The organism is Spirosoma sp., from assembly GCF_026391055.1.
Lineage (GTDB): Bacteria > Bacteroidota > Bacteroidia > Cytophagales > Spirosomataceae > Spirosoma.
The window spans coordinates 57,672-173,014 of sequence record NZ_JAPLET010000026.1; the positions used below are offsets into that span (position 1 = coordinate 57,672).

Here is a 115,343-nt window from a genome sequence, read left to right on the forward strand (position 1 = left end):
CACATTTGGATCTGTTTGTAGCTACCGTTGGCTCCTGCAAGATAAACAAAAATGCAGGTCACCGGCGGTTCAGGGGTTACTCTCCCGCCGATAAGCCGAGCATAAGTCCCCGAATCTCAGCCAGTCCACGCAGACGTCCAATGGCCGTGTATCCCGGATTGGTTCGCTTCCCGGAGGTAAGATCATCGAGCATCCGGTGGCCGTGGTCGGGCCGGAATGGCATACGAGTATCCTGCCGACCTTCTGCAGCACGACGTTTCTGTTCGGCCAGCAACGCCCGCGTCACGCCCACCATCGGCACATCGCCTTCGAGATGATTGGCTTCCTGAAAACTATGCCGACCGGGTTGATTATCTGCATCGCGCTGGGTGCTGCGCAGGTGAACGAAATGAATGCTCGGCCCCAGCCGCTCAACCATCCCGACGAGGTCGTTATCGGCCCGGACGCCGTATGAGCCGGTACAGAAGCATAGTCCATTGGCAGGTGAGTCGGTGGCGGCCAGCAACGCGCGGGCGTCGGCCTCAGTACTAACAACGCGGGGCAGTCCTAAAATCGGGTACGGCGGATCGTCGGGGTGGATAGCCAGCCGGACGCCAGCCGACTCGGCTACGGGTACGATCTCGCGTAGAAACGAGTACAAGTTCTGGCGCAATTCCTGGTCGCTGATATCTTTATACGCATCAAGTGCATCGCGAAACTGCTCGACGGTATAGCTCTCTTCCGAACCGGGCAGTCCAGCAATGATAGTACGAACCAGCCGCTTCACTTGGGCATCGGACATGCCATCCAGTTTAGTACGGGCCTGTTGCTTCTGCTCATCGTTGTATAGATACTGAGCACCGGGCCGCTGAAGGATGAATAATTCGAAAGCAGCAAATTCAACGGCATCGAAGCGAAGCCCCGTTGAGCCATCGGGCATGGGGAAGTCGAGGTCGGTGCGGGTCCAGTCGAGTACAGGCATAAAATTGTAGCAGACCGTGTCGATTCCTGCCTTTGCCAGGTTGACGATAGACTCCTTGTAGTTTTCGATGTATTGCCGATAGTCGCCCGTGCGGGTTTTGATCCCCTCATGTACTGGAATACTTTCAACGACCGACCACGTTAGACCTTTTTCTTCGATAATCGCCTTGCGGTCCAGAATGTCTTCCAGTGACCATACTTTTCCATTCGAAATCTGGTGCAGGGCAGTAACGATACCGGTGGCACCGGCCTGTCGGACATCATTAAGCGACACAGGGTCATTTGGACCGAACCATCGCCAGGTTTGTTCAAGCATTGTAATGTAGTTGGTAAGTTGGCAAGTCAGAAAGACTAAGTAAGGTAAAAAAGCACTCAGATCTCCTTTTCTCCCCAAAACTCCTGGTTGTTTTGCAAATGCCAACACCTTCCGGCCGCTTTCGCTGGCGTATTGTCGCTTTATTGTTTCTGGCAACGACGATCAATTACATTGATCGGCAAGTGTTGTCTTTTACTATGACGGACGAAGTTTTTCGGAAAGATATGCTGGATATTGCTCCCGACGCCGTCCTTACTAAAGAAGCAACAGACCGGTTTAAAGTGCTCTATGGAGATGTCGATGCCGCCTTCAAATTCGCTTACGCCATCGGTTTTCTACTGGCTGGCTGGCTTGTTGACCGCATTGGTACGAAACGGGGGTTCTCGCTGGGGATTCTGGTCTGGAGCGTTGCCGGTGTTCTTACAGCTTCGGTTAATACCATTGCCGGATTAAGCTGGATGCGGGCGTTACTGGGGTTGGGTGAATCGGCGAATTTTCCTTCAGCCATCAAAACCATTGCCGAATGGTTTCCCCGACGCGAACGCTCCTTTGCCAATGGTCTCTTCAATGCAGGTACTAACGTGGGCATTATTCTAACGGCCCTCGCCGTTCCTTACCTTATTTTGCAGTTTGGCTGGCGTAGTTCTTTTTTAGTAACGGGCGTTCTGGGCTTCGGCTTACTGATATTCTGGTGGCTGCTATACAGTAAACCTGAACGGCACCCGAAACTCTCCACCGAAGAGCTGGCTTATATCCGGGCAGATGCCGAAAAAACCCCGCCCCTTAAAGTCTCCTGGAGTCGCTTGCTGAGCTACAAACAAACCTGGGCTTTTGCCGTTGGGAAACTCATGGCCGACCCAATCTGGTGGTTCTATATGTCATGGTTACCCGATTTTTTCAACTCGAACGATGCCCTTGATGAACGACTGGACCTTAAAAGCTTCGGATTACCCTTCCTGATTATTTACGTCGTTTCCGACGCGGGCAGTATTTTCTTCGGCTGGCTAAGCACACAGTTTATGCGTTGGGGATGGTCGGCAAACCGGGCCCGTAAAACAACATTGCTAATTTGTGCGCTATGCGTTGTCCCTATTTTCTTTGCCGCACAAACCAACAGCCTGACAATCGCCATTGCCCTCATTGCGCTCGCAACGGCCGCTCATCAGGGTTGGTCGGCAAATATGTATACCTTCGCGTCGGATTTATTTCCCAGGAATGTAGTGGCATCTGTAACCGGCATTGGTGGTATGTTCGGAACAGTTGGCGGTATTCTGCTGGCGCTGCTGGCCGGACGAATCATCACCGCTTTCGGCTACCTGCCCATGTTTATTGTGGCAAGCTGCTCGTATCTGATCGCTCTTATACTTATTCATCTGATTTTACCCAAATTAGAGCCCGTAAAAACCGAGGAATTAATGGGCGACTATATGGTAGACAGTAAGCGGTAGACGTATCCTGTCCTTTGGTTGCTTTAGCTCTTTAACTAGTACGCATGAAAATAATCACCTTTGGCGAAGTCATGCTCCGGCTAAGCCCACCGGGCGTTGACCGCCTTGCGCAAACCGACAGCCTGAACATGCATTTTGGCGGTACAGAAGCCAATGTAGCCGTTTCGCTGGCGCAGTTTGGTATGCAATCGGCCCACATCACCCGTTTTCCAGATCATGCACTGGGGCGGTCAGCAGCAGGTTATCTGCGCAAATACGGCGTTGACACCCAACACATTCAATACGGCGACGGGCGACTGGGGCTGTATTTCCTCGAAACGGGGGCAGGAAGCCGGGCAAGCCAGATCATTTACGATCGGGTAGACTCTGCGTTTGCGCGTATCCGGGCGAATTCGGTCGATTGGGAAACTGTGCTAAGTGGCGCGTCGTGGTTCCATTGGACGGGAATTACCCCGGCGCTGTCGCAGGGGGCAGCGGATTGCTTGCTGGCTGGCATTCAGACCGCTAACCGGCTGGGTGTTCCCGTCTCCGCCGATATCGTTTACCGTAGCAACCTGTGGCAATATGGCAAAACACCGCAGGAAATAATGCCCGCCCTAACCCGGGGCTGTACGCTTGTTCTGGGCAGTAAAAGCCTTTTTTCAGACCTCTACGGGGTTGTCGGCAGTACATTCCAGGAATCGGGCCGGGCGCTTATGGAGCGTTTTCCCAACGTACGGTATATCACCGATACCAAACGACGGTCCATCAGTGCGTCGCACAACCAACTGGCAGCTAAACTGTTCGACGGTGAAACCGTATACAAATCCAGAACGCACGACATTCAATCCATCGTCGACCGTATTGGTACGGGCGATGCATACATGGCTGGCTTGATTTATGGCTTGCTGACCTTCAATGATCTTCAACGAACCGTTGAGTTTGGTGCGGCTGCCTCTGCGCTGAAACACACCATTGCAGGGGATGTAAACCTGGCTACTATTGCTGAAGTTGAGACGCTGGCCAATGGCGACAGTTCAGGAAAGTTAAAGCGATGAGCAGTCATTTTGTGCTTACGATAAAATACCGGCTACGGGTAACGCTGTAGTTCGTATTATTGCCGAATTATGATGAACTCAATAAAAAAGTCAATTTAAGTTAATAGTAAATCCGTCTGATTATAACTGCAGACCAGATTGCAGCACGTCCAACCATGGCTAAATTAACCCGTTCAACCCATCCAGTACCTGTTTACCCGGAAAAAATCCTTCAATTTGGTACGGGTGTACTTTTGCGAGGCTTACCTGATTATTTAATACAAAAGGCGAATAGCGAAGGGAGATTCGAAGGATCTATTGTGGTCGTAAAATCGACTGATAGCCAGACGAATGAGTTTTCGGATCAGGATAACCTTTACACGGTTGCGGTTCGGGGTGTTCAACAGGGGCAGGAAGTGGTCGAAAATACCATTGTTTCGGCGATCAGCCGGGTGCTGGCTGCACAGACCCAGTGGAACGACGTGCTGGTTTTGGCCCGTAACCCAAAGCTACAGATCATCATTTCCAATACCACAGAAATTGGCCTCAATTATGTCGAGGAGAGTATTTTTCAGCATCCACCCCAGTCGTTTCCGGCCAAGCTAACGGCGTTTCTTTACGAACGGTTTCGCAGTGTGGGTGGCTCAAAAGCCAAAGGGCTGGTTGTTATCCCCACGGAACTCGTTACCGATAACGGACTGAAATTACGGGAAGCCGTAGAGAAACTGGCTCAGTTCAACGAGTTAGGCAAGCTCTTTACCAAGTGGCTCAAATTCCACGTTCGGTTCTGTAACTCTCTCGTCGACCGGATCGTTACGCGCCCCACCGAGGAAGATAAGCTGGCTTTTGAGAATGAAGCAGGTTACGAAGATGACCTCCTCACCTTCACGGAGCCCTATCACCTCTGGGCAATTGAAGGCGATGACCGTGTCCGGCAAACATTGTCGTTTGCGGGTCCATCTACGCCACAGATTATCATTGATGAGGATATTAATTTTTATAAGGAGCGGAAGCTTCGTGTGCTCAATGGTACGCACACGTTAACCATGCCACTGGGTTATCTGCTTGGACTGGAAACGGTAGCCGATGAAATGAGGCACCCGGCCATGAGCAAATTTGTCGAGCAGTTGATGCTCAATGAAATCGTGCCAACCGTACCCGACTACGACATTCCGGGTATGGACAAAGCCGCCGTTGCCCAGTTCGCCCATGACGTTCTGGACCGGTTCCGCAACCCGCATCTGGACCATTTGCTGTTGAATATTTCGCTTCAGCAGACGGCTAAAATGCAGGCCCGAAATGTAGCTACGCTGCAACGCTATTACGAGCAGTTCAACACCGAACCCAAACTTATGGCCTTCGGGTTCGCGGCTTATTTGTTGTTTATGAAGGTTGTTCGGGAAGAAAACGGGCAGTTCTTCGGCGAAATATCCCTGCCGGGTGGTGGAATACTCAACTATCCGATTCGAGATGACAAAGCAGGCTACTTTTATGGCGACTGGAAAACGGTAAACGAAGGTGATACAGCCACAGTTGACGCCTTTGTGAAGAGTGTCTTGTCTGATACAACGCTCTGGCAGGCCGATCTGACCGCCTTACCCGGCTTTAGCGAAAACGTTGCCGAAAACCTGAATGCGTTACTGACGGATGGTGTCGAAAAGAGTCTCGAAAAAGTGATTGCCTGATTCTCCAATAAAATCTTAAACCAATAGCCCCGCCAGATTCAGGTAGCTGGCGGGGCTATTGGTTTTCAAAAGAAGCTACTGTAGTGCCGACCATCGGGAACTACAGTAACAGTTCTAGTCTAAAAAAGCCCGGATTTTCTCAGCCGTTGCCGCCAGTTCGTCCTGACTGGGATTCATTTTGTTATGGAAGTTCATGTCAGCCATTGAGTTGAGCGGAATCAGGTGGACGTGTGCGTGCGGCACTTCCAAACCAACCACTGCCACACCGATGCGTAGACAGGGAACCGCCTTCTCGATAGCCGGGGCAACTTTTTTGGCGAACGCCATCAGCCCGATATACAGGTCGTCGTCCAAATCAAACAGGTAATCGACCTCTTTCTTGGGAATAACCAGCGTATGCCCCGTGGTGGTTGGCATTACATCCAGAAACGCCAGGTAGTCGTCCGTTTCGGCGATTTTATGAGCCGGAATTTCACCAGCCACAATTCGGGAGAAAATAGAGGGCATAGGTAACGAATAATGTAAAATGGATAATGGACAATGTAAAATGCAGTACTGGATCTGACCCCATCTGTCATTATTCATTTTACATTATCCATTAATTTATCGGGCTATTTCCATTACTTCAAACTCCAACACACCAGCGGGTACCTTAATTTCGGCGGTGTCGCCAACGCGTTTCCCGAGCAAGCCTTTACCAATGGGCGAACCCACCGAAATACGGCCAGTTTTAAGGTCTGCTTCTTCTTCTGAAACGAGGATATAGAGCATCTCTGCACCACTTTTCTTGTTCTTGATCTTTACTTTCGATAGTACCGATACCTGCGAGGCATCAATGGTCGATTCGTCCAGAACCCGTGCGTTCGAGAGTACCTCTTCCAGTTTCGATATTTTCAGTTCATGTAGCCCCTGTGCATCTTTAGCCGCGTCGTACTCGGCGTTTTCGCTAAGGTCTCCTTTATCGCGGGCTTCGGCAATCTGACGGGCAATTGCGGCCCGGCCTTTAGTTTTCAACTCAACCAATTCAGCTTTCAGCCGGTTGAGTCCTTCTTCTGTGTAATAAGAAATCTTTGCCATAATGTAGTCGTACTTACTCGTTATTCGTATTTATTGGTGTGCTCCCTAAAAACAAAAAGAACGGTACACCGACCGTTCTGCAACCAAATTGGTTTTCTTTGCAGACGCGTCAGAGTCGCCGTCGGGTTTCCGAAGCGCTCGGTCCAAAGATGTAAAAAAATAATCGTTGCATAGGCTAAGCCGGTTACAGGCCAGTCATATTCTGTTGAAACGTGCAGGAAGCAACGCTTCTTGTGATACAAAAGTAAAAATACTTCCCGGCTATATCAACACATAGCCGGTTGTCTTCGTAAAAACTGATTTACCGAAACATGCCACAACCCCTTCGTATTATATTCATGGGCACGCCCGATTTTGCCGTTGCCAGCCTCCAGCGTCTGCTGGGAGCCGGTTTTCAGGTCGTGGCCGTTGTCACCGCTCCCGACCGGCCTTCGGGACGCGGACTCCAGTTGACCCCGTCACCCGTAAAGAAAGCAGCCGAAGCCGCTAATTTACCGGTCCTTCAACCCGAAAAGCTCCGCGATCCGGCTTTTCTGGAACAGCTCGCCAGCTATCAGGCCGATTTGCAAGTCGTGGTAGCCTTCCGAATGCTGCCGGAGGTGGTTTGGGGGATGCCAACCATCGGAACATTTAATCTGCATGGCTCGCTGTTGCCGCAGTACCGCGGAGCCGCCCCTATTAACTGGGCTATTATCAACGGTGAGACGGAAACCGGCGTGACGACCTTTTTTATCGAAAAAGAAATTGATACGGGGCAGATGATCTTTCAGGATTATGAACCCATTTACCCGGACGATACCGCCGGAACGGTTCACGACCGACTGATGGAGCGGGGTGCCAATCTGGTCGTCAAAACGGTTCATGCTATTGAGGCCGGTACGTATCCCCGCACGCCCCAACCCGTAGCCGAAGACCTGAAACCGGCCCCGAAACTCAGCCGGGAGTCCACCGAAATCAACTGGAACCAGCCGGTAATTCAGATTCGCAATTTCGTACGGGGGCTGTCGCCTTACCCCACTGCCTGGACGAAAATTAACGGAAAGGTTTTCAAGATTTACGCGGTCTCCGTTGCCAATGAGTCGCCTTTTGCGGCCGAACAACCGGGTGAAGCCTTCTCCGACAATAAGAAAATTATTCTGGTTCGGGCGGCCGACGGCTGGCTACAGATCGACGCCCTCCAGGCCGAAGGCAAACGACGTATGACGGCGGAAGAGTTTTTGCGGGGGAACCGTCTGAACCAAGATTCGTAGGATTTGAAGGATTTTCCTGATTGAGGCATCCAAACCAAGGGTTTGATATTTGGTGAGAAGAGCTTTTAACTAGTAAAAGAGGAACCCCTTACTTCTTTGGCTGGTAACACCTTAACTCATTTCTTACATGAAATCAGCCTTACTAGGCTTAGCCTTCACCATTTTCGGCCAAGTGGCCGTTAACGCCCAAACGGAAACCTACGCTGAGAAGCTGGGTTTCCCCAAAGGAAAGAAAGTCGTTATTTTCCACGTCGATGATGCAGGGATGAGTTACGAATCGAACGTGGGGACGATAAACGCGCTCGATAAGGGTATTGCCAGTTCAACCAGCGTGATGATGCCCTGCGGCTGGGTTCCGCAGTTTTTCGAGTACGTAAAAAAACACCCGATTGCCGATGTGGGCGTTCACTTGACGTTGACATCCGAATGGAACGGCTACCGATGGTCGCCGTTGGTGGGTCGCGAGAAAGCGCCGGGTTTATACGATGAGCAGGGCGCTTTCTGGCACTCGGTCGAACAGGTCGTTCAGCACGCATCGGCCGATGAGGTGGAAGCTGAAATTCGGGCGCAACTGGCTCGCTATCGTGCGTTTGGTGTGAAGCCCACGCACATGGACTCCCACATGGGAACGCTCTTCGACCCGAAATTCATTATGCGCTACGCCAAAGTAGCTATCGAAGAGAAAATCCCGGTTCTATTTCCGGCAGGTCATGCCACCTTGATATTCAAAGCCAACAACGTACCAGCTCCCATGCAGCAACTGGCGCAACAGGTCGGCAAACAGCTCTGGGATGCAGGCCTGCCTGTTATGGACGACCTCGACGGCACAAGTTATGGCTGGACGCTACCTGTCGGAACACCCGTTACCGACGTTACTATTCAAAAATACAAAACGCAGAAATTCATTGAACTACTCAAGTCAACGAAGCCCGGCCTGACTTACGTTATTATGCATTGTACGGCTCCAAGCCCTACCTTTGACCAGATAAGCGGCTCCGGCCAGTCCCGCAACGGCGATATGCTCGCCATGATGGACCCCGCTCTGAAATCGTTTGTCGAAAAAGAAGGAATCATCATCACCACCTGGCGCGAGTTAATGGAACGACGGGGGAAAGTTAAGTAAGTCGGTAAGTCAGTAAGTGGCTGATGCGAGTAATTTGCTTTCGCGTCAGCCACTTACTGACTAAATTCATAAATTATACATGAAGATCAGTTTAATTGCTGCCGTTGCACAGAACGGCATTATTGGTCGCGAAAACGATTTGCCCTGGCATTTGCCCGACGACTTCGCATTTTTCAAACGTAAGACCAGCCACCATCCCATTATCATGGGTCGCAAATCGCTGGAAGCACTCGGCAAACCGCTGCCCAACCGCACGAATATTGTGCTTACCCGCAACACGGAGTTTTCGGCTGAGGGCGTAACCATTGTCCATAGGCTGGATGAGGCCATTGCCGAAGCAGAAGCCATCAACCAGATCGAAATTTTTGTCATTGGTGGGGCGGAGATTTACAAAATGGCCTTACCCATCGCCACTACACTTTACCTGACCGAAATTCATCAGGATTTCGAGGGTGACGCTTATTTCCCCGCATTTGACAAAAGCGAATGGAAAGAATTGAGCCGACGCCCGCATCCCGCCGACGAACGCCACGCCGTATCGTTTGACTTCGTGGAGTACGAAAAAGTCTAGAAACCCGCGCCAGCTTTCTACGCACAAACAGCGTAGACGGGTGTTTCTTCAAAACGGGACGCGACAATAACCTCCGTTGTGTCGCGGTGCAGGGAGAACAAATCCTTGGTGAGTTGTGGGCAGTTGTTGTCTTTGGAGAGGTGCGACAACAGCACGTGGCTCATGAAGGCCGGTTTGTGCGTTCTGAAAAGATCCAGCGCCTGCTGGTTGGAGAGGTGCCCTTTGCCGCCCCGGATTCTATTCTTCAGAAAATACGGGTACCGCCCTCTCTCTAGCATATCCTCATCATAATTCGCTTCCAGAAAAGCCGCGTGGCACTGCTTAAAATGATGAATCAGGTGTTCGCAGGGGGCACCAATATCAGTAAACACACCCACTTTCGTATCCCGGCCGGCGACCAGAAAACTGTGCGGGTCGCTGGCATCGTGATGCTTGGGAAATGCCGTAATGCATAGCTCACCAATCCAGACTGGCTCATACGCACGAAGCGGACGAAGCGGAAAGCTGGTTTGCGGTAAGCCCGAGTTGTTCAGGGTGCCGGGGGTGATGAAAACGGGAATCTGGTGTTTTTTGGCCAGTTGAGGAATGCCCCGGATATGGTCGCTGTGTTCGTGAGAAACAAAGATGGCTTTAACGGTTTGCATGGATAAGCCAAGCCGCTCCATTCGTCGTTCGGTTTCCCGGCAGGAGATACCAGCGTCGATCAGAACAGCTTCCCGCTCATTGCCAACGTAATAACAATTACCGTTGCTGCCCGAATTTAATGAGGTGATGAACAATTGCATAATACTACAAAGTAAGGGTAAAAATTGACATAATCTGCCTTGTACGCTCTAGAGCGGCCAATCATTATTATGTCTACCGATCAGGATTATATACTTCGCGTATCAGGACTTACGAAAACATTTTCGGGGGTAAAAGCGCTGGATAACGTCCGGCTCAACCTCCGGAAAGGCGAAGTTCACGCGCTAATGGGCGAAAACGGGGCGGGGAAGTCGACCTTCATGAAACTGCTCATTGGCCTGCTGACACCCGATTCCGGCGAAATCATCTTTAAAGGCAACCCGCTCAAAACCGGTAATGTCAACGACATTCTGAGGAAGGGCATTTCCATGATTCATCAGGAAATTCTGGCTGTTCCGGAGCTAACCGTAGCGCAGAATATCTTCCTGGGTCGGGAAACGAGTAACCGCTTGTTTGGCTGGCTCAACGACCGGCAGCAGATCAAACAGGCGGGCGACCTGCTGAAGCAGCTAGGCCTTACCATCCAGCCCACCACGCCCATGAAGTACCTGAGTGTGGCCGAAATGCAGATGGTTGAAATTGCCAAAGCCATTTCCAACGAGGCCAGCGTCATCATCATGGACGAGCCCACCTCCGCCCTTTCCGATAAGGAAGTCGCTACACTTTTCAGAATCATCGGCGACCTGACCAGAAAAGGGGTAGCCATTATTTACATTTCGCACAAGATGGACGAAATATTTACCATTGCCGATACCATTACGGTATTGCGGGACGGTAAATACATCGTTACCAAACCCGCGTCGGGGCTTGACACCAATGAGCTGATTACCCTCATGGTTGGCCGCGAAATCGACACCCTTTTCCCGGAAAATATCAGTTCCAGAGGGGACGAAGTACTGTCCGTTAAGGGCCTGAGTCAGCCAGGCAAATTCACCAACATCAGCTTTGCTGTTCATGCGGGCGAAGTGCTGGGCCTTGCGGGGCTAATGGGGGCGGGAAGAACCGAAATAGCCCGCGCCATTTTTGGACTCGACAGCTTCAGCGATGGCGCGGTTTACCTACGGGGCGAAAAAACCACGATCAAATCACCCGCCGATGCCATTCGACAGGGTATCGGTTACGTGAGCGAAGACCGCAAAGCTTTCGGCTTCATTCCCCGTTTGTCGGTTAAGCATAACATTACCTTGTCGAGCCTGCGTGGTTTTTTTACGCAGCCCAAACAGGAAACTGAAACGGCCCTGTCGCTGATGACAGATCTGCGGATAAAAGCAAACGGTCCCAATCAGGCAGTAACTTACCTCAGCGGGGGCAATCAGCAGAAGGTCGTTATCGGCAAGGTGCTACTGGCCAAACCGGCAGTGATTATCCTCGACGAGCCAACGCGCGGTATTGACATTGGAGCTAAAGCCGAAATCTATAAACTAATCAACCAGCTAACTGCCGATGGTATCGCCGTCATCCTGATTTCGTCGGAACTCCCCGAGATACTAGGCCTGAGCGACCGGATACTTGTGCTGTCGCAAGGACGGCAAACGGCCATGCTTTCCCGCTCAGATGCCACCCAGGAATCGATTATGCGGTATGCAATGCCCGCCAACTGACAAATCCCTTACCCACTATCAATGAAAAACGGCCTCATCAGTACTTTTTCCCAGACCGGACAAGCCTACAAAACACGCATCCAGGGCATTGGCAAATACGGCCTTCTGCTGGCTTTCTTCGTCATTTGTCTGGCCCTCTCCCTGATAACCCCGAAGTTTTTGACGGTTCAGAACCTGATGATCATTGTGACGCAGGTATCCATCAACGCCCTCCTGGCCTTTGGTGTCACGTTTGTTATCATAGCGGGCGGTATCGACTTATCTATTGGGTCGATGGTGGCGGTTACTGGTGTTGTGGCGGCTTCATTTGCTCACCCGGATACGTACCCCGTGGCCGTTCCTATCGGTATGGGGCTGCTGGCGGGGCTGCTCTTCGGCGCGTTCAACGGCTTCGTTATCACCCGTAGTAAGGTTCCGCCTTTTATTGTTACGCTGGGCACGATGACCATCGGCCGGGGGCTGGCGCTAATTGTGAGCAAAGGACGGCCCGTTTCCAACCTATCGGACTCGTTCAACTTTTTAGGTGGCGGTAAAATTCTGGGTATTCCCACGCTCATTATTATTCTGGTTATCCTGTTCGTTGTTTGCTCCATTCTCCTCAAACGCACCGTACTTGGCCGCTACATCTACGCCGTTGGTGGGAACGAGCAGGCGGCCAAAGCCTCCGGCATTCAATTGAACCGGGTGAAAATGGTTGTTTACACGCTATGCGGTGGTCTGGCCGCACTGGCGGGTATCCTGCTGACATCGCGCATCACTACGGGGCAACCCAACGCCGGAACTGGCTTCGAACTCGACGCCATTGCTGCGGCCATTATCGGCGGCACCAGCACCTCGGGCGGCACGGGCACCATGACGGGCACGCTTATTGGTGCGCTGCTGATCGGCGTCATCAGCAACGGCCTCGACCTGCTTAATGTCACGTCCTATTATCAGCAGGTAGTTATGGGCGTCATTATCATCGGCGCCGTAGTGCTGGACAGTATGAATCAGATGAGTAAAGCATAAATCATGCACTGAACAGCCTATAGATGTTTTTGGCAATACAAACAGTCCTTTTAACGCAAACAGCCAGAAGCTGTTTGGTACAACTAACGAACCAATATGAGACGCCTTTCACTACCTGTAATCACCTCTGCCCTATCCTTATTTCTTTTACTCGCCAGTTGTAACCAATCAAGCACGTCCGAAACCAGCCAGGACGGAGAAGGTAAGAAACTAGTGGTGGGCGCCACTATGCTGAGTATGCAGAATGAGTTTATCGTCAATGTGCACGACGAGATGGACAAAGAAGCGCAAAAGGCCGGTATTGAGTTAATTACGGTCGATGCGGAACGGTCGGCGCTGAAGCAGGTGGAGCAGGTTGAAAGCTTCATTGCGCAGAAAGTCGATGCCATTATCATGAATCCCTGCGAAGTGGAAGCCAGTTCACCAGCCGTTGCCAAAGCACTGGCCGCCAAAATCCCGATCATCAACGTTAACTCCGAGACGAGTTCGAAGCCCTCGGCTTTTGTGGGTTCGGATGATGTCGAATCGGCCCGAATTGCCATGAAATTTATTGCTGATAAGCTTGGCGGCAAAGGCAACGTAGTTATGATGCACGGTTATATGGGTCAGGCGGCCCAGATAAAGCGGGAACAGGGAGCGCGGGAAATCCTGAAGCAATACCCGAACCTGAAACTGCTGGCCCACCAAACGGGCGAATGGGACCGCGCCAAGTCCATGTCGCTGATGGAAAACTGGATTCAGTCGTACGGTTCGCAGATCAACGCCGTCTTCGCGCATAATGATGAGATGGGCCTTGGTGCCGTAAAAGCCCTGACCGACGCAGGCCTGAAAGATAAGGTGATTGTGGTGAGTATCGACGCCATTCCCGATGCGTTACAGGCCGTCAAAAAAGGTTCGCTGGACGCTACCGTTTTCCAGAATGCCGAGCAGCAGGGTGCAAAAGCCATCGAAACGGCCATTAAAGCCGCCAAAAGACAACAGTTTGACAAAGAAACACTTGTACCCTTCCAGCTGGTCACCAAAGATAACCTGAGTAAGTTTTTGAAGTAACTTTGTTTTATAGGAACGCGGCTCTTATCGACTAAAAGTCCGTTTTCAATCCGCGTTGCATAGCATCTGTTACATCCGCGTTCCTATAAAAAACCGTATGGCAATTACGACTGGATTCATTACTGTAGGCTATCAAAGGTTTCGATTCTTATTAGTCGTCTGCTGCACTCTTCTGTTTCTTCAAAGTTGCGGGGTCGACAAACCGGCGGAGATCGCTCAACTGGACGATAAGCTTCCAGAAACCATCGACTATAATCTACACGTCAAGCCCATTCTGTCTGACAAATGTTTTTTTTGCCACGGGCCGGACAAGAACAGCCAGAAAGCCGGACTGGAATTAGCCACTCCGGAAGGAGCTATGCCCGCTCTCAAAAAAGCAAAAGGGAAACACGCCATCGTTCCCGGCGACCTTGCCAACAGTGAAGTCTATCACCGGATTCTGAGCACCGACGAGCATGAGATGATGCCGCCAAAAGCCTCGAACCGGTCGTTATCGGTTTACGAAAAGGCCGTTCTGATCAAATGGATCGAGCAGGGAGCGGAGTATAAACCGCACTGGGCGCTTATTAAACCGGATAAGTCAGTCTTGCCAGTTGTGAAAGGCACCAGCTGGCCCAAAAATCCAATCGACTACTTTACCCTGAGCAAGCTGGAGGAAAAAGGACTCAGACCATCGCCCGAAGCCGACAAAGAAACGCTCCTCCGACGCGTAACCCTCGACCTCACCGGCCTACCGCCTACCCTTTCCGAAATAGACGCATTTATGGCCGACACCTCGCACAATGCCTACGAAAACGTAGTCAACCGGTTGTTGAAGTCGCCCCATTACGGAGAGAAAATGGCGGTCGACTGGCTGGATTTATCCCGTTATGCCGATACACATGGCTACACGGTCGACCGATACCGTCCCATGTGGCCCTGGCGGGATTGGGTCATTCAGGCGTTTAACCGCAACCGGCCATTCAGCCAGTTTATCACCTGGCAACTGGCGGGGGATCTGCTTCCCAACCCAACGCCCGAACATCGGCTGGCCACGGCCTTCAACCGTAACCATTCGCAGAATATGGAAGGCGGCATTATCAACGAGGAGTTTCGGGTGGAGTACGTCGCCGACCGAACCAATACGCTGGGTACGGCCCTAATGGGTATGACCGTCGAGTGCGCCCGCTGCCACGACCATAAGTTCGACCCCATCTCGCAGAAGGATTATTACAGCCTGTTCGCTTTTTTCAACAACGTAGACGAAGCCGGCCAGATTTCCTGGGACGATGCCATGCCGGTGCCCACCATGCTGCTCACCCAGCCGAAAGAAGATAGCCTGCTTGCTTTCATCGACACGAAGATCCGAAAGGCGGAAACCGATCTGAAACAAACCGTACAGACCGAACAGAAAGCCTTTGACGCCTGGCAGTCGAAAGCCAATGCTGTGCCGTTCGATCCACGTAAAGGATTGCAGGCACGTTTTACCTTCGATAAACTGGTAAAGGGGCGATTCGTGAATGACGTGAGCATCAAAGACAGCGGCAAAGTGGCCGACCCGGTGCTTGTGCCGGGCAAGCTGGGTAACGCCTTTCAATCTAATGGCGACGACATTCTGACGCTCGGTCAGGCCGGTGTTTTCAATCGGTCGCAGCCGTTCTCTATTGGTGTGTGGGTCAACATTCCGAAGAACGTGTCGAAAGCGGCCCTCGTTCACAAGGGGAACGGCGATATTCTATACAATTTCCGGGGGTATTTCCTCAACCTCCGCGACGACAAAGCCGAACTACTGATGGCCCATACCTGGCCTTACAACAGTATTGTCCGGGTTAGTCGGCAGATGCTGCCCAAAGAAAAGTGGATTCAGCTGACCATGACCTACGATGGTTCCAGCAAAGCGAACGGCTTCCGACTGTACGTCGACGGGCAGGAGATGGCCTTACAGACCGAACGCGACAACCTCTACAAAGACATATTATTTACGGGGAAACAAACGGGTCTGATGGTTGGGGCAGATATGCGCGGTCCAGGTTTCAAGAAGGGGCTGATCGATGAACTGGTCGTTTACAACCGTACGCTGAGTCCTCCCGAAGTGCAGGCACTGGCTCAGTCTGTGCAACAGGTAACGCCCCTAAAAGGCGACCCGTTGAAACAGTATTACTTCAGTCATCTTTCGCCCGTCTACCAGCAGCAGCAACAGGCTTTGCAGCAACTCCGGGCCGAGCGGAACAAGCTGGTGGAGACTATACCGGAAATTATGGTGATGGAGGAGATGAAAACGTCCCGTCCAACCTATCTGCTCAAACGGGGGGTGTACGACGCCCACGGTCCGCAGGTAAAACCCGATGTACCGGCCAGCGTGCTGCCCTTTTCACCGGACCTTCCCCGCAATCGGCTGGGGCTGGCCAAATGGCTGCTCCACCCCGATAACCCGCTGACGGCGCGGGTAGTGGTAAACCGGTACTGGCAAACGTATTTTGGCAACGCTATTCAGAAGTCGGCCAACAACTTCGGAAATCAGGGCGGGCTGCCTACTCACCCGGAACTGCTCGACTGGCTGGCGGTTACCTTCCGCGAAGGCGGCTGGAACATAAAAGCCATGCAGAAGCTGATTGTCATGTCGGCCACTTACCGCCAGTCGTCCTATGGCACCCGCGAAAGTTTGCAGAAAGACCCGGAAAACACCTGGTTGTCGCGCGGACCGATTTCCCGGTTAACCGCCGAGATGATTCGCGACAATGCACTGGCCGCTAGTGGGCTTTTGTCGAAGAAGATGGGCGGACCCAGTGTAAAGCCTTACCAGCCGGAAGGACTCTGGGCGGTCAATAACACGACCTACGAGCAGGATAAAGGCGAAAGTTTGTATCGACGGAGCCTGTACACGTTCTGGCGTCGGACCAACCCGCCCCCATCCATGAACACCTTCGATGCGCCGTCGCGCAGCTATTGTGTAGTTCAGCGGCAGAAAACCAGCACGCCCTTGCAGGCACTGGTGTTGCTCAATGACCCGCAATTTGTTGAAGCCGCCAAAGTCGTTGCCGAACGGTCGTTTGCCCAACATACCACCGTACCGGATCGGCTAACGCATATGTTTCGGCTTTTGGCCAGTCGGAAACCAGCACCAAAGGAGCTGGCTATCTTAACCCGGTTATATCAGCAGGAATACCAGTTGTTTACGAAAAATCCGCCCAAAATGCAGGGCTGGTTACAAGCTGGTGAATACCAACTCCGGGGCACGGCCGATAAGCCCGCTCTAGCCGCCAGTGCCGTTGTGGCCAGTACCGTCATGAATTCAGAAGCGTTCGTTACCAAGCACTAACCAGACCTAGCTATGAGTGAGAAACTTGCCCAACATCTGGCCGACACCTTCAACCGGCGGTCGTTCCTGACCAGAGCCACGCTGGGACTGGGTTCAGTGGCTCTCGGAACGTTGTTGCCTCAGAACCTTTTCTCCAATCCAACTGCACAACAGGCACTGACGGCTCCCAATCGACCGCCAAAGGCGAAGCGGGTGGTATATATGTGTCAGAGTGGGGGACCATCGCAACTGGAACTGTTCGATTATAAGCCATTTCTGGAAAAGATGCACGGGAAAGATCTGCCCGAATCGGTGCGAAAAGGGCAGCGGCTCACCAGTATGAGCGCCCAGCAGTCGGCGTTGCCGCTAGTAAGTTCACCCTACAAATTTGCCCAACACGGCAAGAGCGGTGCTTGGCTCAGCGAACTCATGCCCTATACCGGCAAAGTGGCCGACGATCTGTGCTTCATCAAGTCGATGTATACCGAGCAGATCAACCACGACCCGGCGCTCACGTTTTTTCAGACGGGTAATCAGCTGGCCGGACGCCCGAGTATTGGTGCCTGGGTAAGTTATGGGCTGGGAAGCGCCAATGAAAATCTGCCCGCTTTTATCGTTTTGGTTTCCAATGATGCGCCCAAAGATCAGCCTTTATACGCCCGGCTTTGGGGAAATGGTTTTTTGCCATCGAAACATCAGGGGGTGCAGTTCCGCTCCGGGGCCGACCCGGTGCTTTACCTGAACAACCCCAACGGCTACAGCACCACCGACCGGCGCTACATGCTCGATGCCCTGAAAGACCTCAATCAAGTGCAGGAGGAAATGTACGGCGACCCGGAAGTGGCGAACCACATTGCCCAATACGAGATGGCATTCAGGATGCAAACGTCCGTTCCCGACGTGAACGACCTCTCCAACGAACCCGACTGGGTATTTGATCTGTACGGCCCGGAGTCCAGAAATCCCGGCACCTTTGCGGCCAACTGCCTGATGGCCCGCCGACTGCTGGAACGCGATGTTAAATTTGTTCAGCTGTACCACCAGGGCTGGGACCAGCACGGCAATCTACCCTCGGGCATCACCAAGCAGTGTAAAGCCACAGACCAGGCCTCGGCGGCTCTGGTACAGGATCTTAAACAGCGGGGACTTCTGGACGATACGGTCGTCGTTTGGGGGGGCGAATTTGGCCGGACGAATTACTCGCAGGGTAAACTTACCAAAGACAATTACGGGCGCGACCACCACCCGCGCTGCTTCACGATGTGGATGGCTGGCGGGGGCATAAAGCCGGGGATTACCTACGGAGAAACGGATGAGTTTGGCTATAACATCGTCCGGAATCCCGTTCACGTGCATGATTTCCAGGCCACGCTCCTTCATCTGTTGGGCGTCGACCACGAAAAGCTCGTCTACGAATTCCAGGGCCGCCGTTTCCGGCTCACCGATGTTGAGGGAAAGCTGGTAAAGGGCATTCTGGCGTAAGGGTTATTTTCATCAGTCACCACATATGAGTAGTTAATAGTATACTAAGTATAACAGAGTGGCAAATCAATTACTTATTTTCTATATTTGTGTCTATTCTGCTATAATCCTCTTTTGATGACCACGCAAATTCTGTGGGTACTACTATTAAGCTTTCTGATAAATCTGATAAGTACCCTCTCCTATTCGGTTCGGATTGTCGGGATTAGAACGCGAAAAATAGCAGTATCTGTTGCGTTGTTCAATGTTTTAGTACTAGTATCAAGAACGGCAAACGGTTTTCAAGCGCCTTTATTAGCCAACATCGTTGAGAAGAAGATTGGCCTTGGCCATACCGATCCAATCGACCAGTTTTATTGGATTTTATGGATAACATCGTTAGCAACGGTCGTGGGTGGCTTATTGATTCCATCTTTCCAGCGACTATTTTCGTTCGCTGTCATACATTTTAGTCAACATAAATCAATCTCCGGACTTTTATTGGCAAGTGTTTCATCGCGGGGTTTCAATTTAGTGCGTTCGAGTACAGTAATTCCTAATTACCAAAACATCACCCGGTTAGTTAGTAAAGGGCCCTTTCCATGGCGGGTGTTCGTGTTTAACATTATAGCAGTGTCGGTTTTGACTGTAGGCGTACTGGCTTCCTTGTATGCAGGCTATTTAAATCCGGACTTACGAACCACGTCAAGCAATTTATCGTCGGTCATTAACGGACTTGCTACTATTCTTCTATTTCTGTTTATCGATCCTTATTTGTCTATCCTTACCGATGAAGTAGCAGAGGGAAGGTACAACGAGCCTGACTTCAGAAATCAAGTTGTTATAATGGTCATTGCCAGACTCTTGGGCACTTTAATTGCTCAGCTCATTTTCCTACCCGCTTCGCAATTGATTGTGTTCATTGCAGAGCATATGTAAGGCCTGTATACCTCGCAATCAGCTAACAACCATAGCCTTTTCGATTGGTGCTGACAGCTCTTTTCGCTCACCGATCTGCTGCCGCCACATGGCGTAATAGAGGCCTTTCTGCTGAAGAAGTTCAGCGTGGCCGCCCTGCTCGGCTATATGACCGCGCTCCAGCACGAAAATACGGTCGGCGTGTAAAATTGTACTGAGCCGGTGTGCAATCAGGATAGTAATATGCTGCCGCGAGCCGGATAGCTCGCGGACGGTCTTGCCAATTTCTTCTTCCGTGAGCGAATCCAGCGCCGATGTGGCCTCGTCAAAGACCAGCAACGTTGGCTTGCGCAATAATGCACGGGCAATGCTTAGCCGCTGCTTTTCGCCACCCGATACTTTAACACCTCCTTCACCAATGACTGTATCGAGACCTTGTGGTGCCCGGTTGAGCAGTGAATCGGCAGCCGCCTGATGCAGCGCCAATAGGCATTCCTCATCCGTAGCGTTGGGGGCTACAAAACGAAGATTTTCGCGAATGGTACCGGCAAACAGCTGCGTATCCTGCGTCACAAAGCCGATCTGCTCCCGCAGCTCGTCCATATTAATGTCTGCACCGGGAATGCCGTTGTACCTGATATGACCGGCCAGGGGCGGGTAAAGACCCACCAGCAGTTTCACCAGCGTTGTTTTTCCGGAGCCTGATGGCCCAACAAATGCGATGGTTTCGCCAAGCTTTGCCGTGAATGAAATGCCATCAAGAGCAGGAACATCGGCAGAGAGGTGCTTGAACCGCACATTCTCAAAAGCCAGCGTTTCAATTTTGCTGATGGCCTGCGGATGAGCGGGTCGAACATCGCGTGGGGTGTCGAGAATTTGCTGAAAGTTGGCCAGCGACGCTTCCGTTTCCCGATATACGTTAATGATATTACCCAGTTCCTGTAAAGGGCCGAAGATGGCAAAGGAATAGATAAAGAGCGAGAAGAACTCCCCCACCGTGATTCGCTCCTGTACCACCAGAAACAGCATGAGCAGCATAATGGCGTTGCGTAGCAGGTTCACGAACGTTCCCTGTATAAACGACAGCGAACGTATGTATTTCACTTTCTTCAGCTCAAGGCGAAGTATTTTATCCGTCGTGGCATTCAGGCGTTCGGTTTCCTGCTGGGCCAGCCCCAAGCTTTTTACCAGTTCAATATTACGCAGACTTTCGGTCGTTGATCCGGCCAATGCCGTCGTTTCGGCTACAATCGTCTTTTGAACGACCTTGATCTTCTTACTCAGCAATGAACTCACGAAACCCAGCAGCGGGATGGTTAGAAAGTAAGCGGGCGCAATGGGCCAGTAAACGGTAGTAGCGTACCACATGACAAATACAATACCTACCACCGACGTAAACAGCACGTTTACAAAGGATTGAATCAGTTTTTCGACATCGGCCCGAACTTTCTGTAACTTGCCGAGGGTCTCCCCGGAGCGCTGATCTTCAAAAACCTGATACGGTAGTTCCAGCGAGTGCCGCAGGCCATCGGTATAAAGCCGGGCACCCAGCCGCTGGGTAATCACATTGACGTAATAATCCTGAAAGTTTTTGGCAATCCGGCTCACCATGGCTACGCCCAGTGCCTGCAAGATGAGCATGCCCGCCCCGTCGCTCAGGAACGTCCAGAAATTAATATTCGAGAGCTTTCCACCTGGCTTAACGACGTACTGATCAATGATTTTACGGAAAATATAAGGATCAAGCAGGGAAAAAATCTGGTTGATAGCGGCCAGAACAAGGGCCAGAATGAGTAAACCCCAATATTGGCGTAAATAAGCGTAGAGTAACCGCATAAACGTGGCGAATGGTTGTGTACAGTGAACAAAACGGTGTACGGCGAACGCATCGCCTTCATTATAACACTGTAGTTGACTCATAAACAATACTCCTCCCAGATAATTCCGGGATAGCACAATGTTCATGAATAAGTTAACCACTACGGCTGCTCATTAGCTGAAAACGGGAAGTATACCTTAAACGAAGTACCAACTCCTTCCTTGCTTTCACAGGTGATCCGGCCATTCTGCAACGTGATGTACTCCTGACAGATGGCCAGGCCCAGACCGGTACCCTGAAAGCCCGTGACATTACTGGCTCTGAAGAATTTACCGAAAAGATTGGCAATGTCTTTTTCAGGTATTCCTATTCCTTCATCACGAATGATCATCATGACCTCTTCGGTGCCGAAGCTGATGGTTAATTGTGGATTTTTAGTTGAAAACTTAAACGCGTTCGACAAAAGGTTAGTCAGGATATGTTCAGTCAACTTCCTGTCGAGGTTCACCGCAATAGGGCTGCCAATGTACTCGAATTCAACGAATCGATCGTCTTCCCGATCACTGAAGTAGTGCTTTACAGTATTCTCGTACAGTTCTATTAAATCGGTTAGCTCTAAATTGACGTGCATTCTTCCTTCGTCTATTTTACTGATTGTCAGCGTATCCGTAATCAGGTCATTAAGAAAGAATACCTTCTGGCATATTTTCTCAATGTGCTGATTGATTACTTTCGTCATGGGTGTATTGGTACTCCCAACATTGACATAGTGCTTTACCAGTTCAACACTGGAATTGATAGCCGCCAGGGGGGTTCTGAACTCGTGAGAAGCGGTTGAAATGAATTGAGATTTCAGGGCGTTCAACGTTCGTTCTTTTGTGAGCGACTCTTCCAGAATCAGTTCTTTTTCGATAGCAGTTGTAATGTCGGTGGCCATACCAATCCGGCGTATCAACACACCCTCTTCGTTCACCACCCTGAAAAGCCGAACATCCAGATGCCTAAGGCTTCCGTCTCTGTGCCGTGCCCGGAACTGGAACGTAGAATCTCGATTGACTTCGTCCACGAAGTTAGCCAGTACTTTGGGGCGATCTTCTTCCAGAATAAAGTTTAGAAAAACCAGTGGGTTTTCGTACAACGTTCCGGCTAATTCGCCGGTAAACTTTTCATAAGCCGGGTTTATGTAGATAAACTTTGGCTCCTGCAGGTCCCGAATCCAGAAAATTTCATCGACGTTTTCGGCAATATCCCGAAACCGCTGCTCGCTTTCGAGCAGCGCGTCTTCTGCTTTCTTACGCTCGGTTATATCCGTTAGAGTGCCGGCAATACCCGTAACTTCATCCAGTTCGTTTACAGTAAGCTGGGCAAATACGTCGATCCACCGATAGCCACCATCCTTATGGATGTAGCGTACCACATGTTGACAGATTGCCTTCTGACGGCATACAAGCTGGTCACACAAATACTTGTTTCGTTCCCGGTCATCGGGAAACACGAAGTCCAGGAATGGTTTGCCTAATGTTTCTTCCAGGCTGAACCCCGTAATTTTTTGCCAGACCGGGTTCAGATACGTCAGGTTGCCAGACAGATCTATTTGAAAAACAATGTCTTTTAAATGATCCACCAAAGAACGGTACCGCTTTTCACTGATTTTCAGTGCCTGATCGGCCTGCCGCTTTTTTGTGCGATCCCGAATAACGCCAATCAGTCGATTGTTGATACCATCTTCGTTTTGAACAATTAACCCATCGGCCTTTAAGTAATGGGTTGTTTTTGTAGAGGGGAAAAACACCCGAAACTCAACGTCGAAGGGCTTTTGCGATTCAATTATATCCTTTACGTTTTGCTTAAAATAAGCCAGGTCGTCGGGGTGAACGATCTGTTCCAGATCTTCTATCCGTTTGAGTGTTGCATTTTCCGGGAGACCGAATAAGACCAAAAAGTTCTCATCCATCACTATCTCGTTGGTAAGCAGGTTCCATTCCCATACACCCAGTTTGCCAGCTATAGTGGCTAATCGACTGCGCTGGTTAGCCTGCATCAATTTATGCTCAATTGTTTTCAGATATGATATGTCGGCAACGATATCGACAAATCCAATGAGCACATTGTTATCATCATATAAGCCACTTACCGTCGACAAAACAGGTATCCGCTGCCCCAGCTTGGTAAGAAAGATGTTTTCGCGCCGTAGAAAATCGTTTTTTCGGATATACTCGATAACGTGTTTTTCGCCGGTACCATCGTCAACCAGATCGGGGTCTAACCTTTGAAGCAGATTCTGATGAAAGACAGGATCTCGTAGCGCTCTGGGTGTGACTTTCCCAATCAATTCATCGGCTGTATAGCCTGTCAGGCTCTCCAATGCCGGATTAACGAGTTTAATTACACCCTGGGCATCCGTTGCGGTAATTGCCAGGCCAGCGTGTTTAAATACAGCCTGTTGCATGGCGAACAGTTGTTGAATTTCGCTCGTCCTGACGGCTACACGCTTTTCAAGCTCGGCGTTTGACTGCCTGAGCTGTTCTTCAGTCTCCTTAAGGTGAGATATATCCTTAATAGTCAGCAAGACATTCCCGCCAACCCGAACCAGCGAATATTCTCCCCAAAGGTCGCCCGTTTTCAGCCTGTACTTAAGCTGAAACTGCTGTGAATTGCCGGTTTCGGCAACTTCTACGGCCCGGCTGAATATTCCGTTATCCACCGTATACGGAAACAGCGTAACGAGCGTACTCTGCATGAGTTCCTCGTGGCTATAACCCGTAACGGTTGAATTGACCGGATTTGATAACAGGTATTTAAAATCAACAATGCGCCCATCACTGCGAATCGGTTCCCAAAATGCCAGAACAGCCGGCGTATGATCAATAATAGCCTGCAAAAGCTGGTTATTCTCGTTCAGCTTGTCAGCCTGTTCGCCTAGCTGCCGATTAACATCTTCCTGCAACAGTACGATCGACAATTGATGGGCTACTTCGCGGGCAATCAATATGTGTTCTGCGGTAAAAAAATCCGGTGTTTTATCCAGCAATACGACAAGGCCAATGTATTGTTGGTGAGCAAAGAGAGGAACACCCAGAAATGAACGATGACCCCATTGAAACGGATTAAATCCCGGCGGAAAACTGGGAGTATTGGCTTGAAGCTGGTTTATGAGTAGTTCCCGCCCCTGCAAAAAGGTTGGATGATGAAGAAAATTGGCCGAAAAACGAATATCCTGCCTGTGTTCCTGCTTACCCCGTCGAATTCGACTTTCGGTGAAAGCAGACTGATCATTCTTGTCGATACGAAATAGAATTCCTACCTCGCAGGGAATCATTTCATACACGTACTTGAGGGCGGTGAAGCCCGGTTGCTCATTCAGCAAACTGCTGTTCAGTAGAGCCGTGCTGATTTTATTGAGTCCCTCAAGGCGCTTGTTGGCTCGTTGTAAAAGTTGTTCCCGTACAACCCGGCTGGTTGCATTGATGATCAGCGAGGCAAAAGTTTTCAGTAAGTCGGTATCATTTTCGTCCCAGTTTCGCTCCTCCCGTACAGCATCAAAGCCTACATACCCAATCAGGTTGTCATCGAGAACCATGGGCACAACCAACAGCGACTGAATACTTTGCCTTTCCAGGCTTTTCCGCTCCGGAATGGCATAAGCGGGCAATTCGTCTAGTGTAACCAGTCGAATAGACTCCTGATTAACCATTTTCTGATGCCACCACGGGTAAAGCGAGACAGGGTCGTTTTGCATATGAGGCAGCTGGGGATCAATGCCTTCGGCACACCACTCATGCGTGCAGCTCATAATAGTGCCATTGTTCAAATACTTGAACACATACACCCGATCAGCCCGATTGTACTCGCCAATTCTGGCTAACGATTCAAGAATAAACGTATCCAGATCGGACGCTGCTACGGAGAGCAGACGGCTGGACATTGACGAGATAATTGCTTCCAGCTGCAGTCGGCGTTGCAGACTACTGTTAACTTTTTCTCTGAGTCCGGTCGCTTCCAGGTAAATGATGCACTGCCCGTTGTGCCGCCTGATTGAACAGGTTTGTAACGGTACGTTTTCGGACTTACCTATGTGTAAATCGGTCGTAACGGGATAACCCGTTTCAAGCACGTGAAAAGCAGGCTTGAGAAGCGTTATCAGCTCCGGAATTTCTTCAAGGTAAATGGTTTCCCCGGCCTTGTCGTGAAATTCAAGGAGCGAGGCTGCAAAGGGATTGCAATAGGTAATCTTTAACTTAGTGGCCGCCCCTGTTTTATTTTTTACCGGTTTGCAAATGACAATACCCATTGGCAGATCAGGCAGATCGTCAACAAGTAGATTGGATTTCGAAAAGCCGTGCTGGTTTTTCTCTTCAAATGGTGGGCTGGATTGATTCATGGGCGGCTTACGGTTGTTCTAAACGTCTGTGTGAATTAGTCTCCACGGGATAGCCAAATCATTGCTTTGGTAAAGCCCGCTGACGGACTCTCGATCGATAACCTTCCATTGTTCAACTCTACTATTGCCCGCACGATAGACAGTCCTATACCGAACCCTTGCTGTTCGTACTTTTTCCGGTCAAACTGTACGTAAGGTGCGATACTTGCGCCGTTTTCGGGTGTAAACGGCTGACCTGAGTTGGTGATGGTAAAGCGATACCCTGCCCCATCCGGTTCGCCGACCATATGAACGGTCTGGTCAGGATAGGAGAACTTGAAGGCGTTATCGATTAACTCTTCGAGGCACTTTTTCAGATTTATAGCTGAAAGCTGAAGTTGCGCAGTAGCCACTTCCTGCCGCCAGTCTACTTTTTTATCCAGTCGGAGTTCAATTGACTCGACACAGGCCGTAACAAGTTCTGCCGAAATGGTGGAGCTACCGCTCGCATAGTATTCGTACTCAGGATGCGATGTCTCCATTTTTTGTAACAGGTCCATCAACTGGATATTGTCCAGCGAGCGTTTCAGCCGCAGGCCACTCACCTTTATCATACTGAGCATCATCTGTGTCTCCTCGCCGTTAAATCCCTGACTTGGGTCGGTTAACATTGAAGCAAACCCAATTATACCCGTAAGACAAGTGTTGTACTCATGAACCGACACCGACGCCAGGGAGTGACGAAAGTTTTCCATCTGCGCCTTTAAATCTGCTTTCCGCATCGCTTCCCGCTGTAACCGGCTTTCGATAGCACTGAGCAGGCTTTGGAATGTAAAGGGTTTTGTCAGGTAATCGTCAGCCCCCATGACCATACCCCGGCGCAGGTCGGCGGGTTCGGTTTTGGCGGTCAAGAAGATAAATGGAATATTGGCGGTCGACCGGTTATTACGAACAACATCCAGTACCTGATACCCATCCACTTCGGGCATCATGATATCACACAAAATTAAATCTGGTTGCTGCAATAAGGCCTGGCTTATACCCTCACGACCGTTCACGGCTGTTTCTACCTGAAAGCCATGCAGCGTAAGTAGTTCAGCTACATTTTCCCGGATTTGGGTTTCGTCTTCAACGAGTAAGATTTGAGTAGTCATTGACTTCGTAAAAAATGTGTTTAGTGAACCGTTACGGCTCAAAGTGTACTAGTATAGGAGGCAGCTATTGTGTCGTTGAGAAGACTTGTGGGGAGGGTAACCGTACAAATAGTCCCTTTTTTCTCTTCACTCCGAATGTCAAGGTAACCACCATGAAGTTCGACAAACTGCCGGGCAATAACCAGGCCTAGGCCGGTACCCGGAATGCCATTCGAATTACTGGCCCGAAAGAAAGCCTGAAACAGGGCCGACATTTCCCGCGCCGGGATACCTACACCCTTGTCAACTACCTGAATAATAACTGCTTTCTCCTTAAATATAAGTCGGAGGGCAGGATTGTCCGATGAAAACTTGAAGGCGTTCGACAGCAGGTTAACAATAACATGGCTAATCAACTTTTGATCGATGAAAACCATAAATGGTGTACCTTCTATCGACACATCGACGGTGCGATGGTTGGCCTGCTCGCTGAAGTGAGTTCTGATGATTTCGGTACAGACGACCACAATATCCGCCTGCTGAGGATTGAATTTTACTTTGCCCGCGTCAATGGTACCGATTGTTAAAATATTGGAGAGGAGGGTTCCAAACTGGTCGATTTCCTTGCCAATCACATCTAAATGATGATGAATAGACTTACTGGCCGTGGCTGTGGGCAAGTCGAGGTAAAACTTTATTAAATCAACACTCGACTGAATGGTTGCCAGGGGCGTTCGGAACTCGTGCGAAGCGGTAGACACAAACTGAGACTTGAGCTGATTCAGTTCCTGCTCCCGGTGCAACGATTGCTGCAACACTGACTCCTTGTCTTTCTGGCTTGTTACATCGTTGGCAATACCAATATGCCGGACAATTTTACCGTAGCTGTCATGTACAACGAATGTACGGATCGACAGCCAGCGGACACTACCATCTACGCTCTTCAGGCGACAATAGAACTGGCCTTCGTAACCAGCCTTGTATTGGTTCATGAAATCCCTGATAAGTGGTTTATCCTCCTCTAAAATGGCTTCCATAAACGACCACGGATCGTCGTATAAACTCTGGCAACTGGCGTTCCATACCCGCTCGTAGGCGGGGTTAACATACAATAGTTCGAACGGTTCGGCCGAATGAATCCAGAAGATTTCATCAACATTTTCGGCTATTTCCCGGAAACGGCGTTCACTTTCCCGAAGAGCATCTTCGGCTATTTTTCGCTCCGTCACATCTGCAACGACCCCGATTGCTCTTACGGGCCTGCCAGCTTCATCGGTCATAACGATCCCATTGGTCTCCATATAGCGTACGGAATCGTCGGGCAGTACAATGCGCGCCACTACGTTCGAGATCAAATTATTTGGCGGGGTTTTCAGAAAGATTTCCCGATCATCGGGATGAATAATCTTTTTAAAATCGGAATAACGCCAATCCGTTCGGCCCGGACGCAACCCGTACATTTCCCACAACCGGTCGTCCCAGATCAGCGTATCCTTTTCAAGATCGCACTCCCATATTCCCTGTCCAGCCGCTTTTGTAGCTACCTGAAGTCGCTGGTTGAGATTAATTAATTGCGTTTCAGCGTGCTGACGTTCTGTAACATCCCGTGCCGAGACGTAAAAGATCGAATTGACCCATATTGCATTCCACTCCAGCGACCGATAGGTCCCATCCTTTTTAAGAAACCGGTTCAACTGGCTTCGAACGGGCTTATGATTCGTCAGTTCCCATATACTTTGTTGAAGAAGCTCCTGCTCGTCCGGGTGTACCAGCTCAGCAAACGTCAACTGATCAAGTTCTTCTTTGGTATACCCCAGGGTTACGTCCCAGGCCCGATTGACGGTCAAAAGTTTTCCATCAGCAGAAACCATGCAATGGAGGTCAATGGCCCCGTCGAAGATTGTATTTAGCTCCTGATTCTTTTCCTGTAGTTTTGATTCAATAGCTTTTAGTCCGGAAATATCAGTAGCGATACCCACATAACCGATCGTTACGTTGTTTTCATCAATCAGAACACTGGATGCCATCAGTACCGGCACCAGGCTTCCATCTTTACAACAGATCCGACATTCGGCCTGAACATAGCCCTGCTCAGCGAGCATATTAAGTAGAGGGTCGGAAACCACTTTACCAACCGGAGTGGTGCGGTAATTTATTATCGGTGTTACACCATCGTCCTCTCCAAACTCAAAGTACGCCACCCGGCCAATTAATTCATTGACCTGGTAACCAGTCAATTTTTCGCATGCCTGGTTAGACGTCTGGATAACCCCATCGGTATTGGTAGACAAGATAGCCTGACTGGCGTGTTCAAAAATAGCCCGGTGCACGGTCGACAATTGCCTGAATTCGCGGGTTCGTTCCTCGACCCGCTGCTCAAGCTGTTCCGTATATTCTTCAAGCTGTTCATCTAACCGCTGCTGATACAAGACGATCGCTAACTGGCTGGCTACCTCCTGGGTAATTTGGTGGTGTTCTTCGGTGAAGAAATACGGCCTGAACGAAGCCAGCGTCAACGCCCCTATGCATTCCTGACGACTGAACAAAGGGATAATGACGAACGACTGAAATCCTTCTTCGATCAGGCCCGCGCTTAACTCAAGCGGCATATCTCCTCTTTCTTGCCGTAGGTCGGGAAGGTAGGTAATCGCTTCACTCGACAGAAACCGTTCGTAAAAGCCTGATTCGGTTATAACCTGATGCGGGTTTCTGACGGGCACTCCGTCTACCAGACTGCTTTTAGCCACTGCGAGTTGGGTATGTTCGTCGATCCGGAATACCGTTACGCGCTCACACGGCACCATAAAGTGAACATACTTCATGGCAATCAGCAGGGGCGGCTTATCGGACAGACGGGAACTTAATAGGGCCTGGTCGATTTCATGTAAACCCTCTAATCGCTGATTTGCCCGCCTGATAGCCGCTTCCTGCTTTAGTCGTCCTAATAGATTGATAATAAGCGTACCAAAGGTTTGCAAGAGCGAAACATCACTCTGTCTCCACTGGTGAGGCTGGCTAATGGTGTAAAAAGCAATAAATCCCTGTGTTTTTCGGTCCTGAACCAGTGGAATGGCAATTATTGAACGAACCGACATGGCATTTAAAATACTGTGACCATTACCAGTATCAAGCAAAATTTCATCGCCATTGAATTGAATAATCTGCCCGGTTTCCAGCCGCTCATACATCCAGGAAAAGCTATTTACGGGAATATTCTGGTTAGCCTGCTTTCGGGATTCGATACCCGGAGCGCACCATTCATGGGCACAATTTCCGCGCTGACAATCGTCGGAGTACAGTACAACTACGGCTCGTTCGGCACCAATGTGGGTACTGATCTGCCCCAGAGCTTCCGTCATGTAAGCGTCTAAATTGACAGCTTCAAGAATGATCATCCGGCCCGACACCGCAGTCAGGATGGATTCCATGGTCAGGCGCTGCTGGAGCTCACATTCTGATTTTTTCTGCTCGCTGATATCCTGAATGTTAACCATCAGTTGCTGGTGCATTCGGGTTACTGTAGTGTGGAGCCACACATCCTCGCCCGCGTACCAACCATGCTTATGAACCTGTTGCGGCTCTCCCGTTTGCAGACTGGTCAGCAGTTGGTTAACGAATGATTTATCGTCTTCATCCTGAAAAAGTCCGGTCACAGGTTGCCCCGTCAGGTCGGCCCGGGTCCGTCTGAGAATGTTGGCAAATGCATTATTAACCAGTTTATACCGAAACGTCGTTACCACCGGATTTCCGGTATAGACAGGCTCAACAAACGCAACTCCCTGCAGCGAAACATCAAACCAAAACTGTGAAAACTCTTCCATATTGTTTCAGCTCTGCACCTAGTTACGGTCATAGACCATATTTATCTTGTAACAGCGTAGTATGAACTCTAAAACAACTCTTTTGGGACCGTCTGGTATTGGGAGACTGTGGATATCCGACGAACCAAGCCTCAATGCTGGTAGGGCACCTGTCATAAATCAGCTAACCGGAAAGCCAAGTCTTAAAATGCTTGAACCTAGCTTTGGCTAACGTAACCTCATGTATATCCCCACCAATCGCTAAATAAACACAATATTTACCTTTATCCCAATAAGCATACTTTTGAACTATTCTTCGATGTAGCAGAATAGTACGATTGGCCCTAAAGAAAAGCGTTGGATCCAAGTGGGTGGTCAGCTTGTCGAGGCTTATGTTTACCTGAAAAGTACCCGCCGGATGGTTTACATAGTACTCTCTGTTCTTCGTAAAAAACCAGAAACACTCTTCTACCGGAAGCAACATTGTGCCTTTGCTGTCACGACCGCAAATGGTCTTCAGAAAATCCCCGGTAGATGATGGCATAGTATGCTGCTGCTGAATTCGGGCCAACCGACTTTCAATTGCCTTGAGCAGGTCAGATGACCGAAAAGGCTTTGTTAGATAATCATCGGCTCCTAAATTCATGCCATAGCGCAGGTCCAGCATATCCGATTTAGCAGTTAAAAAGACAAAAGGCACATGCGCCAGCGTAGGATTTGCACGTACGCTCTCCAGGACTTGGTGCCCGTCCATGTCGGGCATCATTATATCGCTTAAAATCAGGTCCGGTGGCCACTTCTGAGCTAAAGTAATTCCTTTGACACCGTCGGCCGCCATTTGCACTTCGTACCCACTCATTGTTAACAGTTCCGCAATATTTTCCCGAATCTGTGTAACATCTTCAATAATTAGTATCCGGATTGACATGTGTGGAATAAACGCCGTTGATCGAAGGAGGACCTTGACGGGCAGTTAGACTTGTAACAATCTTACATTCAGGAATGAACACGAACGAAATGAATCTCCATGCTACTAAAACCAACAGTTCATCAACGAAAAGAAAGGCTATAACTTTGAGTTTCTTTACAATTATCAGTATACTACAACTTGTCGAAAAGTAGCTGAGTCAGGATAAATTAAACATTATAGAAATTACCACTACTTATAATAAGAAACAAATTACTAAAATTGAATTTTACAAAAAACAATATAAAGCAGAAGTTCACAAACTTAACAAAATGTAAATAATTAAAAAATAAATGCCTCTGTAATTCAAGATTACTTAAGCGTCTTTTCGTTTATAATTCATGCCATAGACTAAATCCAGTGTTGGCAATGTGGTTTGAATTTGGAAACACCCCTTGTCAGGTTCTATCTTCACAGCCAAGTTACCTTAACGTATAGACATAAGGTACAGAATCCGAAAGTGCATAAAAGTTTACTATGCATTCTTTCTCAACGTTTTTTTGATCAGTACTCCATGATTCTGCTCGTAGATGATAGGCCCGAGAATCTCCTTCCTCTGAAGAAGATTCTGGAATTGCATCGCTTTTCGGTCGATACCGCTGAGTCCGGTGAGGAGGCTTTGAAAAAAGTTCTCAAAACGGATTATTCAGTTATTATCCTCGACGTACAAATGCCCGGTATGGATGGGTTCGAGGTTGCGAATGCCATTGCCGGTTTTAGCCGAGCCCGCGATACCTCCATCATTTTCCTCTCTGCCGTCAATACGGATAAGAAGTTTATTACCAAGGGTTATACCTCGGGCGGCATCGACTATTTGACCAAGCCGGTCGACCCCGACATTCTGGTACTGAAAGTTAAAACATTTCATAAACTCTACGAGCAGCAACAGGAACTCAGGGCTGCTCAGGCTTCACTTCGCAGGGAAGTCGATGTTCGAAGAAAGGCTCAGGAAGAACTGGCCGAACGCATGCAGGAGTTACAGGTTGTACTGGCTTCATTGCCACAAATGGCCTTTACGGTAGCTCCAAACGGACATATCGAGTACGTCAACGAACACTGGTATAAATACGCCAGCGACACAACCACATTCCCGCACTCCCACCCCGATGATCACCTTTGCCACGACTGGGAGCAGGCACTAGTTAGCGGTATTGAGTTCACCCGCGAAGTTCGGTTAAAAGCCCTGCATGCAGAGGACTACCGCTTTCACTTGCTGCGGGTCATTCCCATTCATCAGCAGGGAGCTCTGATCCGGTGGATCGGCACCTTTACGGACATCCACCCCCAGAAACAGGCGGCTGAACTTCTGGAGCAACAAGTCAGGTTACGAACCAACGAGTTGCTCACCAAGAATGAAGAACTTGAACGCATCAATCAGGAACTTCAGCAGTTTACCTGGGTGGTTTCGCACGATTTGAAAGAACCTCTCCGCAAAATTCAGTTGCTTAATGATACGGTTAAAGTCAAGTACCTAAGTGCGAATCCCGAAGCCGCAGCCTATCTCGACCGATCTATTCAATCGTCGGCGCGCATGTCCAATTTGATCAAGGACCTGCTTGCCTATTCGCAACTATCGGTACACGAACCGTTTCAGCCCACCAATCTGAACACGTTGCTGGCCGAACTGTTACAAGATTTCGATGAGTTGATCCACCAGAAAAAGGCTACTCTAACGATCGACGAACTACCGGTTATTGATATTATTCCTACCCGAATTCGACAGGTGTTTCAGAACCTGCTGAGCAATGCCCTCAAGTTTTCGAAGCCCGATGTACCGCCCGCCATTTACATCAGTGCCGAACGGGTAGAACGTAAAGCCATTGACAGCCCCCCCTCTCCCACGGGCGATTATTGCCGAATTGTTATTCGTGACAACGGAATTGGCTTCGACGAGAAGTTTTTGAGCCGTATCTTCATTATTTTTCAGCGGCTGCACAACCGCTCCAATTATGAAGGCACAGGTATTGGCCTTGCCATTGCCAAGAAAAACATGGATAAGCACAATGGGATCATATCGGCCCAAAGCCGCGAGAACGAAGGTGCCAGCTTTATCCTCGTTTTACCTGTCCGGCAGACAGGTGCCCTACTGCCTAATTAATCGTCAATAACGGCTCAACATCATTCCTCATGCCACAAAGATTTACCTCAAACTCCGTTATTCGACAGTTACAACTTGTCTTCACGCTCTCAACGCTGCTGCTGTTGATTAGTCTGACGGCCTCGTACTACAGCATTCAGAAGTTAATTAGCAACTCCAAACTGGTAAATCATACTAACCAGGTGCTGATTGAGGCCGAAAACATTATTTCGTACATGAAAGATGCAGAAACGGGGCAACGCGGCTACCTCGTCACGCTCGATCCGCTCTTTCTGGAACCCTACAACGGTAGCCGTTCAAAAGTAGCGGCCAGTTACAACCTGCTCCATGAGCTAACCGTCGATAACCCAACCCAGCAACGGAGCCTTAGCCGAGTTAAATCGCTGTACGAAGCCAAATTTGCGCAGATGCAGCGTGTTATTGATATAACGAAACGGAACAATCTGTTTAACCGGGACACGCTCCGACAACACCAGGAAATGACGCGCGGAAGACTGATTATGGACGATCTGCGAGTTTTTATCAACCGGTTAAAAGTAGATGAGAACCGACTGCTCAATACCCGTATTCAACAGCAGCAGGTATATATAAATTACACCCCTTTTTTACTGTTGTTTGCCGCTGCCGTTTCCATGCTGATTACGGCACTTACTTACGTGCGTATAAAGCAGGATCTGGATAACCGAATTGAGAAACAGAAGCTGGACGAAGCGAAGTATATTGAAACGGCCGGGCGTATTTCGCTAATGGAGGCCATAACCGGTAAAATTGCCGGGGGCGATTATTCCGCACGCAGTCAGGACACGCAGGATGACGAGCTGGGCCGCATTGGCAAAGCGCTGAATCAAATGGCTGTAGCTCTTGAACAGACATTTACGGATTTAAAAAACCGGAACTGGCTGCAGACGGGCACTGTAAAAATTGGAGATGCCATTCGGGGCGAGAAAGAATTGAAAAAGCTGGGTAATCGCCTGATCGACGCCATCGCCGATTACCTGAACGCTCCGCAGGCTACTATTTACCTCGCTGACAGCGATTTTACCTTTAAACTGGCTGGCAGCTATGCAGCCCAGCGCCCGCCCCTGAGCATCAGCGCTGGCGAGGGATTAGCCGGAGAGGCTATTGAACGTAAAAAACTCATTGTCATTCAGGATGTTCCGCCTACCTATAGCCGAATTGCCTCTTCACTGGGCGATGCCGTCCCTACGGCCCTGGTTATTGCTCCGCTGGTGTATGCCGACGTTTGTATTGGGGTTATAGAAGTGGGCTTATTGCACAATCCCGATCCTATGGAAGTTGCCTTTCTGGAACACAACCTGGAAACGATGGCCATTGGTGTGAACTCCGCCCTAGATTACATCAGGCTTCAGAACTTCCTGGAAGAAACCCAGGCCCAGGCCGAGGAGCTACAGGCCCAGCATACTGAAATGGAGAACCTGAATGCTGAGTTGGAAATGCAGGCCCAGAAGCTACAGGCATCGGAAGAAGAACTACGGGTGCAGCAGGAAGAGTTGCAGCAAACCAATACCGAACTCGAAGAGCGGGGCTTATTGCTGGAGGAGAAGAACGACGAAATTCAGAAAAAAGCCGATGAACTGGAACTGACTACCCGGTATAAATCGGAATTTTTAGCCAACATGTCGCACGAATTACGGACACCGCTCAACTCCATTCTGCTGCTCAGCCGGTTACTGGCTGAGAACAACGAGGCAACGCTCACCCCCGATCAGGTTGAGTATGCGCGTGTCATTCAATCGTCGGGCAACGGGCTGCTGGGGCTGATCGACGAGATTCTGGATTTGTCGAAGATTGAAGCGGGCCAGATGAAGCTGGATTACCAGGACGTGTCCATCACTGATATTACCGATGAACTACAGTCTCTGTTTGGTCTCGTTGCCAAAGAAAAAGGACTGGATTTCGCCATAACCGTAAAACCAGATGTACCGACGGTTATTGAAACCGACCGAATGCGCCTGGGCCAAATCCTCAAGAACCTACTCTCCAACGCTATCAAGTTTACGTCGAGCGGTCAGGTAGCGCTGCGTATTGAGCGCAGCACTTCGGCCGCGTCTACACTCTGCTTTGTGGTTAAAGATACGGGAATTGGCATCCCACCCGAAAAACAACCCCTCGTCTTTGAAGCCTTTCAGCAGGCCGACGGGTCAACCAAACGAAAATACGGAGGCACCGGCCTTGGCTTGTCCATCAGTCGGGAACTAGCTAAGCTGCTGGGGGGCGAAATCATCCTGTCCAGTGAGGTGAACGTCGGCAGCGAATTCACCATCCTCCTGCCTCTTTCCAAAAATATACCCGAGGCCGTATCCCCGGAAATTCCGAAGCCGGAACCGCAGCTCATCCCCACGGCTGATACAAAACTTAGGCAGTTGACGGAGTACATCAGTTTAACAATTCCAGAGCCGATCCCGGACGACCGGCACACGGTTTCGGAGGGCGACAAGACGATTTTGATCGTGGAAGATGACCCTAACTTTGCGAAATCACTGCTCGACTATGCCCGTAAAAAAGGCTATAAAGGCATTGTTGCCGTTCAGGGTGACGAAGGCTTAAAACTGGCATCGGTGTATAATCCGCTGGGCATTCTGCTCGATATTCAGTTGCCCGTTATGAGTGGCTGGGAGGTTATGGATGCCCTAAAAGCCAACCCGAAAACCCGGCCAATTCCGGTGCATATCATGTCGTCGCACAAGCTGAAGAACGAAAGCCTGCTGAAGGGTGCCATTGATTTTGTGGATAAGCCGGTTGCCTTCGAGCAATTGCAGGAAGTCTTCAAAAAGATCGAGTATGTTCTCAACCGCAACCCCAAAAAAGTGCTGATTGTTGAAGACAATCCCAAACACGCCAAGGCACTGGCTTATTTTCTGGAAACGTTCAACATCACTTCCGAGCTGAAAAGCAACATTACCGAGGGAATTGATGCCCTGAAGCGCAAAGAAGTGGACTGCGTTATTCTGGACATGGGCGTGCCCGACTCCAAAGCATACGAAACGCTGGAGGTTGCCAAGAAAAACCCAGGTCTGGAAAACCTGCCGATTATCATTTTCACGGGTAAGAGCCTGTCGATGTCGGAAGAGTTAAAGATCAAAAAATACGCCGATTCCATCATCGTCAAAACTGCCCACTCCTACCAGCGTATGCTCGATGAAGTGTCGCTCTTCCTGCATCTGGTCGAGGATAACAAGCAGAACACGGCCCCCAACGGTACCGCCAAGAAGTTGGGCGCTCTGAGTCAGGTTCTCAGGAACAAGACAGTACTGGTGGCGGACGATGATGTACGGAATATCTTCTCCCTGTCTAAAGCACTGGAGCAGTTCAACATGACTGTAATTGCCGCTCTGGATGGCAAGGAAGCCCTTCAGAAGCTGGACGAAAACCCCGGCATCGACGTTGTGCTGCTGGATATGATGATGCCCCAGATGGATGGCTACGAAACAGCCCGAAAAATAAGGGAACATTACCAATGGAAAAACTTACCCGTTATTGCCGTAACGGCTAAAGCCATGACCGGCGACCGGGAAAAATGCATTCAGGCGGGGGCGTCGGATTATATTACCAAGCCCGTTGATATTGACCAGTTGATCTCACTGCTACGGGTTTGGCTGTATGAACGAAGTTAGATTAGCCGCAGAGAAAAGCTGATAGGTATGCGGTTACATAATAAAAAAAGAAGAATTTCTGTGTAGTTCTGTGTCTCTCTGTGGCAAAAACCACAACAAAATGACTAAAAAAAAAGTATTGATCATCGACGATGATGCCAGGAATATTTTTGCGCTGAAGGCTACGCTGAAAGCAAAATCCTATGATTGCCTGTCGTGTTCGAGTGCACAGGAGGCTTTGGATTTATTGAAGACAGATGCCGTAGTTGATGTGATTCTCATCGATATGATGATGCCGGAAATGGATGGCTACGACGCCATTCCGCGCATTAAAAACCTGGAAAATAGAGAAAAAACGCCCATCTATGCCGTTACAGCACAGGCCATGGTTGGCGATAGGGAAAAATGCCTGCGGGCCGGTGCCACCGATTACATCGCCAAACCAATTGATGTGGATCGCCTGCTGCAGTTATTGTCGGGTAGTGAACGATTGTCATGATTGAGGAGGAAGAAATTGATTTGTTGCTGACCGATTTATTTGAGGTGTATGGATACGACTTCACCCATTACTCCAGAGCGTCGTTAAAACGGCGGATAAATCGGCTATGGTTGCTGGATAAGTTCCCCAGCTTCGCTGAGCTTCGATTCCGTGTCCGGTCGGATACAGACTACCTCAAACGCTTTGTGGAAGAAGTGACCGTGAACGTAACCGAGATGTTCCGCGATCCTCAATTCTACCGGGTACTTCGTACAGAAGTCCTGCCTACGCTGGCGGCCAAGCCCTTTATTCGCATCTGGCACGCGGGCTGCTCCACGGGTGAAGAGGTCTTTTCGATGGCAATCCTGCTCACCGAAGCCAATCTGATCCATAAATCGCTGCTGTATGCTACCGACCTGAATCCGGAGGTGCTGGAAACCGCCCGATCCGGTATATTCGCGATGGCACCCATGAAACAGTATTCGGAAAACTACATACTATCGGGCGGAAAAAATGACTTCTCCGCTTATTACACGGCTCAGTACGGACACGTTAAATTCAATAGCAGCCTGTCTGAAAAAATGGTGTTTTCGACGCACAATCTGGTATCTGATCAGTCGTTCAACGAATTCGACCTGATCCTCTGCCGGAATGTGCTGATTTACTTCGACAAGGTACTCCAGCAACGCGTATTGACACTTTTCGACGATAGTCTGGGGCCATTGGGGTACCTGGCTCTCGGGGCCAAGGAAACGCTGAAATTCTCAACATTACAGTCAACCTACCGGCAAGTATCCGGTGAAAAAATATGGCGGAAACAAAGCTAAAAAACCCGACAGAAGCTATCCTTATTGGTGGCTCTACCGGAAGCATAGAGGTACTGCTCCGTGTATTGCCCGCCCTGCCCACCCCCCTGTCATTTGCCCTGATTATTGTGCTGCATCGGAAGAACACAGCCGATTCGACCCTGGCTACCCTGTTATCGCTGAAAACAGAAAGCCCTTTTCGGGAAGTAGACGACAAAGATCCCATAAGGCCGGGTACAATTTACCTGGCCCCTGCCGACTATCATTTATTGATTGAACAAGACAAGAGTTTTTCGCTGGACGATTCCGAAAAAGTGAACTACAGCCGCCCGTCTATCGACGTCACCTTTGAGTCGGCGGCCGATGTATACGGCTCTTCCTTGATTGGAATTCTGCTGTCGGGAGCTAACGCCGACGGGACAAAGGGAATGCAGGCTATTCAAAAAACTGGCGGCTTGCTCGTTGCCCAACACCCCGACACTGCCCTGGTTGGTTTTATGCCCCAACAGGCCATTGCAAATACTACTACCGATTATGTGCTGGACATTGACGGTCTGATCGCGTTTCTAAAATCGGTGAATACCGCTCAGCAAACGGCTGCCTCAGCTTTCTGACCTAAAGTAAGCAGGTAGGCTGCAAACGCATCCTAAAGCCCAACGACTTTTACCTCACTTTGGGCTACCCAAACGTTCGCTTGGTAACCGCGCCACAACATAAACGAGCTGGATGTACTAATTGGCCATTAATACTGTGAACAGGAGAAAAAGCGATCGAGCAGAAAGCCCTGTGGATTTAGATTTATCCGCAGGGCTTTCTGCTGACAAGCAATATCGTAACTAGTAGCATGATGAAAATATTTAAGCATATATGCCTAACATCTACCTACTAAATCTATATATTTGTTTTCATATATTTATTATTGAATATATATAGTATAATGTTACATAGAATAGTAAATGATAAAATCATTATCTAGCCGTATATACTTTGGGGCAGCCATCACATTTCTGATGGTACCAATTATCATTCTTCTTTACTTCAGTGCCTTCCGCAGGCATGACGCTTTACTGGTAAAATCGACTGAATCTGAGAAGATTACCGAACTAGTTTTTAGACTCCAACTGGCCTTGGCTGACATGAATGGCCTGGTCAGGAATGCACCGACCTCTTCCTTCAAACCCCAGGCAAATCCGCTCGCTATAGCGACTATAGACCGGCTGCTGAGCGACCTTGACAACCTGCTCAAAGCCGATCCTCGCCAATTGAATCGGATGCACAGGATTGAAGGTGCAACAACCGCTTACCTGGCCGGTGACATAAATAAATTGGGCAACCTTCGATTAGAATTGACCCAACTCAGGCAGGAAATCCAGCAAGATTTGCTGTTGCGGCAGCAAAAAGAAATGGATACCGACTATATTGAAGAGTGTGCCATGTGGGTAGCTGTTCTAGTAGCGGTAATCAACATCACCATTTTAATACTAGTCATTTTTGACGAGTTCAGAAAGCGTCGGCGAGCTGAGCGTGAACTGAAAACGAATCTGGCTACTATGCAAGCCTTCAATCTGGAAAGTGAAGAACAGAACTGGCAGCTTTCCGGCATCTCGGCGGTGAGTCATGGTTTACAGGACCAAGGCACTCCGCAGGATATGGCCAAGCGGATCATTGCTACGCTTGCCGATTACCTGGACTTACCGGCGGCTGCCATATACCTCTTCAATTCGGACGAAAAATACCTTGAACGGGTTGCTGCTGTTGGATTACCGGGCAAGGTATCGGCCCGATTTTTACTGGGAGAAGGGCTGGTTGGGCAAGCTGCCCAGGGGCAGAAAATTGTCACGATCAATGAAGTACCTACCGAATACTGGAAGATTCAGTCGGCAAGCGGGCAGGCACAACCGGGCCAGTTGGTACTGGTGCCGTTATGGTATCGGAAAGATAAAGAGTTGATCGGCGTTCTGGAACTGGCGTCGTTCCGCATCCTGGAGTCGCCCGTCATGAAGCTGCTCAAACGCCTGATGGAACCACTGGCCGTAGCCATTAACTCCTCACAAACGCACGAACAGGTACGTGCTTTGCTGGAACGGGTTCAACAGCAGAATGAACTGGTTGCCGAACAGCAGGAAGAACTCCGTCAAACCAATGACTCTCTGCTGCGCCAGGCCGAAAATCTACAGGCTTCGGAAGAGGAGCTGCGGGTTCAGCAGGAAGAGTTGCGGCAGATCAATGCAGAACTTGTCGAGAGAAATGAGGCCGTAGAAATTGCCCGGCAGTCGCTGGCGCTCAAAGCCCGAGAGCTGGAAGTGACCAGCCAGTACAAATCGGCCTTTCTGGCCAACATGTCGCATGAATTACGGACACCGCTCAATAGCGTCCTGATTCTGGCCAAATTGCTGGCCGACAACAAACCCGACAACCTCACCGCCAAACAAATTGAGTACGCAACCATCATCCACAGATCAGGCAATGACTTATTGACCCTCATCAACGACATCCTGGATTTAGCCAAGATTGAAGCGGGGCATATCACCGTTTTACGGGAATCTGTGCCTGTTAAAAGTATCGTTTGGGACCTTACTCAGTTGTTTACTGTTGTTGCCGAAGAAAAAAAGGTGCAACTGATTACCAAACTCCATGAGTCCGTACCTGCAGAAATTCTGACCGACCGGCTCCGGATAGAACAAATTCTTAAAAATCTGCTGTCCAATGCATTTAAGTTTACCCCGCGCGACGGCCGGATCACCCTCTCCCTTTCTGTCGAAACGAGTTTTCCAAAAATTACCCGCCAGGAATTACGAAAGGAAAAGTCACTCCTGGCGATCGCCGTTTCCGATACGGGTATTGGTATTCCGGCCGATAAACAGCAACTGATTTTTGAAGCCTTTCAACAGGTAGATGGCTCAACAAGTCGCAAATATGGCGGCACTGGCCTCGGGCTTTCCATCAGCCGTGAATTGATAAAACGGCTGGGGGGCGAAATCACCCTTCACAGCGAAGAGGGTGAAGGAAGTACCTTCACCTTATGGCTGCCGCTGTCGTTTTCGACGGCCCCACAGCCAGGTACCACCCCACCCGAAACAGAAAAGCCGGATCGAATCAGTACGCCGGTCCCGCAGTTGATTCCGGTTCAGTCTATAATCGTTGCCGACGACCGTGAGACGATCCGGAAGGGCGACAAGCTGATGCTCATTATTGAAGATGATGCCCGCTTTGCCAGTGTTGTTCAGGACTTTGCCCGTACCAAAGGCTATAAAACACTGGTGGCCCTGCAGGGCGACGAGGGTTTGGCCTATGCTCGACGGTATGAACCAACGGCCATCATTCTGGACCTGCACCTACCGGCCCTGGATGGAATCAGTGTTCTGAAACTGCTCAAGGACGACAAAAAATTAAGCTCCATACCGGTGCATGTTATGTCGGCAAGCGATGAACAGCAGTTGGTTCTGCCCGGTGCACTTGCTTATTTACAGAAACCTCTCACAAAACAGGATCTGGAAGATGCCTTCACCCGAATTGGTGACTGCATCAGCGAACAGGTCAAAAACATACTAGTCCTATCGGGCCATTATTTACCTAATAACTCACTGACCAAACTGATTGACGAACGGCACTTCGATATCAACTGCGACTACGCCGTACTCAATGACGAAGCCCTGGAGAAAGTCCATGCCAAAGCATACGACTGCATCATTGCAGACATTGGTAAAGATCTGGAACTGGGTACTCAGAAATTACGGGCGTTACAGGCTGCTATGGCAGATGACCAGACACCAGTAATTATTTATCTGGATAAGGAATTATCCTCGTCCGACGAGTTACAACTGAAAAAACTTTCAGATACGGTTGTTCACGACTCCGCCCAGGCGAAAGAACGGCTCATGGATCAACTCGAATTATTCCTCTATAACGTCCAGCAGAAATCCCATATAGAGTCAAAAATGCCCGCCAAAGCTCCCCTGCCAACCAGCACCAATTGGCAGGGCAAGACTGTCCTGCTGGTTGATGACGATATGCGGAATGTATTTTCAATCAGTACGTTGCTGGAAGAAAACAAGTTGACGGTCATCACCGCCAGTGATGGGCAGGAGGCCATCGATACCCTGATTAGTCAATCGCAGATCGACCTGGTACTGATGGATATTATGATGCCCGTCATGGATGGTTACGAGGCTACCCGAAAAATCAGAGCCGAGAACCAGTTTGCGAAACTGCCAATTATAGCCCTGACGGCTAAAGCTATGCCCGGCGACCGGGAAAAATGCCTTGAAGCGGGCGCATCGGATTACATCACCAAGCCACTGGATGTAAATCAGTTGCTGTCTGTCATGCATACCTGGATGCCTTCCTAATCATGAATCCGGATTACGATTTAAGTACGTCTGAGCTGGAAGAAATCCTTACCCTTATCAAGCTGATACATGGGTACGACTTCACGAATTATGCACAAACGTCGCTGAAACGTCGAATCATTCGGTGCATGGGGCTAGCCCATATCCGAACCGCTTCGGAACTTCGCTTTCAGCTGGCAAACGATACCGCCTTTTTTGACTGGTTCCTACAGTCCATCATGGTCAATGTAACTGAAATGTTTCGGGACCCTGCTTTCTATAGGACCCTAGGCGAGAAAGTTCTGCCCCTGCTGGCTTCCTACCCGATCATCAAAATATGGCACGCGGGCTGCTCCACAGGCGAGGAAGTATACTCAATGGCAATTCTTCTCAAAGAAGCGAATCTGCTGGAACGATGTCGGCTTTACGCTACGGATATCAACCCAGCGAATCTGGAAAAAGCCCGGCTAGGCCTGATCCCGGTCCAGCACCTCAATGACTATACCGCTGGCTACCAGCAGGCGGGTGGACAGCGTGACTTTAAGGACTACTACAGCTTACAGGGCAACTACATCCAGATGCACAAGACGCTGCGGGATTCTATTCTGTTCGCGCAGCACAACCTCGTTACCGACCGAGTTTTCAACGAATTCCAACTGGTGTGCTGTCGTAACGTGTTGATCTACTTCAACAAGGACCTGCAAAATCACGTCATCCGGCTTTTTCATGATAGCCTTGCCCCGCTTGGTTTTCTGGCCATTGGTACGAAAGAATCGCTCTTGTTCACGGACTTGCGAGATCAATTTACAGCCATCGCTCCCGACACAAAAATATTCCGTCGTACCCGATAACACCTGCACGTTCAGCCACGGACCCCGGCTTTGCAGACAACATCAACTTAATCGAATCATCCATCCGCTACGTACTCTTTTAACCAGTTATGACATCCGGCCTTATTAACAATTCAAGTTCGTTTACCATACTTCTTGTGGACGACCGGGACGAAAACCTGCTCGTTCTGGAAGAACTTCTGGACAATGGAAACCGGCAGTTTATTAAAGCAACCTCGGGTAATGAAGCCCTGAAACATGCCCTGAAGAACGACCAGATCGGGCTTATCATGCTGGATGTTCAGATGCCGGAAATGGACGGCTTTGAAGTAGCTAAATTTCTGAAAGCCAGTCCCAGAACCCGCGACATATCGATCATATTCGTCACGGCCATCAATAAGGAGGAACAATATGTACTGAAAGGCTTCGAAGAAGGGGCTGTCGATTATTTATCCAAACCGCTGGATAGCAATGTTACAAAGGCCAAAGTCAATGTTTTTGAACAGTTATGGCGCTCACAACAGGCCTTAAAAAAGTCGGCCAGCGATCTTGCGACCATTAATAAGCAGTTGGAAAAGTTTGTTTATATGGTGGCGCATGATCTTAAATCCCCCCTAACTGGATTGCTAACCCTGCTACATCTGGTCGAAAGCACGAATGAAAGTCGTCCTATGCAACAGGACGAACTGGCCAGTTACTTAGGTTACCTGAAGGAAGCTGGCTATCATCAGTCAACAATGATCAGCAGCATACTCGAATACTCGCGGCAAAGTATTGATCAACAGGCATTGGAGCAGGTCGATGTGGCTCAGCTGCTGTCACAAACGACTAAACTGTTGTTTCCACCTAAACACGTACAGATTCATATTGCCGAGCCAATGCCAGTACTGTACACAAAAAAAATAAAGCTGCAACAGGTGTTTCAGAACCTGCTCAGCAATGCCATAAAGTACAACGACAAAGCCCAGGGCCAGATAGAAATAGGCTATATTGACAAGGAAAACTTTATTGAATTTTATGTCCGAGATAATGGCCCCGGTATGACGATAGAGCAACAGGCAAAACTTTTCGCCCTTTTCCGGCCAGTTGGTCATTCACAGCATGAGAGTAGTACGGGCGTGGGGCTAAACACCCTCAAAATGCTTGTTGAAGAGCAGGGCGGTTCTTTGCGGGTAAACACCTCACCGGGCGAAGGTTGCACCGTACTCTTCGGCTGGAGGAAGTAATTAACTAACCTAGTTGGCTGCTTTCTTCAGCCAATATTACGTTCTCACTGGTTGTACCTGTTTGCCCTTTTCATAGTGGTCAAGCGTTATCGGATGTGAGTTTTTGAAGCAATTAATAAATGAAACATATATTGGAATTATATTAACTTTTTGTTTACCATTACAAAAATTAGTTAATTTTATAGTATCTTTATTTGAAAAAATAATCGCTGCTCGACTACAACCAGTTATATATGAAAAACAGATATAAAATCTTGCATGTAGATGATGATCTGTACATGAGGAAAATTGTCCAGTTGACACTAAATAATGAATTTAAGCTCGACTCATGCACGAATGGTATAGAAGCAATGAATTGGCTTGAAAGCGGTAATATTCCCGATATAATCATCACAGATTTACTAATGCCTCAACTAAGCGGGCAGGAATTGATTCAACTGCTCCGAAAGAACGCCACTTATAAAAATATTCCTATTATTGTTTTGTCAAGCCTGGAAGATGGTGTAACAAAAACCAGTTGTATTCAACAGGGAGCCGATGACTTTATCTCAAAACCGTTTAATCCTCGGGAGATACACGTAAAAGTTAAATCTATACTGCACCAGGCTATTGAACGTCAGGAGTCTCCAGCAAATTATGATCCCACTTATTTGAGTTGAGTTCAACAGCACTGATCTGAACACCCGTTCGATGTATAGTCGATATTGTTCGGAAGTAAGTTAATCTTCCTTTAGCCAACGGGACTGATTTACTACAACTATAGGCGTTTATTCTCCCATCACTACCCGGCGAATCCGGAGCAACGTATTTTATAAACTGTTCGGACCTGTAGGGCAGCAATCTGTTTTCGGGGCTTTGGTATGACCTGATAATGCTACAATTTTTATTCCTCTTATGTTTAGGTTTGCTTGCGTATACGTATGTAGGCTACGGGATTCTGCTTCTATTGGCAGTCAAGATCCGGAATTTGTTTAAACAGCCTCCTGCTATTGCAGACTTTTCCGACTACACCCCTCCTGTGACGCTGGTCATTCGTGCTTATAACGAGATAGCCAATCTGCCAGCCAAACTACAGAACTGTTATTCGCTGGACTACCCTACCGATAAAATCCGGTTTCTGTTCATCACCCAGGGATCGATCGATGGGTCGACAGAGTGGATGGAATCGCTGCGCGATGACGGTGCGCGGCAGCTTGATGTGCAGGGAGGGTCGAAGCCCATAAGCAAACCCGCAGCTATGAATTGCGCGATGCAGACTGTTACATCACCAATTGTCATTTTCAGCGACGTCAATACGCAACTAAACAAGCTAGCGATCCGCAACCTGGTCCGGCACTTTCAGGATGAACGGGTGGGAGTTGTAGCAGGCGAAAAATACATTGATACTGATCCCGATGATCCAGCTTCAGAACCGGAAAACCGTTTGTACCGGGCCTGTGAATCGTACCTGCACCAACAAAATACCCGGTTCCCTATGGTCGTTGGTACCGTCAGCGACTTACTTGCGATTAGGACTAAGCTTTACAAAACTATTGAAACGGATACGCTGCTAACCAGTTTTGCGCTATCCATGCGCCTTGTTGAAAAAGGGCACCGAATAGCCTATGAGCCTTGCTCCTACACTCAACAGCGGCCTTTATATTTGATTGAAGAAGAGCTGAAGCAGGCTGTCGACAAGTCCACTGCCCGCTTCCAGTCTGCAATACGTTTCCTGCATTTACTAAACATAACCCGTTATGGCTGGCTTTCCTTTCACTACACTTCGCAGTGGGTGCTGCGGTGGATGGTAGCTCCTTTTTGCCTGCCTTTGATTTTGCTCATCAATCTGGCATTGCTTTTCTCTGCGCAGTCCAAACCAACTCAGGCACCTGTTTGGATTCTGTTTTTCGCAGTTCAGTGTATATTCTACGGTCTTTCGTATATAGGCTATCGGTCAAAAGATAAGTATAGACGGATCAACGTGGCTGGCTTACCGTTCTACTTCACCTTTATGAGCGTTTGCGCTATTCAGGGCTTCATTTGTTACTGGAGAAACAACCCGTCCGGCACCTGGAACAAAGCCCGGCATATCGACGACGTTGAACTACAAGCGAGTTAGTTAATGGGTAATGGGTAAGTTAACGAACAACTACTTATGAATAAATACTGAGCAATAACTTACTTAAAAGCTGGAATACCCGTAATCTCAGCGCCTAGTATAAGCAGTTGAATATCGTGTGTGCCCTCGTAAGTGCTTACTGATTCAAGGTTCATCAGGTGCCGCATAATTGGGTACTCTCCCGAAATACCCATTGCCCCTAGAATCTGGCGGGCTTCTCGCGCCACCCGCAGCGCCATCTCTACGTTACTTCGTTTCGCCATAGAAATTTGAGCGACGGTTGCCCTGTCTTCATTTTTGAGTACACCCAGTCGCCAGCAGAGTAACTGTCCCTGAGTGATGTCGGTCAGCATTTCGGCCAGCTTTTTCTGAACCAGCTGAAAACTGGCGATGGGCTTGCCAAACTGAATGCGTTCGAGTGCATACCGCCGGGCCACTTCGTAGCATTCCATAGCAGCTCCCAATGCCCCCCAGCTAATGCCATAACGAGCCTGCTCCAGGCACTTGAGTGCACTTTTCAGCCCAAAGGAATCGGGTAGTATATTCTCCTTCGGAACTTGCACATCCTGAAAAATCAGCTCGCCCGTGGTGCTGGCCCTCAACGACCATTTGTTTTTTATTTCGGCAGTTGAAAAGCCTTCCATACCTCGTTCCACGATCAAAGCGCGCACTTTCCCCTGGTCATTTCGGGCCCAGACGATGGCAATGTCCGCAATGTTGGCGTTGGTGATCCAGAGTTTCGATCCATTAAGCAAATAATAATCGCTACGCTCGATAAAGTTACTTTCCATACCGCCAGGGTCGGAGCCATGATTGGCTTCGGTAAGACCAAAACAACCGATCAACTCACCCGTAGCCAGTCGGGGCAGGTATTTCTGCCGCTGCGCTTCCGAACCAAAGGCCCAGATCGGGTACATGACCAGCGAATTCTGGACCGATACGCACGAACGCATCCCAGAATCGCCCCGTTCTATTTCCTGTGTCATCAGACCATACGAAATCTGATCCAGGCCCCCTCCACCATATTCGGTTGGGATGGTAGCACCAAAAACACCAATCTGCCCAAACTTAGGCACGATATGCTTCGGAAATTCGGCCCGCTGGGCGTACTCCTCGGCAATGGGGGTAATCTCGCGCTTGACAAAATTGCGCACAGCAGACCGTACCAGTTTGTGTTCGGCCGTTAGCAGGTCATCCAGGCAATAGAAATCAGGCGACTCAAACGAGTCGACTTTATTCCGGGGCGAAGTTAAGGAAGGGGATTGCATAGGGAGTTAACTCGAAAAGACAGGGCTTGTTACTAAACTATGCAATTTTTACAGACAATGTATAATTGGTTATCTAAATAGCTGAAGTACTATATCAGGAGGAATAAATCCGGCTTTTTTATGAAGCCCTTCTTTTAAAAAAAGCAGAAACTCAACCAAAGGAAGTCGCTAATGCTTGTGAGTGCCGGGCACAAAAGGTGAAGTACATGGTTAAGAAGACAAGCCCGCGTTCTTTAGACTATATGGTCAATTTAATAGTAGATAGCCAGAAAGCCCGTACCTACGATGCCATTGTGATTGGCTCCGGCATGAGTGGCGGCTGGGCAGCAAAGGAACTTACCGAACACGGTCTGCATACGCTTTTACTGGAGCGGGGCAGGGACGTTAAACACGTTACCGGCTATCCTACTGCCATGCTGAACCCCTGGGACATGGAGCACCGGGGGCAGGTTCCGCTCATCAGTCGGCAGGAGTACTCCATTGCCAGTCGTAATTATGCGTTTCGGGAAGACACCCGTCATTTTTTCGCTAAAGACAGCGACCAGCCCTACATTCAGGAAAAGCCTTTCGACTGGATTCACGGGTATCAGGTGGGTGGTCGTTCGTTGCTTTGGGGACGGCAAACCCAACGCTGGAGCGATTTCGATTTTACGGGTCCAGTCCGCGACGGTTTTGCGGTAGACTGGCCCATTCGCTATGCTGATTTGGCCCCGTGGTACAGCCATGTCGAAAAATTTGCGGGCATTTCAGGAAATAAAGACGGGCTGGCGACCCTACCGGATGGCGAATTTCTGGCTCCACACGAGATGTCATGCGTGGAAACCCATTTCAAAAAACAAGTGGCGGCTCACTATCCGGACCGCCACGTGATCATCGGCCGGGCAGCTCACCTGACAACGCCCCAGGACATTCATTTCCGGCAGGGGCGCGCTCAATGCCAGCACCGCACGTTATGCGAACGAGGCTGCCCTTATGGTGGCTATTACAGCAGCAATGCCTCCACCATTCCTTGGGCGCTTCGAACGGGAAAGCTAAGCTTACAGCCAAACTCGGTGGTACATTCCATTATTTTCGATAATAATAAACCAGCGGGAGGTAAGGCAACGGGCGTACGGGTCATCGACACCAACACCCTGCAAATGACGGAGTACTACGCCCGTATTATTTTCGTGAATGCATCGGCACTCCATACGAATCTTATTTTACTAAACTCAACCTCAAACCGGTTTCCCAATGGGCTGGGTAATGATAATGGCCTACTGGGTACGCACATGGCGTTTCACAGTTACCGGGGTCGTATGTCGGGCACATACGAAGGATTAAACACATTCACGACCGACGGACGCCGACCCAACAGCAGTTATATTCCACGATTCAGGAACGTTTACAAACAGGAAACGGATTTTCTGCGTGGATATGCCGCTACCTTTTATGCGTCGAGAGAACCGATCCAAAACCAGGATGGCCTCGGTGCATCACTGAAACAGCGTTTGCTCGATCCAACGCCGGGCGACTGGCAGGTGGGTTCTGCCATGATGGCCGAAACTATCCCGAAAGCCGAAAGTACCGTACGGCTGGACCCTACACGGAAAGACAACTTCGGAATTCCGCAACTCCGGGTATCGGTAGGCTACGATGCCAATGACGAAAAAATTCTGAAGGACTACTTCGAGCAGCTGACCGAGATGTTCACTCTGGCCGGATTTAGAAACATCCGCACTCAGGATACCGGCCGACTACCCGGCAGCGAAAACCACGAGATGGGGGGCGTTCGTATGGGACGTGACCCCAAAACATCACTACTAAACCGCTGGAACCAGCTTCACCATTGCAAAAACGTTTTCGTTACTGACGGCGCCTGTATGACCTCCACCAGCACTCAAAACCCGTCTCTCACCTATATGGCCCTCAGCGCAAGGGCCGCTAATTACGCCGTGAAGCAAATGAAAGCAGGGGCTTTGTAGCTGGTTATTGGTTAGTAGTGATTGGTTATTATCCGACGGTCGGCCTTCTAAGCACTTACGAATAACCAATCACTACTAACCAACAACTATTTACCAGCCACCAGCCAGGTGGCCAATTCTTTGGCGGCTTGGAAGTTCTGGAATTTGGCGGGTATACGGCGCCCATCGACATACTCATTGTAGAGCCAGGGATCACCCACGGCAAACACTCTGCCCTTGCCCACTGTGGCCATACCTATGATAATGTCGCCACCGTCGGTCACAGCGGCTTTGGCAGGAGCCTTCACAGCGAGGGGAGCCAGTTCTTTGATGTAGACCGTCCGGGTGGTCGGAAAGATAGACTGCCCTCCGGCGGGAATCGAGATTGTTCCCTGGTCCCACTGCGTGCCCTGTACCATGTTCCGGTTTTTGGGCAGAAACTGCATGCCAAAACGAGCGGCTAGCTTGTTGAAGTTCACATGCTCGCAGTTCGACGTGTCGTTGGCCATCAGCACCAGCGTACCACCAGCCTGCACCCAATCAGCAATAGCATTGATATCCGTTTCACGAACGTAATTGGGTTTCGCGGTCTCCTTTGGTGTATCGGGATCGACAATGATGTAGACGTCTACTCCCTGCAGAGATGCGGCCGTTGGTGCCCCCGAAACGGTAGCGGTTTTGGCACCCAGATTCCGGAAGATGGTTCCCCACCAGTAAAAGCCCGAATGCATCTGGTCTTCCCAGGTGTAATGAAACGGTTCCTGCTCACCCGTTGCCCCTTTCCGAAACTCGTGATTGAAGTAGTTATCGACGGCCACGGTTTTCCCTTTGGCGATGCCCCGCTCAGCAGCTATTTCCATTTCCACGCTGGCCATGATGAACGGACCAACGCCTTTCAGATCATCCTGACGCAATGGCTCGCTCAGATAGTACTCATAACTCCCGTCGCGGTACGGATTTCCACCCAGGCCGCTTACCAGTACTGTCTTTTCGAGGTGAATCTGGCCTTGGGCATCGGTTGTAATAAAGTTTTTCAGAATACCGGCATACCCTTTTTGAGTCGACGCCCATAGTGAAGCAGGTAGATACCCCATCCGGATACCCTTCGCCAGGGCATACACGAACATCGACGTTCCTGATGCTTCGATGTAGTTTCCTTTATCACCAAGTCGGTCGGTAACCTGATACCAGCAGCCGGTTTTTGGGTCTTGGTATTTTACGATAGCAGGCATGACACGCTGCAATATTGCCACCAATTCACCCCGGCGCGGGTGCGACTGCGGTACATAGTCGAGCGCATCGACGAGCGCCATTACATACCAGCCTATAGAACGGCTCCAGAAGTTGGGCGACTTGCCCGTTTGCTTATTGGCCCATTTCTGCTCCCGGCTTTCGTCCCAGCCATGATAAAGCAAACCCGTTTTTTCGTCGCGGGCGTGGTTCTCCATCCACACAAACTGGTTGACGATATCGTCGAAGTTCTTGTCATCGCCATACAGGCTGGTATACTCCGCGTAGAACGGCTCGGCCATGTACAGGCCATCGAGCCACATCTGATACGGATAGCGCTTCTTATGCCAGAAACCGCCTTCCTTCGTGCGCGGCTGTTGAGCGAGCTGCTTCCGGAGCACCTCGGCAGCTTTGCGGTATTTTGCGTTGCCCGGCAGCGATTGCTGCGCAAGCAGAAGCAAAGCCCGGCCGGGGGTTACAAAATCAATATTGTAATCATCCATTTTGTAAGTTCGGATATCGCCGTCGGCGTTTACATACCGGTCCATATTTTTCTGGATGTACTGAAAATACCGGTCATCAGCCGTGCGATACCAGACCTGTTCCACAGCTTCGAGCAGTACCCCCATTTCATACTCCCAGCGGGCGTCTTTACCTTCCTTGACATAAGCAATGGAATCGGCATTATTTGCCATGATCGTAGCCACCATTCGTTGTGACCAGGGGGTATCGCGCCCGGCTTTCTTAACCGTCGGCTGCGCCAGCGTCGCGTAGCTCACAAGTAACAGACTGCCCAATAGACTAAACTTCATCGTACTTAATTCATGTTTTACCTTGAATAACGTACTCAAGGGAAATTCTACCCAAACATACAAAAAAGGAAATCACTCCATGAAGCTGTATACGGCAGCATAGCCGAAGAAAAGGGCTGGAAATTGCCGTAAAAGAACCCAAAACGGTATATGCCTGTTACCAAAAAAGATAATAGCCTATCATTTTTGTGTACCGTATACGTTTAGTAAGTTTATTTGCTGTTTAGCCGTGTTGGCGGTGTATACCGGTCTTTTTTGACAATGATTCATCAACTTTCACTTACCTTACCTCCCGAACTGGCCCTGGACGAAACTGTTTTCCGGGAACAGGCCTTAGCGCATCTCTCACTGCCCAACACGACGGACATCGTCGTGCGTAAACGTCGGCAGTCGATAGATGCCCGTAACCGGCAGGTTCGGGTAAAAGTCGATGCCGACGTTTATGCCGGAGAAACCCCTCCCCCGCTTATTCAATACCAGAAACCCCAAACGGATGTGAGCCGTGCACCTAAGGCTATTGTAGTGGGGGCTGGTCCTGCCGGCCTGTTTGCGGCCCTGCGTCTAATTGAGTTAGGCATCAAACCCATCGTGCTGGAACGCGGCAGCGATGTACGCGCCCGACGACGTGACCTGGCGGCTATCAACAAAGACCATATCGTTAACCCTGAGTCGAACTATTGCTTCGGCGAGGGCGGAGCCGGAACCTATTCGGATGGTAAATTATACACCCGCTCCACCAAACGGGGCGATGTTCGGCGGATACTGGAAATTTTCGTAGCGCACGGAGCCACCGAACAGATTCTGGTCGATGCTCACCCGCATATTGGCACAAACAAACTGCCTAACGTTGTGACGGACCTCCGCGATAGTATTCTGAAAGCGGGGGGTGAAGTTCGATTCGATACAAAAGTTACGGACTTGATTCTGGCCGGTAACGAGTTAAAAGGCGTTGTGCTGGCTAACGGTGACTCACTTACGGGCATTGGTGTTATTCTGGCTACGGGCCACTCTGCCCGCGACATTTTTTATCTGCTGCACCAACGACATGTGCTGATCGAAGCCAAACCGTTTGCCATGGGTGTTCGTATTGAGCACCAGCAGAGCCTGATTGACCAGTTTCAGTACCATAGACCAACCCGGGGTGATTATTTACCGGCCGCTTCGTATAGCCTAATAGCACAAACACGTTTCAAAGGTATTGAGCGGGGCGTTTTCTCATTTTGTATGTGTCCGGGCGGGTTTATCGTTCCGGCAGCCACGGCACCGGGCGAACTGGTCGTTAACGGCATGTCGCCATCGCGCCGGGATTCGCAGTTTGCTAATTCGGGACTGGTCGTTGCCATTGCGGACGAAGACCTGCAACCCTACGCCGATGAAGGACCGCTGGCGGGTTTGGCCTTACAGCAGGACCTCGAACGGTGGGCATGCCGAATGGGCGATGGTCGACAAACAGCACCTGCCCAGCGCATAGCCGATTTTGTGGATGGGCGCGTGTCGAACCAGCTTTTGCCAACGTCCTACCAGCCAGGTTTGGCTTCGGTAGATATGAGTGAAGTGCTGCCCGATCATATAGCGCAGCCGCTGCGGCAGGGCCTGCGGGACTTTGGACGGAAAATGCGTGGGTACATGAGTAACGACGGGCAGGTAATTGGTGTTGAAAGCCGAACCTCTTCGCCCGTTCGTATTCCCCGTCACCGCGAAACCTGCGAGCATGTGCAGGTAAGCCGCTTATTTCCCTGCGGTGAAGGAGCAGGGTATGCCGGGGGTATTGTTTCGGCGGCCATGGATGGAGAGCGCTGCGCCGAGGAATTGGTTAAATTGTACAAAAAAGGATTGTAGCTTCAGGTTCTTGAAAGGCGAGTCAACTTTTCATATTTCAGATTGTTACAAGCATAAACGAACTATTGACACATAACCGCTGAGCCGTTGACCCGTTACCTATAAATCCTGAACTGACTAATGATTGGCACCAGTTTCCATACCTTCTCCGAACATCTGCGCCAACGCTTACAAAAGCCGTTGCCTGGTGAAGACGCCCATAAGAAAATGGCGTCGACAGCCCGGTATAGGCTCGGTATCAAACCGAATGAGCGGACGCGCCGGAGTGCGGTGCTGATTTGCTTTTACCCATACCAGAACTCGATTTATCTGCCCCTGATTCTCAGGCCCCAATATGACGGTGTTCATGCCGGACAAATGGCTTTTCCGGGTGGACGGATGGAGCGCATTGACGAAAACCTCACGCGCACGGCCTTGCGGGAAGCACAGGAAGAGGTGGGCATTCGGGTGTCTGACGTGAAAGTGCTTGGCCTACTGACCGAATTGTACATTCCTCCCAGCAACTTCTACGTTCAGCCGGTGGTAGGCGTCCTCCCCTATCGGCCAGACTTTTATCCAGACCCCCGCGAAGTAGAGGCCGTCGTGGAAGTAGACCTGGATACCCTGCTGGACGAAACCATCGTTGGCGACAGCCAGATCGACGTCCGGGGTGTAACGGTCGATGCCCCTTTTTATCAAATACAGGGGTATCGGGTTTGGGGGGCTACAGCAATGATGATCAGCGAACTGCTCATGGTCATTGACTAGCCTCAACGGGGATTGCCACTAAACTTATTCTACCCGTTAACTCTAGTTAATAGGTTAAGAAACAAAAGTTTAGCCTTCCGGGCGTACCACCAAAAATTACTGAATTAAGTAATTCCTGAATGTCACGCCTATGCCTATACGCCTAAGAATTCAGTCTTACATTTCTTAGTCTATTCATAACCAATCAGTAAGCGTACACTTCTATTAAAAAAATGCACTTACCTACTTGTTTGGCATAAGGAAATATACGGATTCTACGTTTATCTTTTCAGCCGTATGAGTCTCAATAATCCGCACAAAATCCATTCATATTCAATTAGCTACCGATTGTTATAGTCGTCATCCTTAATAGCTTTGTAGTTCAAGAACAAACGCGGCTACTTAGCCGTTTAATTATAGGCCCTTCTGACTATATTTTCCTGTGAAAAGATGGATTGCTATCGTTCTCGTCGTTTTAGTACTCGGCGGGATAATTGTGTACAACAAGGTATTACACCCCGCCCCGGGCGCATCGGCAGGCGGGGGTGGCGGTAAAGGTGGATCCGACGCTAAAGGTGGACCCGGTGGCAAAGGCGGACCCGGCGGACCGGGGGGGGGCGGACCAACGAACGTGAACGGCTATGTGGTTATATCTCAGAACCTGCGCGAAGATATTGTTTCCAGTGGCTCGCTGCTACCAAATGAGCAGGTTGACATTTACCCCGAGATTTCAGCCCGAATTACGCAGCTTAACATTAAGGAAGGTATGCCGGTAGCCAAAGGAGCTTTGCTGGTCAAACTCTTTGACGCCGACCTGAAGGCCCAACTTCAGAAACTGCAAGCCCAGGCCGATAATGCCCGCCGTACCGAAGAACGAAATAAACAATTACTGGAACGGGGTGGTATCAGTCAGCAGGAGTATGACATTGTTACAACAAATTTACGCTCCTCCCTTGCCGACATCGAACTGGTAAAAGCGAACCTGCAACGAACAGAGATCAGAGCACCTTTTTCGGGGGTTATTGGCCTTCGTAACGTAAGTGCCGGAGCCGTTGTGTCGCCCAATACGCTCATTGCCCGTCTGCAACAGATATCATCACTTAAACTTGATTTCTCTATTCCAGAAAAATACGGCCCGGCAGTACATAATGGCAGCCAGATTTCGTTCATGGTAGACGGAAGCGGTCAGTCAAGTCAGGGTGTTGTTTATGCTATCGAGCCGGGGGTTGAGGAACAGACACGTAACCTACGTATCCGGGCCAGAGTCAATAATACGGGCGTTGAAAAAGGACTACCCCGTTTCCGTCCGGGTTCATTTGCGCGGGTAACCTTAACGATTCAGAACGAACAAAGCCTGGTTGTTCCTACACAGGCCATTATTCCACAAACTCGAACCAATCAGGTTATTCTGGTGAAAAATGGCAAAGCCCTTTTTAAGGATGTAAGAACCGGTTTGCGTACCGCCGGCAGCATACAGATTTTATCTGGCTTACAGAAAGGGGATACAGTAGCAACGACGGGTTTGCTGTTTTTAAAGCCAGACTCCCCCGTCAAGATCAACAAGGTGATTACCCTGCCAGCGACAGGGGCTGAGCCTAAAGTAGCAGTCAAGTAAAATGGGAATACAGACTACTAAAACCCGACAACATAAACTCAACCAATCATGAGTCTCCCCGAGCTTAGTCTGAATCGACCGGTTTTTGCCATGGTGATGTCTATTGTCATCGTCCTTTTTGGCATTATCGGTTTCACTTTTCTGGGTGTTCGTGAGTACCCGGCTATCGACCCGCCAGTTATTTCGGTACGAACAAACTATACCGGTGCCAACCCCGATATCATTGAATCGCAGATTACAGAACCCATCGAGAAATCGCTGAACAGTATTGAAGGGATTCGTACAATCTCGTCAAACAGCGCGCTTGGTGCCAGTACCATCACAGTCGAGTTTAACCTCGATGCCGATCTGGAACAGGCCGCCAACGATGTACGCGATAAGGTAGCCCAGGCCCAACGGCAACTGCCGCAGGATATCGACGCCCCACCGGTGGTAACAAAGGCCGATGCCAACTCCGATCCTATTATTTTCATGACTGTTCAGAGTACTACCCGTAATCCAACCCAACTGTCGGATTACGCCGAAAATGTACTTCAAGAACGTCTGCAAACCATTCCGGGGGTTAGTCAGGCCAATATCTATGGCTTGAAGCGTCAGGCCATGCGTCTTTGGATCGACCCGATTAAATTATCGGCTTATAAGCTAACCTCTCAAGACATACAGTCGGCATTGAACGCTCAGAATGTCGAGTTGCCTAGCGGTAAGGTATACGGTAATAACACCGAATTAACGGTAAAAGCGGTAGGTCGCCTAACAACCGAAGATGATTTTAACAACCTGATCCTTCGTCAAACGAGCAACCAGATCGTTCGTTTCAAAGATGTTGGATATGCAACCATCGGTGCGGAGAACGAAGAAACTATTTCTAAACAGAACGGTGCAGTAGGCGTTATTCTGGCGCTTATTCCTCAGCCAGGTGCCAACTATGTGAGCATTGCCGATGAGTTCTATAAGCGCTTCGACCAACTCAAAAAAGACCTTCCCGAGGATATCATCGTGAGCATAGGCGTTGACCGGAGTACATTTATCCGACGCGCCATAGAAGAAGTAGGCGAAACGCTGCTTATTTCGTTTGTGCTGGTCGTACTGGTTATTTACTTCTTCTTCCGCGACTGGCTCATCGCATTCCGTCCGCTGATCGACATTCCGGTGTCGCTTATCGGGGCCTTTTTCATCATGTATGTGGCGGATTTCAGTATCAACGTGCTGACTCTGCTCGGTATCGTTCTGGCAACGGGGCTTGTGGTCGATGATGGTATTGTGGTAACGGAGAATATCTTCAAGAAGATCGAGCAGGGGATGGATACCAAGGAAGCCGCCCGCGAAGGTTCTAATGAGATTTTCTTTGCCGTTATTGCAACCAGTGTGACGCTGGCTATCGTGTTCCTGCCCATCATATTCCTGGAGGGCTTTGTGGGTCGTCTGTTCCGCGAATTTGGTATCGTTGTTGCTGGTGCCGTATTAATATCGGCCTTCGTTTCGCTAACGCTTACGCCAGTACTCAGTGTAAAGCTCACCAGCAAAAACCACGGCCGGTCCTGGTTTTACCGAAAAACGGAGCCCTTTTTCGAATGGCTGGATAATTCCTACCGGTCGTCATTGAACAGCTTCATGAAAAAACGGGCCTGGGCGTTTGTCATGATTGGCGCCTGTCTGCTTTTCATCTTCGGACTTGGCTCTATGCTCAAATCGGAACTGGCCCCGCTCGAAGATCGTAGCCGGACCCGCCTGGTTATTACTTCGCCTGAAGGAACAAGCTATGAAGCTCAGGCATCCCTAACAGACAGGGTCATGCAGTTTGTACTCGATTCTATCCCCGAAACCAAATTAGCCTTCAGCGTCGTAGCACCTGGTTTTTCGGGGGCAGGCGCGGTTAACTCCTCTTTCGTGATGGAGAACCTGGTAGACCCCAGCGACCGCAATCGGTCTCAGCAGGATATTGTCGATTTCATCAATAAAAACCTCAAGAAGTTCAACGAGGCCCGAATGTTCGCCACTCAGGATCAGACCATTCAGGTTGGTCGGGGTGGTGGCTTACCCGTTCAGTTCGTAATTCAGAACCTGAACTTCGAGAAATTACGTGAAAAACTGCCAACGTTTCTGGACGAAGTAGCCAAAGATCCAACGTTCCAGAACTCCGACGTGGACTTGAAGTTTAACAAACCTGAGCTGAACATCAGCATCGACCGTGAGAAAGCCACGAACTTAGGTATTTCAGTACAGGACGTTGCCCAAACGCTACAGCTTGCGCTCAGTAACCGGCGTCTGGCTTATTTCCTGATGAACGGAAAACAATATCAGGTGATTGGACAGGTAGACCGTGCCGACCGTGATGCACCGGTCGACCTGGCGTCTTTTTATGTACGTTCCAATCAGGGTCAACTTATTCAGTTAGACAACCTTGTTAAATTTCAGGAAGTGAGTAGCCCGCCCCAGGTATACCACTACAACCGCTTTAAATCGGCAACGGTATCGGCAGGTCTGGCACCCGGCAAAACCGTTGGCGACGGTGTAGAAGCTATGCGCGCTATTGCGGCTCGTACCCTCGACGAGAGTTTCCAGACAGCCCTTTCCGGTCCTTCCCGAGATTATGCCGAGAGTTCGTCTAACACGTTGTTTGCCTTTGGCCTAGCCTTGATTCTGGTCTACTTGATTCTGGCGGCCCAGTTCGATTCATTTATGGATCCCCTCATTATTATGATCACCGTACCCCTGGCGCTCGCCGGTGCCGTATTCTCACTCTGGATGTTTAACCAAACACTGAATATCTTCAGCCAGATCGGGATTATTATGTTGGTTGGTCTGGTTACGAAGAACGGTATCCTGATTGTTGAATTTGCCAATGAACAGCGAATGACAGGCAAGAACAAGTTCGAAGCAGCCGCAGAATCGGCTGCACTGCGGCTCCGCCCTATCCTGATGACCACGCTTGTGGCGGCTTTTGGTGCCCTACCACTGGCCCTTGCCTTGGGTTCAGCCTCAAAAAGCCGGGTACCGCTGGGTATCGTCATTGTAGGAGGACTGATGTTCTCTCTCGTTCTAACGCTTTATGTGGTGCCGGTTATTTACACCTATATGTCTCGCAGAAAAGATGTTCAGCCGGAAGACGATCCAAAATCGGAAGACAAGGAAAAACCGACAGAACTGGAAGTGCATGCTTAATAGACTGTCAGCATAAACCACCCCCAAAGATTTAGTGGGCTAATATACCAATACAAGTGCAGGGACGACTAATCACCAATAGGGATTAGTCGTCCCTTTTTTCTTTTTCTAGTGCTGTCAGCTGTTTTTTATACTTTGCTAAATCCCATTTTACATTCCATTCGCTCGCATATTCGCGGATTGGCTCCAGACCCACTTCAGCTCGGCGTTTGTCTACCTGCTCTAGATCTAACAGTGGAAAACATAAGCTTTTCTACGGCAATCCTGCCCGATCTGACGCCAATCTCATTCTAACCGAGCCAACCGTATCGATCAATAATTGCATGTACTTTACGCAAATTCACTGAATCCGTTTGGCTCAGTTTGTCGCGCACCGTCTGAAAGTCGTTTGATAAAATACCTTTTGTTTTAATTATATCTTCAAGCCTCGCCCGCCCCTCCAGTCTAGTTGCGCAAAACCGGCTTGTTATACTGCTCTTCCTCTCGTTCTTGGTTCTTTTTGACCAGTAATATCAACTTTACCCAACGAGGATCGGAATGTAATTGAGTAAGATCTTTATCAACGCGTAGATGGGTGTAATCAGCGAATTGAGTTACTGTTGCAATACGCTCTAAGTTGAAGAAGGCACAATCGGCATAGCCTGTCTACGCCCGTGAGCAAGCGGCATCATAGCGATCTTCCCGGTAACCCTTCCCTCCGAGTACAGTAAAAGCAGCCGTATAAGTCAGAGCTGACTTTTTATAACTCCGGGCTTTGTAATACTCCTGCGCTTTTGAATTAGCAAATCGTATTTATTTGTTTGAGGCTGAGTTTGGACTATTTCCTTGTTAAACGCTACTGCGGATAACCACATCGTACCAATCAAAACATTCGCTTGCCTGGACTTATCGATTTACAACTTGATCTCGTTTGATGATGCAGGAATCTAAGAAATTTGCGTAAATCATATAATTTTAACTAAAAAGCTACCTTATCATGTTAAGTAAGCTGTCTCATTTAGATGTCTCGATATGGCTTACAATCTAACTGCAAGTTGCGCCCGAACTGGTAGCCGATGTGCGTGCTTCCCAGAAAAACACAGGCAGACTAGTTAAATGAATGAGTTTTTTTGCTTATTTACTAGTCGAGCCATTTGTAAACTCGGCTCATTGCACGATAACAAGCACACATGAAACGCTTTCTTCTGGTTTATTTACTTCTGGCAGTACGGGTAGCTTTTGCTCAAACAGCCGTTGATGTTGACAAAGAATTTGCCTTTGCAGCGAAGCAATATGCATTAATGCTGAAAAGCCATCCTGATACGACCCGATTTCCACAGTCAACCAAGCCCGATGGCTCTCCTGATGACCGGAAATCTGATTGGTGGTGCAGTGGTTTTTTTGGTGGCTCACTCTGGCACATCTACGAACGGACCAACGATCCGATGTGGAAAGAAGCGGCTAACAAATGGACTATGGCTGTGGCAAAAGAACAATACAATACGGGTACGCATGACCTGGGCTTTATGCTATACTGCCCGTTTGGCAACGGCTATCGGCTTACCAAAAATGAGGCTTACCCTCCCATTTTGCTGACCGGTGCCAAGTCATTATCGACCCGCTTTGACCCTAAAGTGGGTGTGATCAAATCCTGGAACAAATTTCAGACGTACGATTATCCGGTTATCATTGATAACATGATGAATCTTGAATTTCTTTTCTGGGCCGCCAAACGATCAGGAAATAAGGAATTTTACAACCTCTCGGTCACTCATGCCGATAACACCATAAAAAACCACTACCGACCCGACTACAGTAGTTATCACGTGATCTGTTACAATCCCGATGGAACGGTGGCCGCCAAGAAAACGGCGCAGGGCTATGCCGATAACTCAGCTTGGGCCAGAGGTCAGGCGTGGGGATTGTATGGTTTTACGGTCATGTATCGGGAAACGAAAGACAAGAAATATTTGGAGCAGGCCCGTCATATTGCCGACTTCTATTTGAATCACCCTAATCTCCCCGCCGACAAGGTCCCATACTGGGATTTCAATGCCCCTAACATTCCAAATGAAGAGCGTGATGCCTCTGCTGCCGCCATTACCTCAGCCGCTCTGCTCGAACTCTGCACGTATGGCGGTCCATCGGCCAAAACATATTACCAGGCAGCGGTAAAAATGCTGGAAAGCCTGTCAAGCCCGGCTTACAAGGCCAATCTGGGCGAAAACAACAACTTTATTTTGAAACATAGTGTAGGACATAAACCGGCCAAAAGTGAGGTAGATACGCCCATTGTCTATGCGGATTACTATTACCTGGAGGCTCTCCTGCGTTACGATGCGCTGCGGAAAAAGAATACATTCCGTTCGTAAGACCAAGTGCTAAAAAAGAGGGGCTGATCGTGCGATCAGCCCCTCTTTTTTAGCACTTATTACCCACTAATTTTTACGAGTCGACTGAATGGTAATGATGGTTGGTGCCGATTGGTAAAAATCATACAACGAAAGCCCAAGCAACTCGTGACTGATGGCACTCAAATGGGAATGATCATTTAACAGAAAATATTCTTCTCTTGGCCGGATAATCGAGTCTGTATCGAAAACGCTTACCAGACGCTTATCAGCTTCCTGCAACGCGACCGCACGACCGCGTCGCTGCAGCCAGCGCCTGACCCGATCCTGACTGGTTAGTGGGGTTACTAACAGCACATTGTGCCGATAAGGTCGGAGTTGATTCAGCAGGACTGAAATAGCCATACGCTCCCGAAAAGGCCATACAAGCGAAAGCAGTGCTGTTCCTACCGATTTCAGCCGGTAATTAAAACTTGACTGACCGGTTATTTTTAACTCGGCACAGACCGCAGGAACATAGGCAACCGTTGCAGGAGCCAGTTGAGAATCAGGAACCTGTACTAATGTGTGGTCCAACTGAAGTATAATAAGATCATACTGGTTCAACGGCAATCGTGCCAGTGTAGCTATCGTCTGCGACATGGAAAGGTGGGCATACGCGTCCACAGATACTGCCCGTCCGGTACGACTGATCTGGCGGATAAAGTGACCCACATAACTAAGTTTCCCGGCGGACAGTCCATAACCGTAGGTATGTTCGTCGCCAATCACTAACACGTTCATTAGCAAGCAATAAATGGGGCGAGTAAACCCATTTGTTACCTATACGTTATCTCATACGTAAGCGTTGCTTACAACCAAAAAAAGATAAATACTTATTCTTCTGATGCAACGTTATACGTTGCTGTTGCGTAGTATTTAAGTAGTCTGGAGTGTTTACATAAATCCGACCGAATTTTGTTTTTCCGCAAATCGTCTCCGTTCGCCGACAATGACCTTCTAAGTGTCATTCGGGCTTGCCGCGCCAACGACCCGCGCGCGCAACGAACGCTATTCAAACAATTTTTTGGGTATGCCAAAAGCATTTGTCTGCGCTACAGCTCAAGTGTTGAAGAAGCGGAAGATGTGCTGAACGAAGGGTTTTTAAAAGCATTTCAACATTTAGATAGTTATGACGAAACACTACCTTTTAAAGCTTGGCTGCGAACAATTCTAGTCAATACAGCCATTAGTCATTACCGAAAGAATCATCGATTTGAGCAACACGCTTCCCTGGAAACGGGTGAGCAAGTGGCCTTTGATGTGGACATAGTCGACCAGATGGCCGCCGAAGATATTTTGGCCCTAGTTCAGCAGTTAACCCCAACGTATCGCACTGTGTTCATGATGCACGTTGTGGACGGCTACAGCCTCCACGAGATAGCAGGCATACTTAACCATAATGAAGCCACGGTACGGTCCAATTTTGCCCGTGCCCGGCAGAAACTGCAAGTCTTGCTCAAAGAGGCCCAATATTTTAAATCAGGCTCGACAGCCTCAATTCCGTATCATGAAAACTGACCGATTTTCCGATATTATCCGGCGAAAACTGGAAAGTATTCGGCCGGAATTTTCCGAAAAAGACTGGACCCGGATGCAGGCTTCTCTGCAAACCGGGATGCCTCAACCGGCCACCTCAACCCCAGGGCAGCCCTTTGGCAAATCAATGTGGACGGCCAGACCCTGGTTGATGGCAGCTGCTACAGTAAGTGCTGTAGTAATGGTAACATTTGGGTTTTGGCAACAACGCGAGATTAATCAGTTGCGGGCAACAATAAGCCAATTAAAAAAGCCAGTACCTAGCCAAGCAGCAAAAGGCCAGTCCGGCACCTCAACTCCGGAAATAAATACAATAATTCTGAAACAGCCCGCCGAAAACGCGGTGGCTCTAGACTCTGAAACAACATCACGGGCGTCGGGCAGTCACCTAACCATAATCCATCAACAGCCACGTGATACGGTGTATATAACCCGATACGTTACTGTGCCGTCAAAATCACAGGTAGTACCGCCAGACGAAAATCGGTACGCTGATCGTCCGGAGAAATCATTCGAACCGCGAGAAGAACGCTATGCAGCAGCTAACCGAGGTCAAAAGTCAGTGGATCAACCCAATCAATCGGATAATTTAACCAATAACCCGAACACAGATGCGTATGGTGAATCGTCTACTCCTTCTATAGCAAGTGAAAAATTCAACAGTACAACACCAAAAGAGGCTAAAACACCTAATAGCTCCCTTCGTGGCCGGAACCGAGCTGGTCAATATTCTAATAATCTCGAAACCGGTTTAACCGCTGCGTTTTCAGTCGGTTCGACCTCCGGAAAACGCAACAAGACCAAAGGTTTGGCGAAGGGATCAATACCAACCCAAACTGATTACGCTCCTGAATCAGGTAAATCAATTCTATCTGAGTCAGACAAGGCTTTAGCTTCCACTGCCATTGAAAGCATCAGCAGTTTACCGCTGTCATTAGGAAAGACCAACTGGAGCAGGATGTTGACTCAGCGGGCAAAGCGTATGCGCCCGGCACGCACAACGGTTGTGGTTGGCGTAGAACCAACTCAGGCACCGGAAAGCCAGCGTGTAAATCGACCAGGATTACAGTTTAGGGCTGGTATTGGTGGTGAAGTTGCCTCCAAATTAACGAGTGCCGGGGTGTTTACCGAAGCCCTCCTGGGCAAACACTGGGTAGTGAGTGCCGGACTGAGCCGGGCAACCTATTCGGGAGATAAATTTATCAGTGATTTTGATTTTGACATTCGTATGCGCCGGAATTTTCGGAAGGAGTTTGCCCATGGAATTGATCCCCGGCGGGACATTTTTAATATAGATACCCGTACAAGCCGCATAGTAATGCCTGTTTCTGTTGGCTACCGGGTAGCACTCAGCAAGACGCTGTCATTCGTACCAGCAGTAGGTACTTATTTGACTATATCAAGTACTGAGAACGCAACTTATCTTTGCCCCGTGCCCATTCCCCAACGCGGCTTTGAGCAACTCAGTGTCAGCGATAAACGAACTGTGCCCTTACTAAATAATATGATCTTAAGCGCTGGTATTGAATGGCAAAGCAGGCATTGGGTATTACAGGGAAGCCCCGTATTAACCATACCAATTGAGGCAGATGCGCAACCTTTCCAGCCTGGCCAAAACTGGCAGTCATCAGCACTACTGGGCCTGCGGGCACGTCTTCTGTATCAATTCTAAAGTGAGTTACCCAGAAATTTCATAAAAGGGTCTGCCCGACATACTCAGCTAGGTATGTCGGGCAGACCCTTTTATATGGAAGCCGATGCCCCAGCTACAACCTGTAGTATTAGATTAAACTAGTTTTGGCACTCCGGTCAAAGACCGGATAACGCTACGACATAGTCACAGACCAATGTCGGTCAGTTAGCTAGAGCCATTCACCCTTACGTTATTTATTGGCAGTTACACGCCAGATGCGGCCACCAGCATCATCGGCTACCAGCATGGAGCCATCGGGCAGTACGGCTACACCAACTGGTCGGCCGTAGGCATCTTTGTCCTTGCCGGTCAAAAAGCCGGTTAGAAAATCCTCGGGTTTGCCCGGCTTATCATCCTGAAACGGCACAAATACAACTTTATATCCTGAAAACGATGATCGGTTCCAGGAACCATGCTGACCAACAAAGGCACCGTTTCGATATTTCTCCGGGAAAGCCGTTTTGTCATAAAAAGCCAGCCCAAGTGAAGCCGTGTGTGCGCCTAGCGGAACATCCGGGACAACGGCTTTTTTTACCAGATCGGGGCGTTCTCCTTTTCGGCGGGGGTCTTCGTTCTGACCGAAGTAGGCATATGGCCAGCCATAGAAAGCGCCTTCTTTCACACTGGTTAGGTAATCAGGAACGAGTTCGTCGCCCAGTTCGTCGCGTTCGTTAACGGCGGTGTAAAGCGTTTTGGTGGCAGGTTGCCAGCCCATGCCTACCGGATTCCGCAGGCCACTAGCATATACACGCTCACCACTGCCATCGGGATTGATTTCGAGGATATTAGCCCGACGCACTTCGTTTTCGATGCCGTGCTCGGCAACATTACTTCCAGAACCTACCGAAACAAATATTTTCTTTCCATCGGGGTCCGCCAGCAAATTACGGGTCCAGTGGTTGTTGTAACCACCGGCAGGTAAGCTCAGAATTTTCTTGCCGGGGGTGGTTATTTTCGTCTGGCCGGGGGTATAGTCATACATCATCAGCCCATCGGTGTTGGCTGCATAAAAATGATTATTCAGCACCAACATACCAAACGGCTGGTTCAGGCCCGTCAGAAACGGTTCTTTCACATCCGGCTTGCCATCCTTATTCGTATCGCGAAGCAGCGTGATCCGATTGGCACTGGCTTCCGTGCGCTCAGAGTTACTCTTCCCCGTTACGGCATTCACCACTTTTGTCTTAATACCCTTTCGTTCGGTGTTGGCTTCGGCGACAAACACATCGCCATTTGGCCCGACGTAAATCCAGCGGGGACTGGCTAAATCACGGGCATACTCGGTTACTGTAAAACCCGCCGGTGCTTGGGGCGTTTTGCCTTCCGGCCAGCCAACGACATTGCTGAACTTCTGGCTTGATTCGGTAGCGTAAGGAGCTGGCAGCGTAAGTGTGGTATCGGCGGTAGCTACCGTTTCGCCGGTTTGATTGGTTTCTTTTTTCTGGTTACACGCCAGCATGGAAACCGACAGCGCAGCGGCTGACAGTAATATTTTCGTTCTTTTCATCGTTGAGTTGAGTCGATTGAATTATCTCTTACTCAACTCCCTGAGCAATCGTTTGGTTATGGATTGTCTCTTTTAGCTGTCAACTCGGTACCCTGAACCGACATCGTCAGACTTGTGACGGCTTTGGTAGCGGTATCCCAGGCGAAGGTGATGATAGAGCCGTAGGAACTGGTCGATTGATAGGTATTGGCCTTAGCTTGCTTCACTAACTTGTTTTTGCCGTAGGTATCCGCTTCACCAAACAACTCACCCTTCTCAGCCGTGACCGTAAATTTCTGGATCGGGCTGCCACTGGCAAAAGTGTATGAGCCCACGTAAGCTTTCAGTTTCGATGTATCGGCCGGGGCCGTCTGCGCATTTGCGGATATAGAAATAACCAATAAACAAACGGACAGGATAAAGTTAAATACGTATTTCATAAGGGTTTATCGTTAAGCGTTATGACTAATGAAGCCAGACAAAGCTCCCGGATTGCTTACAAGGTACGCGAAAATCTGGCATAGGGAATTGGCCCTTTATAAAATACTTCACTAACGGCCTCCATACCAAAACGACGATAAAAATCAGCGGTATCCAGCCGGGCATCGCACCAGATTGTCTGGGCTCCTAATTGTCTGGCTTCATCCATGACATGATTGAGCAGACGCGTTCCGATACCCTGCCGCTGGCGATCGGGCCGGGCGGCAAATTTCCGAAAACGGCTTTCTTGGCCCTTGACAAACAACGAAATAACGGCCACCAGCTCGCCTTCCTGAAACGCGCCAATATGGTGGCCTTCGGCATCATTCTCGACTTTCACATAGTCGAAGGGCTTATCGGGCCACAGAACCGAATGGCGGAGAGGGTACGTTTCCTCAGCAGAAATGGGTTGTATATAAACCATATCAAAAGGGCAGTTTTCCTAAGTCTACGTTGCCACCGGTTAAAATAATACCGATTTTTTGCCCAGCGAACTTGTCTTTGTGTTTCAGCACAGCAGCCAGCGGAACCGCGCAGGAAGGCTCGATAATGATTTTCATTCGCTCCCAGATTAGCCGCATGGCCGCAACTATTTCTGGATCAGACACCGTCAGAATATCCGTGACGTGCGCCCTGATAATGGCTAACGTTCGTTCGCTGAGGCTGGTCATGAGCCCGTCAGCAATGGTATTGATGTAAGGCGCTCTCTCGACCTGTCCGCTCTTAAAAGACAGGATCGCATCGGCGGCTCCCTCCGGTTCTCCGGCAATCACGCGAGTCGACGGCGACAAGTAATGCGTTGATAGGGCAGTACCACTCAACAACCCTCCCCCACCCACAGGCGCCAGAATGACATCGAAAGGCTGGTCACCTCCGATATCTTCAATAAGCTCTTTGGCAGCGGTAGCCTGTCCAGCAATAACTCGATCATCATCGAAAGGGTGAACGAGTACCGCACCGGTTCGTGCCATCACTTCCCGAACGCCAGCCTCGCGGGCGTCCAGCGTTGGTTCGCATTCGATCACATTGGCACCATATCCCAGCACGGCCTCTTTTTTCACCTGCGGGGCCGTGCGCGGCATTACTATGTAAGCGGGCACGCCTACCTGCCGGGCCGCAAAGGCGACAGCCTGCGCGTGGTTGCCCGACGAGTGTGTGGTAATGGCAGACCCCTCTTTATTCTGAGCGACCTGCAACACGGCATTAAGGCCACCTCGTGCTTTGAATGCGCCTATTTTCTGAAAGTTCTCACATTTAAAAAACAGCTCGGCTCCAGCCCGTTCGTTAATGGTTTGATTGGTAAGCACTGCCGTGCGGTGAATAAATGGCCGGATGCGGTCATGCGCTTCCTGAATGGTTTCGAGTGTGATCATAAAGGTTCAAACAGCTAGAAGCTGTTTGCATATATGGAGCTATACTACAAAAAAACAGGCAGAGGCTATCTGAATCTTTAAGCTGTTTGACACAAAGTACGGAAGAAAACAATTTCGTATGGGCTAAACTCTTACCCCATCAGCCAATCAAATGAGTAATTTACCGCTGTTTTATTTCTTTGTCCGGTAAGCAACCAACTGCTTACTCAAAACCTATGTCTCGTAAACCCGTTTCGTTATGACCTCCGACCGTCGTTCGTTTTTGAAACAAGCTGCTGGCTCATTAGCGGCTATGGCTATAGTGCCAACTGCTTTCGCCGAAGCTCCCGCGAAGAAGATGTTCTTCGATATTTCATTGGCCGAGTGGTCGCTCCATAAAGCACTGTTCGCTAAAAAAATCACCAATTTAGACTTCCCCGGCATCGCCCGCAAAGAGTTCGATATCAGCATTGTTGAGTATGTAAACCAGTTCTTCAAAGATAAAGCGCAGGACAAAACCTACCTCAACGACCTGCTGGCCCGATGCAAGGACAACGGCATTACCAATAACCTCATCATGATCGATGGCGAAGGCAATCTGGGTGCCTCGGACGCAGCTGAGCGGACAAAAGCAGTCGAAAATCACCACAAATGGGTCGAATGCGCTAAATACCTGGGCTGCAAGACTATTCGGGTCAATGCCGCCGGACAGGGTACCGCCGAAGAAGTAGCTAAAGCTGCCGTTGATGGCCTGAGTAAGCTGGGAGAATTTGCCAAAACGATGAATATCAACGTCATCGTCGAGAATCACGGCGGCTATTCGTCCAATGGCCAGTGGCTGTCGGGTGTGATGAAGCAGGTCGGGATGAAGAACGTGGGTACGTTGCCTGATTTCGGCAACTTCTGTATCAAGCGGGGCGACAACCACACTTGCGCTGAAGAATATGACCGTTACAAAGGCACGGCTGAACTAATGCCGTTTGCCAAAGGCGCTTCGGCTAAGTTCTATGACTTCGACACCAATGGCAATTGTGTTGAAACCGACTACAACCGGATTCTCAAGATTGTGAAAGACAGCAAGTTCAAAGGTATTATTGGTATCGAATATGAAGGCGATAAGATGGATGAATACGCTGGTATCCGGCAGGCAAAAGCTGTGCTGGAGCGTGTGGGTCCAATAGCTTAAAAGTCTATAATGTCAATTTTATGGCCTGTCTATGCACGAACATGCGTACTCAGGCCACTTTTTTAACCTTCCTGTTGTTCTCTTAAAACCTATACTTACGTCAGGTTTCGATTCATTCAAACGTATGTCAACCACGCAACAATCTGTTACCCTCAGCTTTATTGGCAATGAGCCCGTTACCGGCGACGGTAACTTTTTCAAAGCTTTCGCGCCCTCCCTTCACGAGAATCTTGCCGATGACTTCGCAAATGTATCCGCAGAACAGGCAAATTTGGCCATCGACAAAGCGGCCGAAGCTTTTCCGATTTATGCTAAGCTAAGTGGGGCGCAACGGGCCGATTTTTTAGACGCTATTGCCGCCGAAATAGAAGCCATTGGCGATGAACTTATTGAGCGGGCCGTGCTGGAGAGCGGGTTGCCTACGGGTCGGATTTCGGGCGAGCGAGGCCGCACGACGGGTCAGTTACGACTATTCGCCAATGTACTTCGTGAAGGTTCGTGGGTGGATGCCCGTATTAACCCGGCCCTCCCCGACAGACAGCCTCTACCTCGCCCCGACTTGCGCCGGATGCTGGTGCCCTTGGGACCAGTCGTCGTTTTTGGCGCCAGTAATTTTCCACTTGCCTTCTCGGTAGCTGGTGGCGATACGGCATCGGCCCTGGCCGCCGGTTGTCCGGTTGTTGTAAAAGCGCACCCCTCACATCCAGGCACATCGTCTTTGGTAGGTCAAGCTATTATAACAGCCGCTCAGAAATCCGGAATGCCCGATGGCGTTTTTTCGCTGCTCCATGCCGACATTGAGGTAGCTCAGCAACTGGTAGCGCATCCGGCCGTGAAAGCAGTTGGTTTTACGGGCTCAAGAGCTGGTGGGCTGGCGTTGTTGCGTGTAGCTCAGGGCCGCCCCGAGCCTATTCCCGTTTATGCCGAAATGAGTGCAGTCAATCCGTTTGTTGTTTTACCGGGTGCGATCAGCCAAGAGACAGGATCAAATTCTGCGGCAACAGTAGCCGCCGGTCTGGCGGGTTCAGTTACGCTGGGTGTGGGCCAGTTCTGCACCAATCCAGGCTTGGTTTTCTTACTCGATTCGCCTAAAACACAGGATTTCCTGGATACATTAGCGGAGAAGATCCGTACTTCGGCACCGGCAACGATGTTGAATGCGGGCATTTGTCAGGCGTATCAGAAGGGTGTTCAGCAGAACAGGATCATTCCGGGCGTTCACGTCCTGGCCGAAGCCGACGTCGATGCTGAAAGCAACCAGACGCAGGGACGCCCAACGATACTGAGCACCACGGCACCTATCTTCCTGAGCAGCCCAGCACTAAGCGAAGAGGTGTTTGGACCGACATCATTGGTTGTGGTGTGCGAAACCGAAGCTGAACTGGAAGAATGCCTGACAACACTAGAAGGTCAGCTTACCGCAACCATTTACGCTACACCGGCCGAACTGTCATTCTCGTCTGTCGACTGGGTTTCTTTACTGCAGGCAAAGGCTGGACGGGTATTATTTGGCGGGTACCCGACGGGTGTCGAAGTATCGGAAGCCATGACACATGGTGGGCCATTTCCTGCTACGAGCGATAGCCGGTCGACGTCGGTCGGAACAGCCGCTATTCTTCGATTTGTTCGGCCCGTAACGTATCAGAGCTTTCCCGACGAGTTGTTACCCCCCGCTTTACAAAATGCTAATCCGCTGGACATCTGGCGGAATGTGGATGGAAAGATTATGAAATAATAAAAAGCAAGCTAAAAAAAGCGGTGCCACGATTCAAAACCGTGGCACCGCTTTTTTTAGCTTGCTTTTTATTTCAGACTTCCCATACCGCCATCAATACCGATAACCTGGCCGGTTATCCAGCTTGCCTGATCGGTGAGCAGGTAGGCGGCCATGCCGGCAATATCCTCAGGCGTACCGTACCGATTGAGCGGATGCCGTTTATTGGCAGCCTCCCGTTTGGTGTCATCCCCCAGCAGGAAACCCGCTAAAGGCGTATCGGTTAGAGAAGGAGCCAGCACATTCACCCGGACGTTGAACGGTGCCAATTCAGCCGCCAGCGATTTACCAAGCCCCTCAACAGCCGATTTAGCTACCGATACGGACGAGTGCATACCCATCCCTAACTTGGCCGCAACCGTGCTGAAGAGAATAATACTGGCTGATTTCGACTTTTTGATAACGGCATAGCTGGCATGAATAGCACTCACCGCGCCGAGCACGTTCAGTTCGAAATCACGACGGTAATCATCCAGGGTAAGCCGTTGGAACGGTTTGAGGTTAATGGTGCCGGGGCAATATACCAGACCATGGAGCGTGTCGGGAAGTTGATTCAGCGCATCGACAGCGGGGGTCTGGGTAATGTCCCACACCATGTGCGTAGACTGAATACCTTCGGGCTGAGTTCGACCGGCGGTAAAAAGTGTAGCTCCCTGATCCTGTAGTTGCAGCGCCAGCGCATGGCCTATTCCCGAACTCGCTCCAATAATTAGAATATTTTTACCCTGCATAATGGTTGTTGATGAAGTGTAATTGACGTGTACTGCTCCCAGTAAACAGACGTTAGTCCGTCTACAAGGCTTACCCTGAATTCCTACTTAAATTAAATGCTCACACTGGGTTGCGTCACGAACCGCAGAAGTTCCTGCTTGGTGGCTTCCTCAGAAAACTTACCACCATACGAAGATGTAATGGTGGAGCTGTTCACATCATGAATACCCCGTGTAGATACACACAGGTGCTTGGCGTCAATGATCACCGCTACATCTTCTGTTTCCAGAACACGCTTCAGTTCTTCGGCGATCTGCACCGTTAAACGCTCCTGCACCTGAGGCCGCTTGCAGAAATACTCAACAATTCGATTCAGTTTCGATAAGCCAATTACCTTTCCACTAGAGATATAGGCGACATGTGCTTTTCCCAGAATGGGCACAAAATGGTGCTCACAGTAGGTCTGAACCGTAATGTCTTTCTCCACCAGCATTTCGTTGTACCGAAACTTGTTCTCGAATAAGGTGGCTTTTGGCTTATTAGCGGGATTTAGTCCACTAAACACCTCGTTAACATACATTTTAGCCACGCGACGGGGTGAACCTTTCAGACTATCGTCGGTCAGATCAAGTCCCATAATGGTCATTATCTCCCGAAAATGTTCTTCGATGAGGTCAATCTTCAAGGCATCGTCAAGGACAAAGGCATCAGGACGCATCGGTGTATCAATGGAGGTTGCTCCATGCGCATCACCGATTTCATCCACTAATTCGTCGGCATAATCTCCGTCAAGGGCGTATCCATTTACAGGACTACCATTTACGGATTGCCCAGTCAACGGAGTACCATTAGACGGGGTATTCGACGAAGTTCCGTTCAGTTTCATACAGTCTGATTTTAAGGTCTAAGCCCTCGCTTAGCTGATTGCGTAAAATGTTATAGATAACGATGGCAATGTTTTCGGCCGATGGATTCAGGTCGGCAAATTCTTCCGTATCGAGGTTCAAATTCTTATGGTCGAACCGATCCGTAACGTGTTCTTTGATCAGATCGCCGAGCAGTTTCATGTCGATCACATAGCCCGTTTCATCATCAACAGGGCCGGTAACCTGCACAATCAACTCATAGTTGTGCCCGTGGTAGTTGGGATTGTTGCATTTGCCATAAACCCGCGTGTTTTTCTCATCCGACCAATTGGGGTTGTTCAGGCGATGAGCCGCGTTGAAATGTTCCTTTCGAAACACCGCAACCCGTGGGGCACTGGCCCGAGAATTATCCATAAAAATGAATCGAGTTAAAGTTCGATCAACCTGTCGTTACAAAGTTTGTGTACAACACAGGCAGACAGCCGAGCGGGTAGCCAGTACGCTCTTTCGTATGCGATTGATACCTGATAAACCGACGAATCTTTTATTTTGTTCAACGTTTCCCAATAAATATTAAACAAAATTTTCGTCACTCTAAATTAATAACATCCGCTCATCAGGTAATGTTCCCTCCCATGTACTCAGCCGGCAGACGCGGAACCAGACAGCATTAGTACCCGTTTTGACCCCATGAAACGCTTACGAAAGCCAATGATACTTACACTATTCATTATTACCGGATTGATTGCCAGCACCTTCCTGTTCATGCAGCAAAGCACCTTTGGCAGCAACCCGACCGCCAACCGCCTGGATCGAATTAACCGCTCACCTAATTATCGCAATGGCTCCTTTCAAAATCTGGAAAAGACCGAAGTCATGCGCGAAGATGCCTCTTACGTTGGTATGATGAGCGATTTCTTCAATAAAGCGAAAGACAATATCCCGCCCAAACCATTACCCTCTGTTCGCACTGACCTTAAAGCTCTTTCAGATTCCGTTCCCACCATCGTCTGGTTTGGCCACTCGTCTTATCTTATAAAATCAAAGGGAGTTACTATCCTGGTTGATCCAGTTTTTAGCGGAAATGCGTCGCCCGTTTCGTTTTTCGGCAAGGCGTTCCCGGGTTCCGATGTGTACAAAGTGGAGGACATGCCGGACATCGACATGCTGGTGCTTTCCCACGACCATTACGATCACCTGGACTACTTAACGATCAAGAAGCTTATCCCCCGAGTTAAAAAGTTTTATACGGCTCTTGGCGTAGGCGCTCACCTCGAACGCTGGGGGGCCTCACCCGACCAGATCGTTGAATTTGACTGGTGGGAAAGTCATCATGTTGCCACCGATATCGACATGACCGCAGTACCTGCCCGCCACTTCTCGGGACGCAGTCTTACACGCGGCAAAACGCTGTGGACCGCATTTGCGTTAAAGCTTCATGGTTATTCGCTGTATCTGGGTGGCGATTCGGGCTACGGCAAGCACTTCAAAGAAATCGGCGATAAATACGGCCCGTTCGATCTGGCTATCCTCGAATGCGGGCAGTACGGGAAAGACTGGCCTGCTATTCACATGTTTCCCGAGGAGGTAGTCACGGCCGCCCAGGACCTGCATGCCAAAACGGTTTTGCCCGTTCACTGGGCTAAATTCTCCCTTTCGGTTCACGGCTGGAAAGAGTCGGTCGAACGGTTTACCAAGCGGGCCGCCGAACAAAAACTGAACATTACCACCCCTCAGATTGGCGAGCCGTTGTCAGTAGGTGTTAACTACCCTAAATCAGTTTGGTGGAATTACTAAGGATGTGATGGCGCAAGACTGGGCAGATGGGTAAAATTTGCGCGACGTGTGTTTTTAGTACGAAACCTCGTTCTTTGGTTCGTAAACATCTCCTACGTAACATATCTCTATGCAGACACCTACCCGGCGCCAGTTTATTCGCACTGCTGCTCTTACAGGCGCAGCAACTTCGGTTGCAACGACTTCTGTTTTTCCAGCCATTCTAACGGGTGCCAAACCTGCCGACCCTAAAGTCAGGCTGGCATTTATTGGCGTTGGCTCACGAGGACGCAGCCACGTTGAACAAGCGCTGTACCGGGCCGATGTTGAAATAATCGCTATCTGCGATCCTGCCCCGGAAGCCATCAGCCGCACCACGGCCATGATCGAGAAAGCTGGCCGAAAAGCACCGGTAGCGTATAGTAAAGGTGATGAAGCGTTTAAGGACATGCTTAAGCGCGACGACATCGACGGCGTAGTGATTGCCACCCCCTGGGAGTGGCACGTTCCCATGGCCGTGGCGACGATGAATGCAGGTAAGTATGCCGGTGTAGAAGTATCGGCTACGGTGACGCTGAGGGAATCCTGGGATTTGGTCAACGCATTCGAGAAAACGGGTTCGCCCTGCATGATTCTGGAGAACGTTTGCTACCGGCGCGATGTACTGGCGGTGCTGAACATGATTCGGAAGGGTATGTTTGGCGAAATGACCTACGCACACTGCGGCTACCAGCACGACTTACGGAACATAAAGTTTAACGATGGCAAATCCATTGGTGGCGTTGGGGCCGAGTTCGGTGAAAAAGGCTATTCCGAAGCGCACTGGCGCACTCAGCATTCTGTCGACAGAAACGGCGACCTCTACCCAACCCACGGCCTCGGACCAGTAGCTCACTGGCTAGACATTAACCGGGGCAACCGTTTCACCCACCTGACCAGCACTGCTACAAAAAGCCGGGGGTTGCATAAGTATGTAGTCGACAAAGGTGGCCCAAACCACCCCAACGCTAAGGTTAATTTTAAACTCGGCGATGTTGTGACGACCGTTATTCAGTGCGCCAATGGGGAAAATATCGTGATTATCCACGATACAAACTCGCCCCGCCCGTACTCGCTTGGCTTCCGGGCGCAGGGCACCAACGGCATCTGGATGGACGACAACGACATGATTTATCTGGAAGGTGTTTCACCCAAGCCGCACAGTTGGGAACCCTTTGCAACCTATCAGGAAAAATACGACCACCCGCTCTGGAAACGTCACGCCCAAACCGCCGAAAATGCCGGTCACGGCGGGATTGACTTCTTTGTGCTTCGCGCCTTTATCGAATCCATCAAAGCCAAAGGGCCAGTCCCTATCGACGTGTACGACGCGGCCGTGTGGAGCGCCATCAGCCCCTTATCCGAACAAAGTATTGCCGGAGGCAGCAAACCTGTAGCCATCCCCGATTTCACCAAAGGAAAGTGGAAAACGAACAAGCCTATTTTTGGCTTGAATGACCTTTATTAGCTGTTGGTTGTTAGTTATTGGTTATTGAATTATGGCTTATAGTTACGAGAATAACTAAACGAATGCCATTAACTAACAACCAATAATTGTCGAGAATCCGAATTCTCTCTTTAATTTGTAAAAAATTTTAAAATCTTATTTCCTTTCACCTGCTCTTATCGAACGCATACGCCAATGACGCCTACCGCTCCGCCTAAAACTCAAAATTACACTGGCCCGTTGCTCATCATCGGTGCTCTTTTCTTCGTTTTTGGCTTCGTTACATGGGTCAACAGCGTGTTGATTGCTTTTTTCAAGCAGGCCTTCAATTTAAGTACGGTCGGCTCTAATCTGGTTGCCTTTGCCTTTTTCATTTCCTACACGCTGATGGCCATTCCCTCGTCCGCCTTGTTGAAACGGACAGGCTTCAAAAACGGCATGTCGATGGGACTACTGATCATGGCCGTCGGTACTATTATTTTCGTACCGGCTGCCAAAGCCGTTTCATACCCCCTGTTTCTGGTGGGTTTGTTCCTGATCGGTATTGGCCTGACAGTACTGCAAACAGCTTCGAACCCATACGCAACGATTTTGGGACCTCGCGAAAGTGCCGCCCAGCGGATTAGTTTCATGGGCGTTGCCAACAAGCTGGCGGGCATATGCAGCCAATTTATTTTTGGTGGACTGCTGCTCACAGGTGCCAACGCAGTTTCGGGAGCGGCCACGCTGGAAAAGGTAGTGACGCCGTACATGATCCTTACCGGTGTACTCATCGTGCTGGCGGTTCTAATCCGTTATTCGAATTTGCCTGAAGTGTCAGAAGAACAGGACGACGCCCCGGCTGAACTAACCGCGCGGACCAGCGTCGGCCAATTCCCGAATCTGGTATTGGGCGTGGCAGCCATCTTTTGCTATGTGGGTGCCGAGGTTATTGCCGGCGATACCATTATCAACTATGGCAAGGCTATGGGCTTCAGCAATGACGAAGCCAAATACTTTACGACTTACACTCTGTACGGACTGCTGGCCGGCTACATACTTGGCATCGTGGCAATTCCCAAATACATTTCGCAACAAATGGCACTGCGTGTTGGCTCCATTCTGGCCCTGATTTTAACCACGGGGGCTATCCTGACCGACGGATTCACGTCTATCTTGTGTGTCGCTTTATTGGGTTTTGCCATTTCGCCGATGTGGCCTGCCATATGGCCGCTGGCGCTGAACCGCCTGGGCAAGTTTACTAAAATTGGTTCGGCTTTGCTGATTATGGGGATATCGGGTGGTGCTTTACTACCCTTGCTGCATGGTTATTTGACCGATACCGTTAGCGCCAAAATGGCCTATGCTCTGTTATTGCCCCTATTTGGTTATATCCTGTACTACGCAGTGATTGGTCATAAGAAGGCAAACTGGTAAAACAATGATTCTTCAGTAAAATGCCCGATGTGGGAGGATATAAAGAACCTGGACATACAACCTTTAGCACCAATCTCGGCGATGGCTTAGTGGTTGTTCGCCATGTCCTGGCTCTGATTTGTGACCAATGTGGGGAGACAACAAAACAGCCCAGCAATTGGAAGGCATCGCACGAGAGGTACGTTAGAAAAAACATCAATTAGAAGTATTATCGCTTTGACTCCATCAGTTGATTCAAATCCCAAAAAGGTATCCACTCCCGGCCGTATCTGCCTTTTTGGCGAACATCAGGATTATTTAGGGTTGCCTGTTATTGCAGCAGCTATATCCCGACGTATTCAGGTAGCCGCTCATCGCGTAGATCAGCAAGGATTCCGGCTGAATTTGCCGGATATCAATGACACCGTTAACATTACATTCGACGGTCAGGAAGTTCCTTACCCACAAATCCGGGACTATTTCCGTTCGGCCGTAAATGTGCTGCTACGGGAGGGATTCACCTTTTCGAAAGGAATTGAAGGCGAGGTACACGGCAATATTCCCATTAACTCGGGTACTTCAAGCTCGTCGGCCCTGCTGGTTTCCTGGCTCGATATATTGACCCAATTATCTGATCAATCAACGCAGTTGCCTGCCGAACAGATAGCAGAGCTGGCTTATGTAGCCGAAGTACTAGAGTTTGGCGAGCCCGGCGGTATGATGGACCATTACTCCACGGCAGTTGGTAACGTCATTTACCTGGAGTCGCAGCCTAAAATCCGGCTGGAAAAGCTTACCCCGCCCCTGGGTACGTTTGTCCTGGGCGATTCGCAGGAGCCAAAAGATACGATTGGGATTCTGAAGCGGGTAAAGGTCGGCATGCTCGACATCATCCAGCGTTTAAAAATCATCAATCCGTCATTCACTCTCGAAACCTCAGACCTGACGGAGGTGTCAGAGTTCAAAGATTTTCTAACGAAAGATGAGTTTATTCTCCTAAAAGGCAACCTTTCGAACCGCGACATTCTGCGGGATGCGCTGTCGATGTTGCGGGCGTCGAACAACGCCCGGGAGACCTTCGATCACGTTCGGTTTGGCCAGATGTTGAACGACCACCAGGCCAATTTACGCGATGCGCAACGCATTTCGACGCCCAAAATAAACCGAATGATCGATGCGGCTCTTACAGCGGGTGCCCTGGGCGGTAAAATTAATGGTTCGGGTGGTGGCGGCTGTATGTTTGTCTACGCGCCACAAAAGTCTGAAGAAGTGGCCGAAGCCATTGAACGGGAAGGTGGTAAAGCATTTGTCATCAACGTTGCCGAAGGAACTACGATAACCAGCGAATAGGCAATAGCGTTGGTTAGATCACAACGAATGAATAGCTTAACAAAAACTAATGATTAAACCGCTGCCAGTTGTTGTTTAACAACGTCTATCCCACGGGTTATCTCAGCGTCGAAGTCGGTCCAGTTACATTCCAGTGACAAGCCTCCCCGGTACTTTATCTGTTTCAAGGCGCGGAAATAAGGCTTAAAATCGTCCCCTTTCACGCCCGGAGCCGTTCGACTTTGTTTTTCGGCCAGATGACAATGCACGATATATTGTCCGTATTTGACGATTTCTTCTGGCTTTTCATCTTCCCTGAGCATGTGGTAAATGTCGCACTGCAACCGAAACCAGGGATTATTGACCGCCTGAATAATATCCACGCCTTCGGACAAGCTATTGATAAAATTCGTTTCGCCCCGATTGAGCGGCTCTACGGCCAATGTAACTCCGTATTTTTCGGCAATGGGAGCCATTTTTTGACACAGGGTGATATGCTGGGCTTTAGCTTTATCCCTATCAAAGCCTTCTGGAATAAATCGGGAGCCGCCACTACCGAATACAATATTTTTAGAACCAAATTCCTTCGCCCGTCGAAGCGCCAGATCGGCCCGCTCCAAAATAGCTTCGTGGTGAATATCCGGCCCTACCGACTTCAGTTTTCCGGGAAAAAAGTAAATGTATGATCGAACAGGCACCTTTTCCTCTTTCAGCATCAACCGGTTTTTCTCAAATTGACTGTCTCCCTCGTCTGGTATCAGAAACCGACCCACACTTTCTTCAACAAAAGAATATCCTAATTGCTTCAGTAAATCGGCCTTATCGTAGGAGGTACAAACGCCTAATGGCAAGGATAACCCGGTAGAGGACGCCGTATGGCCAAGTGCATCAAAAGCGGTCAGGCCAGCCAATACACGAGTGGTACACTTAATAAAATTTCTTCTTGAAGCAGAAGTTCCCAGTTGCATACGAGCCAGTGAAGTACAACCTGCTAAAGGAAACAGTTTTCTTTAACTACTACGAAATTTATTTTACCGGTCTTTAGGCCTGCATAGTGTAAGTCGACAATTCACTCATCTTCCAACCGGCTATAGATACCTAAGATGTGTATGATAAAACAGCTCGGAAGAGGACTTTTCCGGGACACACGGTGAAACGGGCACATGCTTTCTCAACGAACATTAGCGGCTCGCTGAGCCGGAAACCAGGAAGTCAGAATGGTCATCACAATGGCTAACACGCCTGTCAGCAGAATATCGCCGGTGTCCAGGCGTACGGGATAGGAATCGACAATTGAACTTTCTGTACCCATGCGGATAAAGCCGTAACGTTCCTGCGCCAGGCAGATGCCAACTCCCAGTATCAGACCGGCAAAGGCCCCGGTCAAGGCAATGATGGCCCCTTCTGTCAGAAAAATCCGGCGTACCATAGGCCGGGTAGCACCCAATGCATACAAAATTCGGATATCCGCTTTTTTCTCGATGACCAGCATAGAAAGCGAGAAGAATATATTGATAGATGCGACAAGAATGATGAATCCGAGCGTCAGGGCGGTAAACAACTTTTCGACCCGTATCGCCCTGTACAGATCAACATTTAGGTCATCCCGACTTTGTACAATCAGCTTATCACCAACCGCATCCTGAAGCGCTTGTTTCACCTCGACTTCGTTGGTTCCGGGACGAAGCTGAATTTCGAGACTCGTCACTTCGTCGGGCTGATAGCCAAACAAGGTTTGTGCGGAGGCAATGGGGGCCAGTACAAAGTTGTCGTACTTCGACTCAATAAAAAACACGCCCGCAACCGTAAACGCTTCGCGGTTAAACGCATCGGGATTGAGCACACTAAACGACTGCCCGCTTTGTGGGTACAAGATTTCGAGGGGTGTCAGAATATCAATTGGGGATACGCTGAGGTCACTACGAACGCCATCCGCAACAATGGCATAGTTAACGCCCTGCCGCCGAAGCAGTAATTTTCCTTCCAGCAAAGCTGAGTCAAGCTGCTGACGCTGAAGATAATTATCATCGACACCCTTCAGCCGAACAACGGTCTGCGCATTGCCATAGCGAGCCAGTGCATTATCCTGAGCAACGGTCGTCAGCAGGTTTACGCCCGGTATCTGTTGCAGTCGTTTTTTCAGGGCGGTTGTTGCTAAAAATCGCTTTCCCTGTTTCGGCGCAATGGTCATATCAGCCTCAAACGTCCTGAAGATCTGCTTGTTTAACTCCTCCATCCCATTAAACACAGAAAGTACCACCACCAGCGCCATCGTACCAACACCCACACCAAGCATTGATAAAATAGACAGCCAGCTGATAAAACTGCGTTTTTTACGAGAGAGGAAGTAACGACGGGCAATCCAGGCGGGGAGATTCATAGATAGTAACTAGTGGAGTAAGTGAAGTGGTGAAGAAGTCATGAGCTGGCTTTTACCAACTTCACGACTTCACTCAATTCCTACCTACTCATCATCTTCATCTTCCGCCGGGGCGGGAGGAATATCGAGGCCGGAGAAAAGTTTATCCATCTTGTCGGCGTAATCGGCCGTATCGTCCAGAAAGAAATGTAATTCAGGAACAATGCGTAACTGATGGCGCACCCGGTCGCCCAGGTGTTGTCGAAGCACTTTACCTTTCTCCTGAATGGTCTCCAGCAACAACTGCTTATTTTTGGTAGCCAGAAAACTAAGGTATACCCGCGCAACGCTCAAATCGGGCGATATACGCACGCTGGTGACCGTGATAAAGGCCCCGTTAAATAAATGTGGCACGTCGCGCTGGAAGATTTCACTCAAATCTTTCTGGAGCTGCCGGGATACTTTCTGCTGTCGTTTCGATTCCATACTATCGGTACTTGGGTACTAAACTGAACGGTCCAACGTGCTGAATGGTTTACAGTCCGCAGGACCTCTGTACTGCAAATATCCGCCCATTTTTCCGTTCTGCCGAAATTGCCTTTAATTTTACCGTTGGCTATCGGTAGGGCAAGCTACTTTTCGTGCCGATCGGTCCCAGTATTTCCGAAAATTATTAACTGCTTTACTGCATTTTGCTAAGTTTTTTCAAATCGTATTTCCCGTATCAGTATGTCAGTCTGCTGGGCTTATTACTGCTCATTCGGCTGCCCTTATTATTACACCCCTTTCCGCTGCTGATTCCTGAGCTAAACTGGATGCTTGTTGGAGAGCAAATGAGCCAGGGAAATTTACTATATCGAGACATCTGGGATAGCATAAGTCCGCTTTCGGCACTGGTCTATTGGGGTATCAACAGCGTCTTCGGCCGGTCACCTCTGGTACTTCATGCAGCCGCCACACTGGTTTCCGTATTCCAGATCGTTTATTTCAACTACCTGACTAACAACCGGGACGTGTACCCGGACCGCTCGTTCTGGCCGGGGCTTATCTATATGTTATTCATGCATCTCTCCTTCGACTGCCTCACGCTTTCGCCGGTATTGATGTCAACGAGTTTTCTACTATTGGCCTTTGGTACACTGATCCGGCAAATGGAACGGCGGGGGGCTACCGACGAAGTGTTTGAAGTAGGGTTTTACATTGGCATTGCGGCCCTGTTTTATCTACCTTCGGCTCTGTTCATTTTGTGGGCCATTCTCTCACTGCTGTTCTATACGGGTGCTACTTTCCGGCAGTATTCCCTGTCCTTATTCGGCTTTTTATTTCCTTTTGCGGCCACGGTACTGTTCTATTATCTGAGCGATAGCCTCGATGATTTCAATAGAAACCTGCTGTCATCGGTATTTCGGGTCCGGCAGTACTCACTCTCTGACTTCAAATCGCTGATCGCTTCGCTATTTATTCCACTTGGGTTGGGAATATTAGGTTTTCTGAGCCTGTTCAACCGGTCAGGGCGCTACGTGAATTTCCAGCAACGGGTGCAGCAGATCATGGCAATCTGGTCTGTTTTTGCCTTTCTGACCATTGGTTTAATGCCTTTTTTGGCACCGATGGTCTTTCTAAGCTTTGTACCGCCAATGGCTTACTTTGCTTTTTTTTACTTTGAAAACATCCGAAAAGGCTGGCTGGCCGAAATCACATTTCTGATTGCGTTTTCGCTTATGCTTCTTCTGTTTTATCAGGGCTCACTGGGGCTGATTCCTGGTTCCAACCTGGGTCGTTTGAGCAGCTTACAAGTACAACCTTCCCCTTTACCCAACAACATTACAAACAAACGTGTGCTGATTATTGGCGAAGACCTGAGCGCTTATCGCCAAAATAAGTTAGCAACGCCCTATTTAAACTGGGATCTGGCGAAGTATGACCTTAAAAATCTGGACAATTACGAATCCGTTATCAATGTATTCGACCATTTTCGGCAAGATCCGCCCGACTATATCATTGACCGGGAAGATGTAGTGGAAAAGCTATTTCAACGCGCTCCGGCTCTATTTCTGCAGTACGAAAAAACGGCTACGCCCGGTGTATACAAGCGTAAATAAGGTACCATTTCCAACGTAAGGTTGCTGACGCTCCAAAAAAATCGTAAATCGTACTTCCCTAACTCGTACATCTCTATGGCTGCGTCCTTTACCAATAAGCGTACAAACCTGTATATCTTTTTGAGTGCGGTATTTCTGACAAATGCCCTAATTGCCGAAATTATCGGTGTCAAAATCTTTTCGGCCGAAACCTTACTTGGTACCAGCCCCGCCCAGATTCATCTCTTTGGTGATTTTATCCTTGACTTTAACCTTACCGCCGGGGCGGTCATCTGGCCTTTTGTGTTCATCACCTCCGATATTATCAATGAGTACTACGGAAAAGCGGGTGTTCGCCGGATTTCATTCCTGACGGCAGGCTTCGTTGCGTATAGTTTTCTGATCATCTATGCCGTTACATCGCTCCCACCGGCCCAATTCTGGCTGGATGTAAATGCGAAAGACAACGCTGGCAATGCCATCAATATAAACAACGCCTTTCAAATGATTTTCCGTCAGGGACTCGGTATCATTATTGGCTCACTTACCGCCTTTCTGATCGGGCAGATTCTAGATGTGTATGTGTTCCATTCGCTCCGCAAGATTACGGGCAGCCGACAGATTTGGCTCCGAGCTACCGGCTCAACGCTCGTTTCGCAACTGGTCGACTCATTTGTGGTGCTCGGCATTGCATTTTACGTGTTCGGAAACTGGTCACTCACCCAGGTGCTCGCGGTGGGCATTATCAACTACATATATAAGGCAACAACGGCCGTTATCCTGACGCCTTTGCTGTATGTAGCTCATTACTTCATTGACCGCTATCTGGGCAAAGAACACGCGGAGGAACTGGCCAACGAATCGGCTATGAGTTCGTTCATGTAGGCCTTAGTACCGCCCCCCGGGCTTCCGCCGGTTCAGGTTTGTTTCCTGGTCCATCAGCGGCAACTGATTCGGGCGTTGGGTAAGGCCCGTTGTATCGGTCAATGCGTTCAGAAAAGCGACAACGGCTTTTTGTTCCGCAGGAGTCAGGTTAAGGGGCGCTTCGGGCAACGTCTGCCCGTCGAGCGGTATTCCAATACCCCGGCCACCGCCCCGGTTGTAAAAGTCAACAACCTGTTCCAGTCTTTTATAGACCCCGTTATGCATGTACGGTGCCGTAAGCGCCACGTTGCGGACGGTTGGCGTTTTGAAGGCAAAGCGGTGGATATCTTTCTGATACGTTGCGAACCTCCCAACATCCGTATCGAGCCGGGCATTACGAGTTTTAGGGGAACGGGGAACGCCTATAATTTCGCTTTCCGTTTTTTCGTAGTGGGGTGGCACAAAGCCGTTAAAAATGGGGAAGAAATGGCAGGTTGCGCAGCGCGCTTTCCCCATAAAAAGATTAAATCCCCGCTTTTCCTCCTCCGATAACGCCACCGAATCGCCCCGTAGGTAGCGGTCCGGGCGGGCGTTTAGCCCGGTAAGGCTGCGGATGTACGCGGCCAGCGAATTCCGGACGGCTGGAGCGGTTAATCCGTTTGGGAAAGCCTCTGCAAACATTTTCCGGTATGCTGTACTTGTTGCTAACTTCGAAACGACCTCGTCTGGTGATGTTCGCATCTCATGCGCGTTACTCAACACATCATGTGCCTGATCTTCGAGGTAAAGCGCACGGGAGTCATAAAACTGGACATTTTGCAGACCGGCATTGATCAGTGTCGGAGCATTCCGGAGCACCTGCTTTCGACCCTTGAACGAACGGCTTCGAACTTGTCCGTCCGTAAAGGCCCGCTCTGGCTGGTGACATGATGCGCAACTACGAGCATTATTCCCGGATAACAGTGGGTCGAAAAACAAAAGCCGGCCCAGCGCGACTTTTTGGGGAGTGCTGACAAAATCACCAAAATTTATCAGGTGATCCGGCCGAAATGCCCCGATATCGGAAAGTGTCGCTACCGCTGGCGACAAAAATCGATTACGCGCCCCGGCAGGAATGTGCAGGCTCTGACGTGCTTGCGTTAAAGCCCGGCAGAGCGGATACAGCTGTTGCCGGATAAACGATACCCTATTAAACGCGTCGAAGTCTGTAACCCCTTCCAACGCCCGAATAGCCTCCTCCCACTGATCATCTAACTGAGCCGACATTGCGTTGGGCAGTTGACTGGCGTAAGGTCGAAAGGCGCTCTGTAGTGTCGCTAGGCTTACAGCGGCCTCCGCCAAACCCGTTCGCACTTCCGGGGCATCGTAGCCAGTAATGCCAAGGGCAATTATCCGGAAGAGTTGGTGCTGAATGGCGGTCAGTATATCGGCGTCGCTTAGCTTGCCTTCGGGAATACCTTGTTCGAGACGGGTTGAATAAGTCAGTAGAGTGGTCAGTTCGCGGGTGAGTTCGGCTTTGCGGGTGGGGCTGTAATCCGCAAACAGGTACGTTTCTACAACTTGCAGCCCCGATGGCAGAATGGGTGTCTGCCCCAACTCATTTCCCTCTACTTCTACCACCGGCGGACCGTTGACGTGACTCGCTAGAAACGGCTGGTAGTACTCCAGCAACCACTCGATTCGCTTGTACGCTAACCGACTGCGCCTGAAAGCGGCCTTCAGCGAATCGTCTGGCGCATTAGTTGCCACATAGGCAGTCAATTGTTCTATCTGCTGATGAAACCGGGTGTTATCAACCAAAAACTGACGATAAACGGCTGCTACGTCGCTGTTGAGCGCCTTCTGTTTAGGCAGAAACGCCACCAGAATCCCCGCAACAATGAACAAACGCAGTAGTCTAAACATAGTAAACGACCGTAGTATGCAGTTTAGAAGGCACTTAATTAATCGTTCTACGCCAGTTATCCAGCAACACGGCCGTAGCAATACCAACATTGAGTGATTCGGCATCGCCAAAGCGCGGGATTGTTACCCGCTGGGTAACAAACGTACCTACTTCCGGCCGGATACCGTTCGATTCATTACCCATCACCAGATAACCCGAAGCATCAAACCCGAGCGAGTGTACATCTTCACCATCCAGAAACGCCCCGTATACGGCACTGGTAGCCTGAGCCAGCACCTGAGTAATGTCGCCGTACCACCAGTTAACTCGGGTAAAGGAGCCTTTACTGGCCGAAATAACTTTGGGATTATACACATCTGCCGTGGTTTCGGAACACAAAATCTTGCGTACGCCGTACCAGTCGGCAATACGCAGAATGGTACCGAGGTTGCCAGGATCTCGAATATCATCTAAAATCAGGGCAATCTCATTGAGACCCGCCAATAGTGGACGGTTCTCTTTCGTTCTGACCACAGCAAGCGCAGCATTGTTACTTTCGAGGGTTCCGGCTCGCTCCAGTTCAGCCACTGATGTAATTTCGACAGGCGTTCGTTGGTGGTCTGTCAGGTGTGCGTTTTCTTTGTAGAATCCTTCGGTCGCTACAACCAGTTCCGTCTGGAAATCGGATTGTAGTACTTCCTGAACGCTTTTGGCTCCTTCAACCAGAAATGCGCCATGCTGCTGCCGGTATTTTTTCTGGTGCAGCGACTGAATATATTTAAGTTGATTTTTAGAAAGCATGAGAAATAGGTATGATACAGGCTGTAGGGTGTCTGATTGGTTTGCGGGCTATACATCATATACCATACATCATACATCCCGATTAAGCTTACTCTTTCTGGTTATTTCTTTATCGGGCTGCCTGAGTTCCAGCCAGCTGCGTAATAATGGATACATCCTCACGTCTCATGGTGTGCGGGGCAACAAGACGATTCCAGATGAGGACCTGATTAGCCTGGTTCCCCAAAAACCGAATCGGCGATTACTTGGACTACCCATCACAACCCAGTTGTGGCTGTATCAATGGGGAGCACGCCGATACAACCGCGAAGCAGCTATCCGGGAATTACAGGCCAAAACTAATGAATTTGAACAGCAAAGCCAGCTGATAGCTGATCAGCCCCGAGAGCTAAAAAAGCTCAACCGACGCTATGGCCGTCAATTAAAACGCCTTCGTCAGAAAGCCGAAGAGGGGAACTGGGTTATGCGTAATCTGGGTGAACCGCCCTCCTATTTTTCCGATAAAGATGCACAGGCCAACGCCGTTAAAATGCAAAAGTACCTTTCTGACAAAGGTTTTTTTAATGCAAAAACGGGCTACGAACTTGATACGTTGCGCCGTAGTCAGGTTAGGGTGAACTACCTCATTAATGAGAATGCGGGCTTTTACCTTCGCAATATCGTGTATGAAATTGCCGATCCGCGTGTCGACTCCATTGTTCGGCAATCATTCGACAAATCCCTGCTTCATACCGGCGACCGGTTCGACTTCAGTAACATGTCGGGAGAGAAAGTGCGTATCGAGACACTACTGCGTGATCAGGGTTACTACGCTTTCTCCCGTCAGTATATTCGGGCTACGGATGTCGACACCGTACGCCGGGGAAATGACCGACGTTTCTTTAACGGTCTCGAACCCGGCGATTCGCTACGGCGTAATGTTGATGTAGTTCTCCAGATTATAAACCCGCCGGGTTTATCGGCACACCCTATTTACCAGATTGGTGACGTTGAAGTACGTATAAGCCCCGATGAAACACAACCAGCCGCTGCCCGCGCGGCTCTGGATACCATCAGACGGGACGGCATTACTTATCTGCTGGGTGGCCGTGACATTTCGACCCGGCTTTTAAGTTCGAAAGTACTCCTGCGGCCGGGTCAACTGTATAATCAAACTAACTACCGCGACACCCAACGGCAACTGTTTCTGTTGAATCAGTTTAAGTTTGTCAACCTCAACTTTACCGATACCACCAACCGACGGCTGCGCACGCTCATTACGGCCACACCACTTGACAAGTACGAAGCCACGGCGGAAGGCGGTGTTACGGTTCTTTATCAGGGCCAGGGTGGTTATCCGGGTGGATTTGGCAGCCTGATTTTCCGGGTTCGCAATCTGTTTGGCGGTTTGGAAACCTTTGAAACGACCGTACGCTTTGGTATCGAGGCCCAGACAGGTTTTGTGACCAGTGCCAACAGCAACCGGTATGTATACGATTCGAAGGAGTTGGGCATCATCAGTTCCGTTACCTTCCCGCAGATTCTCTTTCCGGGACGGGCACGATTTGTTTTCAGTCGTGCCAATCCTCGTACGCAGGTCAGCTTGAGTTACAATAACACCCTGCGTCCTGACTTCCGGCGATCATTGCTACGCGCCACGATGGCCTACAACTGGCAACCCAGCCCGGTTAAGCAGTTCAGTTTTTTCATTGCGGACATTAACCTCATTAATGCCAATTTCGATACGGAGCTGGGGCCACTTTTTAAACAGCAATTAGACTCTTTGGGCAAACTAGGCAATACAATTGGGTTGAGTTTCAGACGTTCTTTCGCATCCGGCCTTAGCTTTGCGTATACCTACAATACCAATACTGTCGGGCAGAACAAGCGGGCTAATTTCCTGCGTACAGTCGTTGAATCAGGCGGGACAACACTTAACTTATTTAGAAACTATCAGTTGCGCGAGTTCTTCAAAACAACGGATTCAACTGGTTTACAGTACTATAAATACATACGCGTTAACGCCGACTTCAGGCATTACGTCCCACTTAATGCACATACCACACTGGCTTTCCGCCTAAATACCGGTTTGGTTTACAGTTACGGTTCTAACCGGACAGCTCCTTACGAAAAGTTATTCTTCGCTGGAGGCAGCAACAGCCTGCGCGCCTGGTTACCCCGCCGTTTAGGCCCCGGTGCCGACTACCCGCAGCCATCGGCATCCGACCCTACTCAACCGGCCATCAAGTCAGGAACGGATCAATTTTTATACACCTTCGAAAAACCGGGCGATATGCTCATTGAAGGTTCAGCGGAGTTACGGGGTCGCTTGTTCCGACTCGGCTTCGCCGATATCAATGGGGCCGCATTTATTGATTTCGGCAATGTATGGCGCTTGCCATACAGTAATGCCAATGCCAGAGGCATATTCAGATTCGATTCATTCGTCCCCCAAATCGCCGTTGGTACAGGCGTAGGGCTGCGCTTCGACTTCTCGTTCTTTATTATCCGCTTCGATGGAGGTATTAAAGTTTGGGACCCGGCCCGGCAGTATATAGACGGCGACAAAGGCCCGGTAGACAAGCGATTCCTGCTTCGCGAGTTTTCACTCGGCAAACTCTCCAGCGGCCCCAACCCTTTGATTATAAACTTCGGTATTGGTTACCCTTTTTAGTTAATGTTTAATCATTATTGGTTATTGAGTTATTCGTTAAGCGTAGAAGGTGTACTTATGCGCGAATACCCAGTAACAATCAACAATTAACCATCCTTAAGGTATTTTAACGCCGGAATCCTGCCAAAATGACAGCACTATCGGGGCTTTCTTTGTAATTTTGCAAAAAAAGTCGTCGGTCAATAGTCAATAGTCTCCTTCACAGGCTTTTTCACTATCGACCGGCGCCTATGGACTCTCTATTTATGACGCTCATACCTGAACTAACCATACTGCAACCTGACGATAAAGAGCACATCGACTTACCCCGTACGCTGGAAGATGAGTTAGCGGTTGGTAAGAAACGACTGTATATCGAAAGCTACGGTTGCCAGATGAACTTTGCCGACAGTGAGATCGTCGCAGCTGTGATGCGGAATGCCGGTTATGCCACTACCTCATCGGCCGACGAAGCTGATGTGATTTTTCTGAATACCTGCGCCATCCGCGACAATGCCGAACAGAAAGTCCGGCACCGGCTCAAGCACCTTACCGGTCTGAAACGCCAGAAACCTGAACTTCTGGTTGGGATGCTCGGCTGCATGGCCGAACGGTTGAAGACCAAACTGCTCGAAGAAGAAAAAGTGGTCGACATCGTAGCAGGGCCCGATGCCTACCGCGATATTCCGAAGTTGGTTGAAGAAGCCGAATCGGGCCAGAAGGCCGTTAACGTGTTCCTGTCCCGCGAAGAAACCTATGCCGACATTTCGCCAATACGGCTGAATTCGAACGGTGTTACAGCTTTTGTGTCCATTATGCGCGGCTGCGACAACATGTGCAGTTTCTGCGTAGTACCGTTTACTCGTGGCCGCGAACGCAGCCGTGACCCCTTTAGCATTGTTCGTGAAGCACAGGACCTCTTTGACCAGGGCTACCGTGAAGTGACCCTGCTCGGGCAAAATGTGGATAGTTATAAATGGGAAGGAGTCGTATTAGGAGCGAGGACGGGGCCGCCCGGCGGTGAGGAGCGAGGAGAAGAGGATGCGTCAGCAACTCCTCACCGCCGGGCGGCCCCGTCCTCGCTCCTCACTCCTAATACTAACATTACCACCTTCGCGCACCTGCTCGAAATGGTGGCTCAGATACATCCAGATCTTCGGGTGCGTTTTTCGACCTCGCACCCAAAAGATATTACGGACGACGTGCTGCATACCATGGCCCGGTACGACAACATCTGCAACTACATCCATTTGCCTGCGCAAAGCGGAAATAGCCGGGTATTGAAACTAATGAACCGGACCTACGACCGCCCCTGGTACATTGGTAAAATTGACCGCATCCGGGAAATTCTGGGAGAAGACTGCGGCATTTCGACCGATATGATTTCGGGATTCTGCACCGAAACCGAAGACGAACATCAGGATTCGTTATCGCTCATGGACTACGTGCATTACGACTACGCCTACATGTTCGCTTACTCTGAACGTCCAGGTACGCTGGCGGCAAAAAAATATGCGGACGACATTCCGGAAGATGTCAAGAAGCGTCGTCTGAACGAGATCATTGCCCGACAGCTAACACACTCGGCTGCACGCAACCAACGACATATTGGCCAGGTGCAGCGTGTATTGATCGAAGGAACGTCCAAACGATCCGACGACTTCCTTTGTGGTCGGAATGACCAGAACAAGATGGTCGTTTTTCCGAAAGGTAACCACCAGAAAGGCCAGTACGTCAATGTATTAGTGACGGAGTGTACGTCAGCAACGCTGCGGGGCGAGGTAGTTAATGCATAATGAAGAATGGGTAATGGATAATGAATAACGCTGTCAAGCTAGTTTTTTAGTATCCATTACCCATTACTCATTGTCCATTATTCATTAGAGGCAGTTATGAATCAACAGGAAATTCAAAGCGTTAAACAGCGCTTCGGCATAATCGGTAATGCGTCCGGCCTTAACTACGCCATTAACGTGGCCATGCAGGTATCGGCAACGGACCTCACCGTGCTCATTACGGGCGAAAGTGGAAGTGGTAAAGAATCGTTTTCAAAGATAATCCATAGCCTGAGCGCCCGTAAACATGGTCAGTTTATTGCCATCAACTGCGGAGCCATTCCAGAAGGTACCATCGACTCCGAACTGTTTGGTCATGAAAAGGGCTCATTTACCGGTGCAGTAGACTCCCGGAAAGGCTATTTCGAAACCACCAACGGGGGAACCATCTTTCTCGACGAAATCGGCGAAATGCCCTTGGGTACCCAGGCCCGACTCCTGCGTGTACTTGAAAATGGGGAATTTATCCGCGTAGGTTCATCCAAGACACAAAAGACGGATGTGCGGGTTGTGGCGGCCACAAACGTAAATCTGATGGAAGCGGTTGAGAAGGGCAAGTTTCGGGAAGACCTATATTACCGGCTCAATACGGTCCCTATCTTTGTCCCGCCCCTCCGCGAACGCGGCAACGACATCGAGCTGCTGTTTCGTAAGTTCACCACCGATTTCGCCGAACGTTACCGAATTAAACCGCTTCAGCTTACCGAAGGAGCCAAGCAGGTACTGATCAGTTACCCGTTTCCGGGTAATATTCGTCAGTTGAAGAATATCGCCGAGCAGGTGTCTATCCTTGAGTCGGAGCAGAACAAACCCATCGAAGCCGAGACGTTGTCAAAATACCTGCCTCAACCGCAGCAAAGTAACCGGACCTTAGCCTTGTTTCCACAGGCTAATGGAGGAAATGGTGCCGACAATTTCTCCGAACGAGATCTGCTTTATAAAGTTTTGTTCGACATGCGCCGGGATGTGAACGATCTGAAAAAGCTCGTTCGCGACGTCCTGATGGGCAACGAACAGGACAGCGATCATATCCTGCATACACATAAAGACCTGTTCGACTCCATTTCACCTGATGGTGACAACCGGCCGTTAACCGATACCAACATTACGCGTCTGCTACCGGCCGTTAATGGTACAATTCGAACGGATACCCCTCCGCCCCGAACGGCTGTGCCACCTTCCGAAACCTACGGCAGTCACCCGCCTGTACAGATTTTCGATGATGTTGACGGCGACATCAACGACTTAACCGAAGTGGAAGATGTTACGCACGAAACCGAAGAAGACGACTCGCTCTCGCTCGAACGCCAGGAGAAAGAAATGATATTAAAAGCCCTCCGGCGCAACAATAACAAACGGAAATACGCTGCTCAGGCACTCGGCATCTCGGAGCGCACGTTATACCGGAAAATCAAACAGTATGAAATTGATGAAGAATAATTTTCTAATGAATAATGGAAAATGGATAGTGAATAATCCTAAGGGGTGGATGTCGTTTTTGTTTTATACATTATTCATTCTCCATTGTACATTATTCCTTTCCTCCTGCGGAGTGTATTCATTCACGGGCACGACCCTTTCACCCGATATTAAAACGGTTACTGTAAATAATTTTGTGCTGGCTACAGCGGGCGGCCCGGCCAACCTGCCCCTGACGTTTAATGAAAAACTGAAAGAATATTACCAGCGGTATACCAGCTTAAAAGTTGTCCCGAACAACGGCGATATGGTACTGGAAGGTAATATTACGGGGTATGACCTGCTGGCCGTTGCTCCAACAGCTCAGGACCAGGCGGGCGTTAACCGACTACAGATCACTGTGTTGGCTCGGTTCTACAACAATAAAGACGAAAGCAAGAATTTCGAACAATCCTTTTCCTTTTATCAGGACTTCCCGCAGGGGCAAACATTAAGTCAAAATGAAAGCCGTCTGGTGCCGAAAATTTTGGACCAGATTGTACTAGATATATTTAATAAAACAGCGGCCGACTGGTAAAAAGTTACCATCCGCACGAATGATTTACGCAGTAATGAAGTACTTTCGCATGGTTGTTCTTCGGCAAAGTCTGCGAAAGCAACTCACCAATATAAACTGTAAATCGTAACTTAATTCGTGCTTCCACTCGACAAAGAAACATTTTCGTATTGGGTCACTCACCCCGATGACCTTGCCCCTACCGACTTCACTCAACTTCAGGAAAGTCTGGCCGTATATCCCTACTGCCAAACCTTGCATACATTGACCGCTAAGGCCGCGTCGATTCATCAACGGGGCCAAGCTGTATCTTATGTGCGGCTAGCAGCAGCGCACGCCTTAAGCCGTAATGCCCTCCGAAAGTTAATCGACAACGAATTTCAGTGGTCCGAAAACCTACTGACTAAGTTGAATGAACTGTCGGCCAAACATGTTCCAATTCCCGACGATTATCAGCAGGAAAGTTATGCACTTTTTAAATCGAGAGTGGGCCTGAGCAACGGCTTTCCTAAATTGGCGCTCTTACAACTACCCAGCCAGTACGACGGCTCTGCAGCTAAAGAACAAACAGAAACTCTTCCCACAATACCAACACCTGAAGACCCTACACTGGTCGAAGCAAATTTGAAAAATGACCTTGAACAGATTGCAGAAGCGGCACCCAGCCAACCCATTCTCTCTGCAGCTGATATTGAACGCCAACGTCAACTTGATCTGATTGACAGCTTTATAAAGAAAGAACCTCGCATATCGCCAGTACGTGTCAAGCCGGGCGAAGTGCTTGAACAGGAAGATTTGACGAAGCGTAACAAGCCTGTTGTGGGTAGCCTGGTGACAGAAAGTTTTGCCAAAATTCTTGAGAAGCAGGGTAAAATAGATAAGGCTGTCGAAATCTATAAGAAGCTGATGGTGAAAAACCCAGAAAAAAACGCGTACTTTGCGGCAAAAATCAGTGAATTAAAAAACGCAGCAGAGGGATCAACTGAGTCTTAACTAACTGCTGGCACCTATTTTGTATTTACTCTTAACTGTTTAACGCACCGGCGACCCGGTGACAACCGAATTCATGGTAACGGCAACTATTGTCATCATTTGTATCCTCACCGTTCTTCTGATTCTTATCGTACTTGTTCAGAACTCAAAAGGCGGAGGACTGGCCGGCGAATTTGGAGGCTTAGGCTCTAACCAACTCATGGGCGTAAAGAAAACCACCGATCTGCTCGAGCAGATCACGTGGGGTCTTGGCATCGGCGTTATGGTGCTGTCGATGGCATCGTACATCATGATCGATCGTAATCAGGCTACCGGCATCAACAGTGCAAACGTAGATCGTGCACAAACACAAACCTTACCGGGCGCTGCCGCCCCAACACCTGCCCCGAGTGCAGCAAATGGTGCGGCTCCAAGTCAGGCAGTTCCAGGTGCAGCCACACCCGGAGCTTCTACTTCGGCGTTAACGCCCCAGAAGTAACGTTTGGCAAAAACGACAAAAACACAAAAAGCCATACCTTTTCGGGTATGGCTTTTTGTGTTTTTGTTCACTAGGCCACAGCCTGGGCCAGTAACTGGCGGGCAATAGGTAATAACGTTTCCTGTACAGGGTATAATCTTTTGCTTTCCAGCATAAACGTTGCCGGATTAGGCATATGCCGGTGACGACGAATCAAATCAAGTTTAATGTTCTCGAAGGTGTTAGCCAGACTTTTCCGGACAGCCTCTACGAAGCGTAGTTGAATCAAACGACCACCCGGCTCCTGGTCTGAGTACAACGTCATGCAGAAGTAGTAAACCTGCATTTCAGCCTGATTACTGGCGTGTAAAAAAAGATAACCTTCTTCTGGCCTCAGGGGCAGCAGACCCACCGGCGCTAACGTCAGCGATTTGGCAATATCGGCCCATCGCTGCTGGCCCTCGGTTAGCATGGCCTGAAAACGGGGCAGGGCAAAATCCATTATGGCATCCATCTCTGCCATTAATGCAGAGTCCGTTACCTCGGATTTATATTCGATTCTGGGCGGTGGACCAGTAACTCGGCTGACACGTTTGGGGAACGCAGCATTTAACGTACCTTTGCCCCTCGAAAAATGAATACCAGCGTTGTAATGGCTGCGTAATTCAGGTAAATCCGGCCAAAGTTTGTGTTCTACAAAGTTCTGCTGAACAGCCTGTAGGTATGCCAAGACGACATATTTCTGATATTCGGCATCAAGCCAATTTTGCGTAAACCAGTCGGGTTGTAATTTTTTCATAAACTGTAAAAATTCATTCTCAGGTATATGCTTTTGTTAAACTAACAAACAGGCGGCAAACTGCCAAATTCTATACGCTCAATTTGCTAAGGCAACCGAAGGAAATTTAGCTAAAGATGAGAATGGCAGTATGTCAGGCAGAAACCTGAAAATTTGGCAGTTTACGGCATTGGCACAGTAATTGGCGGTCCAGAATCGTCGTGTACGTAAAAACACAAACAGTTTAAAACCTTAATCAACTCATTATCATGGTAGCAGAAACGGAAAGCGTTAAAGTAAACGTGAAACCGCTGGCCGACCGGGTGCTGGTAGAAGCAGCCCCTGCCGAAGAAAAAACCTCGTTTGGTATTATTATCCCAGACACGGCAAAAGAAAAACCCCAGCGTGGTACGGTCGTCGCCGTTGGTGCAGGCAAGAAAGATGAGCCTCTTACGGTTCAGGTGGGCGACACAGTTTTGTATGGCAAATATGCTGGTACAGAAATCACTGTCGATGGTAAAGAATACCTCATCATGCGTGAATCAGACATTTTCGCAATCCTTTAATCTTAATGAATAATGTTTAATGTACAATGTACGATGGAGTTAAGACTCTGATGTACATAAGCAGGCGGCATTATCCATTCTCCATTTTACATTATTCATTCCTTTAAAACAATGGCTAAGAAAATATTCTTTGATACCGAAGCGCGTGAGCGTATCAAGAAGGGCGTCGATACCCTTGCCGATGCAGTTAAAGTTACTCTCGGACCAAAAGGCCGGAACGTTATCCTGGATAAAAAATTCGGTTCGCCAGTTATCACCAAAGATGGTGTAACAGTAGCCAAAGAAATTGAACTGAAGGACGCCATGGAAAACATGGGTGCTCAGTTGGTAAAAGAAGTAGCTTCCAAAACCGCTGATTCGGCTGGTGATGGTACGACTACAGCTACTGTATTAGCCCAGGCGATCTACTCGATTGGTGCGAAAAACGTAGCTGCCGGTGCTAACCCAATGGATCTGAAGCGTGGTATTGATAAGGCTGTTATTGCCGTTGTTAAAAACTTGGCAGAGCAGGCACAAACCATTGGTGATGATTTCGGTAAAATCGAACAGGTAGCTACCATCTCGGCTAACCACGATGAAGAAATCGGTACAATGATCGCCGAAGCCATGAAAAAAGTTGGCAAAGAAGGCGTTATCACGGTTGAAGAAGCACGCGGTACCGAAACGGAAGTTAAGACTGTAGAAGGTATGCAGTTTGACCGTGGTTACCTGTCTCCCTACTTCGTGACGAACACCGAGAAAATGGAAGTTGAACTGGAGCGTCCGTTCATCCTGATTTCGGAAAAGAAAGTATCGTCGATGAAAGAGCTGCTTCCCGTTCTGGAGCAAGTTGCTCAAACCGGCCGTCCGTTGCTGATCATTGCTGAAGATGTTGACGGCGAAGCACTCGCTACGCTGGTAGTTAACAAAATCCGGGGTGCCCTGAAAGTAGCTGCTGTTAAAGCTCCTGGCTTCGGCGACCGTCGGAAGGCTATGCTGGAAGACATCGCTATCTTAACGGGTGGTCAGGTTATCAGCGAAGAGCGCGGTTTCAAACTGGAAAACGCTTCCATCGAGTACCTGGGCCAGGCTGAGAAAATCCTGATCGACAAAGACAATACAACTATTGTCAATGGTGTTGGTGAAAAAGAAAATATCGCGGGCCGCGTAAACCAGATCAAAGCCCAGATCGAAAACACAACGTCAGACTACGATCGCGAGAAATTGCAGGAGCGTCTGGCCAAACTGTCGGGTGGTGTAGCTATCCTCTACATCGGTGCTGCAACCGAAGTAGAAATGAAAGAAAAGAAAGATCGCGTTGACGACGCCCTGCACGCAACCCGCGCAGCCGTGGAAGAAGGTATCGTAACTGGTGGTGGTATTGCGCTGATCCGCGCGATCTCCTCGCTGGACGGCATCACGACGATCAACGAAGACGAGAAAACCGGTGTTAACATCATCCGTGTTGCCCTCGAGTCGCCACTGCGTACGATTGTTGCCAACGCCGGTGGTGAAGGTTCGGTTATCGTAAACAAAGTGAAAGATGGTCAGGGTGGCTTCGGCTACAACGCCAAGAACGATACGTTCGAAGATCTGTTCACCGCCGGTGTCATCGATCCGAAGAAAGTAACTCGTCTTGCGCTGGAAAACGCAGCATCTATCGCAGGTCTGTTGCTGACAACCGAGTGTGTGATTGCTGACGAGCCGGAAGAAGCTCCAGCCGGTGGTGGCCACGGTCACCCAGGCGGTGGCATGGGCGGCATGATGTAATCTGAACCGCGTTTTTTTTTGATTTTAAGGATTTTCTTGATTGTTGCAAAAGCGCCCTTGATCGTCAGATTTGGGGCGCTCTGCTTTACTGTCTTTGGCGAGTGAATAAATGGCGTACGTCAATCAGAAATTAAATTTCTTTCAGTTATTTACTTCTTATCTATAATGGCTATGAAATTTTCATTTTTGACTGAAAGTATCGCACAGAGTTCCGGCCTTGCATTTGTCAGAATTATTGTCGGTTTGCTGCTACTCTACCATGGGTGGGAAGTATTTGAAGGTGCCAAAATGGATGAGTATGCAACATGGGATGTTTTTAAGAAATCCTCCTACCCATTGTTAATGGTGTACCTTGGCAAAGGATCTGAACTGTTGGCAGGAGGACTACTTACAATAGGCTTGTTGACCAGAATTGCCTGTCTCATTATCATTGGGACCATGCTTTATATAGCCTTTTTCATAGGCCACGGACAAATCTGGTATGAGGATCAGCACCCCTTCTTATTTGTCCTTCTTGCGTTGATCTTCTTTTTTATCGGGCCGGGTAGATGGAGTATAGACGCCGTACTGTGGGGTCATTCCGGAAAGAAATAAATGTAAGAATGAGCGCTGGCTTAGCTATTCGAAACGGGTAATTTTCAAAGTTTAGGCAAACAAAAAAGCCAAGCGAGACACTCTCTTGGCTTTCTGATTTACTCAACGTTATGAAAAACTTTTCTTTTCGACACAATAATAAAACAAAATTATCGAAAATTGATTCTTTCTCTTAAATATTTTTTATATAAAAATTAAAATGGCTGATTAACAGACATTTGCACACAAAAAAATACTTAAGCATGAAATTCAAAATAAGTACATATACTTAAACTAACCATTCGCTACTTCCTCGTTACGTGAACAAAAGTCCATCTCTAATCGTCACGGTTCGGTCGGCGAGGGATGCCAGCGCTTCGTTGTGTGTTACTATTATGAATGTTTGGCCGAGTTCGTCACGAAGTCGAAAAAACAGTTGATGCAGTTCTTCGGCGTTGCGCGAATCAAGGTTTCCGCTGGGTTCATCGGCAAAGACAATAGCGGGTTCATTGATCAGTGCGCGCGCTACCGCAGCCCGTTGCTGTTCCCCTCCTGATAATTGTGACGGTAGGTTCGTCAGACGATGTTCTAAACCGAGTGTTGTCAGTAAATCCTGGGCACGTTGCCGAACAGCTCGCTCATCTTTACCAGCGATAAACCCTGGCAGACACACATTTTCCAGCGCTGTAAATTCGGGGAGGAGGTTGTTAAACTGAAAAACGAACCCAATACGCTCATTTCTGAACTGTGCCAGTTGCCGGTCGTTGAGTGTGAACACATTTTGTCCGGCAATATGTAATGTACCGGAGTCAGGCCGATCGAGCGTACCAAGAATCTGAAGTAGCGTTGTTTTACCAGCACCCGATGCACCCACAATGGAAACTACTTCCCCGGATTCGATGGCTAAATTTATGCCTTTAAGTACGGGAAGATCGCCGTAGTTCCGGCGTATATCGGTCGTTTGAAGAAGAGAACTCATGCTTAATGATATATGATGAATGATAAGTGACGCGTAATGAATTGATATTTTAGCGACCTGCGTTTATCATTCATCATTCATCATTCATCATTTCCTGTTAACTTGCCGCACAAAAATACGATTTCCAATCCTCCTTGTTGCAGTTGTCATGAATATACACGAGTATCAGGGCAAAGAAATTCTCAAAAAGTACGGTGTCCGCATTCAGGAGGGTATCGTTGCTGAGTCGCCCGAGAAAGCCGTTGAAGCCGCTAAACTCCTGATTGCCCAGTCTGGTCAGAAGTTTGTTGTGGTAAAGTCTCAAATTCACGCTGGTGGGCGCGGAAAAGGCCAAATCGTTGGTTCTGAACAACGTGGCGTGGCGTTAGCCAAGTCGGTCGATGCGGTTCGCGACATAACGAAAAACCTCATTGGCAACATACTGGTTACCCACCAGACGGGTCCGGAAGGCAAGCGGGTCAACAAAGTTCTGATCGCCGAGGATGTCTATTATCCTGGTCCTTCGGAGCCAAAGGAAATGTACATTGGCATCCTGCTCGACCGTACGAAAGCCTGCAACGTCATTATGGCCAGCACTGAAGGCGGTATGGACATTGAGGAAGTAGCCGAACATTCGCCCGAGAAAATTGTCAAAGAATGGATTGATCCGGCTGTTGGTCTACAACCATTCCAGGCTCGTAAAGTAGCTTTCGGACTTGGGCTGGAAGGCGAAGCGTTTAAAGAGATGGTTAAGTTCGTTACCGCTCTTTACAAAGCGTATGTCGATACAGATGCGTCGATGTTCGAGATCAACCCTGTGCTTAAAACGTCAGACAATAAAATTCTGGCCGTTGATGCAAAAGTGAACCTTGACGATAACGCACTATACCGTCACCTCGACCTGAAAGCTATGCGCGATCTGGCCGAAGAAGATCCCCTCGAAGTTGAAGCATCAGCCAACGACCTGAACTATGTGAAACTCGACGGTAACGTGGGTTGCATGGTAAACGGTGCTGGTTTGGCTATGGCTACGATGGACATCATTAAACTGTCGGGTGGTGAACCCGCCAACTTCCTCGATGTTGGGGGTGGTGCAAATGCAAAAACCGTTGAGGCCGGTTTCCGGATCATCCTAAAAGATCCGAACGTCAAGGCTATCCTGATCAACATATTTGGTGGTATCGTTCGCTGCGACCGGGTGGCTACAGGTGTTGTAGAAGCTTATAAAGCCATTGGCGACATACCCGTTCCGATCATCGTTCGTCTGCAAGGTACAAACGCAGAAGAGGGTGCCAGAATCATTGACGAATCAGGCCTGAAAGTACAGTCGGCTGTTTTGCTGAAAGAAGCGGCTGAGAAAGTACGTCAGGTTGTAGAAGCCCTGTAATGTACCCGACAGCCTCTGACTGTCGGTGTGTAACAAGCTTATCTATTCTAGATACTGACAGCCAGAAGCTGTCGGGTACAAACAAAAAAGCCAGAGCGAAAACTCTGGCTTTTTTGTTTATTAATCGCGAAACTACCGCCGGGCATAATACTTTTGCGCGTCGGGAAGCAGTTTTTTCAAGTCAGCAATCCGGCGTTCATCCGATGGGTGATCTGACAGGAATTCGGCGGGTGCTTTACCACCACTTGCCTGTGCCATGCGCTGCCAGAACGTAATGGCCTCGCTTGGATCGTAACCCGCCATCGACATAAAAATCAGCCCTAAGTGGTCGGCTTCTGATTCCTGCTTACGACTGTGAGGCAGGCCAACGCCATATTGATAAGCTAATGGTCCAACAACACCAAACGCCTGCTGGAAAATAGCTTGTGTTTGTGTACTTTTCCCGGATGTGCCAATACCCGTGGCTACCTGACCCGCCTGAAGCAATCCGTTTGCCACCAGTCCTTCGCTCATGCGTTCGTTACCATGCTCAGCAATGGCGTGTGATACCTCATGGCCTAAAACCGTTGCCAAACCCGCTTCGTTTTTGGTGTATGGAAGAATACCCGAGTAAACGACAATTTTACCCCCTGGCATACACCAGGCATTTACCTGATTACTCTGAACCAAATGGTACTCCCACTGGAACCCTTCAAGCCGCTTGGAGTAGCCGTTACTGTTCATATAACTTTCAACAGCCTGACGGATGCGGTTACCAACTCGACTCACCATCTCAGCGTCTCCGCTTGATGTAGGAACGACCCGACTAGTATCCAGGAATGCTTTATACTGAGTAAAACTCATGGATAGCATATCATTGTTTGGTACCAAGATCAATTGCTTGCGTCCAGTCAGGGGCACTTTCTCGCAAGCCGTCACAGCAAAAGCGAGTGACAATATGGCAATTATGACTTTTCTCATAGTTTGTGTATTGTTTGGTAGAGTATTCTGACGATATATGACCGGCAAAGTACTACAATTGTTCAAAAATTTTAGAAGCCATGCGGTAGCCCCCTCTTTAGTCCTTAGATTTGCGTCATTTGGCTAGGTTTAATAGCGTATAGACTTATGCCTCGGTGCTAAAGTCACTATACTGAAAAACCTCCGTGAGCTTTAACCAATGGTGGGATTTACCCGCTTTATGACTATGAAAATTATCTGCGTTGGCCGTAATTACGTCGAACACATAAAGGAGCTTAATAATGAACAGCCCGACGATCCGGTCATTTTCATGAAGCCTGAAACGGCTATCCCCTTAAAAAACGAGCCATTCTTCTATCCCGACTTTTCCAGCGATGTTCATCATGAAGTAGAGATTCTGGTGAAAATCAACCGGGTAGGCAAGAATATCGACGAGAAGTTTGCGCATAAATACTACGACGAAATTGGCATTGGTGTCGATTTTACAGCCCGTGATCTACAGAGTAAACTGAAGGCAAAAGGGTTGCCCTGGGAACTGGCAAAGGGGTTTAATGGCTCAGCGCCGATTTCGGGTTTTGTTCCAAAAACAGATTTTGCAGATTTACAAGATCTCAACTTCCGGCTGGATGTCAATGGCGAAACCCGCCAATTGGGCAACACAAGCCTGATGCTCTTTAAGATTGACTACCTTATTTCGTTTGTATCGCGCTACTTTCTGCTCCAGCAAGGCGATATTTTATTTACAGGAACTCCTAAAGGCGTTGGCCCTGTAAATGTGGGCGATCAATTAACGGCTTTCATTGAAAACAAGCCAATGCTGACATTCGATGTAAAATGAGTGTTGTAAAGAGGTCGGCTTGTAGACCCGATAACGCTGCCATTTTCAATTATCTAGCTTTTGAGACAATCACTCATTTATACGTTGGTCGTAGCCAGCCTGTTTTTTTCCGGTATAGCTCCTGGACAGACAAGCCCGAAACCAACACCAGTAACTCAAACAAATCAGACAGGCTACCTACAACCAGGTACGATTGAGGCTGGCTACTTTCTGTTTCCTATTCAGCCGGGTGGCGCCAATTCGCTGTCGGGAGGTATGGGCGATTTGCGTCCTAATCACTTCCATGCAGGTCTGGATATACGTACCGGTGGTCGCGAGGGACTAAATGTTCATGCCGCAGCAGACGGGTACGTGTCCCGCATTGCCGTTTTTACGGGTGGTTACGGAAACGTCATTTTCATTAAACACCCTAATGGCCTGACTACCGTTTATGGGCATTTAAAAACGCTAAAGGATACGCTGGGTACATACCTCAGGGAACAGCAATATCAAAAGAAGACCTTCGAAATTGACCTTCGGTTCCAACCCGGACAGTTTCCTGTCAAGAAAGGAGATATCATTGCTGCATCGGGTAATACAGGTGGCTCAGGTGGGCCACACCTTCACTTTGAGATTCGCGATGCCAAAGACAACCTCATCAACCCTCTTCTGTACAATTTTTCTGAAATTCAGGACCATGTACCACCGTATTTTGAACGGGTAGCGCTTAAAACCATGACGGCTGGTTCGCGCATCAACGGCGAATACCAACGCGTCAGTTATGCTCCTACCCGCCTGTCTGACGGTTCGTATACCATCACCAAGCCAATAACGGCCTCCGGATTAATTGGCATGGAGGTGCTGGCCTATGATAAAACCAGTGGCTCACCCTATCGAAATGGCATCAGCTGTCTGGAAATACGGCTCGACGGCCGGGAAGTGTTTGCGTATAATATGAACAGCTTCCCGAATGAGCAGACGCGGTTCATGAATATCCATGAAAACTACGAAGTGGAGCAGACCACCGGACAGCGGTACCACCGGGCCTATATTGCCGATGGCAATATCCTGAATCTGTACAAACTGCAAAGCAACGCAGCTTATCGCGGTCGTCTGCCTTTGCTGGATGGGCAACCTCATGAAGTAACCCTGATTCTCTACGACGCCTATGACCACTCGGCCAAACTGACGTTTACGCTATTACCCGAAGTACCGCCAAACCCGCCCAGACTGGACTCTATCGCTGTTCAACCAGCGAGTTACTCGTCAGCATCAACAGAGGGAGAAACGGCCGCTACCGTTACAACCGATGAAAACGTGCTCAAAATAACGGTTAAGAACGTCACCCCTGGCAATGTGCCGATAGCTAAACTTATCACGGGTCGTACTGTAACGGAGCAATCTGTTAGTTATGTGCGTAACAACCAAGCTGTTTATCTTATAGATTTGCGCTACAATCTACCTGATTCCGTGCAGTTCGGCAGGGGTATAATTCGAACAAACTTAAAAAAACGTATTATACCAGGCCGCTCGGAGGTGGTTACGGACGGAAACACCCGACTTGAGTTTAAATCAAACACCTTATTTGATACCTTACACCTGGCTGTTCGCCAGTTGCCATGGGGAGGGATTGAGATTAACCAGCCGACTATTCCACTTAATGAACACCTGACGGTTCAGTACGTACCGAATTATCCGATTGCCATTGATACCATGCGCACTAAAGCGTATTGGGTAAGTGATGGGCGGGAAAGCTTCCTGGGTGGGACCTGGACGAAAGGAAAAATTGAATTCAAAACCCGCACGCTGGGGCGGTTTCAACTGATGACCGATGCAGCTCCGCCAACGGTTGAGATTCTGTCGGCCACCCCGAAGGGTATTACGGCAAAAATCAGAGACGATCTGTCCGGGATTGCAGAGTTCAGAGCGCTGGTTAATGGAGAATGGGTATTAATGCAGTATGACTACAAACGTGCTTTACTGTGGTCAGACAAGCTGAATCCTGACGAACCTTTTGAGGACGGTGCCGACGTGTTGGTACAAGTAAAAGACCGTTCCGGCAATATTGGCTCCGACAGTACAACGATTGAGGTTCCGCGGCCTGTAGTTCGCAAAAAAGCGGCTCCGAAAAAAGGGCGTAAGAAAAGATAAACACTAAATCGATAAACCTATAAGGTTTAAAAAACCTAATAGGTATGCAACCGCAAACCACCATGAGTCTGAACATTGGCGACCCTGCTCCCGACTTTACAAGTACAGATCAGAACGGTCAACCGATAAAACTATCGGATTATAGGGGTAAAAAAGTTGTCCTGTATTTTTACCCGAAAGACAATACACCGGGCTGTACAGCCCAGGCGTGTAGCCTCCGCGACAATTATGCCGATTTGCGGGCTTCGGGATACGAGGTGCTGGGTGTAAGTGTTGATGATCAGAAATCGCATCAGAAATTCATCAGCAAATTCGAGTTGCCTTTTACGCTTATTGCCGATACAGACATGAAAGTGGCGGAAGCCTATGATGTCTGGAAGGAAAAATCCATGTATGGCCGGACGTATATGGGAACAGTCCGAACTACATTTTTAATTGACGAAAAGGGTATCATTACGGATATTATTCATAAGATAGATACCAAAAACCACGCAAATCAAATTTTAAACTAAGTACACAGTGGTGAGTACTGGTGCATGAATACGTTAGTATACATTGTTAAGTGTGTGTACTAACTGCCTCATTCCTAGTTGCTCGCTCCTACCTCCTAAAAAAATGGAAATTGAACAACTCAAAAGCACGGCAGTAGCCGTTCGACGCGACATCCTCCGCATGGTTGCGGCTGTTAACTCTGGCCACCCGGGCGGCTCATTAGGCTGCACTGATTTTCTAGTTGCCTTATACTTTGACGTGATGAACCTGAAGCGTGATGCCGATGGCAAACCTGTTTTCGATATGGATGGCCGGGATGAGGACCTTTTCTTCCTCTCCAATGGTCACATCTCGCCCGTTTTTTATTCGGTACTAGCGCGGGCTGGTTATTTCCCGGTTAGCGAACTGGCTACGTTCCGGAAGCTCGACAGCCGCCTGCAGGGACACCCAACCACAGCTGAGCACCTGCCGGGTATTCGTATTGCGTCCGGTTCGCTTGGACAGGGTTTATCGGTAGCCAGCGGTGCGGCTTATTCTAAAAAACTTAATGGCGATAAAAGCCACGTTTACGTCCTAATGGGTGATGGCGAACAACAGGAAGGCCAGATTTGGGAAGCAGCTCAGTTTGCTCCCAACAAAAAACTCGGCAACCTGACGGCCATCATCGACCTCAATCACGCCCAGATTGACGGTACTACCGACAATGTGAACAGCAACCGTGACCTGGCTGCCAAATACCGGGCGTTCGGCTGGTTCGTTGACGAGATGGAAGGCAACGATATTGAGGACGTAATCCGCACACTGAAAAAAGCGCAGGAAAACCCAGAGGTTCCAACAATGATCCTGATGCATACCGAAATGGGCTTTGGTGTTGAGTACATGGTAGGCAACTACAAATGGCACGGCACAGCGCCTAATGCGGATCAATTGACACAAGCCCTTAACGGATTGCCTCTGTCGATAGGTGTAACGGATTATTGATTCATTTTTTGTAGAGACGCAATCCCTTACGTCTCCCTCTTGTTTAACTCCCCCCAAATGATCAGGAAAATCCCGGTCATTACCAAAAATATCCGCATGAGTGATGTACCATGTACATCTCCTTTTCAAACGAATACATGAAAAAATACGAATACACGGAGAAGAAAGACACGCGTTCGGGATTCGGCGCGGGCATTGCCGAGTTGGGCCGCTCAAACCCCAACGTTGTTGCACTAACGGCCGATCTGGCCGGTTCCCTCAAACTGGATACGTTCATTAAAGAAAACCCCGAGCGTTTTGTTCAGTGCGGTATTGCCGAAGCTAACATGATTGGCGTGTCGGCGGGTCTTACTATTGGTGGACATATCCCCTTCGCTACCACGTTCGCCAACTTTGCTACCGGTCGGGTTTATGACCAGATACGGCAGTCGGTAGCGTATTCGAATAAGAACGTAAAAATATGCGCATCTCACGCAGGCCTAACTCTGGGCGAAGATGGCGCAACGCACCAGATTCTGGAAGATTTGGGCATGATGAAAATGCTGCCCAACATGACGGTCATCAATCCCTGCGATTATAACCAAACTAAAGCGGCTACCCTTGCTATTGCCGATCACGTTGGTCCGGTCTATCTGCGATTTGGCCGTCCAGTCATTCCCGTTTTCACGCCAGCCGATCAAAAGTTTGAAATTGGTAAAGCCTGGACCGTTAATGAAGGTAAAGACGTTTCTATCTTCTGCACAGGCCATCTCGTTTGGGAAGCGATCAAAGCCGGTGAAATCCTGGCCGAAGAAGGAATTGAAGCCGATATTATCAACATTCACACGATAAAACCGTTAGATGAAGAGGCTATTCTGGCATCGGTTAAGAAAACAGGTTGTGCTGTATCAGCTGAAGAACACATGATCAATGGCGGTTTGGGCGATAGCGTTGCACAGGTGCTAGCGCGTAACTACCCAGCCCCGCTCGAATACATAGGTGTTCATGACACCTTTGGTGAAAGCGCAACACCCGACCAGCTGATGCAAAAGTATGGCCTCACCGCCGACAAGATTGTTGAGCAGGTGAAGAAAGCAATAGCTAGAAAATAAAGTAGTTAGGAGTTAGGCGCGAGGAGTGAGGAGGCAACACGCTATTCTCACTCCTAGCGCCTAACTCCTAACTACTAAACTAAGAATGACTGACGAAGAAATCCTCGTTAAATACCGCGACCCGTCGAGCCGGAACTACGCCTTTAATCTGCTGGTACGCAAGTATCAGCAGAAAATATATTGGCATATCCGCAAAATGGTCATTGACCACGACGATGCTGATGATTTAGTGCAGGAAACGTTCATAAAAGTCTGGAACAGCCTGGAACAGTTTCGGGGTGATAGTCAGTTATATACCTGGGTATACCGTATTGCGACCAACGAATGCCTTAACTTCCTGAATAAAAAACGCCGACGGTTTTTCCTGCCTATCGGCGATGTTGAAGGCGAGTTGATGGAAAAGCTGGAAAGCAACTCTGCCTATGTTACATCGGGTAGTGAACCAAGCGGTGAAGAAGTACAGATGAAACTCCAAAAAGCGCTTCTTAAGCTTCCCGATAAGCAGCGACTAGTGTTCAACATGAAATACTTCGATGACATGAAGTACGAAGAAATTTCGGAGATTACCGGTACATCGGTAGGAGCGCTGAAGGCCTCGTACCACCTGGCGGTCAAAAAAATTGAGGATTTTATCACGAAAACTGATACAACTGATTAAACCCCGGTCGTCGTACAGTGTCCAATACCTAAACTGAGAAAGAATTGTGTAATACACACACCACTTACCATGAACGAGGATAAAAACTTTAGGCTCGACGAACTACCACCCGAACACCCGATGCGGCAACTTCCGTTTGCGGCACCGGATGGCTATTTCGATACGCTGCCCTCTCGGGTACAGGCGCGTGTTCAACACAAAGCTAAACCAGCCTTTAGCATTAGTTGGTCGTGGCAACGCACAACAGCATCGCTGGTTGGCGCCAGTCTGATTGCATTACTAGTTTGGCAAACAATACCCCAGCGGCAAGAATCCTTGCCCAATGAGGCACTGGCTGGCGTGAGTAATGAAGTCATTAGTGCCTACCTCGATGAGCAGGGTATCAACGCCGATGAGTTGGCCGATACCCAGCAGCTTCACTCATCGCTGGGAACAGATACAACGGCGATTCAGTATCTGAACGTATTACCCACCGACATTCAGCAGCACATTATGGACGAGTACTTGTCAGACAATCCGACTATTGGCTCCTGATTTATTTAGCATGGTTAACTTTACCGCGATGAAACACGCATGGATTGGCTGGATGATTGCCCTGACGATGACGACACAACTCGTTTACGCACAGAATGATCTCAACGGACGCCAGAAAATTGAATCAGCAAAGATTGGCCTAATTACCAATCGACTTAACCTGACGACTGATCAGGCTCCCCAGTTTTGGGCAGTTTATAATGAATATAACGCGAAGAAGCAGGAATTAAACCGGCGAATCAGGCAGCTGAACAAGGAGCCATCACGCAGTAACGTGAACGATAATCAATTAGTCGACGGATTGCGGGAAGTTAATGCAACCAAGCAAAAACTGGCCGATCTCGATGAGGAGTATATGAGCCGGTTTTTGAAAGTTATCAGTCCGGCCCAACTGAAAGAGTTGTATAATACGGAGCAAATGTTCAATAAAATGCTTTTGAATAAGCTCAATAACTCGAATTAAGCTTCACGAAAACTGTACTGTATAACAGAAAGCCTGACTCAGATGGGTCAGGCTTTCTGTTATCATCGATTTAGGCCTTTTTAAGGCACCTTCAGCGCATAAAGCTGGTTGAACAGCAACTTAAACGTTCCCTGCGCCTGCGCGCGGAAGGTGATTTCAGGGCCAAAGGCAAGTAGTTTACCAGAACCGACAGGTGCCACAAACGCGGCAACACCATCCTGCAAATAAGACTGTCCCCAAGCCCAGCCACTGCGCAAAGGCTTTGCCGTTGAGAACCAGGCCAGCGGTTTTACCAGTCCCTTTGCAATGGCATCCGGCGCTATTTTAAATACCGGACTGGCATCAAAGTAAACATCCGTTTTTGACGGTAGTCCCCAGGTAGCCTGCTGAGTTGAGTCCAGGCTAATTTCCAGAATACTACCCGGAATATAATATTTCTCAGCTGCCAGGGGGCGTTCCTGACCATTGGCCGTCATCTCGACCAGTGCGTTTTTTACGGGGAGGCCTAAGTGGTAGGCCAGATTAGTGCTAGAGCCGATCGTTACCACATGGCCACCCGCTTCCATAAACTTCTTCAACTGCGGAATCGACTTATCAGCTGTAATCTTTCCAAGCCAGGGGCGATATTCGCTTGGTAGCTCTTCGGCTTTGGGCTCTCTGGCACCACCGTATTCGCCTTCGCCCCGACCACCTGCTGCGTTGCCCATTGCAGGAATAGCACGAGTTACAAACATAATAACATCATATTTCTTTTTCAGATCACCAGCATCAATATCCTGTGCATAGATCAACTGCATCGGAAAATGATACTGCTCCATCAGCCAGCGTACCCAGCCCGACGGCATTGAACCACCATACGTATCCCACAGGGCGATACGCATTGGCGCAACCTTAATCATGGAGGTAGTTGGCTTCTTGGCGAGACCCGTTACGTCTAATCCTAAGTCATTGATGGACTTATCCAGTAAGGCTTTTGCTTTAGCCGATGCTGGTACAAAAAATGATCCGGCTTCAACGCCCGACTTATCACCTGCTCCGTTCGGTAACCGATAAACCTCAACACCTGATTTCAGCAGGTCATTAACAACAATAAATGAGTTGTTAGCTCGCGCGCCCAATACATAGCCTGCCACGGCTGACCCATCCAGATGACCTTTCGGCGATTGAAGTTCACCATAAGGCAGCTTCTTAAATGGCCCATCAAAGCCATCCAGTACGCGGTCGAACTGAACACCCATCTGGTAAGCCAACGTCCAGCCAGCCGCATCGTATGGACGCACTGGAGGGCCACCCGGATACTGAAAATCATTTGGATGATCCTGTGGTTCAAACATGTCAATTACGTGCGGCCGAAACGCCTGATCGGTTTTGACAATGTATGAACCTGCCGGATACTTTTTGCCCGCCACGGCGAAATCGGCCGTCGCTACCTGAATCTGAACACCCGTTTTTATCAGTGCGTTTACAAATTTCACTGCCGTTGGGAAATCGGGTTGATTGGCCGTGATGATAAAGCCACGAGGATCACGAAGCACTGGGGCTTTCATGATTGTATCGAAGTACTTAACGGGCATACCAGAAGCACCACGGGGCAATAAACCATATTGATCCGTGGCGGCAGCACCGCTACCGGGAGTCGCCTTCTTCTGATCGGTCTGGTAAGCCTGTGTAATGGCATCAATACGCTTTGGGGACAAAGTCCAGTAATCTTTACTACCCCGCTCAATGGAGTTTTTACCCATCCGATAGATGTTATAAAGCAACTCGTCGGCATGACGGGCGGCATAGTTCAGCGTGGCGTAGTTCAGCGAAACGGAATAATCAATCGACTGCTTGAAGTGCCATTTCTGCGGAGTAACCGGAAATGGTGTGTTGCCATTCGGAATTAAACGGCTGGGTACGAGCGGAACATCCTCAGGGGTCGGGTTACCGATAATTTCGGTCAGCAAACCAATCATGTTGTGAAAGTGCGTGGTGGTACGTAGCCCGCCGTTGTACCAGGTCGAAAAAACAGAACCGCCTAACCGGGTAAAACCTGGCTTGTTTTCAGCATTCAGCCGGTTGATCATGGCGGCACCCAACGCATCAATGCCAGTAATCATCAGCGGATCGAACACGTAGTTAAACGGGTCACGATAGGGAGGTCCGGCTAATACCGAACCAGCCGGGCCACGCTGGTGGTGATTATACATAATTTGCGGCATCCATTCCACAAACAACTGGCGGCCTATGTTCTGCGACTCTTTCATGTTCATGATGAAAAAATCACGGTTGTTGTCGTGGCCTACGTATTTCTGATACAGACGAGGCAGGTTGTCCAGCGTCCGCTTTTCGGGCGTTGGATTGCGCATGTACCAGTTCGATACTATCTCCTGACCGTCTGGATTGGCGTGAGTCATCAGTATCACGACATTGTCAAGAATTTTGAGTGTTTCAGGGTCTTTGCGGCTCACCAGTTGATACGCTGTTTCAATGAGTTGGTGCGTACCCACCGTTTCGGTAGCATGCAACCCGCCATCGATCCAGACAATAGCTTTACCTTCGGCCGACAGCGCACGGGCCTGCTCTTCGCTAATACCCTCGGCACGGGCGAGCTTCTGCGAAATACTTTTGTATGTATCGAGTTTTTTGAGGTTATCGGGCGACGAAACGATCATCATAAACTGATGGCGGCCTTCTTCTGTCAGACCAATGTCGGTCAGTTTAGTCCGATCCGATGCCGCGAGCTTTTTAAAGTAAGCTTCCGTTTGAGTATAAGTAGCCAAGTGATAGTCATCACCGATATTGAAGCCAAAGTGTTCTTTGGGTGTAGGAATCGTCTGCGCCTGAACCGTCAAAATGCCCAGCGACAGGACAAGCATAAACGAAAGAAGATTTTTTTGAATCATAGGGATAAGAGTCATATTGTCGATGTAATCAGCCCCAAATTAGGGACTTTTCTGCACAGACCATCATCCTATCTACCAAATTATTGATAATTCATTCATACGTACGCCTTTATTTATACTGACTTTTGAGGAAGACACAAAAGTTAATTGGGAGATAAACGATATGTTTATTAGTGACAAAAACAAAAAAAAGTGGATACTGGCGTACCCACTTTTTTAATTCAAAGTCAACGAACGCTAAATATTTTTAGCACCTGTTTCTTTCCAACTTCTTGACGTTGCCGATTCAATAACGGCTTCGCATACTTTTTGGGTTTCCATCGCATCCTGAAATGTTGGCGCACAGGGCTCACCGGTTTCCAGACTTTTGAAGAAATCAGCCGCCTGGTGCACAAACGTGTGTTCGTAACCAATAATTGTTCCGGGAATCCACCAGCGTTTCATGTAGGGTTGATCACTGTCTGTCACCAGGATAGAACGCCAGCCCCGAACTACCGAATCATCGGCATGATCGAAATACTCCAGGCGGTTCATATCATGCAAATCCCAGCGAATAGATGCGTGTTCGCCGTTGATTTCGAGCGTATACAATGCCTTATGTCCACGTGCATAACGGGTAGCTTCGAAGAGGCCAAGCGAGCCATTTTCGAAGTGGCAGTGAAAAATACAGGCATCATCAATACCCACTTTCTGCACCTGCCCGGTCAACTGGTGCACGCGTTCTTTAATGAATGTCTCGGTTACGGCCGATACGTCGGTGATAGCTCCGTTAATCCACATAGCGGTGTCGATACAGTGGGCCAGCAAATCGCCCGTCACGCCAGACCCCGCAGCGTCCGAGTCCAGCCGCCAGAGGGCCGCGCCCCCTTGTGGCAGATCGGCACTTATAGTCCAATCCTGCAAAAAGTTAGCCCGGTAATGGAAAATCTTGCCCAGTTTACCCGAATCGACAATCTGCTTGGCCAGCGTAACGGCCGGAACCCGGCGGTAGTTGTACCAAACTGTATTCTTAACACCTGCCTTCTCCACAGCATCAACCATCTTTTGGGCTTCGGCCACAGTACGCGCAAGGGGTTTCTCGCACAGAATCATTTTACCCGCTTCAGCAGCGGCAATGGCGATTTCGGCGTGTGAGTCGTTAGGTGTACAAATGTCAATAGCGTCGACATCGTCGCGGGCAATTACGGCGCGCCAGTCAGTTTCTACGGACTCATAACCCCACTGATCGGCAAATTTCTGTACGTTTTCGGCATTGCGCGAACAAACCACTTTTAGAACCGGCCGATATTCCAGTTCGGGGAAGAAGTCGCCAATGCGTTTATATCCATTTGAGTGCGTCCGGCCCATTAAGCCGGTACCAATTAATCCAATTCGTATCTCTTTCTTGGGTGTCATGTTTTTAGGTGTTTTTTTGTAAAGCGCAACACGTTGCCTCTCCTGTGCGTCAGCAATCATTTGCGTCAGCCCAAAAGCATCCGGTTCAGGAGACGCAAAGAGTTGCCGGTCCGCCGACCGTCCGCGGCTTCGGTGCGGTCTCTACTCGTACCAGCCGTGTTCTTTGCGTACCTTGATCATGGTGGCCAGAATGTCGTTCCAAGTCTGCTGATTGGTCATAACGGCATTGGGGAACATACAACCATCCCAGCAAATGTGTTTAAAGGCTTTAGTGAGCACTCCATTTTCATCGCGCAGCCAATAGCCTGCGTCATGAACAACGTCGAGTTTGCCATTGGGGTCCAGCGCCTGACAGTGCCGACCAGTCTTATCATGTGACCCCGACCCGAACACAGTTCCGTCGTTTTGCGCGACGTGAAAGTCGATTGTCCAAGGGCGTAATGCTTTGGTTAATGTTTTAAGCGCTTCATCCAGTGCAGCCCGGTCGCTCCAGTCAAAGTCGGGAGGCAGGATACGGTCCTGTTCGCGGTTGTAGCCCATGGTGTACAGCAACGTATGCGCCATATCGGCCTGAAAACCCATATTTGGCCGGTCGACAGCTTCCAGCGTTTCGAGCATGGTTTTCCAGCTGTGCATACCGCCCCAGCAGATTTCGCCCTCAGCCGCCAGTTTCTCGCCGTAATCAGCCGCGACATCGCAGGCTTCGCGGAAGGTCTGGGCAATCAGTTTAGAATTTCCGGTGGGGTCGGCATCCCAGTCGTGAGGAGAGCTGGCCGAGTCGATCCGAACCACGCCACTTGGCCGAATTCCCAGTTGGGTTAGTTTTTGGCCAATATTGCATGATTTGCGAACCATCTCCACAAAGTTGGCCCGATCTTCCTTACTTCCCATAGCCGGTCCGCCCCAGATGGGGGCTACCAGGGAGCCAATTTTCAGGTTGTAGCCACCGACTTTATCAGCTAGTTTCTTAATCTCATCATCCGAAATATTGACGTCGATATGCTCGAACAGTGCCAGGTCGACGCCATCGAATTTTACGCCATCAACTTCAGCCGAAGCTGTCAGTTCCAGCATCGTATCGAAGCCAATAACGGGTTCTGAATCCGGGCCTTTGCCGACGACACCCGGCCACATGGCATTGTGTAGTTTTGGATAGTTATTCTCGTTCATGGGGGTTGGTTATATGGTTTAAAAATCATGCCACAGAGCTCCGCAGAGGGTAAAAGAGACTCACGGAGATGTATTTGAGTCTCTGTGCATTGCCTTTAATCTCTGTGTAACAATATTTTACAACACTAAATCAGGATTTCCGGGACCAAAGTGTTTTAGCATGACAATGGGATCGGTCGACGAGGCATTAACGATGGTTACACCTTCCATAGCCGCTTTTTCGCTCACGAAGAATTCATCATTCGTCAGCTGGCCATACCGGATCATCGTTGGTGTTTCGATATCCCAATCGTTCAGTTTGCCATGCCCCTGCATCATGATCAGGCCGTAAGCGGCACTGTCTTTAATGGTAACAGTCTGGCCCGGCAGTACAGTAAGTTCTTTAGCACTGAACGCATCAGATTTGTAGCAAACCCAAGTTTCGATATAACCTTCCATCTCTTCGAGGGGCCGTACTGGCTTAGGTCTCATGAACCGATTGGCCATCATTTGCGGGTCAACGTTCAAGTCCCAGTCGATGGCTTCCATCAACTGGTCGTAGTCGCCCATACGGTCTTTAGGCGTACCATTCCACAATAACTCTTCGGGAATGATGGCTTCATTTACCAGCGACTGGTACATGGCGAACACGTCCGACGCTTTCTGTGGTTCGTAAGTACACATGCTACCGGGGGCATGAAGTAAGCCAGGTGGCACATCCCAGCCCGTTCCCGGCTCCAGCCGGTAGGCCGACGAGTAATTGGTAATCTTG

At 49.2% G+C, this 115,343-nt stretch carries 88 protein-coding genes (1 of these 88 only partly in view); 57 read left to right on the forward strand and 31 right to left on the reverse strand.

The window, feature by feature from the left end; translation table 11 throughout:
- Window positions 1-76: 76 nt before the first annotated feature.
- A complete protein-coding gene (uxuA, locus tag NT073_RS23495) occupies window positions 77-1,276 on the reverse strand; it encodes a mannonate dehydratase (protein ID WP_297378522.1) in 1,200 nt (399 codons plus the stop codon).
- Window positions 1,277-1,374: 98 nt separating this feature from the next.
- Between uxuA and NT073_RS23500 the strand changes: the two genes are divergently transcribed.
- The 3 genes from NT073_RS23500 to NT073_RS23510 all read left to right on the forward strand — a co-directional run bounded on the left by NT073_RS23500 (window position 1,375) and on the right by NT073_RS23510 (window position 5,425).
- A complete protein-coding gene (locus tag NT073_RS23500; RefSeq protein WP_297378525.1) occupies window positions 1,375-2,724 on the forward strand; it encodes an MFS transporter in 1,350 nt (449 codons plus the stop codon).
- A gap of 44 nt (window positions 2,725-2,768) precedes the next feature.
- Window positions 2,769-3,761: a sugar kinase gene (locus NT073_RS23505; protein ID WP_297378528.1), complete on the forward strand. Its 993-nt coding sequence runs from the start codon at window positions 2,769-2,771 to the stop codon at window positions 3,759-3,761.
- 155 nt (window positions 3,762-3,916) lie between these two features.
- A complete protein-coding gene (locus NT073_RS23510) occupies window positions 3,917-5,425 on the forward strand; it encodes a tagaturonate reductase (protein ID WP_297378532.1) in 1,509 nt (502 codons plus the stop codon).
- 114 nt (window positions 5,426-5,539) lie between these two features.
- On the opposite strand, the gene NT073_RS23515 is transcribed toward NT073_RS23510, so the two are convergent.
- Window positions 5,540-5,932, reverse strand: a complete 393-nt coding sequence (locus tag NT073_RS23515; protein WP_297378535.1) for an HIT family protein — start codon at window positions 5,930-5,932, stop codon at window positions 5,540-5,542.
- 96 nt (window positions 5,933-6,028) lie between these two features.
- Window positions 6,029-6,502 carry a transcription elongation factor GreA gene (gene greA / locus NT073_RS23520; protein WP_012925656.1) on the reverse strand — a complete coding sequence of 158 codons (474 nt, stop codon included), beginning with the start codon at window positions 6,500-6,502 and terminating at the stop codon, window positions 6,029-6,031.
- A gap of 311 nt (window positions 6,503-6,813) precedes the next feature.
- Here greA and fmt point away from each other — a divergent pair, with 311 nt between their 5' ends.
- From fmt to NT073_RS23535, 3 genes are all read left to right on the forward strand, one after another.
- Window positions 6,814-7,752 (forward strand): methionyl-tRNA formyltransferase, encoded by a 939-nt coding sequence (fmt, locus tag NT073_RS23525; RefSeq protein ID WP_297378542.1) that lies wholly within the window; start codon window positions 6,814-6,816, stop codon window positions 7,750-7,752.
- 127 nt (window positions 7,753-7,879) lie between these two features.
- A complete protein-coding gene (locus NT073_RS23530; protein ID WP_297378545.1) occupies window positions 7,880-8,875 on the forward strand; it encodes a polysaccharide deacetylase family protein in 996 nt (331 codons plus the stop codon).
- Between the two features lie 79 nt (window positions 8,876-8,954).
- Entirely contained in the window at window positions 8,955-9,446 is a 492-nt protein-coding gene (locus tag NT073_RS23535; RefSeq protein WP_297378548.1) for a dihydrofolate reductase, read from the forward strand.
- A 17-nt stretch (window positions 9,447-9,463) separates the two neighbouring features.
- On the opposite strand, the gene NT073_RS23540 is transcribed toward NT073_RS23535, so the two are convergent.
- Window positions 9,464-10,231, reverse strand: a complete 768-nt coding sequence (locus NT073_RS23540) for an MBL fold metallo-hydrolase (protein ID WP_297378551.1) — start codon at window positions 10,229-10,231, stop codon at window positions 9,464-9,466.
- Between the two features lie 69 nt (window positions 10,232-10,300).
- On the opposite strand from NT073_RS23540, the gene NT073_RS23545 reads away from it, so the two are divergent.
- The 6 genes from NT073_RS23545 (at window position 10,301) to NT073_RS23570 (ending at window position 19,526) form a co-directional block, all read left to right on the forward strand.
- Entirely contained in the window at window positions 10,301-11,791 is a 1,491-nt protein-coding gene (locus tag NT073_RS23545) for a sugar ABC transporter ATP-binding protein (protein ID WP_297378553.1), read from the forward strand.
- A gap of 21 nt (window positions 11,792-11,812) precedes the next feature.
- The gene (locus NT073_RS23550) at window positions 11,813-12,799 is read left to right on the forward strand and encodes an ABC transporter permease (protein WP_297378555.1); all 987 of its coding nucleotides are present in this window, start codon (window positions 11,813-11,815) and stop codon (window positions 12,797-12,799) included.
- A gap of 96 nt (window positions 12,800-12,895) precedes the next feature.
- On the forward strand, window positions 12,896-13,849 hold the full coding sequence (locus NT073_RS23555; protein WP_297378558.1) for a sugar ABC transporter substrate-binding protein: 954 nt from the start codon (window positions 12,896-12,898) through the stop codon (window positions 13,847-13,849).
- A 97-nt stretch (window positions 13,850-13,946) separates the two neighbouring features.
- A complete protein-coding gene (locus NT073_RS23560) occupies window positions 13,947-17,147 on the forward strand; it encodes a DUF1553 domain-containing protein (RefSeq protein WP_297378561.1) in 3,201 nt (1,066 codons plus the stop codon).
- A gap of 12 nt (window positions 17,148-17,159) precedes the next feature.
- Entirely contained in the window at window positions 17,160-18,608 is a 1,449-nt protein-coding gene (locus NT073_RS23565) for a DUF1501 domain-containing protein (RefSeq protein ID WP_297378564.1), read from the forward strand.
- Between the two features lie 117 nt (window positions 18,609-18,725).
- The gene (locus tag NT073_RS23570) at window positions 18,726-19,526 is read left to right on the forward strand and encodes a lipid II flippase Amj family protein (RefSeq protein ID WP_297378566.1); all 801 of its coding nucleotides are present in this window, start codon (window positions 18,726-18,728) and stop codon (window positions 19,524-19,526) included.
- Between the two features lie 18 nt (window positions 19,527-19,544).
- On the opposite strand, the gene NT073_RS23575 is transcribed toward NT073_RS23570, so the two are convergent.
- The 5 genes from NT073_RS23575 to NT073_RS23595 form a co-directional block, all read right to left on the reverse strand.
- Window positions 19,545-21,341, reverse strand: coding sequence for an ABC transporter ATP-binding protein (locus tag NT073_RS23575; protein ID WP_297380255.1), 1,797 nt, complete (start codon window positions 21,339-21,341; stop codon window positions 19,545-19,547).
- Window positions 21,342-21,484: 143 nt separating this feature from the next.
- Window positions 21,485-25,705: a PAS domain S-box protein gene (locus tag NT073_RS23580; protein WP_297378569.1), complete on the reverse strand. Its 4,221-nt coding sequence runs from the start codon at window positions 25,703-25,705 to the stop codon at window positions 21,485-21,487.
- A 35-nt stretch (window positions 25,706-25,740) separates the two neighbouring features.
- On the reverse strand, window positions 25,741-26,838 hold the full coding sequence (locus NT073_RS23585) for a response regulator (protein ID WP_297378572.1): 1,098 nt from the start codon (window positions 26,836-26,838) through the stop codon (window positions 25,741-25,743).
- A gap of 38 nt (window positions 26,839-26,876) precedes the next feature.
- Window positions 26,877-30,638 (reverse strand): PAS domain S-box protein, encoded by a 3,762-nt coding sequence (locus NT073_RS23590; RefSeq protein ID WP_297378574.1) that lies wholly within the window; start codon window positions 30,636-30,638, stop codon window positions 26,877-26,879.
- Window positions 30,639-30,801: 163 nt separating this feature from the next.
- Window positions 30,802-31,545, reverse strand: coding sequence for a response regulator (locus NT073_RS23595; RefSeq protein WP_297378576.1), 744 nt, complete (start codon window positions 31,543-31,545; stop codon window positions 30,802-30,804).
- Window positions 31,546-32,098: 553 nt separating this feature from the next.
- Here NT073_RS23595 and NT073_RS23600 point away from each other — a divergent pair.
- The 10 genes from NT073_RS23600 (at window position 32,099) to NT073_RS23645 (ending at window position 47,062) form a co-directional block, all read left to right on the forward strand.
- Window positions 32,099-33,682, forward strand: a complete 1,584-nt coding sequence (locus NT073_RS23600; protein ID WP_297378579.1) for a response regulator — start codon at window positions 32,099-32,101, stop codon at window positions 33,680-33,682.
- 29 nt (window positions 33,683-33,711) lie between these two features.
- Window positions 33,712-37,317, forward strand: a complete 3,606-nt coding sequence (locus tag NT073_RS23605) for a response regulator (protein WP_297378582.1) — start codon at window positions 33,712-33,714, stop codon at window positions 37,315-37,317.
- 100 nt (window positions 37,318-37,417) lie between these two features.
- On the forward strand, window positions 37,418-37,795 hold the full coding sequence (locus NT073_RS23610) for a response regulator (RefSeq protein WP_297378585.1): 378 nt from the start codon (window positions 37,418-37,420) through the stop codon (window positions 37,793-37,795).
- Window positions 37,792-38,601, forward strand: coding sequence for a protein-glutamate O-methyltransferase CheR (locus NT073_RS23615; protein WP_297378587.1), 810 nt, complete (start codon window positions 37,792-37,794; stop codon window positions 38,599-38,601). The genes NT073_RS23610 and NT073_RS23615 overlap by 4 nt, the downstream gene beginning before the upstream one ends.
- Window positions 38,583-39,194: a chemotaxis protein CheB gene (locus NT073_RS23620; protein ID WP_297378591.1), complete on the forward strand. Its 612-nt coding sequence runs from the start codon at window positions 38,583-38,585 to the stop codon at window positions 39,192-39,194. Before NT073_RS23615 ends, NT073_RS23620 begins: the two co-directional genes overlap by 19 nt.
- Before the next feature lie 396 nt (window positions 39,195-39,590).
- Window positions 39,591-42,929, forward strand: coding sequence for a response regulator (locus tag NT073_RS23625; RefSeq protein WP_297378594.1), 3,339 nt, complete (start codon window positions 39,591-39,593; stop codon window positions 42,927-42,929).
- Between the two features lie 2 nt (window positions 42,930-42,931).
- Window positions 42,932-43,759 carry a protein-glutamate O-methyltransferase CheR gene (locus NT073_RS23630; protein WP_297378597.1) on the forward strand — a complete coding sequence of 276 codons (828 nt, stop codon included), beginning with the start codon at window positions 42,932-42,934 and terminating at the stop codon, window positions 43,757-43,759.
- Between the two features lie 89 nt (window positions 43,760-43,848).
- Window positions 43,849-44,964: a hybrid sensor histidine kinase/response regulator gene (locus NT073_RS23635; RefSeq protein ID WP_297378599.1), complete on the forward strand. Its 1,116-nt coding sequence runs from the start codon at window positions 43,849-43,851 to the stop codon at window positions 44,962-44,964.
- Window positions 44,965-45,197: 233 nt separating this feature from the next.
- Entirely contained in the window at window positions 45,198-45,623 is a 426-nt protein-coding gene (locus NT073_RS23640) for a response regulator transcription factor (protein ID WP_297378602.1), read from the forward strand.
- Between the two features lie 212 nt (window positions 45,624-45,835).
- Window positions 45,836-47,062, forward strand: a complete 1,227-nt coding sequence (locus tag NT073_RS23645) for a glycosyltransferase (protein ID WP_297378604.1) — start codon at window positions 45,836-45,838, stop codon at window positions 47,060-47,062.
- A 59-nt stretch (window positions 47,063-47,121) separates the two neighbouring features.
- Here the strand turns inward: NT073_RS23645 and NT073_RS23650 are convergent, their stop codons facing one another.
- The gene (locus NT073_RS23650; protein WP_012925628.1) at window positions 47,122-48,330 is read right to left on the reverse strand and encodes an acyl-CoA dehydrogenase family protein; all 1,209 of its coding nucleotides are present in this window, start codon (window positions 48,328-48,330) and stop codon (window positions 47,122-47,124) included.
- Window positions 48,331-48,572: 242 nt separating this feature from the next.
- Between NT073_RS23650 and NT073_RS23655 the strand changes: the two genes are divergently transcribed.
- The gene (locus NT073_RS23655) at window positions 48,573-50,294 is read left to right on the forward strand and encodes a GMC family oxidoreductase (protein ID WP_297378608.1); all 1,722 of its coding nucleotides are present in this window, start codon (window positions 48,573-48,575) and stop codon (window positions 50,292-50,294) included.
- A gap of 86 nt (window positions 50,295-50,380) precedes the next feature.
- Here the strand turns inward: NT073_RS23655 and NT073_RS23660 are convergent, their stop codons facing one another.
- Window positions 50,381-52,315, reverse strand: a complete 1,935-nt coding sequence (locus tag NT073_RS23660) for a DUF4350 domain-containing protein (protein WP_297378611.1) — start codon at window positions 52,313-52,315, stop codon at window positions 50,381-50,383.
- A gap of 261 nt (window positions 52,316-52,576) precedes the next feature.
- On the opposite strand from NT073_RS23660, the gene NT073_RS23665 reads away from it, so the two are divergent.
- From NT073_RS23665 to NT073_RS23685, 5 genes are all read left to right on the forward strand, one after another.
- Window positions 52,577-54,154 (forward strand): FAD-dependent protein, encoded by a 1,578-nt coding sequence (locus tag NT073_RS23665; protein ID WP_297378614.1) that lies wholly within the window; start codon window positions 52,577-52,579, stop codon window positions 54,152-54,154.
- A 120-nt stretch (window positions 54,155-54,274) separates the two neighbouring features.
- Window positions 54,275-54,901: a CoA pyrophosphatase gene (locus NT073_RS23670; protein WP_297378617.1), complete on the forward strand. Its 627-nt coding sequence runs from the start codon at window positions 54,275-54,277 to the stop codon at window positions 54,899-54,901.
- Window positions 54,902-55,322: 421 nt separating this feature from the next.
- Complete coding sequence (locus NT073_RS23675) at window positions 55,323-56,495, forward strand: efflux RND transporter periplasmic adaptor subunit (protein ID WP_297378620.1); 1,173 nt, start codon at window positions 55,323-55,325, stop codon at window positions 56,493-56,495.
- 48 nt (window positions 56,496-56,543) lie between these two features.
- Entirely contained in the window at window positions 56,544-59,657 is a 3,114-nt protein-coding gene (locus tag NT073_RS23680) for an efflux RND transporter permease subunit (protein WP_297378623.1), read from the forward strand.
- A gap of 1,169 nt (window positions 59,658-60,826) precedes the next feature.
- Entirely contained in the window at window positions 60,827-62,008 is a 1,182-nt protein-coding gene (locus NT073_RS23685) for a glycoside hydrolase family 88 protein (RefSeq protein WP_297378626.1), read from the forward strand.
- Window positions 62,009-62,074: 66 nt separating this feature from the next.
- On the opposite strand, the gene NT073_RS23690 is transcribed toward NT073_RS23685, so the two are convergent.
- Window positions 62,075-62,770 (reverse strand): SGNH/GDSL hydrolase family protein, encoded by a 696-nt coding sequence (locus NT073_RS23690; RefSeq protein WP_297378627.1) that lies wholly within the window; start codon window positions 62,768-62,770, stop codon window positions 62,075-62,077.
- Between the two features lie 174 nt (window positions 62,771-62,944).
- Between NT073_RS23690 and NT073_RS23695 the strand changes: the two genes are divergently transcribed.
- On the forward strand, window positions 62,945-63,547 hold the full coding sequence (locus tag NT073_RS23695; protein ID WP_297378628.1) for an RNA polymerase sigma factor: 603 nt from the start codon (window positions 62,945-62,947) through the stop codon (window positions 63,545-63,547).
- Entirely contained in the window at window positions 63,537-65,237 is a 1,701-nt protein-coding gene (locus NT073_RS23700; protein WP_297378630.1) for a hypothetical protein, read from the forward strand. The genes NT073_RS23695 and NT073_RS23700 overlap by 11 nt, the downstream gene beginning before the upstream one ends.
- Before the next feature lie 211 nt (window positions 65,238-65,448).
- On the opposite strand, the gene NT073_RS23705 is transcribed toward NT073_RS23700, so the two are convergent.
- The 4 genes from NT073_RS23705 to NT073_RS23720 are packed head-to-tail and all read right to left on the reverse strand — an operon-like array spanning window position 65,449 to window position 68,597.
- Window positions 65,449-66,765 (reverse strand): sorbosone dehydrogenase family protein, encoded by a 1,317-nt coding sequence (locus tag NT073_RS23705; protein ID WP_297378632.1) that lies wholly within the window; start codon window positions 66,763-66,765, stop codon window positions 65,449-65,451.
- A gap of 56 nt (window positions 66,766-66,821) precedes the next feature.
- Window positions 66,822-67,184, reverse strand: coding sequence for a DUF3471 domain-containing protein (locus NT073_RS23710; RefSeq protein WP_297378633.1), 363 nt, complete (start codon window positions 67,182-67,184; stop codon window positions 66,822-66,824).
- Window positions 67,185-67,240: 56 nt separating this feature from the next.
- Complete coding sequence (locus NT073_RS23715) at window positions 67,241-67,648, reverse strand: GNAT family N-acetyltransferase (RefSeq protein ID WP_297378635.1); 408 nt, start codon at window positions 67,646-67,648, stop codon at window positions 67,241-67,243.
- Between the two features lies 1 nt (window position 67,649).
- Window positions 67,650-68,597, reverse strand: coding sequence for a pyridoxal-phosphate dependent enzyme (locus tag NT073_RS23720; RefSeq protein WP_297378637.1), 948 nt, complete (start codon window positions 68,595-68,597; stop codon window positions 67,650-67,652).
- Between the two features lie 238 nt (window positions 68,598-68,835).
- Between NT073_RS23720 and NT073_RS23725 the strand changes: the two genes are divergently transcribed.
- The gene (locus tag NT073_RS23725) at window positions 68,836-69,762 is read left to right on the forward strand and encodes a sugar phosphate isomerase/epimerase family protein (RefSeq protein ID WP_297378639.1); all 927 of its coding nucleotides are present in this window, start codon (window positions 68,836-68,838) and stop codon (window positions 69,760-69,762) included.
- Between the two features lie 124 nt (window positions 69,763-69,886).
- Window positions 69,887-71,497 (forward strand): aldehyde dehydrogenase (NADP(+)), encoded by a 1,611-nt coding sequence (locus tag NT073_RS23730; RefSeq protein WP_297378641.1) that lies wholly within the window; start codon window positions 69,887-69,889, stop codon window positions 71,495-71,497.
- A 68-nt stretch (window positions 71,498-71,565) separates the two neighbouring features.
- On the opposite strand, the gene NT073_RS23735 is transcribed toward NT073_RS23730, so the two are convergent.
- The 3 genes from NT073_RS23735 to NT073_RS23745 form a co-directional block, all read right to left on the reverse strand.
- Window positions 71,566-72,267, reverse strand: coding sequence for an SDR family oxidoreductase (locus tag NT073_RS23735; protein ID WP_297378643.1), 702 nt, complete (start codon window positions 72,265-72,267; stop codon window positions 71,566-71,568).
- Between the two features lie 92 nt (window positions 72,268-72,359).
- The gene (gene folE, locus NT073_RS23740; protein ID WP_297378645.1) at window positions 72,360-73,133 is read right to left on the reverse strand and encodes a GTP cyclohydrolase I FolE; all 774 of its coding nucleotides are present in this window, start codon (window positions 73,131-73,133) and stop codon (window positions 72,360-72,362) included.
- Window positions 73,096-73,527 carry a 6-carboxytetrahydropterin synthase gene (locus tag NT073_RS23745; RefSeq protein WP_297378647.1) on the reverse strand — a complete coding sequence of 144 codons (432 nt, stop codon included), beginning with the start codon at window positions 73,525-73,527 and terminating at the stop codon, window positions 73,096-73,098. The genes folE and NT073_RS23745 overlap by 38 nt, the downstream gene beginning before the upstream one ends.
- Window positions 73,528-73,824: 297 nt before the next feature.
- Between NT073_RS23745 and NT073_RS23750 the strand changes: the two genes are divergently transcribed.
- From NT073_RS23750 to NT073_RS23770, 5 genes are all read left to right on the forward strand, one after another.
- Window positions 73,825-74,910, forward strand: a complete 1,086-nt coding sequence (locus NT073_RS23750) for an MBL fold metallo-hydrolase (protein WP_297378649.1) — start codon at window positions 73,825-73,827, stop codon at window positions 74,908-74,910.
- Window positions 74,911-75,019: 109 nt separating this feature from the next.
- The gene (locus NT073_RS23755; RefSeq protein WP_297378651.1) at window positions 75,020-76,396 is read left to right on the forward strand and encodes a Gfo/Idh/MocA family oxidoreductase; all 1,377 of its coding nucleotides are present in this window, start codon (window positions 75,020-75,022) and stop codon (window positions 76,394-76,396) included.
- Between the two features lie 174 nt (window positions 76,397-76,570).
- Window positions 76,571-77,791 carry a sugar MFS transporter gene (locus NT073_RS23760; protein ID WP_297378653.1) on the forward strand — a complete coding sequence of 407 codons (1,221 nt, stop codon included), beginning with the start codon at window positions 76,571-76,573 and terminating at the stop codon, window positions 77,789-77,791.
- Between the two features lie 20 nt (window positions 77,792-77,811).
- A complete protein-coding gene (locus NT073_RS23765) occupies window positions 77,812-77,994 on the forward strand; it encodes a YgiT-type zinc finger protein (RefSeq protein WP_297378655.1) in 183 nt (60 codons plus the stop codon).
- A 13-nt stretch (window positions 77,995-78,007) separates the two neighbouring features.
- A complete protein-coding gene (locus NT073_RS23770) occupies window positions 78,008-79,120 on the forward strand; it encodes a galactokinase family protein (RefSeq protein ID WP_297378657.1) in 1,113 nt (370 codons plus the stop codon).
- A gap of 53 nt (window positions 79,121-79,173) precedes the next feature.
- Here the strand turns inward: NT073_RS23770 and NT073_RS23775 are convergent, their stop codons facing one another.
- The 3 genes from NT073_RS23775 to rbfA form a co-directional block, all read right to left on the reverse strand.
- Window positions 79,174-80,067, reverse strand: a complete 894-nt coding sequence (locus NT073_RS23775; RefSeq protein ID WP_297378660.1) for a sugar phosphate isomerase/epimerase family protein — start codon at window positions 80,065-80,067, stop codon at window positions 79,174-79,176.
- Window positions 80,068-80,270: 203 nt separating this feature from the next.
- Window positions 80,271-81,479, reverse strand: coding sequence for an ABC transporter permease (locus tag NT073_RS23780; RefSeq protein ID WP_297378662.1), 1,209 nt, complete (start codon window positions 81,477-81,479; stop codon window positions 80,271-80,273).
- An 84-nt stretch (window positions 81,480-81,563) separates the two neighbouring features.
- Window positions 81,564-81,944, reverse strand: coding sequence for a 30S ribosome-binding factor RbfA (rbfA, locus tag NT073_RS23785; protein WP_012925600.1), 381 nt, complete (start codon window positions 81,942-81,944; stop codon window positions 81,564-81,566).
- A 206-nt stretch (window positions 81,945-82,150) separates the two neighbouring features.
- On the opposite strand from rbfA, the gene NT073_RS23790 reads away from it, so the two are divergent.
- Both NT073_RS23790 and NT073_RS23795 read left to right on the forward strand, forming a co-directional pair.
- On the forward strand, window positions 82,151-83,560 hold the full coding sequence (locus NT073_RS23790) for a hypothetical protein (RefSeq protein WP_297378665.1): 1,410 nt from the start codon (window positions 82,151-82,153) through the stop codon (window positions 83,558-83,560).
- Between the two features lie 75 nt (window positions 83,561-83,635).
- Window positions 83,636-84,424, forward strand: coding sequence for a queuosine precursor transporter (locus NT073_RS23795; protein WP_297378667.1), 789 nt, complete (start codon window positions 83,636-83,638; stop codon window positions 84,422-84,424).
- A gap of 3 nt (window positions 84,425-84,427) precedes the next feature.
- Here NT073_RS23795 and NT073_RS23800 read toward each other — a convergent pair whose 3' ends face one another.
- Both NT073_RS23800 and NT073_RS23805 read right to left on the reverse strand, forming a co-directional pair.
- Complete coding sequence (locus tag NT073_RS23800; RefSeq protein ID WP_297378669.1) at window positions 84,428-86,308, reverse strand: cytochrome c peroxidase; 1,881 nt, start codon at window positions 86,306-86,308, stop codon at window positions 84,428-84,430.
- A 34-nt stretch (window positions 86,309-86,342) separates the two neighbouring features.
- The gene (locus NT073_RS23805) at window positions 86,343-87,089 is read right to left on the reverse strand and encodes an RNA methyltransferase (RefSeq protein WP_297378671.1); all 747 of its coding nucleotides are present in this window, start codon (window positions 87,087-87,089) and stop codon (window positions 86,343-86,345) included.
- A 28-nt stretch (window positions 87,090-87,117) separates the two neighbouring features.
- Here NT073_RS23805 and NT073_RS23810 point away from each other — a divergent pair, with 28 nt between their 5' ends.
- The 6 genes from NT073_RS23810 to secG all read left to right on the forward strand — a co-directional run bounded on the left by NT073_RS23810 (window position 87,118) and on the right by secG (window position 95,002).
- A complete protein-coding gene (locus NT073_RS23810; protein ID WP_366107745.1) occupies window positions 87,118-89,742 on the forward strand; it encodes a BamA/TamA family outer membrane protein in 2,625 nt (874 codons plus the stop codon).
- Window positions 89,743-89,987: 245 nt separating this feature from the next.
- Window positions 89,988-91,517, forward strand: a complete 1,530-nt coding sequence (locus NT073_RS23815) for a MiaB/RimO family radical SAM methylthiotransferase (protein WP_297380258.1) — start codon at window positions 89,988-89,990, stop codon at window positions 91,515-91,517.
- Between the two features lie 96 nt (window positions 91,518-91,613).
- Window positions 91,614-92,996 carry a sigma-54 dependent transcriptional regulator gene (locus tag NT073_RS23820; protein ID WP_297378676.1) on the forward strand — a complete coding sequence of 461 codons (1,383 nt, stop codon included), beginning with the start codon at window positions 91,614-91,616 and terminating at the stop codon, window positions 92,994-92,996.
- Between the two features lie 112 nt (window positions 92,997-93,108).
- Window positions 93,109-93,552 (forward strand): LPS assembly lipoprotein LptE, encoded by a 444-nt coding sequence (lptE, locus tag NT073_RS23825; protein ID WP_366107746.1) that lies wholly within the window; start codon window positions 93,109-93,111, stop codon window positions 93,550-93,552.
- Between the two features lie 117 nt (window positions 93,553-93,669).
- On the forward strand, window positions 93,670-94,524 hold the full coding sequence (locus tag NT073_RS23830; protein WP_297378680.1) for a hypothetical protein: 855 nt from the start codon (window positions 93,670-93,672) through the stop codon (window positions 94,522-94,524).
- Between the two features lie 73 nt (window positions 94,525-94,597).
- Window positions 94,598-95,002: a preprotein translocase subunit SecG gene (gene secG, locus NT073_RS23835; protein WP_297378682.1), complete on the forward strand. Its 405-nt coding sequence runs from the start codon at window positions 94,598-94,600 to the stop codon at window positions 95,000-95,002.
- Between the two features lie 70 nt (window positions 95,003-95,072).
- Here secG and NT073_RS23840 read toward each other — a convergent pair whose 3' ends face one another.
- Window positions 95,073-95,780, reverse strand: a complete 708-nt coding sequence (locus tag NT073_RS23840; protein ID WP_297378684.1) for a hypothetical protein — start codon at window positions 95,778-95,780, stop codon at window positions 95,073-95,075.
- A gap of 248 nt (window positions 95,781-96,028) precedes the next feature.
- Here NT073_RS23840 and NT073_RS23845 point away from each other — a divergent pair, with 248 nt between their 5' ends.
- The 3 genes from NT073_RS23845 (at window position 96,029) to NT073_RS23855 (ending at window position 98,668) form a co-directional block, all read left to right on the forward strand.
- Window positions 96,029-96,325 carry a co-chaperone GroES gene (locus NT073_RS23845; protein ID WP_012925587.1) on the forward strand — a complete coding sequence of 99 codons (297 nt, stop codon included), beginning with the start codon at window positions 96,029-96,031 and terminating at the stop codon, window positions 96,323-96,325.
- Between the two features lie 111 nt (window positions 96,326-96,436).
- A complete protein-coding gene (groL, locus tag NT073_RS23850; protein WP_297378691.1) occupies window positions 96,437-98,074 on the forward strand; it encodes a chaperonin GroEL in 1,638 nt (545 codons plus the stop codon).
- A gap of 171 nt (window positions 98,075-98,245) precedes the next feature.
- Window positions 98,246-98,668 (forward strand): DoxX family protein, encoded by a 423-nt coding sequence (locus NT073_RS23855; RefSeq protein WP_297378693.1) that lies wholly within the window; start codon window positions 98,246-98,248, stop codon window positions 98,666-98,668.
- Window positions 98,669-98,963: 295 nt separating this feature from the next.
- Here NT073_RS23855 and NT073_RS23860 read toward each other — a convergent pair whose 3' ends face one another.
- The gene (locus NT073_RS23860; protein ID WP_297378695.1) at window positions 98,964-99,626 is read right to left on the reverse strand and encodes an ABC transporter ATP-binding protein; all 663 of its coding nucleotides are present in this window, start codon (window positions 99,624-99,626) and stop codon (window positions 98,964-98,966) included.
- 148 nt (window positions 99,627-99,774) lie between these two features.
- Between NT073_RS23860 and sucC the strand changes: the two genes are divergently transcribed.
- Window positions 99,775-100,992: an ADP-forming succinate--CoA ligase subunit beta gene (sucC, locus tag NT073_RS23865; protein WP_297378697.1), complete on the forward strand. Its 1,218-nt coding sequence runs from the start codon at window positions 99,775-99,777 to the stop codon at window positions 100,990-100,992.
- Between the two features lie 132 nt (window positions 100,993-101,124).
- Here the strand turns inward: sucC and NT073_RS23870 are convergent, their stop codons facing one another.
- The gene (locus tag NT073_RS23870; RefSeq protein ID WP_297378699.1) at window positions 101,125-101,952 is read right to left on the reverse strand and encodes a M48 family metallopeptidase; all 828 of its coding nucleotides are present in this window, start codon (window positions 101,950-101,952) and stop codon (window positions 101,125-101,127) included.
- Window positions 101,953-102,178: 226 nt separating this feature from the next.
- Between NT073_RS23870 and NT073_RS23875 the strand changes: the two genes are divergently transcribed.
- The 8 genes from NT073_RS23875 (at window position 102,179) to NT073_RS23910 (ending at window position 109,139) form a co-directional block, all read left to right on the forward strand.
- Complete coding sequence (locus NT073_RS23875) at window positions 102,179-102,790, forward strand: fumarylacetoacetate hydrolase family protein (protein ID WP_297378701.1); 612 nt, start codon at window positions 102,179-102,181, stop codon at window positions 102,788-102,790.
- A gap of 60 nt (window positions 102,791-102,850) precedes the next feature.
- Entirely contained in the window at window positions 102,851-104,920 is a 2,070-nt protein-coding gene (locus NT073_RS23880; protein ID WP_297378703.1) for a M23 family metallopeptidase, read from the forward strand.
- Between the two features lie 62 nt (window positions 104,921-104,982).
- On the forward strand, window positions 104,983-105,432 hold the full coding sequence (gene bcp, locus NT073_RS23885; protein WP_297380261.1) for a thioredoxin-dependent thiol peroxidase: 450 nt from the start codon (window positions 104,983-104,985) through the stop codon (window positions 105,430-105,432).
- A gap of 103 nt (window positions 105,433-105,535) precedes the next feature.
- Window positions 105,536-106,393 (forward strand): transketolase, encoded by an 858-nt coding sequence (locus tag NT073_RS23890; protein WP_297378705.1) that lies wholly within the window; start codon window positions 105,536-105,538, stop codon window positions 106,391-106,393.
- A 137-nt stretch (window positions 106,394-106,530) separates the two neighbouring features.
- On the forward strand, window positions 106,531-107,484 hold the full coding sequence (locus NT073_RS23895; RefSeq protein ID WP_012925577.1) for a transketolase C-terminal domain-containing protein: 954 nt from the start codon (window positions 106,531-106,533) through the stop codon (window positions 107,482-107,484).
- Window positions 107,485-107,569: 85 nt separating this feature from the next.
- Window positions 107,570-108,142, forward strand: coding sequence for a sigma-70 family RNA polymerase sigma factor (locus NT073_RS23900; protein ID WP_297378708.1), 573 nt, complete (start codon window positions 107,570-107,572; stop codon window positions 108,140-108,142).
- A 69-nt stretch (window positions 108,143-108,211) separates the two neighbouring features.
- On the forward strand, window positions 108,212-108,676 hold the full coding sequence (locus tag NT073_RS23905) for a hypothetical protein (RefSeq protein ID WP_297378710.1): 465 nt from the start codon (window positions 108,212-108,214) through the stop codon (window positions 108,674-108,676).
- A 10-nt stretch (window positions 108,677-108,686) separates the two neighbouring features.
- Window positions 108,687-109,139 (forward strand): hypothetical protein, encoded by a 453-nt coding sequence (locus tag NT073_RS23910; RefSeq protein ID WP_297378712.1) that lies wholly within the window; start codon window positions 108,687-108,689, stop codon window positions 109,137-109,139.
- A gap of 80 nt (window positions 109,140-109,219) precedes the next feature.
- Here NT073_RS23910 and NT073_RS23915 read toward each other — a convergent pair whose 3' ends face one another.
- The 4 genes from NT073_RS23915 to NT073_RS23930 form a co-directional block, all read right to left on the reverse strand.
- Complete coding sequence (locus tag NT073_RS23915) at window positions 109,220-112,027, reverse strand: M14 metallopeptidase family protein (RefSeq protein ID WP_297378713.1); 2,808 nt, start codon at window positions 112,025-112,027, stop codon at window positions 109,220-109,222.
- Between the two features lie 237 nt (window positions 112,028-112,264).
- Window positions 112,265-113,422, reverse strand: coding sequence for a Gfo/Idh/MocA family oxidoreductase (locus tag NT073_RS23920; protein ID WP_297380263.1), 1,158 nt, complete (start codon window positions 113,420-113,422; stop codon window positions 112,265-112,267).
- Between the two features lie 141 nt (window positions 113,423-113,563).
- Window positions 113,564-114,592 (reverse strand): TIM barrel protein, encoded by a 1,029-nt coding sequence (locus NT073_RS23925; RefSeq protein ID WP_297378715.1) that lies wholly within the window; start codon window positions 114,590-114,592, stop codon window positions 113,564-113,566.
- A gap of 117 nt (window positions 114,593-114,709) precedes the next feature.
- Window positions 114,710-115,343 carry the 3' portion of a hypothetical protein gene (locus NT073_RS23930; protein WP_297378717.1) on the reverse strand. 584 nt of this gene lie beyond the right edge of the window, so 634 of the gene's 1,218 nt are visible here — the last part of the coding sequence; its start codon lies beyond the right edge, outside the window; it ends in the stop codon at window positions 114,710-114,712.

What these genes read in the sequence shown, in the direction of transcription:
- NT073_RS23900 (WP_297378708.1), top strand. Translation starts at nt 107,570, where the DNA reads ATGACTGACGAAGAAATCCTCGTTAAATACCGCGACCCGTCGAGCCGG.
- NT073_RS23765 (WP_297378655.1), top strand. Translation starts at nt 77,812, where the DNA reads ATGCCCGATGTGGGAGGATATAAAGAACCTGGACATACAACCTTTAGC.
- NT073_RS23815 (WP_297380258.1), top strand. Translation starts at nt 89,988, where the DNA reads ATGACGCTCATACCTGAACTAACCATACTGCAACCTGACGATAAAGAG.
- NT073_RS23605 (WP_297378582.1), top strand. Translation starts at nt 33,712, where the DNA reads ATGCCACAAAGATTTACCTCAAACTCCGTTATTCGACAGTTACAACTT.
- NT073_RS23630 (WP_297378597.1), top strand. Translation starts at nt 42,932, where the DNA reads ATGAATCCGGATTACGATTTAAGTACGTCTGAGCTGGAAGAAATCCTT.
- uxuA (WP_297378522.1), bottom strand. Translation starts at nt 1,276, where the DNA reads ATGCTTGAACAAACCTGGCGATGGTTCGGTCCAAATGACCCTGTGTCG.
- NT073_RS23735 (WP_297378643.1), bottom strand. Translation starts at nt 72,267, where the DNA reads ATGCAGGGTAAAAATATTCTAATTATTGGAGCGAGTTCGGGAATAGGC.
- NT073_RS23585 (WP_297378572.1), bottom strand. Translation starts at nt 26,838, where the DNA reads ATGACTACTCAAATCTTACTCGTTGAAGACGAAACCCAAATCCGGGAA.
- NT073_RS23905 (WP_297378710.1), top strand. Translation starts at nt 108,212, where the DNA reads ATGAACGAGGATAAAAACTTTAGGCTCGACGAACTACCACCCGAACAC.
- NT073_RS23615 (WP_297378587.1), top strand. Translation starts at nt 37,792, where the DNA reads ATGATTGAGGAGGAAGAAATTGATTTGTTGCTGACCGATTTATTTGAG.
- NT073_RS23920 (WP_297380263.1), bottom strand. Translation starts at nt 113,422, where the DNA reads ATGACACCCAAGAAAGAGATACGAATTGGATTAATTGGTACCGGCTTA.
- NT073_RS23780 (WP_297378662.1), bottom strand. Translation starts at nt 81,479, where the DNA reads ATGAATCTCCCCGCCTGGATTGCCCGTCGTTACTTCCTCTCTCGTAAA.
- NT073_RS23745 (WP_297378647.1), bottom strand. Translation starts at nt 73,527, where the DNA reads ATGGATAATTCTCGGGCCAGTGCCCCACGGGTTGCGGTGTTTCGAAAG.
- NT073_RS23760 (WP_297378653.1), top strand. Translation starts at nt 76,571, where the DNA reads ATGACGCCTACCGCTCCGCCTAAAACTCAAAATTACACTGGCCCGTTG.
- NT073_RS23910 (WP_297378712.1), top strand. Translation starts at nt 108,687, where the DNA reads ATGGTTAACTTTACCGCGATGAAACACGCATGGATTGGCTGGATGATT.
- NT073_RS23680 (WP_297378623.1), top strand. Translation starts at nt 56,544, where the DNA reads ATGAGTCTCCCCGAGCTTAGTCTGAATCGACCGGTTTTTGCCATGGTG.
- fmt (WP_297378542.1), top strand. Translation starts at nt 6,814, where the DNA reads ATGCCACAACCCCTTCGTATTATATTCATGGGCACGCCCGATTTTGCC.
- NT073_RS23915 (WP_297378713.1), bottom strand. Translation starts at nt 112,027, where the DNA reads ATGATTCAAAAAAATCTTCTTTCGTTTATGCTTGTCCTGTCGCTGGGC.
- groL (WP_297378691.1), top strand. Translation starts at nt 96,437, where the DNA reads ATGGCTAAGAAAATATTCTTTGATACCGAAGCGCGTGAGCGTATCAAG.
- NT073_RS23700 (WP_297378630.1), top strand. Translation starts at nt 63,537, where the DNA reads ATGAAAACTGACCGATTTTCCGATATTATCCGGCGAAAACTGGAAAGT.
- NT073_RS23860 (WP_297378695.1), bottom strand. Translation starts at nt 99,626, where the DNA reads ATGAGTTCTCTTCTTCAAACGACCGATATACGCCGGAACTACGGCGAT.
- NT073_RS23845 (WP_012925587.1), top strand. Translation starts at nt 96,029, where the DNA reads ATGGTAGCAGAAACGGAAAGCGTTAAAGTAAACGTGAAACCGCTGGCC.
- NT073_RS23775 (WP_297378660.1), bottom strand. Translation starts at nt 80,067, where the DNA reads ATGCAACTGGGAACTTCTGCTTCAAGAAGAAATTTTATTAAGTGTACC.
- sucC (WP_297378697.1), top strand. Translation starts at nt 99,775, where the DNA reads ATGAATATACACGAGTATCAGGGCAAAGAAATTCTCAAAAAGTACGGT.
- NT073_RS23610 (WP_297378585.1), top strand. Translation starts at nt 37,418, where the DNA reads ATGACTAAAAAAAAAGTATTGATCATCGACGATGATGCCAGGAATATT.
- NT073_RS23870 (WP_297378699.1), bottom strand. Translation starts at nt 101,952, where the DNA reads ATGAGAAAAGTCATAATTGCCATATTGTCACTCGCTTTTGCTGTGACG.
- NT073_RS23635 (WP_297378599.1), top strand. Translation starts at nt 43,849, where the DNA reads ATGACATCCGGCCTTATTAACAATTCAAGTTCGTTTACCATACTTCTT.
- NT073_RS23535 (WP_297378548.1), top strand. Translation starts at nt 8,955, where the DNA reads ATGAAGATCAGTTTAATTGCTGCCGTTGCACAGAACGGCATTATTGGT.
- rbfA (WP_012925600.1), bottom strand. Translation starts at nt 81,944, where the DNA reads ATGGAATCGAAACGACAGCAGAAAGTATCCCGGCAGCTCCAGAAAGAT.
- secG (WP_297378682.1), top strand. Translation starts at nt 94,598, where the DNA reads ATGGTAACGGCAACTATTGTCATCATTTGTATCCTCACCGTTCTTCTG.
- NT073_RS23620 (WP_297378591.1), top strand. Translation starts at nt 38,583, where the DNA reads ATGGCGGAAACAAAGCTAAAAAACCCGACAGAAGCTATCCTTATTGGT.
- NT073_RS23655 (WP_297378608.1), top strand. Translation starts at nt 48,573, where the DNA reads ATGGTCAATTTAATAGTAGATAGCCAGAAAGCCCGTACCTACGATGCC.
- bcp (WP_297380261.1), top strand. Translation starts at nt 104,983, where the DNA reads ATGAGTCTGAACATTGGCGACCCTGCTCCCGACTTTACAAGTACAGAT.
- NT073_RS23565 (WP_297378564.1), top strand. Translation starts at nt 17,160, where the DNA reads ATGAGTGAGAAACTTGCCCAACATCTGGCCGACACCTTCAACCGGCGG.
- NT073_RS23690 (WP_297378627.1), bottom strand. Translation starts at nt 62,770, where the DNA reads ATGAACGTGTTAGTGATTGGCGACGAACATACCTACGGTTATGGACTG.
- NT073_RS23875 (WP_297378701.1), top strand. Translation starts at nt 102,179, where the DNA reads ATGAAAATTATCTGCGTTGGCCGTAATTACGTCGAACACATAAAGGAG.
- NT073_RS23530 (WP_297378545.1), top strand. Translation starts at nt 7,880, where the DNA reads ATGAAATCAGCCTTACTAGGCTTAGCCTTCACCATTTTCGGCCAAGTG.
- NT073_RS23540 (WP_297378551.1), bottom strand. Translation starts at nt 10,231, where the DNA reads ATGCAATTGTTCATCACCTCATTAAATTCGGGCAGCAACGGTAATTGT.
- NT073_RS23720 (WP_297378637.1), bottom strand. Translation starts at nt 68,597, where the DNA reads ATGATCACACTCGAAACCATTCAGGAAGCGCATGACCGCATCCGGCCA.
- NT073_RS23805 (WP_297378671.1), bottom strand. Translation starts at nt 87,089, where the DNA reads ATGCTTTCTAAAAATCAACTTAAATATATTCAGTCGCTGCACCAGAAA.
- NT073_RS23560 (WP_297378561.1), top strand. Translation starts at nt 13,947, where the DNA reads ATGGCAATTACGACTGGATTCATTACTGTAGGCTATCAAAGGTTTCGA.
- NT073_RS23755 (WP_297378651.1), top strand. Translation starts at nt 75,020, where the DNA reads ATGCAGACACCTACCCGGCGCCAGTTTATTCGCACTGCTGCTCTTACA.
- NT073_RS23600 (WP_297378579.1), top strand. Translation starts at nt 32,099, where the DNA reads ATGATTCTGCTCGTAGATGATAGGCCCGAGAATCTCCTTCCTCTGAAG.
- NT073_RS23890 (WP_297378705.1), top strand. Translation starts at nt 105,536, where the DNA reads ATGGAAATTGAACAACTCAAAAGCACGGCAGTAGCCGTTCGACGCGAC.
- NT073_RS23665 (WP_297378614.1), top strand. Translation starts at nt 52,577, where the DNA reads ATGATTCATCAACTTTCACTTACCTTACCTCCCGAACTGGCCCTGGAC.
- NT073_RS23545 (WP_297378553.1), top strand. Translation starts at nt 10,301, where the DNA reads ATGTCTACCGATCAGGATTATATACTTCGCGTATCAGGACTTACGAAA.
- NT073_RS23855 (WP_297378693.1), top strand. Translation starts at nt 98,246, where the DNA reads ATGAAATTTTCATTTTTGACTGAAAGTATCGCACAGAGTTCCGGCCTT.
- NT073_RS23555 (WP_297378558.1), top strand. Translation starts at nt 12,896, where the DNA reads ATGAGACGCCTTTCACTACCTGTAATCACCTCTGCCCTATCCTTATTT.
- NT073_RS23725 (WP_297378639.1), top strand. Translation starts at nt 68,836, where the DNA reads ATGACCTCCGACCGTCGTTCGTTTTTGAAACAAGCTGCTGGCTCATTA.
- NT073_RS23645 (WP_297378604.1), top strand. Translation starts at nt 45,836, where the DNA reads ATGCTACAATTTTTATTCCTCTTATGTTTAGGTTTGCTTGCGTATACG.
- NT073_RS23660 (WP_297378611.1), bottom strand. Translation starts at nt 52,315, where the DNA reads ATGAAGTTTAGTCTATTGGGCAGTCTGTTACTTGTGAGCTACGCGACG.
- NT073_RS23550 (WP_297378555.1), top strand. Translation starts at nt 11,813, where the DNA reads ATGAAAAACGGCCTCATCAGTACTTTTTCCCAGACCGGACAAGCCTAC.
- NT073_RS23650 (WP_012925628.1), bottom strand. Translation starts at nt 48,330, where the DNA reads ATGCAATCCCCTTCCTTAACTTCGCCCCGGAATAAAGTCGACTCGTTT.
- NT073_RS23710 (WP_297378633.1), bottom strand. Translation starts at nt 67,184, where the DNA reads ATGAAATACGTATTTAACTTTATCCTGTCCGTTTGTTTATTGGTTATT.
- NT073_RS23895 (WP_012925577.1), top strand. Translation starts at nt 106,531, where the DNA reads ATGAAAAAATACGAATACACGGAGAAGAAAGACACGCGTTCGGGATTC.
- NT073_RS23800 (WP_297378669.1), bottom strand. Translation starts at nt 86,308, where the DNA reads ATGTTTAGACTACTGCGTTTGTTCATTGTTGCGGGGATTCTGGTGGCG.
- NT073_RS23640 (WP_297378602.1), top strand. Translation starts at nt 45,198, where the DNA reads ATGAAAAACAGATATAAAATCTTGCATGTAGATGATGATCTGTACATG.
- NT073_RS23505 (WP_297378528.1), top strand. Translation starts at nt 2,769, where the DNA reads ATGAAAATAATCACCTTTGGCGAAGTCATGCTCCGGCTAAGCCCACCG.
- NT073_RS23715 (WP_297378635.1), bottom strand. Translation starts at nt 67,648, where the DNA reads ATGGTTTATATACAACCCATTTCTGCTGAGGAAACGTACCCTCTCCGC.
- NT073_RS23705 (WP_297378632.1), bottom strand. Translation starts at nt 66,765, where the DNA reads ATGAAAAGAACGAAAATATTACTGTCAGCCGCTGCGCTGTCGGTTTCC.
- NT073_RS23625 (WP_297378594.1), top strand. Translation starts at nt 39,591, where the DNA reads ATGGTACCAATTATCATTCTTCTTTACTTCAGTGCCTTCCGCAGGCAT.
- greA (WP_012925656.1), bottom strand. Translation starts at nt 6,502, where the DNA reads ATGGCAAAGATTTCTTATTACACAGAAGAAGGACTCAACCGGCTGAAA.
- NT073_RS23570 (WP_297378566.1), top strand. Translation starts at nt 18,726, where the DNA reads ATGACCACGCAAATTCTGTGGGTACTACTATTAAGCTTTCTGATAAAT.
- NT073_RS23685 (WP_297378626.1), top strand. Translation starts at nt 60,827, where the DNA reads ATGAAACGCTTTCTTCTGGTTTATTTACTTCTGGCAGTACGGGTAGCT.
- NT073_RS23820 (WP_297378676.1), top strand. Translation starts at nt 91,614, where the DNA reads ATGAATCAACAGGAAATTCAAAGCGTTAAACAGCGCTTCGGCATAATC.
- NT073_RS23840 (WP_297378684.1), bottom strand. Translation starts at nt 95,780, where the DNA reads ATGAAAAAATTACAACCCGACTGGTTTACGCAAAATTGGCTTGATGCC.
- NT073_RS23595 (WP_297378576.1), bottom strand. Translation starts at nt 31,545, where the DNA reads ATGTCAATCCGGATACTAATTATTGAAGATGTTACACAGATTCGGGAA.
- NT073_RS23500 (WP_297378525.1), top strand. Translation starts at nt 1,375, where the DNA reads ATGCCAACACCTTCCGGCCGCTTTCGCTGGCGTATTGTCGCTTTATTG.
- folE (WP_297378645.1), bottom strand. Translation starts at nt 73,133, where the DNA reads ATGAAACTGAACGGAACTTCGTCGAATACCCCGTCTAATGGTACTCCG.
- NT073_RS23510 (WP_297378532.1), top strand. Translation starts at nt 3,917, where the DNA reads ATGGCTAAATTAACCCGTTCAACCCATCCAGTACCTGTTTACCCGGAA.
- NT073_RS23580 (WP_297378569.1), bottom strand. Translation starts at nt 25,705, where the DNA reads ATGAATCAATCCAGCCCACCATTTGAAGAGAAAAACCAGCACGGCTTT.
- NT073_RS23590 (WP_297378574.1), bottom strand. Translation starts at nt 30,638, where the DNA reads ATGGAAGAGTTTTCACAGTTTTGGTTTGATGTTTCGCTGCAGGGAGTT.
- NT073_RS23730 (WP_297378641.1), top strand. Translation starts at nt 69,887, where the DNA reads ATGTCAACCACGCAACAATCTGTTACCCTCAGCTTTATTGGCAATGAG.
- NT073_RS23750 (WP_297378649.1), top strand. Translation starts at nt 73,825, where the DNA reads ATGATACTTACACTATTCATTATTACCGGATTGATTGCCAGCACCTTC.
- NT073_RS23515 (WP_297378535.1), bottom strand. Translation starts at nt 5,932, where the DNA reads ATGCCCTCTATTTTCTCCCGAATTGTGGCTGGTGAAATTCCGGCTCAT.
- NT073_RS23670 (WP_297378617.1), top strand. Translation starts at nt 54,275, where the DNA reads ATGATTGGCACCAGTTTCCATACCTTCTCCGAACATCTGCGCCAACGC.
- NT073_RS23795 (WP_297378667.1), top strand. Translation starts at nt 83,636, where the DNA reads ATGGCTGCGTCCTTTACCAATAAGCGTACAAACCTGTATATCTTTTTG.
- NT073_RS23575 (WP_297380255.1), bottom strand. Translation starts at nt 21,341, where the DNA reads ATGCGGTTACTCTACGCTTATTTACGCCAATATTGGGGTTTACTCATT.
- NT073_RS23925 (WP_297378715.1), bottom strand. Translation starts at nt 114,592, where the DNA reads ATGAACGAGAATAACTATCCAAAACTACACAATGCCATGTGGCCGGGT.